General features: G+C 70.9%; 87 protein-coding genes, 1 tRNA gene and 1 riboswitch. Of the genes, 41 read left to right on the forward strand and 47 right to left on the reverse strand.

The window, feature by feature from the left end; translation table 11 throughout:
- Positions 1-217: 217 nt before the first annotated feature.
- The 4 genes from BCF44_RS50265 to ctaC all read right to left on the reverse strand — a co-directional run bounded on the left by BCF44_RS50265 (position 218) and on the right by ctaC (position 4,217).
- Positions 218-1,429: a DUF1501 domain-containing protein gene (locus BCF44_RS50265; protein WP_116181701.1), complete on the reverse strand. Its 1,212-nt coding sequence runs from the start codon at positions 1,427-1,429 to the stop codon at positions 218-220.
- Entirely contained in the window at positions 1,426-2,706 is a 1,281-nt protein-coding gene (locus BCF44_RS50270; RefSeq protein ID WP_116181702.1) for a DUF1800 domain-containing protein, read from the reverse strand. The genes BCF44_RS50265 and BCF44_RS50270 overlap by 4 nt, the downstream gene beginning before the upstream one ends.
- 196 nt (positions 2,707-2,902) lie before the next feature.
- Positions 2,903-3,301 (reverse strand): cytochrome c oxidase subunit 4, encoded by a 399-nt coding sequence (locus BCF44_RS50275; protein ID WP_116181703.1) that lies wholly within the window; start codon positions 3,299-3,301, stop codon positions 2,903-2,905.
- A 10-nt stretch (positions 3,302-3,311) separates the two neighbouring features.
- The gene (gene ctaC, locus BCF44_RS50280; RefSeq protein WP_116181772.1) at positions 3,312-4,217 is read right to left on the reverse strand and encodes an aa3-type cytochrome oxidase subunit II; all 906 of its coding nucleotides are present in this window, start codon (positions 4,215-4,217) and stop codon (positions 3,312-3,314) included.
- Between the two features lie 298 nt (positions 4,218-4,515).
- Here ctaC and asnB point away from each other — a divergent pair, with 298 nt between their 5' ends.
- A complete protein-coding gene (gene asnB / locus BCF44_RS50285) occupies positions 4,516-6,444 on the forward strand; it encodes an asparagine synthase (glutamine-hydrolyzing) (RefSeq protein WP_116181704.1) in 1,929 nt (642 codons plus the stop codon).
- 220 nt (positions 6,445-6,664) lie between these two features.
- Here asnB and BCF44_RS50290 read toward each other — a convergent pair whose 3' ends face one another.
- A complete protein-coding gene (locus BCF44_RS50290) occupies positions 6,665-7,600 on the reverse strand; it encodes a carbohydrate kinase family protein (protein WP_116181773.1) in 936 nt (311 codons plus the stop codon).
- A gap of 160 nt (positions 7,601-7,760) precedes the next feature.
- Here BCF44_RS50290 and BCF44_RS50295 point away from each other — a divergent pair, with 160 nt between their 5' ends.
- A complete protein-coding gene (locus BCF44_RS50295) occupies positions 7,761-7,928 on the forward strand; it encodes a DinB family protein (RefSeq protein WP_342775750.1) in 168 nt (55 codons plus the stop codon).
- A 76-nt stretch (positions 7,929-8,004) separates the two neighbouring features.
- On the opposite strand, the gene BCF44_RS50300 is transcribed toward BCF44_RS50295, so the two are convergent.
- Both BCF44_RS50300 and BCF44_RS50305 read right to left on the reverse strand, forming a co-directional pair.
- Complete coding sequence (locus BCF44_RS50300) at positions 8,005-8,379, reverse strand: HesB/IscA family protein (protein ID WP_116181706.1); 375 nt, start codon at positions 8,377-8,379, stop codon at positions 8,005-8,007.
- Between the two features lie 90 nt (positions 8,380-8,469).
- Entirely contained in the window at positions 8,470-9,576 is a 1,107-nt protein-coding gene (locus BCF44_RS50305) for a glycerate kinase family protein (RefSeq protein ID WP_116181707.1), read from the reverse strand.
- A 42-nt stretch (positions 9,577-9,618) separates the two neighbouring features.
- Here BCF44_RS50305 and BCF44_RS50310 point away from each other — a divergent pair, with 42 nt between their 5' ends.
- On the forward strand, positions 9,619-10,284 hold the full coding sequence (locus tag BCF44_RS50310; RefSeq protein WP_116181708.1) for a DUF3043 domain-containing protein: 666 nt from the start codon (positions 9,619-9,621) through the stop codon (positions 10,282-10,284).
- 68 nt (positions 10,285-10,352) lie between these two features.
- Positions 10,353-11,339, forward strand: coding sequence for an aldo/keto reductase family protein (locus BCF44_RS50315; protein ID WP_116181709.1), 987 nt, complete (start codon positions 10,353-10,355; stop codon positions 11,337-11,339).
- Positions 11,340-11,404: 65 nt separating this feature from the next.
- Here the strand turns inward: BCF44_RS50315 and BCF44_RS50320 are convergent, their stop codons facing one another.
- The gene (locus tag BCF44_RS50320) at positions 11,405-11,599 is read right to left on the reverse strand and encodes a hypothetical protein (protein WP_116181710.1); all 195 of its coding nucleotides are present in this window, start codon (positions 11,597-11,599) and stop codon (positions 11,405-11,407) included.
- 23 nt (positions 11,600-11,622) lie between these two features.
- On the opposite strand from BCF44_RS50320, the gene cobU reads away from it, so the two are divergent.
- Genes cobU through BCF44_RS50335 form a run of 3 tightly spaced genes read left to right on the forward strand, consistent with a single transcriptional unit; the run spans position 11,623 to position 13,953 of the window.
- A complete protein-coding gene (gene cobU, locus BCF44_RS50325; RefSeq protein ID WP_116181711.1) occupies positions 11,623-12,138 on the forward strand; it encodes a bifunctional adenosylcobinamide kinase/adenosylcobinamide-phosphate guanylyltransferase in 516 nt (171 codons plus the stop codon).
- A 13-nt stretch (positions 12,139-12,151) separates the two neighbouring features.
- On the forward strand, positions 12,152-13,222 hold the full coding sequence (gene cobT / locus BCF44_RS50330; protein ID WP_116181712.1) for a nicotinate-nucleotide--dimethylbenzimidazole phosphoribosyltransferase: 1,071 nt from the start codon (positions 12,152-12,154) through the stop codon (positions 13,220-13,222).
- 2 nt (positions 13,223-13,224) lie between these two features.
- The gene (locus BCF44_RS50335) at positions 13,225-13,953 is read left to right on the forward strand and encodes an adenosylcobinamide-GDP ribazoletransferase (RefSeq protein WP_116181713.1); all 729 of its coding nucleotides are present in this window, start codon (positions 13,225-13,227) and stop codon (positions 13,951-13,953) included.
- A gap of 104 nt (positions 13,954-14,057) precedes the next feature.
- On the opposite strand, the gene BCF44_RS50340 is transcribed toward BCF44_RS50335, so the two are convergent.
- The 7 genes from BCF44_RS50340 to BCF44_RS50370 form a co-directional block, all read right to left on the reverse strand.
- Complete coding sequence (locus tag BCF44_RS50340; protein WP_246016275.1) at positions 14,058-15,185, reverse strand: cytochrome P450 family protein; 1,128 nt, start codon at positions 15,183-15,185, stop codon at positions 14,058-14,060.
- Positions 15,182-16,354: an MAB_1171c family putative transporter gene (locus BCF44_RS50345; protein WP_116181714.1), complete on the reverse strand. Its 1,173-nt coding sequence runs from the start codon at positions 16,352-16,354 to the stop codon at positions 15,182-15,184. Before BCF44_RS50345 ends, BCF44_RS50340 begins: the two co-directional genes overlap by 4 nt.
- The gene (locus tag BCF44_RS50350) at positions 16,351-16,911 is read right to left on the reverse strand and encodes a hypothetical protein (protein ID WP_147328986.1); all 561 of its coding nucleotides are present in this window, start codon (positions 16,909-16,911) and stop codon (positions 16,351-16,353) included. The genes BCF44_RS50345 and BCF44_RS50350 overlap by 4 nt, the downstream gene beginning before the upstream one ends.
- On the reverse strand, positions 16,908-17,405 hold the full coding sequence (locus BCF44_RS50355) for a helix-turn-helix domain-containing protein (RefSeq protein ID WP_170218184.1): 498 nt from the start codon (positions 17,403-17,405) through the stop codon (positions 16,908-16,910). Before BCF44_RS50355 ends, BCF44_RS50350 begins: the two co-directional genes overlap by 4 nt.
- A 286-nt stretch (positions 17,406-17,691) precedes the next feature.
- Complete coding sequence (locus BCF44_RS50360; protein ID WP_116181717.1) at positions 17,692-18,789, reverse strand: branched-chain amino acid aminotransferase; 1,098 nt, start codon at positions 18,787-18,789, stop codon at positions 17,692-17,694.
- A gap of 234 nt (positions 18,790-19,023) precedes the next feature.
- A complete protein-coding gene (locus BCF44_RS50365) occupies positions 19,024-19,659 on the reverse strand; it encodes a ribonuclease FAU-1 family protein (protein ID WP_246016276.1) in 636 nt (211 codons plus the stop codon).
- Entirely contained in the window at positions 19,656-20,867 is a 1,212-nt protein-coding gene (locus BCF44_RS50370) for an APC family permease (RefSeq protein WP_170218185.1), read from the reverse strand. The genes BCF44_RS50365 and BCF44_RS50370 overlap by 4 nt, the downstream gene beginning before the upstream one ends.
- A 120-nt stretch (positions 20,868-20,987) precedes the next feature.
- Between BCF44_RS50370 and BCF44_RS50380 the strand changes: the two genes are divergently transcribed.
- On the forward strand, positions 20,988-22,472 hold the full coding sequence (locus BCF44_RS50380) for a leucyl aminopeptidase (protein ID WP_116181720.1): 1,485 nt from the start codon (positions 20,988-20,990) through the stop codon (positions 22,470-22,472).
- Between the two features lie 56 nt (positions 22,473-22,528).
- Here BCF44_RS50380 and BCF44_RS50385 read toward each other — a convergent pair whose 3' ends face one another.
- Positions 22,529-23,098: a GNAT family N-acetyltransferase gene (locus BCF44_RS50385; protein ID WP_116181721.1), complete on the reverse strand. Its 570-nt coding sequence runs from the start codon at positions 23,096-23,098 to the stop codon at positions 22,529-22,531.
- Positions 23,099-23,147: 49 nt separating this feature from the next.
- Here BCF44_RS50385 and BCF44_RS50390 point away from each other — a divergent pair, with 49 nt between their 5' ends.
- The gene (locus BCF44_RS50390) at positions 23,148-23,597 is read left to right on the forward strand and encodes an OsmC family protein (protein ID WP_116181722.1); all 450 of its coding nucleotides are present in this window, start codon (positions 23,148-23,150) and stop codon (positions 23,595-23,597) included.
- Here the strand turns inward: BCF44_RS50390 and BCF44_RS50395 are convergent.
- Positions 23,582-23,920, reverse strand: a complete 339-nt coding sequence (locus BCF44_RS50395) for an oxidoreductase (protein WP_116181723.1) — start codon at positions 23,918-23,920, stop codon at positions 23,582-23,584. The two genes, BCF44_RS50390 and BCF44_RS50395, sit on opposite strands and share 16 nt — an antisense overlap.
- 197 nt (positions 23,921-24,117) lie before the next feature.
- Between BCF44_RS50395 and lpdA the strand changes: the two genes are divergently transcribed.
- From lpdA to lipB, 4 genes are all read left to right on the forward strand, one after another.
- Positions 24,118-25,488, forward strand: a complete 1,371-nt coding sequence (gene lpdA, locus BCF44_RS50400; RefSeq protein WP_116181724.1) for a dihydrolipoyl dehydrogenase — start codon at positions 24,118-24,120, stop codon at positions 25,486-25,488.
- Between the two features lie 54 nt (positions 25,489-25,542).
- Positions 25,543-27,285, forward strand: coding sequence for a 2-oxoglutarate dehydrogenase, E2 component, dihydrolipoamide succinyltransferase (sucB, locus tag BCF44_RS50405; protein ID WP_116181725.1), 1,743 nt, complete (start codon positions 25,543-25,545; stop codon positions 27,283-27,285).
- Positions 27,286-27,408: 123 nt separating this feature from the next.
- Positions 27,409-28,305: a TIGR01777 family oxidoreductase gene (locus BCF44_RS50410; protein ID WP_116181726.1), complete on the forward strand. Its 897-nt coding sequence runs from the start codon at positions 27,409-27,411 to the stop codon at positions 28,303-28,305.
- A gap of 9 nt (positions 28,306-28,314) precedes the next feature.
- Positions 28,315-29,046, forward strand: a complete 732-nt coding sequence (lipB, locus tag BCF44_RS50415; protein ID WP_116181727.1) for a lipoyl(octanoyl) transferase LipB — start codon at positions 28,315-28,317, stop codon at positions 29,044-29,046.
- Position 29,047: 1 nt separating this feature from the next.
- Here lipB and BCF44_RS50420 read toward each other — a convergent pair whose 3' ends face one another.
- Positions 29,048-29,848 (reverse strand): alpha/beta fold hydrolase, encoded by an 801-nt coding sequence (locus tag BCF44_RS50420; RefSeq protein WP_170218186.1) that lies wholly within the window; start codon positions 29,846-29,848, stop codon positions 29,048-29,050.
- A complete protein-coding gene (locus tag BCF44_RS50425; protein ID WP_116181777.1) occupies positions 29,836-30,774 on the reverse strand; it encodes an LLM class F420-dependent oxidoreductase in 939 nt (312 codons plus the stop codon). The genes BCF44_RS50420 and BCF44_RS50425 overlap by 13 nt, the downstream gene beginning before the upstream one ends.
- A 150-nt stretch (positions 30,775-30,924) precedes the next feature.
- Here BCF44_RS50425 and BCF44_RS50430 point away from each other — a divergent pair, with 150 nt between their 5' ends.
- Entirely contained in the window at positions 30,925-31,872 is a 948-nt protein-coding gene (locus tag BCF44_RS50430) for a LysR family transcriptional regulator (protein ID WP_116181778.1), read from the forward strand.
- Here the strand turns inward: BCF44_RS50430 and BCF44_RS50435 are convergent.
- The gene (locus BCF44_RS50435) at positions 31,784-32,440 is read right to left on the reverse strand and encodes a TetR/AcrR family transcriptional regulator (protein ID WP_116181779.1); all 657 of its coding nucleotides are present in this window, start codon (positions 32,438-32,440) and stop codon (positions 31,784-31,786) included. The genes BCF44_RS50430 and BCF44_RS50435 overlap by 89 nt on opposite strands.
- Positions 32,441-32,545: 105 nt before the next feature.
- Between BCF44_RS50435 and BCF44_RS50440 the strand changes: the two genes are divergently transcribed.
- A complete protein-coding gene (locus BCF44_RS50440; RefSeq protein WP_116181728.1) occupies positions 32,546-33,001 on the forward strand; it encodes a hypothetical protein in 456 nt (151 codons plus the stop codon).
- 45 nt (positions 33,002-33,046) lie between these two features.
- Positions 33,047-34,042 carry a lipoyl synthase gene (gene lipA, locus BCF44_RS50445; protein ID WP_116181780.1) on the forward strand — a complete coding sequence of 332 codons (996 nt, stop codon included), beginning with the start codon at positions 33,047-33,049 and terminating at the stop codon, positions 34,040-34,042.
- Positions 34,043-34,169: 127 nt separating this feature from the next.
- Here the strand turns inward: lipA and BCF44_RS50450 are convergent, their stop codons facing one another.
- The 3 genes from BCF44_RS50450 to BCF44_RS50460 all read right to left on the reverse strand — a co-directional run bounded on the left by BCF44_RS50450 (position 34,170) and on the right by BCF44_RS50460 (position 37,172).
- Positions 34,170-35,204 (reverse strand): saccharopine dehydrogenase family protein, encoded by a 1,035-nt coding sequence (locus BCF44_RS50450; protein ID WP_116181729.1) that lies wholly within the window; start codon positions 35,202-35,204, stop codon positions 34,170-34,172.
- Between the two features lie 129 nt (positions 35,205-35,333).
- The gene (locus BCF44_RS50455) at positions 35,334-36,143 is read right to left on the reverse strand and encodes a M48 family metalloprotease (protein WP_147328987.1); all 810 of its coding nucleotides are present in this window, start codon (positions 36,141-36,143) and stop codon (positions 35,334-35,336) included.
- A gap of 624 nt (positions 36,144-36,767) precedes the next feature.
- Entirely contained in the window at positions 36,768-37,172 is a 405-nt protein-coding gene (locus tag BCF44_RS50460; RefSeq protein ID WP_147328988.1) for a DUF3597 domain-containing protein, read from the reverse strand.
- Between the two features lie 237 nt (positions 37,173-37,409).
- Here BCF44_RS50460 and BCF44_RS50465 point away from each other — a divergent pair, with 237 nt between their 5' ends.
- Both BCF44_RS50465 and BCF44_RS50470 read left to right on the forward strand, forming a co-directional pair.
- Positions 37,410-38,891, forward strand: a complete 1,482-nt coding sequence (locus tag BCF44_RS50465; RefSeq protein WP_342775752.1) for an alpha/beta fold hydrolase — start codon at positions 37,410-37,412, stop codon at positions 38,889-38,891.
- A 75-nt stretch (positions 38,892-38,966) separates the two neighbouring features.
- Positions 38,967-40,250 (forward strand): cytochrome P450, encoded by a 1,284-nt coding sequence (locus BCF44_RS50470; protein WP_116181733.1) that lies wholly within the window; start codon positions 38,967-38,969, stop codon positions 40,248-40,250.
- On the opposite strand, the gene BCF44_RS50475 is transcribed toward BCF44_RS50470, so the two are convergent.
- Genes BCF44_RS50475 through BCF44_RS50495 form a run of 5 tightly spaced genes read right to left on the reverse strand, consistent with a single transcriptional unit; the run spans position 40,174 to position 43,019 of the window.
- Complete coding sequence (locus BCF44_RS50475; protein WP_342775753.1) at positions 40,174-40,515, reverse strand: ferredoxin; 342 nt, start codon at positions 40,513-40,515, stop codon at positions 40,174-40,176. The genes BCF44_RS50470 and BCF44_RS50475 overlap by 77 nt on opposite strands.
- Positions 40,440-41,456 (reverse strand): NADH-ubiquinone oxidoreductase-F iron-sulfur binding region domain-containing protein, encoded by a 1,017-nt coding sequence (locus BCF44_RS50480; RefSeq protein WP_116181734.1) that lies wholly within the window; start codon positions 41,454-41,456, stop codon positions 40,440-40,442. The genes BCF44_RS50475 and BCF44_RS50480 overlap by 76 nt, the downstream gene beginning before the upstream one ends.
- Positions 41,453-41,959 (reverse strand): ferric reductase-like transmembrane domain-containing protein, encoded by a 507-nt coding sequence (locus tag BCF44_RS50485; protein ID WP_246016280.1) that lies wholly within the window; start codon positions 41,957-41,959, stop codon positions 41,453-41,455. Before BCF44_RS50485 ends, BCF44_RS50480 begins: the two co-directional genes overlap by 4 nt.
- Positions 41,956-42,831 (reverse strand): FAD:protein FMN transferase, encoded by an 876-nt coding sequence (locus tag BCF44_RS50490; protein WP_246016277.1) that lies wholly within the window; start codon positions 42,829-42,831, stop codon positions 41,956-41,958. The genes BCF44_RS50485 and BCF44_RS50490 overlap by 4 nt, the downstream gene beginning before the upstream one ends.
- Entirely contained in the window at positions 42,828-43,019 is a 192-nt protein-coding gene (locus BCF44_RS50495; protein WP_116181735.1) for a hypothetical protein, read from the reverse strand. Before BCF44_RS50495 ends, BCF44_RS50490 begins: the two co-directional genes overlap by 4 nt.
- Before the next feature lie 115 nt (positions 43,020-43,134).
- Between BCF44_RS50495 and BCF44_RS50500 the strand changes: the two genes are divergently transcribed.
- Together BCF44_RS50500 and BCF44_RS50505 are read left to right on the forward strand one after the other, a co-directional pair.
- The gene (locus BCF44_RS50500; RefSeq protein WP_116181736.1) at positions 43,135-44,967 is read left to right on the forward strand and encodes a glycoside hydrolase family 9 protein; all 1,833 of its coding nucleotides are present in this window, start codon (positions 43,135-43,137) and stop codon (positions 44,965-44,967) included.
- A gap of 241 nt (positions 44,968-45,208) precedes the next feature.
- The gene (locus BCF44_RS50505; RefSeq protein ID WP_170218187.1) at positions 45,209-47,785 is read left to right on the forward strand and encodes an ATP-binding protein; all 2,577 of its coding nucleotides are present in this window, start codon (positions 45,209-45,211) and stop codon (positions 47,783-47,785) included.
- A 123-nt stretch (positions 47,786-47,908) separates the two neighbouring features.
- Here BCF44_RS50505 and BCF44_RS50510 read toward each other — a convergent pair whose 3' ends face one another.
- From BCF44_RS50510 to BCF44_RS50525, 4 genes are read right to left on the reverse strand one after another with little or no spacing between them, the layout of a single operon-like run.
- Positions 47,909-48,622, reverse strand: coding sequence for a DsbA family protein (locus tag BCF44_RS50510; RefSeq protein ID WP_170218188.1), 714 nt, complete (start codon positions 48,620-48,622; stop codon positions 47,909-47,911).
- Positions 48,623-48,674: 52 nt separating this feature from the next.
- Positions 48,675-49,211: a Clp protease N-terminal domain-containing protein gene (locus BCF44_RS59415; RefSeq protein ID WP_116181738.1), complete on the reverse strand. Its 537-nt coding sequence runs from the start codon at positions 49,209-49,211 to the stop codon at positions 48,675-48,677.
- Between the two features lies 1 nt (position 49,212).
- Positions 49,213-49,455 carry a hypothetical protein gene (locus BCF44_RS50520; protein WP_116181739.1) on the reverse strand — a complete coding sequence of 81 codons (243 nt, stop codon included), beginning with the start codon at positions 49,453-49,455 and terminating at the stop codon, positions 49,213-49,215.
- Between the two features lie 31 nt (positions 49,456-49,486).
- Positions 49,487-50,365 (reverse strand): LysR family transcriptional regulator, encoded by an 879-nt coding sequence (locus BCF44_RS50525; RefSeq protein WP_116181740.1) that lies wholly within the window; start codon positions 50,363-50,365, stop codon positions 49,487-49,489.
- Positions 50,366-50,444: 79 nt separating this feature from the next.
- On the opposite strand from BCF44_RS50525, the gene BCF44_RS50530 reads away from it, so the two are divergent.
- The gene (locus BCF44_RS50530) at positions 50,445-51,107 is read left to right on the forward strand and encodes an SDR family oxidoreductase (protein ID WP_116181741.1); all 663 of its coding nucleotides are present in this window, start codon (positions 50,445-50,447) and stop codon (positions 51,105-51,107) included.
- Between the two features lie 190 nt (positions 51,108-51,297).
- Here BCF44_RS50530 and BCF44_RS50535 read toward each other — a convergent pair whose 3' ends face one another.
- The gene (locus BCF44_RS50535; RefSeq protein WP_116181742.1) at positions 51,298-53,643 is read right to left on the reverse strand and encodes a glycosyl hydrolase family 95 catalytic domain-containing protein; all 2,346 of its coding nucleotides are present in this window, start codon (positions 53,641-53,643) and stop codon (positions 51,298-51,300) included.
- A 264-nt stretch (positions 53,644-53,907) separates the two neighbouring features.
- Here BCF44_RS50535 and BCF44_RS50540 point away from each other — a divergent pair, with 264 nt between their 5' ends.
- Positions 53,908-54,702, forward strand: coding sequence for a hypothetical protein (locus BCF44_RS50540; RefSeq protein ID WP_116181743.1), 795 nt, complete (start codon positions 53,908-53,910; stop codon positions 54,700-54,702).
- Here BCF44_RS50540 and BCF44_RS50545 read toward each other — a convergent pair.
- Positions 54,699-55,640, reverse strand: a complete 942-nt coding sequence (locus tag BCF44_RS50545; protein WP_116181744.1) for a threonine ammonia-lyase — start codon at positions 55,638-55,640, stop codon at positions 54,699-54,701. The genes BCF44_RS50540 and BCF44_RS50545 overlap by 4 nt on opposite strands.
- Entirely contained in the window at positions 55,627-56,301 is a 675-nt protein-coding gene (locus BCF44_RS50550; RefSeq protein ID WP_116181785.1) for a DJ-1/PfpI family protein, read from the reverse strand. Before BCF44_RS50550 ends, BCF44_RS50545 begins: the two co-directional genes overlap by 14 nt.
- A gap of 70 nt (positions 56,302-56,371) precedes the next feature.
- On the opposite strand from BCF44_RS50550, the gene BCF44_RS50555 reads away from it, so the two are divergent.
- Both BCF44_RS50555 and BCF44_RS50560 read left to right on the forward strand, forming a co-directional pair.
- Positions 56,372-57,301, forward strand: coding sequence for a GlxA family transcriptional regulator (locus tag BCF44_RS50555; RefSeq protein ID WP_116181745.1), 930 nt, complete (start codon positions 56,372-56,374; stop codon positions 57,299-57,301).
- Positions 57,302-57,335: 34 nt separating this feature from the next.
- Positions 57,336-57,914, forward strand: coding sequence for a hypothetical protein (locus BCF44_RS50560; protein WP_116181746.1), 579 nt, complete (start codon positions 57,336-57,338; stop codon positions 57,912-57,914).
- Between the two features lie 12 nt (positions 57,915-57,926).
- On the opposite strand, the gene BCF44_RS50565 is transcribed toward BCF44_RS50560, so the two are convergent.
- Positions 57,927-59,126 (reverse strand): LuxR C-terminal-related transcriptional regulator, encoded by a 1,200-nt coding sequence (locus BCF44_RS50565; RefSeq protein WP_170218189.1) that lies wholly within the window; start codon positions 59,124-59,126, stop codon positions 57,927-57,929.
- A 563-nt stretch (positions 59,127-59,689) separates the two neighbouring features.
- On the opposite strand from BCF44_RS50565, the gene BCF44_RS50570 reads away from it, so the two are divergent.
- Both BCF44_RS50570 and BCF44_RS50575 read left to right on the forward strand, forming a co-directional pair.
- Entirely contained in the window at positions 59,690-60,619 is a 930-nt protein-coding gene (locus BCF44_RS50570) for an LLM class flavin-dependent oxidoreductase (protein ID WP_246016282.1), read from the forward strand.
- Positions 60,616-61,374, forward strand: a complete 759-nt coding sequence (locus BCF44_RS50575; protein ID WP_170218191.1) for a class I SAM-dependent methyltransferase — start codon at positions 60,616-60,618, stop codon at positions 61,372-61,374. The genes BCF44_RS50570 and BCF44_RS50575 overlap by 4 nt, the downstream gene beginning before the upstream one ends.
- Before the next feature lie 13 nt (positions 61,375-61,387).
- Here the strand turns inward: BCF44_RS50575 and BCF44_RS50580 are convergent, their stop codons facing one another.
- Both BCF44_RS50580 and BCF44_RS58880 read right to left on the reverse strand, forming a co-directional pair.
- A complete protein-coding gene (locus BCF44_RS50580; RefSeq protein ID WP_116181750.1) occupies positions 61,388-62,404 on the reverse strand; it encodes an alcohol dehydrogenase in 1,017 nt (338 codons plus the stop codon).
- Positions 62,405-62,569: 165 nt separating this feature from the next.
- Entirely contained in the window at positions 62,570-63,601 is a 1,032-nt protein-coding gene (locus BCF44_RS58880) for a ferritin-like domain-containing protein (protein ID WP_116181786.1), read from the reverse strand.
- 589 nt (positions 63,602-64,190) lie between these two features.
- Between BCF44_RS58880 and BCF44_RS50595 the strand changes: the two genes are divergently transcribed.
- Together BCF44_RS50595 and BCF44_RS50600 are read left to right on the forward strand one after the other, a co-directional pair.
- Positions 64,191-64,517, forward strand: a complete 327-nt coding sequence (locus BCF44_RS50595; RefSeq protein ID WP_116181752.1) for a cupin domain-containing protein — start codon at positions 64,191-64,193, stop codon at positions 64,515-64,517.
- A 41-nt stretch (positions 64,518-64,558) separates the two neighbouring features.
- The gene (locus BCF44_RS50600; RefSeq protein ID WP_116181753.1) at positions 64,559-64,888 is read left to right on the forward strand and encodes a hypothetical protein; all 330 of its coding nucleotides are present in this window, start codon (positions 64,559-64,561) and stop codon (positions 64,886-64,888) included.
- A 47-nt stretch (positions 64,889-64,935) separates the two neighbouring features.
- Here BCF44_RS50600 and BCF44_RS50605 read toward each other — a convergent pair whose 3' ends face one another.
- Complete coding sequence (locus tag BCF44_RS50605) at positions 64,936-65,298, reverse strand: CPCC family cysteine-rich protein (RefSeq protein WP_246016278.1); 363 nt, start codon at positions 65,296-65,298, stop codon at positions 64,936-64,938.
- 241 nt (positions 65,299-65,539) lie between these two features.
- On the opposite strand from BCF44_RS50605, the gene BCF44_RS50610 reads away from it, so the two are divergent.
- Positions 65,540-65,611: transfer RNA gene (locus BCF44_RS50610), tRNA-Val, on the forward strand.
- 105 nt (positions 65,612-65,716) lie between these two features.
- Here the strand turns inward: BCF44_RS50610 and BCF44_RS50615 are convergent.
- On the reverse strand, positions 65,717-66,175 hold the full coding sequence (locus BCF44_RS50615; RefSeq protein ID WP_116181755.1) for a peroxiredoxin: 459 nt from the start codon (positions 66,173-66,175) through the stop codon (positions 65,717-65,719).
- A 63-nt stretch (positions 66,176-66,238) separates the two neighbouring features.
- Positions 66,239-66,670 (reverse strand): DUF3052 domain-containing protein, encoded by a 432-nt coding sequence (locus tag BCF44_RS50620; RefSeq protein WP_116181756.1) that lies wholly within the window; start codon positions 66,668-66,670, stop codon positions 66,239-66,241.
- A gap of 313 nt (positions 66,671-66,983) precedes the next feature.
- Between BCF44_RS50620 and aceE the strand changes: the two genes are divergently transcribed.
- The 3 genes from aceE to BCF44_RS50635 all read left to right on the forward strand — a co-directional run bounded on the left by aceE (position 66,984) and on the right by BCF44_RS50635 (position 71,842).
- Positions 66,984-69,761, forward strand: coding sequence for a pyruvate dehydrogenase (acetyl-transferring), homodimeric type (gene aceE, locus BCF44_RS50625; protein ID WP_116181757.1), 2,778 nt, complete (start codon positions 66,984-66,986; stop codon positions 69,759-69,761).
- Positions 69,762-69,860: 99 nt separating this feature from the next.
- Positions 69,861-70,469, forward strand: coding sequence for an ABC transporter ATP-binding protein (locus BCF44_RS50630; protein ID WP_211353623.1), 609 nt, complete (start codon positions 69,861-69,863; stop codon positions 70,467-70,469).
- Entirely contained in the window at positions 70,466-71,842 is a 1,377-nt protein-coding gene (locus BCF44_RS50635) for a DUF6297 family protein (RefSeq protein ID WP_116181759.1), read from the forward strand. The genes BCF44_RS50630 and BCF44_RS50635 overlap by 4 nt, the downstream gene beginning before the upstream one ends.
- Here the strand turns inward: BCF44_RS50635 and BCF44_RS50640 are convergent.
- The 3 genes from BCF44_RS50640 to BCF44_RS50645 form a co-directional block, all read right to left on the reverse strand.
- Entirely contained in the window at positions 71,839-72,621 is a 783-nt protein-coding gene (locus BCF44_RS50640; RefSeq protein ID WP_170218192.1) for a lanthionine synthetase LanC family protein, read from the reverse strand. The two genes, BCF44_RS50635 and BCF44_RS50640, sit on opposite strands and share 4 nt — an antisense overlap.
- 118 nt (positions 72,622-72,739) lie before the next feature.
- On the reverse strand, positions 72,740-74,866 hold the full coding sequence (locus BCF44_RS56235) for a lantibiotic dehydratase (protein WP_170218193.1): 2,127 nt from the start codon (positions 74,864-74,866) through the stop codon (positions 72,740-72,742).
- Complete coding sequence (locus BCF44_RS50645) at positions 74,863-75,621, reverse strand: thiopeptide-type bacteriocin biosynthesis protein (protein ID WP_170218194.1); 759 nt, start codon at positions 75,619-75,621, stop codon at positions 74,863-74,865. The genes BCF44_RS56235 and BCF44_RS50645 overlap by 4 nt, the downstream gene beginning before the upstream one ends.
- Before the next feature lie 103 nt (positions 75,622-75,724).
- On the opposite strand from BCF44_RS50645, the gene BCF44_RS50650 reads away from it, so the two are divergent.
- Positions 75,725-76,597: a polysaccharide deacetylase family protein gene (locus BCF44_RS50650; RefSeq protein WP_116181762.1), complete on the forward strand. Its 873-nt coding sequence runs from the start codon at positions 75,725-75,727 to the stop codon at positions 76,595-76,597.
- Here BCF44_RS50650 and pnuC read toward each other — a convergent pair.
- The 3 genes from pnuC to BCF44_RS55030 all read right to left on the reverse strand — a co-directional run bounded on the left by pnuC (position 76,559) and on the right by BCF44_RS55030 (position 80,389).
- Positions 76,559-77,209 (reverse strand): nicotinamide riboside transporter PnuC, encoded by a 651-nt coding sequence (pnuC, locus tag BCF44_RS50655; protein WP_116181763.1) that lies wholly within the window; start codon positions 77,207-77,209, stop codon positions 76,559-76,561. The genes BCF44_RS50650 and pnuC overlap by 39 nt on opposite strands.
- Before the next feature lie 63 nt (positions 77,210-77,272).
- Positions 77,273-77,395: riboswitch (FMN riboswitch) on the reverse strand.
- 73 nt (positions 77,396-77,468) lie between these two features.
- The gene (locus BCF44_RS50660; RefSeq protein ID WP_116181764.1) at positions 77,469-78,224 is read right to left on the reverse strand and encodes a mechanosensitive ion channel family protein; all 756 of its coding nucleotides are present in this window, start codon (positions 78,222-78,224) and stop codon (positions 77,469-77,471) included.
- A 647-nt stretch (positions 78,225-78,871) separates the two neighbouring features.
- Positions 78,872-80,389, reverse strand: a complete 1,518-nt coding sequence (locus tag BCF44_RS55030; protein WP_147328989.1) for an alpha/beta fold hydrolase — start codon at positions 80,387-80,389, stop codon at positions 78,872-78,874.
- Positions 80,390-80,491: 102 nt separating this feature from the next.
- Here BCF44_RS55030 and BCF44_RS50675 point away from each other — a divergent pair, with 102 nt between their 5' ends.
- The 8 genes from BCF44_RS50675 (at position 80,492) to BCF44_RS50710 (ending at position 88,425) form a co-directional block, all read left to right on the forward strand.
- Positions 80,492-81,682, forward strand: coding sequence for a PucR family transcriptional regulator (locus tag BCF44_RS50675; RefSeq protein ID WP_116181765.1), 1,191 nt, complete (start codon positions 80,492-80,494; stop codon positions 81,680-81,682).
- A gap of 128 nt (positions 81,683-81,810) precedes the next feature.
- Positions 81,811-82,593 carry a TauD/TfdA family dioxygenase gene (locus tag BCF44_RS50680; protein WP_116181766.1) on the forward strand — a complete coding sequence of 261 codons (783 nt, stop codon included), beginning with the start codon at positions 81,811-81,813 and terminating at the stop codon, positions 82,591-82,593.
- A gap of 25 nt (positions 82,594-82,618) precedes the next feature.
- Positions 82,619-83,935, forward strand: a complete 1,317-nt coding sequence (locus BCF44_RS50685) for an MFS transporter (RefSeq protein WP_116181767.1) — start codon at positions 82,619-82,621, stop codon at positions 83,933-83,935.
- Positions 83,932-84,705, forward strand: a complete 774-nt coding sequence (locus BCF44_RS50690; RefSeq protein WP_116181768.1) for an SAM-dependent chlorinase/fluorinase — start codon at positions 83,932-83,934, stop codon at positions 84,703-84,705. Before BCF44_RS50685 ends, BCF44_RS50690 begins: the two co-directional genes overlap by 4 nt.
- Before the next feature lie 223 nt (positions 84,706-84,928).
- Positions 84,929-85,864, forward strand: coding sequence for an ACP S-malonyltransferase (locus BCF44_RS50695; RefSeq protein ID WP_116181788.1), 936 nt, complete (start codon positions 84,929-84,931; stop codon positions 85,862-85,864).
- A complete protein-coding gene (locus tag BCF44_RS50700; protein WP_116181769.1) occupies positions 85,861-86,847 on the forward strand; it encodes a beta-ketoacyl-ACP synthase III in 987 nt (328 codons plus the stop codon). The genes BCF44_RS50695 and BCF44_RS50700 overlap by 4 nt, the downstream gene beginning before the upstream one ends.
- 67 nt (positions 86,848-86,914) lie before the next feature.
- Positions 86,915-87,154 (forward strand): acyl carrier protein, encoded by a 240-nt coding sequence (locus BCF44_RS50705; RefSeq protein ID WP_116181770.1) that lies wholly within the window; start codon positions 86,915-86,917, stop codon positions 87,152-87,154.
- Between the two features lie 38 nt (positions 87,155-87,192).
- Positions 87,193-88,425, forward strand: a complete 1,233-nt coding sequence (locus BCF44_RS50710; protein WP_116181771.1) for a beta-ketoacyl-[acyl-carrier-protein] synthase family protein — start codon at positions 87,193-87,195, stop codon at positions 88,423-88,425.
- Positions 88,426-88,548: the final 123 nt, after the last annotated feature.

The following is an 88,548-nucleotide window of genomic DNA, read 5'->3' on the forward strand; positions in this document are numbered from 1 at the left end:
AGGACCTGGACGGAGCGGGCAAGAGGGGGACGTCCGGTCTGCACAACACACCACCTGACTCAGACGGGGTGTTGCAACAACCACCTGACTTCAAGGGGCTTTCCCTGCGTTGAATGCAGGGAAAGCCCCCTTCCATGCGTGGAGCCTGAGCGGGCGGGGCTTGCTCGGGGCTGAGGGGCCGGGCAAGCGCCGCCCGCGGTCTAGGCGGCCAAGAGGGTCATGTGGCCAGCAGGCCGCTGACGGTGTTGTCGTGGCCGGACAGGACCTTGCCGGGGTCCTCGCCCAGGACGTCCCGCAGCATGGTGGCGTAGACGTCGCGGAAGTCCGTGCTCTCCTTGAGGTCCCCGTTGTCCAGGTCGGTGAGGCTGGGCTGCTCCCCGAAGAAGAAGCCGCCCTTGACCGAGCTGCCGATGACGAAGACCGGCCCGGCGGTGCCGTGATCGGTGCCGTCGCTGGCGTTCGCGCCGACCCGCCGCCCGAACTCGGAGTACACGAGCACCACGACCTGCTTGCCCCGGTCGGTCTTGCTCATCCGGTCCACGAACGCCGACAGCGCCTGGTCGAGCTCGGTGAGCAGCCGCTGCTGCGTGCCCTTCTCGTCGGCATGGGTGTCGAATCCGCCCAGTGACACCGAGTACGCCCGCGTCGGCGCGCCCGCCTCGACCAGCCCGCCGACGACGTCCAGCTGCGCCGCCAACTGCCCGGTGTTGCCCGCCTTGGCGTTGTCGGGCTTCATGTCCGGCCCCAGCTTGGTGGCGGTGGTGTGCAGGTCGGCGATGGACCGAGCGACCCTCGCCTGGTCCGGCAGCTCCCCCGACTGTGGTTGCCCCATCAGGGAGAACGACTTGCCGAGCGCGCCGGTCGGCAGCTTGAGACCGGCCACGGGCAGCGTCGCGCCGGCGGCCCGCTGCCCGGCCATCAGCGGCGGCAGCACGGGTTCGATCGCCACGGCCCGCAGCGGGTCGTCGCCGGTCACGTCCAGCCACCGCCCCAGCCACCCGGTCTGCTGCGGGGTGTCCGGCGACGCGGTCTGCCAGATCGCCATGGACCGGAAGTGGCTGTGGTCGGGCTTGGGGTAGCCGACCCCGCGCACGATGGCCAGCCGCTTGTCGTCCCAGAGGTTCTTCAGCCCCTTCATACCGGGGTTGAGGCCCAGCCCGTCGCCGAGATCCAGCACCTCGTGCGGCTGGTACGCCAGATCCGGCCGCGCCTTCTGGTACGCCGGATCCGAGGCCGGGATCACGGTGTTCAGGCCGTCGTTGCCGCCGTAGAGCGTGCACACGACCAGCACGCCGGCGTCCGGGCGCAGCGGGTTCTGGGCGGCGGCGGTCATCAGGTCGGACCAGGTGACTGCGGTGGCCCCGCCGGCCAGCGCGCCCGCGCCGACGACGCCGCTGGCGATGATGAAGCCGCGTCGGCTGATTCTCATTGGCTCACCACGTATTCCGGCGCGCAGGCCGCCATCGCGACCAGCTGCGCCCCTTGGATGCCGGCCAGCGCCGCGGTGCTCCGCTGACTCCACGTGTCGACGCCGAGCGCCTGCCCGGCGGCCGCGGCGGTGGTGACGTGCGCCACGTCGGCGTGCTCGGCGATCAGCTGCGCCAGGTGCAGCCGGGCCAGCCCGGCCGACGTGGTCAGCCAGGACTGGGCCGCCGGCCAGCCGCCCACACTCGGCGGCTCGAACGGCACCTGTCCCAAGCCGCGCAGGCCCGCCTCCAACTGCGTGACCGGCAGCTTGGACGGCTGCACGCCCAGCACCCGCATCAGGCCGACCGCCCACTCCACCGGCTGCTTGACCAGTGTCGTCGCCGGGTCCCGGAACGCCGGTTCGGCCAGCACGGCCCGCAGCAGCCCCCCGATGGACCGCTGCGGACCGTAGCCCGCGACCAGCCGGTCCAGCGCGTCCGCCGGCGGCGGGGTGGCGCTCACCAACCGGAACCACATCCGGCCCGCCACGAAACGCGGCGAGTCCGGACGATTCAGCACGATGTCGACAAATCCATCGGCGTCGAGATTTCCCGTGATTCCCAACACGGTCTTGCTGCCGTTGTCGTGTCGTTTGGGTACCAACGAGGCCACGCCGGTGGTGCGGTTCACCGTCCAGCCGGTGAGCGCCCGGGCGGCCTCGCGCACGTCGGTCTCGGTGTAGCGGTCCACGCCGAGCGTGAACAGCTCCATGAACTCCCTGGCCAGGTTCTCGTTGGCCGCGCCCACCTTGTTCTGCTCGCCGTCCAGCCACACCAGCATGGCCGGGTCGACGATCATCGCCTTGGCCAGCGGGGTGAAGTCCCCGCCGCCCATGCTCCGGAACGATTGGTTCTGGCGCAGCATCAGGTGGGCGCTGTGCACCTTCTGCACGCTGGTGGCGAAATGCCCGTGCCAGAACCAGGTCAGGCGCTCGGGCAGCGCGGACGCGGTGCCGGCCATCCGGTCCAGCCACCACTGGGCGGCCGCAACCTGCTGCTGGCGCAACGTCTTCTGCCGCTGCTTGCGCTCGGCGGTGCTGGCTTTCTGTTTGCCGCCAACGGGTGCGGGTTCCGCGCCCAGGTCCGGCAGCGGCGTGGTGTCCGGCGTCTGGGCCAGCACGTGCTCGCACGCCGCCGCAAACCCGCCGGCAGCGAGCGTGTCCAGCTCGCCCGGTCGGGGACCGAACCCGAAGCGGTCCAGCAGTCGCCGGGTGGCGGCTCGGTCGTCTAATTGCGGCACACGGAGATCGTGCGCGAAAACGGCCCCGGACAGAATGCCCGGGGCCGTTCGCTCAGTAGGTCTTCAGGTGCGGCCACGCCGGTGCCTGGACCGCAGGCTCATGTCGATCGAGTCTGTTCATCGATCGACATGAGACAAGGGAAGGCAGCGGCGCGGCCGCACCCCGCGCAGAACGCGCGGGGACAAGCACAGCTTCTCACTCGTGGTTGGGACCGGTGTGGTACTCGAACACCAGACCGCCCACGGAGATCAGGATCAGCACCACCATGATCACGATCATCCACACCTGGAAGAACGCCAGCGACAGCGCGCCGATCGCGGCGGACAGCGCGATGGCGAACGGCCAGTAGCTGCCCGGGCTGAAGAAGCCCAGCTCGCCGGCGCCGTCGCTGATCTCCGCCTCGGTGTCGTCCTCCGGACGCTCCGGGATGCGGCGGGCCACGAACCGGAAGTAGGTGCCGGTGATCAGGCACAGGCCGCCGGTCAGGGTGAGCGCGACGATGCCGACCGGCTCCTTGGCCCACACGCCGTAGACCACGGCCATGATGAAGCAGAAGCCCGCGACGATCTCGAAGATCCTGGATTCAATCTTCATCGGTGGTTCCTCAGCTTCCGGTCCGCGAGGTGCGGTCCGTGTTGAACGGGTGCGTGGTCGTGGCCTGCGGGGCGCACAGGTCGCCACAGTTCATCTCGGCCAGCGCCTCGGCCGCGGTGTACGGCTTGCCCGTCTTGGCGTTCAGCTTGGTCCGCAGCTGCATGTACTGCTGGAACTCCTCGTCCGGCAGCGCCCGCACCTCGAAGTTCATGCCCGAGTGGTACGCGCCGCACAGCTCGGCGCAGTGGCCCACGAACGCGCCGGTCTGGTCGATCGTGTTCTGGAAGGACGAGTCCTGGTTGTTCTTGTCCGGGTCCGGGAACACGTCCCGCTTGAAGTTGAACGCCGGCACCCAGAACGAGTGGATGACGTCCGTCGACAGCAGGTTGTACTGGATCCACTTGTTCGTGGGCAGCACCAGCAGCGGGATCTCGCTGCTCGACCCGACCGTGGACACCGGGTTGCCGTCCGGGGTCTTGTAGTCGTCGTACTTGAACTCCCAGTTCCACTGGAAGCCGATGACCTCGACCGTGACGTCCGGCTTGTGGCTCTTGTCCGTGACGTAGTTCTCGGTGGTGGCGGTGAAGTAGAACAGCACCGCGACGATGACCACCGGGATGACCGTGTAGACGATCTCCAGCGGGTGGTTGTACTGCAGCTGCTTGGGCAGCTCCTCGCCGCGCTTGCGGTGGAAGACCACCGGCCACAGGATCAGGATCGCGACGATCAGGCCGACGACGAGCGCGGCGATCACCGACCCGGTCCACAGGTCGCGCATCGAATCGGCCTGCGGCGTGATGCCCTGCGGCCAACCGAAGCGAAGGACCTCGTCGGTCGAACAGCCGCTTGCGGCAACCGCGACCAGGCCGGCAAGCCCGGCGAGTTTGGCGACCCGTGCTTTCCGGGAGCCCTCCATCAGGCGCACTGCTCGCTGCCTCCTCGGTGACGGGCCTCTGGCGTGATCCCACGCCAGCCGCTGCTCAGCAGCGGTGACGGCACCCCGCCGTCAGTCAGACCGGAGCCTAACCCAGGCGGTTCTCGGCCACCGTTCGGGGGTGATCGCAACGGGGTCGCCGGGCAACGACCGGCCGGGCTGCGTCGTCCACCAAGCGGTAACGGCACGATGCGCCGGTCGGCCGCCGGGCCGCCATGGGCATACTGGGCGGCGACCCCCGGTGCGGTAGTGCCCTGTCGATGAGAGGTGCGTTCAGGACGTGTGCGGGCTGCTTGGACTGATCTGTCCCACTGAGAGCGCGGCCGCGGCCGCGCGTCCGGCGCTGACCGGGGCCCTGCGCTGCCAGCGGCACCGCGGCCCGGACGAGGTCGCCACCTGGCAGGGCGGCGAGGTCGTGTTCGGCTTCAACCGGCTGGCCATCATCGACCTGGAGCACTCCCACCAGCCGCTGCTGTGGGGCCCGCCCGGGCAGGAGAACCGCTACGCGCTGGCCTTCAACGGCGAGATCTACAACTACATCGAGCTGCGGGCGGAGCTGATCGAGCGGTTCGGCGCCCAGTTCCACACCGACGGCGACAGCGAGGTGATCGTCGCCGCGTACCACTTCCTGGGCCCGGCGGCGGTGTCCCGGCTGCGCGGCATGTTCGCGTTCATGATCTGGGACAGCGAGCGCCGGACCATCTTCGGCGCGCGCGACCCGTTCGGCATCAAGCCGCTGTACTACGCGTCCGGCCCCGGTGGCATCGCCATGTCCAGCGAGAAGAAGAGCCTGCTGGAGCTGGCCGACACCCTGGGCATCGAGCCCAAGCTGGACCGCCGGGCGCTGCAGCACTACCTGATCCTGCAGTACGTGCCCGAGCCCGAGTCGCTGAACACGCACATCCGGCGCATCGAGTCCGGCACGTCGTTCACCTTCTCCCCCGGCGGCGAGATCGTCACCGAGCGGTACTTCACGCCGAAGTTCCGCCCGCGCGTGATGCACGGCCCGGCCGACGCCACCAAGCTGTACGCCGACATCGCCGACGCGCTGCGCGACTCGGTGGCCAAGCACATGCGCGCGGACGTGACCGTCGGCTCGTTCCTGTCCGGCGGCATCGACTCCACCGTGATCGCGGCGCTGGCCAAGGAGCACAACCCGGACCTGATCGCCTTCACCACCGGCTTCGAGCGGGCCGGATTCTCCGAGGTGGACGTGGCCGCCGAGTCGGCCGCGGCGATCGGAGTGAAGCACGTGGTCCGGACCGTGTCGGCGGCCGAGATGATGGAGGCCGTGCCGCTGATCACCTGGTATCTGGACGATCCGGTGGCCGACCCGGCGCTGGTGCCGCTGTGGTTCATCGCCCGCGAGGCCCGCCAGCACGTGAAGGTGGTGCTGTCCGGCGAGGGCGCGGACGAGCTGTTCGGCGGGTACACGATCTACCGCGAGCCGCTGTCGCTGGCGCCGTTCGAGAAGGTGCCGGGCGCGCTGCGCAAGGCCATGGGCCGGGTCTCCACCCGTATCCCCGAGGGCGTGCGCGGCAAGGACCTGCTGCGCCGCGGCGCGCTGACGCTGGAGCAGCGCTACTACGGTAACGCGCGCATCTTCCGCGACGACCAGCTGCGGTCGGTGCTGCGGACGTACAGCTCGTCGGTGACGCACGCCGACGCCACCGCCAAGCCGTACCGCGAGTCGGTGGACTGGGACCCGGTGAGCCGGATGCAGCACGTGGACCTGTTCACCTGGCTGCGCGGCGACATCCTGGTCAAGGCCGACAAGATGACCATGGCCAACTCGCTGGAGCTGCGGGTGCCGTTCCTGGACCACGAGGTCTTCAAGATCGCCTCACAGGTTCCGATGGAGCAGAAGATCACCCGCGAGACCACCAAGTTCGCGCTGCGGCGGGCCATCGCCGACATCATCCCGGCGCACGTGATCAACCGGCGCAAGCTGGGCTTCCCGGTGCCGATCCGGCACTGGCTGCGCGAGGACATGCACCCCTGGGCGCTGGACATCGTGCGCCAGTCGCAGACCGACCACCTGATCGACAAGCAGGCGGTGCTGGCGATGATCGAGGAGCACCGGACCGGCGGCATGGACCACAGCCGCCGCATCTGGGCGCTGCTGATGTTCATGATCTGGCACGGCATCTTCACCGAGGGCCGGATCAAGCCGGTCATCCCGGAGCCGCAGTACCCGGTCCGCCTGTGACTTTGCCGCGCGTTCCGCGCGGGGCGAGGTCGCTCTGATCCGGCCTCTTCGCCTAGTCCGGGAAAATCGCTGAAAAGACGCGATTTTCCCGGCCCGCGACTCCAGAGACCGGCGCGACCTCGCGGCCCTGCCGGCCTGAAAAGGCCCCGTCCAGGTGGACGGGGCCTTTTTCTGCCTGAAACCTACATTCGGTGTGTCTGTGAGCGCGACTCGCGGGGGCTCAGGCGGGGAGGATGGCGGCGACCTCGGTGGCGGCCTCGGGGCCGAAGGCGTCGGAGAGGCGGCTCAGGGCCTTGACGCGGTCGAAGGCCCACTCCTGGGGGCCGTTGACCTCCAGGACGTGCACGGCGACCAGCGCGCCGAGCTGGGCGGCACGCTCCAGGCCCAGGCCGCAGGACACGGCGGCCAGGAAGCCGGCGCGGAAGCCGTCGCCGACGCCGGTGGGGTCGACCTTGGCCAGCTCGGGCACGGCCGGCACCTGGAGCGCGCCGACCTCGCGGCCGACGATCTCCACGCCCTTCTCGCCGAGGGTGGTGACGCGCATCTCCACCTTGTCCAGGATCTCGGCCTCGGTCCAGCCGGTCTTGCGGAGCACCAGCTCCCACTCGTAGTCGTTGCTGAACAGGTACTTCGCCCCGACGACGAAGCGGCGCACCTGGTCGCCGTCCATCCGGGCCAGCTGCTGCGACGGGTCGACGGCGAAGGCCAGGCCGCGCTGCCGGCACTCGTCGGCGTGCTGGATCATCGCGTCGGGGTCGGTGGGGCTGAGCAGCACCAGGTCCAGGCCGCCGACGCGGTCGGCGATGGCGCCGATCTCGACCATGCCGGTCTCGGCCATCGCGCCCGTGTAGAACGAGGCGATCTGGTTCATGTCGTCGTCGGTGGTGCACATGAACCGGGCGGTGTGCTTCAGGTCGGACACGTAGACGGACTGGCAGTCCACGCCGTGCCGCTCCAGCCAGGCGCGGTAGTCGTCGAAGTCCTTGCCGACGGCGCCGCCCAGGACCGGCCGCTGCCCCAGCACACCCATGCCGAACGCGATGTTCGCGCCGACGCCGCCCCGGCGCACCACCAGGTCGTCGACCAGGAAGCTCAGCGACACGCGGTCCAGCCGCTCGGCCACCAGCTGCTCGGTGAACTTGCCCGGGAAGTGCATGAGGTGGTCGGCGGCGATACTGCCGATGACAGCGACGGGCACTGTGGTTCTCCCCGATCTCGACTGGTCGGCCACCCGGTCGGGTGGACTGTTCCGGGTTCGAAAGACTACCGATTGGTAACGGATACCGATGGGGTGTCCCTCGACCTACGGTCTTGTCGTGACCACCCCAGAACCCGTTTCACTGGATCAGCTCATCGACGACTGCGCCGACATCCCGGGCGCGCTCCGGCAGCTGGTCCGCCCGCTGCCGTCCCCGCGCCAGGCCGCCCCGTGGCGGGTCGACGAGACGTGCGTCGCCCAGGTCAGCGGCCTCGACGACTACTGACACGCGAGAAGGGCCGCCTCCGAGGGAGGCGGCCCTTTCAGCCCAAGGGGCTCGTTCAGACTCCAAGCTCGTTCGATCAGTGGAACGAGTCGCCGCAGGCGCACGAGCCGCCCGCGTTCGGGTTGTCGATCGTGAAGCCCTGCTTCTCGATGGTGTCCACGAAGTCGATCGTGGCGCCCTGGAGGTACGGCGCGCTCATCCGGTCCACGGCCACCTTCAGGCCGTTGAAGTCGCGGAGCAGGTCGCCGTCGAGGCTGCGCTCGTCGAAGAACAGCTGGTAGCGCAGACCCGCACAGCCACCGGGCTGGACGGCGATGCGCAGGTGCATGTCATCGCGCCCCTCCTGCTCGAGCAGCGCCTTGGCCTTGCTGGCAGCGGTGTCGGTGAGCTCGACGCCGTGCGTCTGCTCCTCGACCGGCGTGCCCTGCGAGGCGGTGTCCTGGACGGTCATGGCTCTCCCTCGACGTCCTGCGTAGTCCTGTCCTTCACGGTCCAACGCAGAACGGGTCGACGTTCATTCCTCACCCCATGGTGACACAGGTCAGCGGGCATTTGCTCCGGACCACTGCGCCGCCACGTCCGCCGCAAGGGCGGCCAGCGTGCCGGCCGGGTCGGCCATCGCCGCCGGCACCGAGCCCGCGTGCTCGGCGACGGCGTAGGACTGCTCGACGCCGACCGCGCCGGCCTCGCGGCGGCCCACGCTGACCTGGCCGGCCAGCACCAGGCAGGGGATGCCCCGCTCGGCCGCGCCGGCGGCCACCGCGGTGATCAGCTTCCCGCGCAGCGACTGCCAGTCGAAGCTGCCCTCGCCGGTGATCGCCAGCCGGGCCCGGTCCAACGCCTCGTCCAGCCTCGTCAGCGTCCTGACCAGCGAGGATCCGGACGTGAACTCGGCGCCCAGCGCCAGCAGCCCGGCCCCCAGGCCGCCGGCGGCGCCCGCGCCGGGCCGGTCGCGCACATCACGTCCGGCGGCCGCGAGCACGTCCGCCCACCGGGTCAGGCCGGCCTCCAGCCGGTCCACCGCGGCCGGGTCGGCCCCCTTCTGCGGACCGAACGTGTTCGCCGCCCCGTGCCGTCCGAGCAGCGGGTTCTCCACGTCGGACGCCGCGACGAGGGCGATCCCGACCTCCGGCAGCTCGGCGTCGGCCGCCCGCGCCAGGTCGGTGCCGCCGGGCCCGATCGGGGCTCCTGTGTCATCGCTCACGTGCCCGCCGAGGGCCCTGATCAGACCCGCGCCGCCGTCGGTGGTGCCGGAGCCGCCGAGCCCGACGACCGCCGTGCGCATGCCGGCGTCCCGGGCGGCGACGATCAGCTCGCCGACGCCGTACGTGGTGGACGTCTCCGGGTCGCGGCGCTGCGTGAGGTGCAGACCACACGCCTGCGCCGATTCGATGTAGGCGGTGCCGTCGTGGGCGAGCCACTGCGCGTGCACCGGCTGCCCGAGCGGACCGGTCACCCGCGCCTCGTGCAGTTCGCCGCCGAGAGCGCCGTGCAGCACCTCGACGAAGCCGGGTCCGCCGTCGGCGAGCGGGCGCAACAGGAGTTCGTCGGACGGCGCGGTCCGGCGCCAGCCGGCGGCGATGGCCTCCGCGGCCTCGCGGGCGGTCAGCGTGCCGCCGAAGCAGTCCGGTGCGACGAGTACGCGCATGGCGCTGAAACTACCTCTGGTGGCCTGGCTTACCCTGGTGACGTGAGGTTCTTGCGCCGCAATTCAGCCGACGACGCCGCCGCTCAGGACGAGGCGGTGGACATCGCCACGGAATCCGACCTGGCGAAGGGGCAGACCGCGCGCAAGGGCCGTCCGACGCCGAAGCGGATCGAGGCCGAGGGCCGCCGCCGCGGCCCGGTGCCGCCGCCGCCCCGCACCCAGCGCGAGGCGATGAAGCGCAACCGCGACCTGCGGCCGAAGCTGACCCGCGAGGAGCGCGGCAAGGCGCAGAACGAGCGGCGCGAGCGCATGATGGCCGGCGACGACGCGTACCTGATGCCCAAGGACCGTGGCCCGGTCAAGGCGTTCGTCCGGGACGTGATCGACTCGCGGCGCAACTTCATGGGCCTGTTCATGCCGATGGCGATCCTGGTGCTGGTGTCGTACTTCGCACAGGTGGCGGTGCCGGCGATGGGCCTGGTGCTCCAGGAGTACGTGATGCTGGCCTGCCTGGTGTTCCTGCTGGCGATGGTCGTCGAGGCGATCATGCTCGGCCGGCTGGCGACGCGGCTGGCCCGAACCAAGTTCCCCAAGGAGACCATCGGCACCGCCAGCATGGTCTGGTACACGTTCACCCGGGCCAGCCAGGTGCGCCGGCTGCGGGTGCCGCGGCCGCGGGTGCGGCCGGGCGAGACCGTCTCGGTCTGAGATCCCGCCCCACGAGATCCGGGGCCATTAATTAGCTGATCTAACTAACGACGTCTAGGCTTCGGGACATGGAGTTTCGTCGCCTGGGCCGCAGCGGCCTGTCGGTAAGTGAGATCTCGTACGGCAACTGGATCACCCACGGCTCCCAGATCGAGCAGGATCAGGCCGTCAAGTGCGTGCACGCCGCGCTCGACGCCGGCATCACCACGTTCGACACGGCCGACGTGTACGCCAACACCAAGGCCGAGTCGGTGCTCGGCGAGGCGCTCAAGGGCCAGCGCCGGGAGAGCCTGGAGATCCTCACCAAGGTCTTCTGGCCGACCGGTCCCGGCGGCCCCAACGACCGCGGCCTCGGCCGCAAGCACGTGCTGGAGTCGATCAACGGCTCGCTGAAGCGGCTGGGCACCGACTACGTCGACGTGTACCAGGCGCACCGGTTCGACCGGACCGTGCCGCTGGAGGAGACCTTCCTCGCCTTCGCCGACATCGTGCGGCAGGGCAAGGCGCTCTACATCGGCGTCTCCGAGTGGAACGCCGACCAGATCACCCGCGGCGCGGCCGTCGCCCGCGAGCTGAAGGTGCCGTTCATCTCCAACCAGCCGCAGTACAACATGCTGCACCGGGTCATCGAGCCGCAGGTCATCCCGACCAGCGAGCGGGAGGGCCTGTCGCAGATCGTGTTCTCGCCGATCGCGCAGGGCGTGCTCACCGGCAAGTACCTGCCGGGCCAGCCGGTGCCGGAGGGCTCGCGGGCCACCGACGCCAGCGGCAAGAACTTCATCTCCCGGCTGCTGCTCGACGAGGTGCTGGAGAAGGTCCAGCAGCTCAAGCCGATCGCCGCCGACGTGAACCTGTCGCTGGCCCAGCTGGCGGTGGCCTGGGTGCTGCAGAACCCGAACGTCGCCTCGGCGATCATCGGCGCCAGCCGGCCGGAGCAGGTGGCGGAGAACGTCAAGGCCGCCGGCGTGAAGCTGGACGCGGAGATCCTGGAGCGGATCGACAAGGTCCTGGAGGGCACGGTCCGCACCGACCCGATGCTGACGCAGTCTCCGTGATTCGCAGGGAAGGGGGCTTTCCCTGCGCTCGATGCGGGGAAAGCCCCCCTTCCCTGCATCGAGGGTCAGGGCTTGAGGCTCATAGGCCCGTAGACGACCTCGTCGCCGTCGAGGAGCGTGACCTGGGTGACGTCGATCTCCGCGAGGTCGGTCCAGGTGGCGCTGAGCCAGTCCTCGGCGGCGGCCTGGTCGTCGAACGCGACGTCCGGGCCGGTCACGTCGAGGCCGTCGTCGTCCTGGTAGTGCCATCGCAGCGCCATGCGCAGACGGTAACGTCCGGCCGGTGACGTCACGGACACTGGTGCTCGGCGGCGCCCGCTCGGGCAAGTCGGCGCACGCCGAGGGGCTCGCGGGGGACGTCGTCACCTACGTGGCGACGGCGCGGCGCGACCCGTCGGACGCCGAGTGGCAGGCGCGGATCGCCGCGCACGTGGCCCGCCGGCCGGCCGCGTGGTCGACGGTGGAGACCACGGATCTGCCCGAAATACTGGGGAAAGTCCCGGAAACGGTGCTCGTCGACGACCTCGCGACGTGGCTGACGGGCGTGCTGGACGACACCGGCGGCTGGGATGGCCCGGTGGACGGGGCCCGCGCCCGGTGTGACGAACTCGTCGAAGCGGTGGCGCGACGCCACTGGCCGCTGGTACTTGTGTCCGCCGAGGTCGGGCTGGGAGTGGTGCCCGCGACCCGCTCTGGCAGGCTGTTCCGCGACGAACTGGGCTCGCTGAACGCGAGGCTGGCGCAGGTGTGCGACGAGGTGCTGCTGCTCGTGGCCGGCCTGCCGCTCCGGCTGAAGTGAAAGGACGCCGAAGGTGACGACCATCGAGTTCCCCGCCGTCGAACCGCCGGACCCGGCCGCGCAGCGGGAGGCGTCCGCCCGCCACGAGCGGCTGACCAAGCCCGCCGGCTCGCTGGGCCGGCTGGAGGAGCTCGGCGTGTGGATCGCCGCGTGCCAGGGCAAGTGCCCGCCGCGGCCGTTCACCCGGGCCCGGGTGGTGGTGTTCGCCGGCGACCACGGCATCGCCCGCCACGGCGTGTCCGCGTTCCCGCCCGAGGTCACGGGCCAGATGGTGGCCAACTTCATGACCGGCGGCGCCGCGATCAACGTCCTGTCCGGGGTGTCGGGGGCGACCGTGCGGGTTGTCGACATGGCCGTCGACGCCGACACCCCCGAGCAGGTCGGCAAGTTCAAGGTGCGGCGGTCGTCCGGCTCCATCGACCGCGAGGACGCCCTCACCGAGGACGAGGTGCGGCAGGCCGTCGCCGCCGGCATGGCCATCGCCGACGAGGAGGTCGACGGCGGGGCGGACCTGCTCATCGCCGGCGACATGGGCATCGGCAACACGACGCCGTCGGCGGTGATCGTGGCCGCGCTGACCGGCGAGGAGCCGGTGGCGGTCGTGGGGCGCGGCACCGGCATCGACGACAGCGCGTGGATGCGCAAGACCGCCGCGATCCGGGACGCGCTGCGCCGGGCCCGCAAGGTCACCGGCGATCCGCTGGCCCTGCTGCGCACGGTCGGCGGCGCGGATCTCGCCGCCATGGCCGGATTCCTGGCGCAGGCCGCCGTCCGCAAGACCCCGGTGCTGCTGGACGGCCTGGTCGTCGGGGCCGCGGCGATGGTCGCCGAGGACCTCGCGCCGGGCGCGCGGCACTGGTGGGTCGCCGGGCACCGGTCGGTCGAACCCGCGCACGGTTTCGTGTTGGGGCACCTGGGTTTGACGCCGATCATCGACCTGGGCATGCGGCTGGGCGAGGGGTCGGGGGCGGCCGCCGCGCTGCCGCTGCTGACCATGTCCGCGCGCATCCTCACCGAGATGGCCACCTTCGGCGACGCCGGGGTTTCCGAGCGGTCCGAGGACACCGCGAGCACACCGTCGTAACCGTGGACGGGCTGCGGCTCGCCGTGTCGTGGCTGACGGTGCTGCCCGTGCCGTCGCCGTCCGTCGACCGGCGGGTCGCCGCCCGCGCCATCTCCGTCGCGCCGGTCGTCGGCCTGCTGCTGGGGATTCTCGCCGCCGCCGTGTCGTGGGGCGTGGTGCGGCTTGGCGCTCCGCCACTGCTGGCCGGGCTGCTTGTCGTTGCACTGCTGGCGTTGCTGACCCGCGGCATGCACCTGGACGGGCTCGCCGACACTGCCGACGGCCTCGGCTGTTACGGGCCGCCGGAGCGGGCGCTGGAGGTCATGAAGTCCGGCGGGGCCGGGCCGTTCGCTGTAGTGGTTCTCGTTGTGGGACTGGGGATTCAGGCCGTCGGCTTCGGGGTGGAGCCGTGGCCGGCGGTGCTGTTGGCGGTGGTGGTCGGGCGGGTCGCGTTCACCTGGTGCTGCCTGCGATCGGTGCCGGCGGCGAGGCCGGAAGGCCTGGGGGCGTTGGTTTCCGGCAGCCAGACCGTGATCGTCCCTCTGTTGTGGACAGTCGCCGCCGTGGCCGGCGGGGTTTTCGCGGTGCCGGATCGCCCCTGGCTGGGACCGGTTGCGGTGGTGCTGGCCACCGGGCTGGTGCTGGTGCTGGTCCGGCACGTGCGCAAGCGCTTCGGCGGCATCACCGGCGATGTGCTGGGGGCGGCCTGCGAGCTCGCCACGACGGTCGTGCTGACGGTGTGCGCGTTCTGACGCAGGGAAGGACGCCTTACCTGCGTTGAACGAGGGTAAGGCGTCCTTCCCCGCATCAGGATCTGCCTACATTCGGTGTGTTTGTGAGCGCGACTCGCGGGGGGTTACAAGACCACCGGGAGGGATTTCAACGCGTGCGACCGGAACGATGCTCGCCACGGCAGCTCCGCCGCCGGCACGGCTAGGCGCAGGTCGGGGTGCCGCGCGAACAGAACCTCCAGGGCCAGGCGGATCTCCAGACGGGCCAAGGGGGCGCCCAGGCAGTAGTGGACGCCGTGGCCGAAGGTGAAGTGCTGGCGGTCCAGCGCCGGATCGCGGTTGGCGGAGGCCATGCCGAGCAGCACGGTGTCGCCGGCGGGAATGGTGACGCCGCCGACGGAGATGTCCTCCACGGGGAACCGGCGGATCGCATAGTGGGCCGGCACGGCGAGCCGGAGCAGCTCCTCGACGTCGACCGGCTGCCCGGGGTTCTCCAGCTGCGACAGCACGCCGGCGGCGATGACGTGGCCGGTGTTCTCGACGCCGGCGAGCAGCAGCAGGAAGGCCAGCGACACCAGCTCGTTCTCGCTCATCCGGTCCTGCTCGTCGCGGGCCTGGATGATCGCGGACAGCAGGTCGTCGCCGGGCTCGGAGCGCCGCGCGCCGACCAGCTCGACGAGGAACTTCTGCATGTTGGCGATGCCGTCGGCGGCGTCGCCGGCGCTGGCCGGCGCGAACATGGCCGCGGTCCAGGCGGCGAAGCCAGCGCGGTCGGCCACGGGCACGCCGATCAGGTCGCCGATCACCTTCAGCGGCAACGGCGCCGTGTACGCGGTGACGAGGTCGACGGTCGGGACCCCCAAACTGTCGATCGGCGCGAACCGGTCGATCAGCTCCTCGGCGTCGGCCCGGATGTCGTCGGCCATCTGCTCGACCCGGCGGGCGGTGAAGGCGCGGGAGACGATACGGCGCAGCCGCTGGTGGTCGTCGCCGTCCATGTTCATCATGTTGGCGTCGAGCTCCGGCGGCAGCGAGAAGCCGGCGTAGCCGGTGCGGGAGTTGGCCTTGTCCACGGACAGCCGCGGGTCGCCGAACAGCGCGGCGACGTCGGCGGCGCGCGTGACGATCCACGCGGGCGTGCCGTCGGGCGTGGCGAGGTGATGCACAGGACCGGCCTCACGCAGCCGTCGGTGGAAGTCGTACGGGTCGGCGAAGAACGCGGCGTCGAACGGCATGGACAGCTGGTCGCTCACGCGATTTCCCTTTCCGCGGAACGGTTTTCCCGCGCCACGGCGTCGACTATAGGCGAGCGGCGGAACGCCCTGGCCACCGCCCGCTGGTGCGCGAGCTCGCCGGCGAGGTCGCCGGGCGCGGCGACGGTGGTGGCCTCGATCGACTCCCGTTTGGGCGCGCCGGATTCGACGGCTTCCAGCGCCACGCGTAACTGGGCCGCCTCGATCACCGCGGCCGCCGCGTCGTCGGCCAGCCCGGCGGCGCGGCACTGGTCGGTGACGGCCGAGCTCATCCACGGCTGCAACGCCCGCTGGCCGTCCCGGATCTCGATGAGCATCCGGTACAGCCTGGTGTCCACGGGCGTGCCGGCCTCCAGGGGCAGCCGGACCTCGGGCGTGACGGCGACGATCCGGGCATGCAGGGGCGCCAGCTGACGCAGGGCGAAGACCCTGCCGACCCAGGCGGAAGCGTTGGTGAGGTGGTGCCCCCACGAGGGAATGGTCCACGCGATGGGCCGCAGGATCGCACTCGTCACGGCGGCGATCTGCACCACCGGTTCCCACGCGACGCCGGAGGAGCCGAACATGGCGACCGCGATGTCGCCGAGACGGCCGGCGGCGTACACGAAGTCGGCGCCGCAGCCGGTGGCCGTCAGCAGAAGGCCGCGGCGCAGCCAGGTGTCGGTGACCTTCCGGGCGCACTGGAGGCAGATCCGCAGCGTGCTGCCCTGCGCCACACAGAACGACAGCACGTACACCGTGAGGTACCACGGGAACTGACCGGCCTTGGCCAGCGCGAAGTCGTTGGGGTTCTCCCCCTTGGACATGCTGTCGAAGAACAGCACGGCCATCGCCACCAGCACCGCCGCGAAGGCCAGCAGCCGCAACCGGAGCTTCCGCCACGCGGTCGCCGAGTCGTGCACCCACAGCAGCACCAGCACCTGCTGGAGCGCGGCCAGCACGATCACCAGGCTCTGCGTGATCAGCCCGGAGATGTTGGTGATGCCCAGCGCGGCGCTGACCTTGGGCCAGATCGTCGGCGACGACAGCGTGAACAGCACGGTGGTGCCGGCGAAGACCAGCCACAGCACGACGTGCACCGGGGTGCGGCGGGTCCACAGCGTCGGCAGCCGCCACAGCGTGACGATGCCGACGATGATCGCGCACGCCGGATACAGGTAGGCGTTCATCTCGTCCCAGGGTGATCGGCGCGCCCCAGGGCGCGCACCAGCCGCTCCACCAGTTCCCGGTCCTCCGGCACCACGTCCCACGCGCGGTCCGGCGTCCACGGGCTGATCCGCTGTCCCATCATCGAGGCGAGCAGTTCCGCCTCCTGTTCGGCCACGCTGTTGGTGTGCTCGCGGCCGAGCACCCGCTGCACCATCGCCGGGTCCAGCGACGGCATCATCATCGCGATCGCGTCCTCGGCCAGCACCGTCTCGGTCTCGTGCTGGAACACCAGGTGCGCGACCTCGTGCAGCACGATCTGGCGCTGGTAGAGCGGCACGGCCCGGCGCTCGAAGACGATGAAGTCCTCGTCGTGGGTGGCGATGAGGAAGCCCTCCGGCGCGGCCACCGGCAGGTCGAACGGCACCAGCCGGACCGGCCGGCCGCGGCGCTGCCCGATGTGGTCGATGACGTCCTGGATCTCCGCGCCGGCGCGGAGATCCAGGGTTTCCAGCTCGTTCTGGCAGCGCCGGCGCAGGGAGCCGGGCACCGCGCGGCGGCTCCAACGGGCGACCATCACGGCGACTCACCGCTCCCCGGCTCCGATGTCTCCGTGCGCAGCCGACCCTTGGCCTGCCGGGCCGCGCCGACGATGGCGTCGAGCAGGTTGTTGAGCGTGCTGGCGGCGTCGTCGGAGATGCCGGTGGAGTTGCGCAGCAGCACGGCCTCCACGCCCGCGTCCCGGGCCTCCCGCAGCTGCCTGGACAGCGCCAACTCCTGGTTGACCTGCTCGAAGACGTCCGCGTCCAGCAGGTACGCCACGCGCCGGATGCCCAGGCTGTGGGTGAGCTTGATCAGGGTGTCGACCTGCACGTTGGCGCCGTCGGAGGATTCGAGCGCGGCGATGGTGCGCATCGACACCCCCGACCGCTCCGCGAGCTCGGCGCGGGTCAGCGGTCCCTCGGGGTGGTGCTCGCGGATGTGGCGCAGCCGCTCCCCCACGGCCGATCGGGTGAGATTCAGGCCCTCTTCCACCTCGTCCGCGCCGGACCCGGCACCGTGGATGTCACTCACCCTGCGCTCCCCCGCCGAATCGACCCTACGTGCAATATAATGCACATGGCATGCAGAGTATTGCAATGCCCCGGGCGCGCTCTCTATCGTTGAACAACGTGACCAGCACACACCGCGCCGACGGCTGAGGGGACCGCCGGACGGGGGTCATGCACTGTGGGGTCGGATCCTCACCTTGATCGATGGCTCAGCGGTGGGGAGCGCGTCATCGATCGAAGTGGAAGCAGGGAAGGTCGCCTCGCCCGCCCTCCACGCGGGTAAGCCGACCTTCCCTGCGCGCAATCGGTTACGCGAAGGTGCGCATCCAGCCGCGCACGTCCTCGCCGCCGCGCTGGATCGCGGTCAGCTCCTGGCGCAGCTTCATGGTCACCTCGCCGGCCTCGCCGCCGTTGACCAGGAACTCGCCGCCGGCGTGCTTGACCCGGCCGACCGGCGTGATCACGGCCGCGGTGCCGCAGGCGAAGACCTCGGTGAGCTCGCCGGTGCCGACCTTCTTCTCCCACTCCTCGGTGGACAGCTTGCGCTCCTCGACCGCGTGGCCGAGGTCGGCGGCGACCTTGAGGATGGAGTCGCGGGTGATGCCGGGCAGCAGCGCGCCGGACAGCTCCGGCGTGACCACCTTCGCGTCGGCCCCGGAGCCGAACACGAAGAACAGGTTCATGCCGCCCATCTCCTCGACCCAGTGCCGCTCCATGGCGTCCAGCCACACGACCTGGTCGCAGCCCTGCTCGGCCGCCTGGGCCTGGGCCTGCAGCGACGCGGCGTAGTTGCCGGCGCACTTGGCCGCGCCGGTGCCGCCGGGCGCGGCCCGCACGAACTCGGTGCACAGCCACACGCTGACCGGCTTGAGGCCGCCGCTGAAGTAGGACCCGGCGGGCGAGGCGATCAGCGCGTAGACGTACTCCTTGGCCGGCCGCACCCCCAGCCCCTTCTCCGTGGAGATCATGAAGGGCCGCAGGTACAGCGACTCCTCGTCCTGCTCGGGCACCCAGCGGCCGTCGACCTTGAGCAGCTCGGCGATCGATCCGAGGAACAGCTCGTCCGGCAGCTCCGGCATGGCCAGCCGGCGCGCCGAGGAGCGGAACCGCTCCGCGTTGGCCTCCGGCCGGAAGGACTTCAGCGAGCCGTCGGGCTGCCGGTAGACCTTGAGCCCCTCGAAGATCGCCTGCCCGTAGTGCAGCACCATCGCCGCCGGATCGAGCTCCAGCGGCCGGTAGGGCTGCACGACCGCGTCGTGCCAGCCCCGCTCCGGGTTCCAGCGAATCGTCACCATGTGGTCGGTGAAGTGCTGTCCGAAGCCTGGCGAAGCCAGTACCCGCGCTACCTGCTCCGGGGTCGCCGGTGCCGGGTGCGGGACATGGCTGAAGTGGGTGCCTGGCGTCATGTGAGCAGGTTAACGCCTACTTGCCGGTGAGAAAATCGTGGTCCCAAATGTCGGACATCCAACCAATCACCGCCACACCCGCCGCGGGCAGCGCCGGCGCAGGCCAGTCCGGGTCCGGACGGATCACCAGTCACGCGCCACGGACAGCGCCGATGCCGGCCGGACCGATCCCGGCAGGTCACCAGTCGCCCGCCGCGGGCAGCACCGGCGCAGGCCAGTTCGGGTCCCGGCGGATCACCAGTCGCCCGGCGCGGGCAGCGCCGGGGCCGGCCACTCCGGGTCCGGGCGGAAGTCCGTCCACGTGCCGTCGAACGGAAACCGGCCGGTCTCGGCCAGCGCGATCACCCGCTCGCCCTCGGCCCGCAGCAGCCCCAGCTGCTCCACCGACAGCCGGCCGACCCGCACGCACTCCTGCGCCTCGTCCTCGTCCTTCCACGCCCAGCTCCGGTCGGGCTCGATCCACACGTCCAGCGCGCCGTCGACGCGGTCCACAGTGGACGCGGTGCGGCCCATCGGGATCTCCAGGTTCACGTACCAGCCCTGGAACTCCCAGTCCCGGCTGAAGAACCACCAGGTGCTCGACCAGCGGTCCTCCTCGATCAGCCGCAGGTTGGCCGAGGTGTGCCAGACGTGCGGGAACCGCTCCCGCGGCCGGGTGAACCGCTCCGCCAGCGGCACCTCGCGGGGATCCCCGCCGCCGGCCAGCCGGGTGCCGACGATCGGCGTGTCCGCGGGCAGCCAGCCGACCAGCGCCCGCCCGTCGTCGGACAGCACGCTCAGCGGATGCACCTGCCCGAGCGTCCCGTCGAGACGCCGAAACCGCACCAGCGCAGTGGAACCGGGAGCCCAGACCGCGGATACGTCCGTCACATCATCCGACGGTACAGAGACATACCGACAGAACCGAGCAGAACGACGGCGACCGTCGCCCCGAGGAGCAAGGGCGGCATGGTCATGCCGTACAGCACCGACAGCCCGAGCCCGAAGCAGGCGGTCCGCATCGGCCACGTGCGGTCCTCCCTGAGCAGGATCCGCGCCGAGGCGTTGGTGAACGCGTAGTACGCCAACATCGCGCAGGCGGCGAAGGTGATCGCCGTCGAGACGTCCAGGGTCAGCACCAGCACCGCGATCACCGCACCGCCGGCCCAGCCGGCCACCCGGTCCACGCCGAACACCGCGGGCAGGTTCTTGTCCTTGGCAATGGCGACCACCGTGCGCCGGGCGTCACCCAGCACCGTCAGCAGCCCGGCGACGGCCGCCACGGCGGCGCCGGCCGCGATCAGCGGCACGATCGGCTGGCCCCCGGCGGAGATCACGGCGTCCAGCAGCGGCGTCGGCGACAGCGACAGGCGGGTCGGCCCCAGCTGCCGGAACACGGCCGTGCCGACGGCGAGGTAGACGCCGAGCACGCCCACCAGCGCCACCGGGATCGCCAGGTGCAGGCGGCGGGCGGTGAAGGTGGCGCCGCCGTGGCCGGGGGCGGTGATCCGCTCGAAGCCGAGGTACGCGAAGACCAGGATGCCAGTGGACGTGAGCAGCCCCAGCGGCTGGTCGGCGTCCGGGGCGTTGGTGATCACCGGCGGCGGCACGGCGAAACAGGCCGCCACGACGATCGCCAGCACCGCGACGACAACCGCCACCACGACCCGGTTCAGCTTGGGGTTGAGCCGAAAACCGACCACGTCCAGCGCGGCGGCGACGGCCAGCACGCCCAGCGCGCCGAGCAGCGGCCGCGCCGGCGTGACGTACGCGCCGAAGGTGCCGGCGATGGCGGCCGCGGCGGCGAAGCGGCCGGCGACGGACGCGCTGCCGGCCATCCGGCCGGGCCAGGCGCCGAGCAGCCGCGTCGTGTACATGTAGCCGGCACCGTCGCCGGGGAAAGCACGGGCCTGATCCGCCGTGGAGAAGGCGCTGCACGCCGCGAGGAGGGACGCCAGCACGACGCCCACCAGCGCATACGTGCCGGCCACGGAGGACGCGGGGGTGAACACCGCGAACACGCCGGCCCCTAGCATGCCGCCGACACCGAGCAACACTGCGTCGGCTGCCGGCAGCTGTCGACGCAGCGTGCGGGTCACGCTCCCCACCTTCTCAGATGCGCCCCGTGATCGGCAGCCACCTGTCGAATGACGCTCACGGGGCGGTAGTTAGCATCGGTTTACCAAGATGTTCATGCAGCAGCAGTCGAGGAGCCAAATGTGACCGCGCCGAAGCTAGCACTGACCGACAGCGACCTGGTCGCCCTGGCCGTGGACGTGGTCGTCGTCGGCACAGTCCAGGGGCCCGACGGCCTGGAGCTGGCCCCCGGGTCGGACGCCGTCGCCGCGGCCTTCGACGGCGAGCTGCTGAAGACGCTCGCCGTGCTGGGCGCGACCGGCAAGGCCGAGGAGGTCGTGAAGGCCCCCACCGGCGGCAAGCTGGCGGCCCCGCTGCTGGTGGCGGTCGGCCTGGGCAAGCCCGAGCCGACCGGCGAGCAGGTCCGCCGCGCGGCCGGCGCCGCCGCACGTGCCCTGGGCAAGGCGAAGAAGGCGGCGAGCACGCTGTCCGCCGTGGACCTGGGCGCGGCCGTCGAGGGCACGCTGCTCGGCTCGTACACCTTCACCCGGTACAAGTCCGAGGCGAGCGAGTCCACGCTGGCCAAGGTCGAGTTCGTGTCCCCGGCCGAGGGCGCCGCCAAGGAGCACAAGGCCGCCCTCAAGGCGCACACCGCCATCGCCGAGTCCGTGATCATCACCCGCGACCTGGTGAACACGCCGCCGAACGACCTGTTCCCGGCCAGCTTCGCGGAGCGGGCGGTCGAGCTGGCCGAGGCCAACGGCATCACCGTCGAGGTGCTCGACGAGAAGGCGCTGCGCAAGGGCGGCTACGGCGGCATCCTCGGCGTCGGCGGCGGCTCCGCCCGCCAGCCGCGGCTGGTTCGCCTGTCGTACAAGGGCCCGAAGGCGCGCAAGAAGGTCGCGCTGGTCGGCAAGGGCATCACCTTCGACACCGGCGGCATCTCCATCAAGCCGGCGGCCGGCATGGACGAGATGACCTCCGACATGGGCGGCGCCGCGGCGATGGTGGCCAGCGTCGTGCTGGCGGCCAAGCTCAAGTACCCGCTCGAGGTCGTCGCGACCGTGCCGATGGCCGAGAACATGCCCTCCGGCGACGCCTACCGCCCCGGCGACGTGCTCACCCAGTACGGCGGCAAGACCGTCGAGGTGCTCAACACCGACGCCGAGGGCCGGCTGATCCTGGCCGACGCCATCGTGCGGGCCTGCGAGGACAACCCGGACTACCTGATCGACACCGCCACCCTGACCGGCGCGGCCGTCGTGGCGCTGGGCAAGCGCACCGCCGGCGTGATGGGCACCGAGGAGTTCCGGGACCGGGTCGCCGAGCTGGGCAACGCCGTCGGCGAGGGCGCGTGGGCCATGCCGCTGCCCGAGGAACTGCGCTCCGACCTCGACTCGCGGCTGGCCGACCTGGCCAACGTCACCGGCCACCGCTGGGGCGGCATGCTCGCCGCGGGCCTGTTCCTGAAGGAGTTCGTGCCGGACGGCCTGCCGTGGGCGCACATCGACGTCGCCGGCCCGGCCTACAACACCGGCGGCCCGTTCGGCTACACCACCAAGGGCGGCACCGGCGTCCCGGTCCGCACCATCGCCGCCGTCCTGGCCGACATCGCCGCCAACGGCTGATCATCTCGGTGTCCGGAAAGGACCATTCCTGACGTTCAAGGTCAGGAATGGTCCTTTCACAGCGTTGAGGCCTTGAACGAGTGCAGGTCGGCGGCGGAGAGGGTCTGCTCGGCGTCGTACGCCTCGTAGGTCCGGACCGGCCGGAAGCCCAGGCGGGCGGCCAGGCGCAGCGAACGCGTGTTGGCGGTCTGGGTCCGCAGGATGACGGGCTGGTCGGGCAGCTCGGCCGCGGCGGCCCGCAGGACGGCGGTGGCGGCCTCGAAGGCGAATCCGGCGCCCCAGGCGTCGCGGTGCAGCAGGTAGCCCAGCTCCAGCTCTTCGGCGCCCTCGGTGAGATGACCGGGCTCGTCGGCGGCGGTCCGCATGAGCTGCATCGTGCCGAGGAAGACGTCGGTGGCCTTGTCGGCGATGGCGAACAGGCCCGGCGCCTTGGTCAGGTTGGCCATGCCGACCTCGTCGATGCGCTTCTCGACGGCCGCCCGCTCGCTCGGACCGCCGATGTACGCGCCGACCTCGGGATCGGTCCGCAGCTCGATGAGCCGATCCCGATCGGCCTCGCACGACCCCCGCAGCACCACCCTTTCCGCCTCGATCCGGACGGCGGACAGCGTCGGCAATTCGCTCACATTTCCGGTGACGCCCCCGAGCCGCGCCCGTTGCCTGTATACAAGACGTATGCGAGAACACGGGTACGAGGTGGAAGTCGGCTGGACCGGGGCGACGACGAGCTACCGGGAGTACACCCGGGCCCACGAGGTGACGGCCGGCGGCAAGACGCCGATCCCCGGCTCGGCCGACCCGGCCTTCCGCGGCGACCGCGACCGGTACAACCCGGAGGAGCTGCTGGTGGCCTCGCTGTCCCAGTGCCACATGCTCTGGTTCCTGCACCTGGCCGCGAACGCCGGCATCGTCGTCACGTCCTATCGCGACCGCGCCGTCGGCACGATGGTCGAGGACGGCGGCGGCCGGTTCACCGGCGTGACCCTACGGCCGGAGGTGACCGTCCACAGTGGCCGCGAGAAGCTGACCGAACTGCACGATCGGGCGCATCACCTGTGCTTCATCGCCAACTCGGTGAACTTTCCGGTGACGATCGAGCCCGGGACCGTTCAGTCCGTCGACTGACGGCGCGACTGCGCCCGCTGGCGGGCGGTGTACTCACGCATCCGCTTCGGGTAGCCGACCTTGGCGATCTCGTACACGGGGATGCCCAGCTTGTGGCCGAGGCGGAACGCCGCCTGCTCGTCGCCGATGCGCCGACGGGTCCACTCGCCGTCGTGAGCGACCAACACCACAGTGGTTTCCGTCACCGTGGTCCGCGGCTCGACGAACGCCTCCACTCCCCGGTGCGACGCGGCCCAGGACTCCAGGTGGGAGGTGTCGCGCGAGGTCGAACCCCGGGTCACGCCAGGACGCCCGCGCTTGCGAAATCTGTCGAACAAGCCCACCGGCGCCTCCTCCCGTATCGCACGTCTGCCTCAATCGTGCCAGCCGTGGCCGTCGAAGAGTGTGAAACCCCCTCGATCCCTCCCCCGGTCAGGGCAGCCGGGACCGCTAAGTGACAAGATGGCCTAGTTGACGCGCGCGTACACGCGCGCGGACCCACAGACCACGAATTGCCACTGTTGCCAGTCGAGGAGATCCCGTGACCGACACCTCCGCCGACCTTGTGATCCTGGGCGGCGGCTCGGGCGGCTACGCCTGCGCCTTCCGCGCGGCCGAGCTCGGCCTGTCCGTCGTACTGGTCGAGAAGGACAAGCTGGGCGGCACCTGCCTGCACCGCGGCTGCATCCCGACCAAGGCGCTGCTGCACGCGGCGGAGGTCGCCGACGCCGCCCGCGAGGGCGACAAGTTCGGCGTGAAGAGCTCGCTCGAGGGCATCGACATGGCCGGCGTCAACTCGTACAAGGACGGCGTGATCAGCGGCCTGTACAAGGGGCTGCAGGGCCTGGTCAAGGCCAACAAGGTCACCCTCGTCGAGGGCGCCGGCACCTTCCAGGGGCCCAACACCGTCGTCGTCGGCGACGACCGCTACATCGGCAAGAACGTGGTGCTGGCCACCGGCTCGTACGCCCGCAGCCTGCCCGGCCTGGAGATCAGCGGCCGGATCATCACCAGCGACCAGGCCCTGAACATGGACTGGATCCCGGAGAAGGTCGTCGTGCTCGGCGGCGGCGTCATCGGCGTCGAGTTCGCCAGCGTGTGGAGCTCCTTCGGGGCCGACGTGACCATCGTCGAGGCGCTGCCGCGGCTGGTGCCGGCCGAGGACGAGTGGGCCTCCAAGCAGCTGGAACGCGCCTTCCGCAAGCGCGGCATCAAGTTCAAGACCGGCGTGAAGTTCACCGGCGCCACCCAGAACGAGTCCGGCGTGTCGGTCAGCCTGGAGAACGGCGACGTGCTCGACGCCGACCTGCTGCTGGTCGCCGTCGGCCGCGGCCCCAACACCGCCGGCCACGGCTACGAGGAGGCCGGCGTGACGATGGAGCGCGGCTTCGTCCTCACCGACGAGCGGCTGCGCACCAACCTGCCCGGCGTGTACGCCGTCGGCGACATCGTGCCCGGCCTCCAGCTCGCGCACCGCGGCTTCCAGCAGGGCATCTTCGTGGCCGAGGACATCGCCGGCCAGAACCCGCGGGTCATCGACGAGGCCGGCATCCCGCGCGTGACCTACTGCAACCCCGAGGTCGCCTCGGTCGGCCTGACCGAGGCCGCGGCCAAGGAGAAGTACGGCTCCGCCACCACCTACCTGTACAGCCTGGCCGGCAACGGCAAGAGCCAGATCCTCAAGACCAGCGGCGGCGTGAAGCTGGTCAAGGCGCCGGACGGCCCGGTCGTCGGCATCACCCTCGTCGGCGAGCGCGTCGGCGAGCTGATCGGCGAGGCCCAACTGGTCTACAACTGGGAGGCGTTCCCCGAGGACGTCGCCCCGCTGATCCACGCGCACCCCACCCAGACAGAAGCCCTCGGCGAGGCGTTCCTCGCCCTGGCCGGCAAGCCGCTGCACGTGCACGGCTGACCCGTGCGCACCCAGTCAGCCACGCGAGCAACGAGCACGAGGAGTCACTAACCCATGGCCTTCTCCGTCCAGATGCCGGCACTCGGTGAGAGTGTCACGGAGGGCACCGTCACCCGCTGGCTCAAGAACGAGGGTGAGCGGGTCGAGGTCGACGAGCCCTTGCTGGAGGTCTCCACCGACAAGGTCGACACCGAGATCCCGTCGCCGGCCGCCGGTGTGCTTCAGCGCATCGTCGTCAAGGAGGACGAGACCGTCGAGGTCGGCGCCGAGCTCGCCGTCATCGGCGACGGCGCGTCGGCCCCCGCGCCGGCCGCCCCGGCTCCGGCCGCCGAGGCCCCGGCCGCTCCCGCCCCCGTCGCCGAGGCGCCCGCCGCGCCGGCTCCGGTCGCCGAGGCTCCGGCCGCGGCTCCGGCCCCGTCGGCCGGTCCGGCCCAGGGCACCGAGATCACCATGCCGGCGCTCGGCGAGAGCGTCACCGAGGGCACCGTCACCCGCTGGCTCAAGCAGGTCGGCGACCACGTGGACGTGGACGAGCCGCTGCTGGAGGTGTCCACCGACAAGGTCGACACCGAGATCCCGTCGCCGGTCGCCGGCACGCTGCTGGAGATCTCCGCCGGCGAGGACGCCACCGTCGAGGTCGGCGGCAAGCTGGCCGTCATCGGCGACGGCGCGTCGGCCCCGGCCCCGGCCGCTGCCCCGGCCCCCGCGCCGGCCGCCCCGGCTCCGGCCCCGGCTGCTCCCGCGCCCGCGCCGGCTCCCGCTCCGGTTGCCGCCGCCCCGGCGGCTCCCGCGGCTCCGGCGCCGGCCGCCGCTGCCCCGGCGCCGGCGCAGTCGTCGGACGACACCAACGGCGCGCCGTACGTGACGCCGCTGGTGCGCAAGCTGGCGTCGGAGAACGGCATCGACCTGAACGCGCTCAAGGGCACCGGCGTCGGTGGCCGGATCCGCAAGCAGGACGTGCTGGCCGCCGTGGAGGCCAAGAAGGCCCCCGCCCCGGCGCCGGCCGCCCCCGCGGCCCCGGCCGCGGCCGCACCGGCCGCCGCCTCTGCCGCGCCGTCGCCCGAGGCCCAGGCCCTGCGCGGCACCACGCAGAAGATGCCGCGGATCCGGCAGACCATCGCCCGGCGCATGGTGGAGTCGCTCCAGATCTCCGCGCAGCTCACCACCGTGATCGAGGTCGACATCACCCGGATCGCGCGGCTGCGGGACCGGGCCAAGCGCGGCTTCGAGGCGCGCGAGGGCGTGAAGCTGTCCTTCCTGCCGTTCTTCGCCAAGGCCGCCGTCGAGGCGCTCAAGCAGCACCCGCAGGTCAACGCCTCCATCAACGACGAGACGATGGAGGTCACCTACCACGGTGCCGAGCACCTGGGCATCGCCGTGGACGCGCCGCGCGGCCTGATGGTGCCGGTGATCCACAACGCCGGCGACCTCAACATCGCCGGGATCGCCCGCAAGATCGCCGACCTGGCCGAGCGCACCCGCAACAACAAGATCAAGCCGGACGAGCTGTCGGGCGGCACCTTCACGCTGACCAACACCGGCAGCCGCGGCGCCCTGTTCGACACGCCGATCCTGAACCAGCCGCAGGTCGGCATGCTCGGCACCGGCGCCGTCGTGAAGCGCCCGGTCGTCGTGGCCGACGAGGCCGGCGGCGACACCATCGCCATCCGGTCGATGGTGTACCTGGCCCTGTCCTACGACCACCGCCTGGTGGACGGCGCGGACGCGGCCCGCTTCCTCACGACGATCAAGCACCGCCTGGAGGAAGGCGCCTTCGAGGCCGACCTCGGTCTCTGAGCACCTCCTTTTTGATGCAGGGAAGGACGCCTTACCCGCGTTGAGCGCGGGTAAGGCGTCCTTCCCTGCATTCGGGGGACCCCCGGTGCTGCGGGCCGCGGGTGCGCGGGGGACGATCGGGACATGCGCATCGTGGTGGCCGGGTCGTCCGGCTTGATCGGTTCCGCACTGCTGCCGGTGCTCCGGCACGCCGGGCACGAGGTGCTGCGCCTGGTGCGACGGCCGGCGGCGGCTCGCGACGAGCGCAGCTGGGACCCGCCGGCGGGCCGCATCCAGGACGGCACGCTGGACGGCGTGGACGCGGTGCTGAACCTGTGCGGCGCGGGCATCGGCGACAAGCGCTGGAGCCAGGCCCGCAAGCAGGCGCTGCTGGACTCCCGGATCGAGCCGACGGAGGTGCTGGCGGCGGCGGTCGCCGAGCACAAGATCCCGGTGCTGGTGAACGCCTCCGCGGTCGGCTTCTACGGCGACACCGGCGACCAGGCCGTCGACGAGTCGGGGCCGAAGGGCCAGGGCTTCCTCGCGGACCTGGTGCACGAGTGGGAATCGGCGACGCGGCCGGCCCGCGACGGCGGCGCGCGGGTGGTGCTGCTGCGCACCGGCCTGGTGCTCGCCGAGTCTGGCGGCCTGCTGGGCAAGCTCAAGCCGCTGGTCACGTTCATGCTCGGCGGCAAGTTGGGCGACGGCCGCCAGTACTGGCCGTGGATCTCCATGGACGACGAGCTGGCGGCGATCCGGTTCGTGCTGGAGCACGACGACATCGCCGGTCCGGTCAACCTGTGCGCGCCGGAGCAGCTGACCAACGCCGAGCTGACCCGGCAGATGGGCGAGGCGCTGGGCCGCCCGACGCCGTGGACGGTGCCGGGTTTCGCGCTCCGGCTGGTGCTGGGCGAGTTCGCCGACGAGGGCGTGCTGATCGGCCAGCGCGTGACCCCGAAGGCGCTGCTGGACCACGGCTTCGAGTTCCAACACGAGAGCCTGGCCCCAGCGCTCGCGGACGTCGTCGGCACGCGGGCGTAAGGTCTTTTCGTGACGAGTTCCTCCTGCCGTGCCGGCGGCGATCCCGTGCAGGTCCGGTCCCTGGGCACCATCGACTACCTCGAGGCCTGGGAGCTCCAGCGCCGCGTGCTGGAAGCCCGCGCCGACGGCGAGGGCCCGGACACGCTGCTGCTGCTGGAGCACCCGTCGGTCTACACCGCCGGCAAGCGCACCGAGCCGGCCGACCGGCCGCAGGACGGCACGCCGGTGATCGACGTGGACCGCGGCGGCAAGATCACCTGGCACGGGCCCGGCCAGCTGGTGGGCTACCCGGTCGTCAAGCTGTCCGACCCGGTGGACGTGGTCGACTACGTGCGCCGCATCGAGCAGGCCCTGATCCACGTGTGCGACGCGTTCGGCCTGGCCACCGGCCGGGTCGAGGGCCGCAGCGGCGTGTGGCTGGCCGCCGACGGCGACCGCCCCGAGCGCAAGATCGCGGCGATCGGCATCCGCGTGCAGCGCGGCGTCACCATGCACGGCCTGGAGATCAACTGCAATGCCGACCTGGACGCCTTCTCGAAGATCATCCCGTGCGGCATCCGCGACGCCGGCGTCACCTCGCTGTCGGCCGAGCTGGGCCGGAACGTCACCGTCGCCGAGGTGCAGCCGCTGGTCGAGGCGGCCGTGCTGGCCGCGATCGAGGGCACGCTGCCAGTGAGCAAGCGGGACATCGAGCGCAGCCAGCCGACCGCTCCGGGAGTGACGTTCTCGCTGTCGTCCTGAGTCAGACCTGCCCGAGATCTACATTCGGTGTGTCCGTCAGCGCGACTCGCGGAAGGAAAGCGGCGAGCAACTCCGCCGCCCTGGTCGGGTCCTCGGCCGGGAAGAGGTGGCCGGCGCCGGGTTCGATCACCAGCTCCGAGTCGGGGACGCACGCCGCCAAGGTTGTCACCGCGTCGACGGGGGCTATGCCGTCGCGGGTGCCGGTGACGACGAGGGTGGGCACGGTGATGGACGCCGCCAACTCGCCGAACTTGGTGTCGAAGTAGCTGAGGAAGGCCTCGACCATCGCCGGCACGCTGGCGTTGCGGTAGTTCTCGTAGTCCATGTCGAGGATCCACCGCCGCCGCGCCCTGTCCTTGGTGACGATGACGAAGGCGTCGGCGAGGTACACCGCCGGCTTGCTGCACAGCCAGAACCGGGCCGCCCGCGGCGGCAGCCACGAGCCGATCCGGTAGTACAGCTTGCCCAGCCACGCCGTGAGACCGGTGGCCTCCGAGACGGGGTTGAGCAGCACCAGGCCGTCCAGCGCGGACCCGTAGCGGGCGGCGTAGACCAGCGAGATCGACGCCCCCAGCGAGTGCCCGGCCAGCACGAACCGCTCCAGCCCCAGCGACAGCCGCAGCCGCTCGATCTCGGCGGCGTAGTTCTCCAACGTGTGCGGCACGGCCAGCGGCGGCGACGCGCCGTAGCCCGGCAGGTCCGGCACGACGACCTCGACTCCGTCGAGCGCGTCGGCCAGTTCCCGCAGGCCACGGCGGTCGCCGCCCAGGCCGTGCAGCAGCAGGACCGTCAGCTTGTCCACTTGGCGGCGACCTCGGCCGCGAAGAGGTCCACGTGGTCCAGGTCGGACAGGTCCAGCAGCTGGAGGTAGACCCGCCGCACGCCGGTCGCCTCGTGCCAGGCGCCGATGCGGTCCAGCACCTCGGCCGGCGTGCCGGCGAAGCCGTTCTGCTTCAGCTCGGTCACGTCCCGGCCGATGTTCGCCGCCCGGCGGGCGACCTCGGCGTCGTCGCGGCCGACGACCACCGGCTGCGCGACCGACCGGATCATGGTCGACGGGTCGCGGCCGATGGCCCGGCAGGCCGCGTCGACGCCGGCGAAGATCTCCTTCGCCTTGTCGATCGGCGCGAACGGGATGTTGAACTCGTCGGCGAACTTCGCGGCCAGCCGGGGCGTGCGCCTGGCCCCGCCGCCGCCGATCAGGATCGGCGGGCGCGGGCTCTGCGCCGGCTTGGGCAGCGCCGGCGAGTCGGTGAGCTGGTAGTGCTTGCCGGCGAACGAGTACGTCTCGCCCACCGGCGTGCCCCACAGCCCGGCGATGATCGCGACCTGCTCCTCGTACTGGTCGAAGCGCTCGCCCAGCCCCGGGAACGGGATGCCGTAGGCCCGGTGCTCGGCCTCGAACCAGCCGCTGCCGATGCCCAGCTCCACGCGGCCGCCGGACATCTGGTCGACCTGCGCGACCGAGATCGCCAGCGGACCGGGGTGACGGAAGGTGATCGCCGTCATCAGGGTGCCCAGCCGCAGCCGGGACGTCTCGCGGGCCAGGCCGGCCAGCGTGATCCAGGCGTCGGTCGGGCCGGGCAGCCCGTCCGCGTCACCCATCCTCAGATAATGGTCGGAACGGAAAAAGGCGTCGTAACCGGCGTCCTCGGCGGCCTTGGCCACCCGGAGCAGGTCCTCGTAACTGGCCCCCTGCTGGGGTTCGGTGAAGATCCGAAAGTCCACGAGCACAACCTAGCCACCCCGCGCCAGTGGAGCCGTTCGGCACTAATGAATCCATCAGTCATTGCCTGACACCCCCGTCACGGATCTATGGTCATCGGTGACGCCGCGTGCTGTTGCCCGCCAAATACCGCCGAGAACCAGGTGATCAGCATGGAGTTGCGCCAGTTGTCGCATTTCGTCGCCGTAGCGGAGGAATGCCACTTCACCAGGGCGGCCCGCCGACTGCACATCGCCCAGTCCAGCCTGTCCGCCTCGATCCAGACGCTCGAGCGGGAGCTGGGCGCCCAGCTGTTCGTCCGGGACAAGCGCCAGGTCCGGCTGACCGACGCCGGCCGGGCGCTGCTCGTGGAGGCGCGCCGGGCGCTGAGCACGGTGACCGCCGCCCGCGAGGCCGTCGCCGCCGTGCAGGGCGGCCTGCGCGGCCGGGTCAGCGTCGGGCTGGCCCGGGCCGTCGACCACGGGCACCTGATGGCCGCGCTGGCCCGGTTCCACCGGGCCCACCCGGACGTGGAGGTGGTCATCTGCCACGACCACTCGGCGCGGCTGCTCGACCAGGTCCGGGATGGGAGGCTGGACCTGGCCCTGCTGCTGATGCCGGCGAACCGGCTGGCCGGGTCCGCACTGGCCAACGGGACTCTGGGTGGCGACGGCCTCACCGTCACGCCGATACGGCCGGAGCGGCCGGTGGTGGCCTGCGGGCCGGAGCACCGGTTCGCCCAGCGCAACTCCGTGGGCCTGGGCGAACTGCGGGCCGAGACGCTGGTGGAGTTCCCCGGCAGCGGCAACGAGTTCGGCGGCAAGGTCGCGTTCCACGCCGACGACGTGCAGACCATGCTGGACGTGGTCGCCGCCGGGCTGGCGGTCGCGGTGCTGCCGCGGACCACCGCCCGCGGCCGGACCGGCGTGCGGTTCGTGGAGTTGCAGGGCGAGACGCCGGCGTGGGAGCTGATGCTGGCGCACCCGGAGCGCTCGAACGCGGCGGCCGGCGCCCTGTTGGCCGCGGTGCTGGCTAGCGGCGACGACGCCGCGAAGCCGATCGATCGCCCGGTTCCGCCGGCGCGTCAGCACCTGCTGCTACCGGTCGGCGCAGTCCGCTGACCACCCTCGTGATCGACCAGGCCACCTCCTCGCTGGCCTTGCGCGGGTCGGCGGCGCCGGCGATGAGGCTGGCGCCCGCCGACAGCGCGCCGTACAGCAGCCGGGACATCACCTCGACCGGCACGTCCTCGATCTCGCCGGAGGACACCAGCGCCGCGACGGACTCGCGGATCATGCCGTAGCTGAAGTGCTCCTCGGCCTCGCGCCAGCGGGCCCAGCCCATCACCACCGGGCCCTCGTGCACCACGATGCGCTGGAACGCCGGGTCGAGGCAGACCCGCACGTACGCGCGCAGGCCGGCCATGGCCGTCTCCCACGGGTGGCCGGGACCGCTCACGATCTCGCCGAGGCGGCGCATCGCCTTGGTCTCGACGGTGTCGAAGGCCGCCTCGAACAGCGCCTGCTTGCCGCTGAAGTGGTGATACAGCGCGCCCTTGGTGACGCGAGCCCGCTTGGCCACCTCGTCCAGCGAGGTGCCCGCGTATCCCCGTTTGGTGAACAGCTCCACGGCGCTGTCCACCAGGGCGTCCCTGGTGGATTCCGAGTATTCGAGCCGTCTCGACCGCACTGTCGCCACGCTCACAACTCTATCGGCCATACCGTCGGTACGTACCCATGGTATGGTCGACGTGTCGGACATACCGCGAGTATGCCGAAGACCGGAGGTACGACGATGAGTTGGAACGACTACTACCGTCGCCGGGACGTCATCGACGCCGTACTGGCCCACCCCGGCGCCATCGGGGAGACCTTCACCCAGGTCCCCGACGCGGCCGCCGTGTTCGCCGACACCGACGAGCTCCTGCTGGCCCTGGACCACAAGTGGACGCAGCAGCTGACCGCCCGCATCGGGCTGGCCCTGTCGGAGATCGATCGGCCGGACACCGAGGGCGACCGGGTGGACGCCGTGTCCGCCGCGTGGCGCCGGGCCGTCGCCGAGAACCCCGCCCTGCGCCGGATCCTGGACGAGAACTCTGGCGGCGTGCTGGCAGATGCCACCGCCCGCGAGCACCGCATGCTGGCGCTGGCCGCCGGGCTGGCCGAGTTCACCGAGCCGAACGAGGTGCTCGAGCGCGTGGGCGGCGCCTTCGCGGCGCTGCTCAGGGGCCGGGTGCCGGCCGCCGCGTGACCCCGGCCACTACGGCCGGAAGCGTAAGGTGAGCGTGTGACAGAGGTGCTCCCCGAGGGTCGGAAGTTGCTGCGCCTTGAGGTGCGCAACAGCCAGACCCCCATCGAGAAGAAGCCGTCCTGGATCAAGACGAAGGCCCGGATGGGCCCCGAGTACCAGGAGCTCAAGGGGCTGGTCCGCCGCGAGGGCCTGCACACGGTATGCGAGGAAGCCGGCTGTCCCAACATCTACGAGTGCTGGGAAGACCGCGAGGCGACCTTCCTCATCGGCGGCGACCAGTGCACCCGGCGCTGCGACTTCTGCCAGATCGACACCGGCAAGCCCGCCGAGTTCGACCGCGAGGAGCCGCGCCGGGTCGCCGAGTCCGTGCAGGCCATGGGCCTGCGCTACTCCACCGTCACCGGGGTCGCCCGCGACGACCTGCCCGACGGCGGGGCCTGGCTGTACGCCGAGACCGTGCGCCAGATCCACGCCATGAACCCGGGGACCGGCGTCGAGCTGCTGATCCCCGACTTCAACGCCGACCCCGACCAGCTGGCCGAGGTCTTCTCGTCGCGGCCCGAGGTGCTCGCGCACAACCTGGAGACCGTGCCGCGCATCTTCAAGCGGATCCGGCCGGCGTTCCGCTACGAGCGGTCGCTACAGGTGATCACCGAGGCCCGGGCGGCCGGGCTGGTCACCAAGTCCAACCTGATCCTCGGCATGGGCGAGACCCCCGAGGAGGTCACCGAGGCGCTGCGCGACCTGCACGAGGCCGGCTGCGAGATCGTGACGATCACCCAGTACCTGCGGCCCAGCGTGCGGCACCACCCGATCGAGCGGTGGGTCAAGCCGGAGGAGTTCGTCGCCCACTCCGCCGACGCCGAGAAGATGGGCTTCTCCGGCGTGATGGCCGGGCCGCTGGTGCGGTCCTCGTACCGGGCCGGGCGGCTGTACGCGCAGGCCGTGCACAAGCGGGGCGAGGAGCTGCCGGCGAACCTGGAGCATTTGCTCAAGGCCGGCACCGCCGCCCAGGAGGCCAGTTCGCTGCTGGCGCGGTAATTTTCCGCGCGGGCTCGGCCGCCCACGAGGCCGGTGCCTTCCCTTGGCATTTTTCGATCACTGGAAAGACGTGATCGAAAAGTGCCCGCGGTCCAGGCACCGGCGGCGGCCTCGCGACCTGAGCGGACTATGCGATCGGTGACAGGTGCACGTCGTCGAGGGTGGCGACGAAGTCGGGGCCCAGGGCCGTCGACGGGGTGTGCGAGCCCGGCTCGGCCTCGCCGGCGATGAGCCGCACCGTGGCGCGGACCGCGGAGTCGGCGGTCAGCTGGTACGGGTTCGGGCCGGTCAGGGTCATCGACAGCTCCCGGCCGGCGGCGTTGCGGACCAGGCCCCACACCTCGCACGTGCTGCCGTCGCGGGTCCGCGAGCTGGGCCCGGGCAGCAGGCCGATGACCCGCTTGGTCACCTCTTGCGCGACGGCGGCCCGCATCAACGGCGCGAGCAGGCTCTGCGCGGTGGCGGCGAACTCCGGCACGACCGTGTAGGTGGTGATGGTGGGAATGCCGGTGGAACGAAAGGCGGTGCTCAGATCGCCCCACGGCACGGAGCCGACCCGCCGCGGACGTGAGGCGAACTCGACGGTGCGGCTGCGGTGCCCGACCGGCACGGTGACCAGCTCGCCGTCGATCCGCGCGCGGCCGCCGGTGGTGATGCCCTCGACGGTGGTCTTCATGGTGCCGGGGCTCATGCCGCCGCCGGCGAGGAACGCCAGCTCCAGTTCGACGGCGTCGGGGAGCTCCCGGGCCAGCCGGGCGGCGACGCCGTCGGTGGGCACGACGTCGAAGCCGGCTCCCGGCAGCAGCACGACACCGGCGCGACGAGCCTCGCCGTCGCGGGCGAAGATCCGTTCGAAGACGTCGATCTCGCCGGTGATGTCGACGTAGTGGGTCTTGGTGGCCAGACAGGCGTCGACCATCGGCTCGGAGGTCTGCGAGAACGGGCCGGCGGCGTGCACGACGGCGTCGACGTCGCCGAGGGCCTCGCACAGCCGGTCCTGGTCGTCCAGGCCGACGACCCGGTGCTCCAGCCCCAGCTCACGGGCGAGCGGCTCCAGCTTCTCGGCCGAGCGGCCGGCGAGCACGGGACGCTCGCCGCGGCCGGCGGCGAGCCGCGCGATGAGCCGACCGGTATAGCCGTTGGCGCCGTAGACCATCCACATGCCCCGAGTATGCCCAGCCGGAGCCGCCGTTGCTGCTCCCACCTCAACAACGGCGGCCCGCAGCACCACTGTGCGCCGGGCGTCGTCGGCCTCACCAGGACAGATGGGGCAAGCCGGTCAGGAGATAGGTCAATCCTTGGGGCCGAACCAGCCGGTCATCCGCTCCGGGTCGAGCACGGCGTTGCGGCGCAACGACATCGGCGGGTGGCTGAACGCGCCCCACAGCCGCCGCAGCGGGTTGCGCACCCGCCACTTGGTGAACGCGTCCATCGCGGCGACACCGGACCGCTGCCCGGCGCAGCGGGACGCTATCCGGTCGCACTCCAACTCCCGCATCCAGGTGTACGTCACGGCCAGCGCGAGGGCGATTCCCGCCACACCCGCGGCGACCTGCCACGGCAGCACCCAGAGCGACAGCGCGGAAATGGTCAGCAGGTACACGGCGACGACGGTCTGCCGCAGGGTGTCGTGCCGGGCGAGGTGGGCCAGCTCGTGTGCGACGACGAAAGTGGTTGCCAGCGGGATGCGGTCCAGCAACGTGTCGTTCAGCAGCACGACGCCGTGCCGGCCGGCCCGGTACGAGCTGCCGACCGATCGCGAGCCGACGCGGACCCGCACGTCCGGCACGCCGGCAAGCGCTATCCCGGCGGCGAGCTGGGGCGCCAGCAGCGCGGGCCGCAGCCGGGTCCGCCGCTGCAACTGGCGTAACCGGGTGACCCGGACCAGCACGGCGCCGGCCAGCACCGCCATCGGCACGTCGACGACGTAACCCAGCACCCGCAAGGCATCGTCGCCGGCGAGCAGCACCAGCACCAGCGCGCAGGCCAGGTAGCAGGCGCCGACCGTCAGCAGCCACCGGACGAGGTCTCGGTCCTTGGGCAGCACGGAGCCGACCACCTGTTCGTCAGCCGGAACCGGCTGGCCCTCCACCGAAGACACGAGCGCACTGTACTTCCGTTCGGTCCGCAGTGGACCTCCGAGGACAGACGTTATGAAGTCGATTCGCGACGGAGCGTGAACTATGCGCCACGACCGCACAAAACCGACACCGACCATCGTGGGCGCGCGGCCCACCGGGCATGACCTTCGACCGGCGACTCTGTCAGGTCGCCGCCGGCCGTACGCGGCGACCCGTTGTCGGCGGCCGTGCTGATGTCATGACAGCCCTCCACGTCTGACCCGTCCGCCGCCGACCGAAGTTGATCGGGACACCCAACTGTTTCAACCGAAGCACCGCGTCGGCAACCGCTTGCCGCAGTCCGCTTCCGGCAGTTTTGCCGGCATTCGGCGTCACCACCGGATGATTCGGGTCGAACGGGGCCGTTATCCGCCTCGTTCGAGCATGGTGGAGGTTCTACCCGGCCGGTCGTCACCGCGGCGTCACGGCGGCGTTCGCCAATGTGAACCCGCCCACCGTGCGATTCCGGACCTGGTCACGACGACACCACCGTCCACTGTGGACCGTCGTGGCTCCGGTTCGGACAGACGCCGACCAGCGGCGTGCTCGGTCGCATCGCAGGCTCCCTCGACGTCGGTCGGTCACCGAGAGTACCAGCGCGTGCGTCACCAGTGATGACCCCCGCCACCCCCGGAGCCGCCGCAGCCGTAGCAGTACGTCGGATTTCCCGGCCCGATGACGATGACCGTGCCGGAAATGGTGATACGGGTGGGGTTCGTGGTCGTCGTGGTGGTGGTCGTGGCCGGCGGCGCGGTCGTCGTGATGCCGACCACGCGGCGAGTGGTGGTGCTGGGCGGCGCGACGGTCGTGGCGGTGGTCGGCGACTCGACCGTCGTGGTCGACGTCGGCGTGTCCACCCCCCGGTACGGCTGCGGTACCGGTTCCGGGGTCGCGGCCGGGGCGCTCGCCGAGTGCGGGCCGAAGCCGATCAGCGCCGCCAGGATGAGCAGCACTCCCAGCGCGGCGAGGGCGAACACGTACCAGGGCGGCCGACTCCCGGGACCCGCCATTCGGCCGTCTCCACTCATCCGAACCCCCTTGACCGATCGAGTGCGCAGAGGCTAGTTCGGAAGCTTGATCGGCTCAACCCCCTTGATCCGAACGGCAGATCCACTGTGGAGGCGAGCACCGCTCGATGATTCCCGTTGGGGTGCGGAACGTTTGCGATCCGGTAACGCCGGGTGGGGCAACGGGCTCACGACGTTCAGCGGACGCGACGGCCCTCCCCCCGTTCGAGAATTGCGACCGTGAAACGTCTTGTCCTGGCCATGGTGACGCTGCTGGCCGCGACCGTCCTCGCTCCTGCCGCCCGAGCCGAGTCCGCGCCCGTCGCCTGGGGCCCGTGCCACGACTTCATCCTGATCATCTCCGGGGCCAAGTGCGGCCTGCTCACGGTGCCGCTGGACCACGGCGACCCCACCGGTCCCACCGTTCAGCTCGCGCTCGCCCGCGTGCTGCACAAGGTGCCGGACAGCCAGTACCAAGGACTGCTCATCACGGCGCCGGGCGGCCCCGGCGGCTCCGGGCTGGACCTCGCCGCGACCGGCGCGCGGCTGCCCAACCACGCCGGCGACGCGTACGACTGGATCGGCTTCGATCCGCGCGGAGTCGGCTCCAGCGTGCCGAAACTCACGTGCCAGGCCGACTACATGGATTTCAACCGGCCGTCGTACCTGCCGCTCAACGCCACCCAGACGCAGGCGTGGCTGGACCGCGCGCAGACCTACGCCGACGCCTGTGCGGCCGCGAATCCCGCGCTGATCCAGCACATGCGGACCGAGGACACGGCGCGTGACATGGACAGCATCCGAGCGGCCCTCGGTGGCGCGACCACCAGCCTGTACGGCTTCTCGTACGGCACATACCTCGCACAGGTGTACAGCAGCCTGTTCCCGCAACGGGTGCGGCGCATGGTGCTGGACAGCTCGGTCGACCCGCGCGGCGTCTTCTACCAGGACAACCTCGACCAAGATCTCGCTTTCGACCGGAACCTCCGGCTGTGGTTCGGCTGGCTGGCCGAGCACGACGCCGTCTACCACCTCGGCGCGACGGACAAGGCCGTCGAGAAGGTTTTCAACGACCAGCTCCTGAAAACCGCGCAGGCGCCGGCCGGCGGCGTGATCGGGCCGGACGAGCTGATGGACGTGGTGCAGCAGTCGGCCTACTACCAGCTGAGCTGGCTGACGCTGGGCAACGCGCTGTCGAAGTTCGTCAACCAGGGCGACTGGCAGACGATGAAGTCCCTGTTCGCCTCGATCGACGGCGTCGGCGACGACAACGGCTACGCGGTGTACCTGGCGGTGCAGTGCACCGACGTGCAGTGGCCGACCAGTTGGCAGCAGTGGCAGTCCGACGCGTGGCAGACCTTCAAGCAGGCGCCGTACTTCGCGTGGGGCAACGCGTGGCTGAACGCACCGTGTGTGTTCTGGCACGCCAAGGCCGGCAAGCCCGTGCCGGTGGACGGGCGGCGCGTCGGCGGGGTGCTCATGATCGACGAGACGCTGGACGCGGCGACGCCCTTCACCGGCAGCCTCGAGGTGCGCCGGCGCTACCCCGGGGCGTCGTTGATCGCGGAGCCCGGCGGCACCTCGCACGCCGTCACGCCGCGTGGCGATGCCTGTGTGGACAACCGGATCGCCGCCTACCTCGGCACCGGCGCGCTGCCGCCGCGCAAGCACGGTGACGGACCCGACCTGGCATGCCAACCCTTGCCCCGACCGGTGCCGTGACAAGCGGGTGACCGGTGCGTGTCGGTTGGTCGAATGCCGGCACGCCCGGTCAGGGCCATGAGGTATCTTGAATTCATGATGAAGCTCGCTTCGCGCATTACGTCGTGGTTCGTGCGCAGGCAGATCGCGAAGACGGGGCAGGACGGATTCAATCTGTCGCGTATCCCCTTCATTCCCGATTCCGCGCTCATGCCGCTGGCGCGCGAGGGCGTGCACCCGGTCGACGACATGCGCCGGGTGCGCGAGTCCGAGCCGGTCACACGGTTGAAGCTGCCGCTGGGCTTCCGCGCCTGGCTGGTCACCGGCTACGAGGAGTCCCGAGCCGTGCTCGGCTCCGTCGACAACTTCAGCAACGACTTCGCCAATCTCGCCGGCAATTTCGGCATCACCGCCGAGCAGAATCCGGGTGGCCTCGGTTTCTCCGACCCGCCGCTGCACACGAAGCTCCGTAAGGTGCTCACGCCGGAATTCACGATCCGCCGGCTGAGCCGGCTCACGCCGCGGATCGAGACCATCGTCGCCGACGCGCTGGACAGCATCGAGGCCAGCGCCGAGGACGGCCCGGTGGACCTGATGCAGACCTTCGCGCTGCCGATTCCGTGCCTGACGATCTGCGAGCTGCTGGGCGTGGACTACGAGGACCGCGACGACTTCCAGCGCCTGGGCGCGGCCCGCTTCGACCTGTTCGGCGGCGCGAGCGCGTCGCTCGGCGCGATCTCCGAGTCGCTGGTGTACCTGCGCGGCGTGGTGGCCAAGCAGCGCAAGAATCCCGGCGACGACCTGTTGGGCCAGATCATCAAGGAGCACGGCGACACCATCGACGACGAGGAACTGGCCAGCATCGCCGACGGCCTGCTCACCGGCGGCTTCGAGACCACCACGTCGATGCTGGCTCTGGGCACCATCGTGCTGCTCCAGGACCCGGCGGCGTTCGAGCGGCTGCGCACCGACGACGACGCGATCAACGCGTTCGTCGAGGAGCTGCTGCGGCTGCTGACCGTGGTGCAGGTGGCGTTCCCGCGCTTCGCCCGGAAGGACATGGTGCTGGGCGGACAGGAGATCAAGGCCGGCGACGTGGTGATCTGCTCGCTGTCCGGGGCGAACCGGGACGCGGTGCTCGGCCCGGACATGGAGGACTTCGACCCGGACCGGCCGACCTCGTCCTCGCACCTGGCGTTCGGGCACGGCATCCACCGCTGCATCGGCGCCGAGCTGGCCAAGATGGAGCTGCGCATCGCCTATCCCGCGCTGGTGCGGCGGTTCCCGAAGCTGCGGCTGGCCGTCAGCCCCGAGGAGCTGGCGTACCGGCAGGTGTCCATTGTGTACGGTGTGGATTCGCTGCCGGTGCTGGTGGACTGACGGCTCGGAGGCTTATCGCGAGGCGGGGGCACAGGCGTGCCGCCCGCCTCGCGTGTTCTTCGAGGTGCTGCGGCACGTGTTTGTCGGCGATCAGCGGATAGCCCCAGGGATCGGTGGCCACCAGTTCCGGCAACAGTTCCGCGCACATTCCGCGCCCGTCGCAGGCCGTCCAGTCGATGTGCAGTTCGCTCACCGCAACCACTCCTCCTCGAACGCGTCGATACTGCTGCGGACGAGCCGGGCGACGCCGTCCGGGTGGTGGCACGCGCCGCGGCCGTCCACCAGGCCGGCGAGTCGCGCCGCCTGCGGCAGATTCCGCTGCGCGACCGCGTCGGCAAGCGCCGGCAGGCCGAATCGGCAGGGGCCGCACTGTTTTGTGCTCTGTGACGCCAGGTAGCGGACGATCCCGGCGGTCTTCTGGAGCCCGCTCTCGTTGCCGTGCAAGGCGATCGCCACACCGGCGCCGGGGTCGGCGATGACGTCGTCCGGCTTCAGCCAGGTGCCGTGGTAGCCGCCGACGAGCACCGCCCTGGTCGGCTCGATGCCGCCGGCGAGGTCGAGAAGTCGGTGCACGGCAACGGTTCGGTCCACCTCGTACACGCCGGGTCGTCGCACGGCGCCGGAGATCGTCGCCAGGAACGTGTCGTGCTGACGGAACCACCTCGGGCCGTAGCGGGCGATCTGCGCGATGCGGGCCAGGGTCTCGACGTTCTGCACCAGCATGTCGTCCCGGGAGGCGTCCCGGGGTCTGGGTTTGCGCCCCTCGACGGCGGCCATCACCGCGGAGGACTCCCCCGCCGTGAACGTGTCCGGCGCCTCGACGTAGACGATCGGGAACCGGTCGGATTTGCGTTGCGGGACAACCGTGCCCTTCGGTCCGTACAGGTAGACCTTGCTGGCGCCGACGGCCTCGGCGGCCAGTTGCAGGCCGTCCAGCACGAGGTGCGGGCAGTGCGCGAACAGCACTTTGTCCTTGTTGCTGGCCGGTTCGCCCTCGGCGGCGTTGGCGATCACCACCGGACGGTCGGTGACCGAGGTGCGGGCGAGTTTGCGCCAGGTCGGGAAGTTCGCGCCGCCGCGGCCGGTGAGGCCGGCTTCTTGGAGTGCGCCGATGAGCGCGCCGGGCGTGCGCTGCCAGGGCAGCGGGCCGTTGCGGGCGATGTGCTCGTCCTCGTCCCGCGCGGCGGCGTCGAGCAGCGGCCTCATGTGACGAACCTCCAGGTTGCGGTGGCGGCGACGGCGGTGGCGCAGGCGATGGCCAGCGCGCCCATCCAGACCTGGGCGGCGTCGGTGCCGGTGCCCAGGCCGTGCGCGAGGGCGATCGGCCAGAGGGCGTAGGAGGCCCAGTGCACGGCCTTCCAGGCGCGCAGGCCGAGCCGCGCCCGGTTCAGGCTGGTGATCATGATCAGCAGGAGCAGGTCGAACGCGAGTGTGCCGAGGCCGAGCCAGAACGGCCGGTAGGAGCCGACGAACGGGACCACCAGGTCGATCGGGTTCAGGTTGGCGTAGGTGTCGAACAGCAGCGTCGACACATGCACGACCACCAGGCCGAGGCCGATCAGGCTGGCGTTGCGGTGCACGGTGGCGATCGCGAACCGGGGCAGGCCGGCCAGGGGTTTCCCTTGCCTGGTGGCGATGCCCAGCATCACCGACAGCGTCAGCATGAACAGCGCCATCACGCCGGCGCCGCGCGCGATGTACCAGATCACGGCCAACCGCCCAGCGTCCGGACGGATCCGTCGGCGGCGACCAGCCTGGCCGGGACGTTGCGCTCCCGGAGCATGGGGACGGCATCGTCGCCGCGTACCAGGGCGGCGGTGGTCAGGGTGTTCGCGTCGGTGCAGTGGTCGGCGACCACCGTGACGCTGCGCCAGGTTCGCTGCGCGGGCAGGCACGTTCGCGGGTCGAGGATGTGGTGCAGCACGCGGTCGCCGCGCCGCCACTGGCGGCTTCGGGTGCTGGAGGTGGCGATCGCCCTGCCGGCCGGCATCTTCAGCACGCAGGACGGGTCGTCCGGCTGGTCCTGCACGAGGACCTGCCAGCCCCGGGCCGGCGCGGGGCCGGCGGTGGCGATGTCGCCGCCGAGGCTGACCAGCACGCCGGTGTCGAGGGCGTCGGCGACCAGCCGAGCGCAGCAGTCCGCCGCGAAGGCCTTCGCCGTCGCGCCGAGATCCAAGACGACACCCTTGGGTATGGTCAAGGTGTTGCCGGTCAACTTGACGCTGCGCCAGCCTTTTATCGTCACCTGAATTGCCGTGCCGTCAACGTCTATTGTGGACAGGTCGCGGTCGTAGCCCAGCGCGCAGAGCGCGCTGCCGACGGTCGGGTCGACGTCGCCGCCGCTGTCCTCCGCGGCCCTCAACGCCACCTCGACCAGCGTCGCCAGCAGCGGGCTGACCCGCACCGGACCGCTGCTGCGGCCGACCGCCACCAGCTCCGAGTCGGGGCGGAACCGACTGCACGCCAGGTCGATCTCGGCCAGCATCGACTCGACCAGCACGCGGGCGGTCGGCAGTGCGCTCGGCTCCGTGACGACGAGGCGGGCCGTGGTGCTCCAGACCGGCCACTCCTCGGCGTTCACGATCCCCCCGTTCTCGCCATCGGCTCGGTGCCGGTGGACAGGTCGGAGTTGCTCGTGGTCGACGTGGTGGTGGCGCTGTCGGAGTGGCTGACGACGGCGGCGACCGCCACCGCGCCGCCGACACCCACCAGCGCGAGCGCCGCGGTGACCACGGCGGCGCTGCGAAGTCCCTGCTCCCGTGCGTTCATGCGGTCAACACTGCGCCGCCGAGCTGTGGGCCAGCTGAGGACGGGCTGTGCCATCTCCTTGACCGTGACCGGGTGGCCACCTAGGGTGACAAATCGTAAAGGAGGTTTACAAATAATGTCTGAGTCCGTTCCGGAGCAGTCACCTTCCCGCCGCCGCTTCCTCCTCGGCACCGCCGCCGTCGCCGGCTCCGCCGCGCTCCCCGCGCCCAGCCCCGCCGGCGGCCCGAAAGTCCTGGTACTGGCCAACAACGTCGGCTACGAGCCGACCGCCGCCAAGCGGGTGGTGATCGCCTCGGCCAAGCCCGGCGGCGCGCCCAAGCCGTACCAGGTGGTCGACAACACCACCGGCCAGGTCGTCTCCCGCGGCCTGGCGCGCTACGTCGGCCCGGTCAAGGACTGGCTCGCCGACCAGGTGCCGGCCGTGCCCAGCTACTACTGGGTCGCCGACCTCGCCTCGGTCACCACGCTCGGCCAGTACGTGGTCACGGTGGACGGCTGGAGCTCGCAGCCGTTCTGGATCGAGCCGAACGTGCTGGAGCGGCGCACGATGTCGCACCTCGTGCACTACTTCAAGGACTCCCGCAGCTCCGGCCAGTACGACAAGGCCGACCGGGCGCTGCCGCTGAAGTCCGGCGGCACCTTCGACGCGCACGGCGGCTGGTACGACGCGGCCGCCGACTGGGGCAAGCACTTCACCCAGTTGTCCAACCTCTCTTACTTCAACACGCTGTCCATCCCGCTCACCGCGTGGGCGCTGGCGGCGTCGCACGACCAGCTGGCCAAGCGCAACAACACCGATCTCGTCGCGGCGCTGGGCTGGATCCAGGACGAGGCGCTGTTCGGCGCGGACTACCTGACCCGCGTGCACGTCAAGGGCGGCTCCTTCTACAGCTCCGTCGGCCAGCCCGAGGCCGACGATCTCGGCGCCGACCCGACCAAGCGCACCCTGAGCACCCGACAGGTGGACTTCCGCGAGGGTGGCGGCCTGGCCATCGCGGCGCTGGCCCGGTCGAGCACGTATCCGGTGTCGGGCGACTACTCGTCGGCCGAATATCTCGCCGCGGCGGAAGACGCCTTCGCTTATCTGCTCGTCAACAACGTGTCACTGCTGAATGACGGTAAGGAAAACATCCTCGACGACTTCAACGCGCTGCTGGCCGCGACGGAGTTGTTCAAGGCGACCAAGAAGGACGCGTATCGCAGCGCCGCCGACGCCCGCGCGGCGAGTTTGTGCGGGCGGCTGGTGTCGTGGCAGGGCTATCGCGACTACTGGCGGGCCGACGACGTCGACCGCCCGTTCTTCCACCCGTCCGACGCCGGGCTGCCGGTGGTCGGCCTGCTGACGTACCTGGACATCGTCACCGACGCGGCGGTGCGGGCCAAGGTGCTCGGCGTCGTGCAGCGAGCCATGCAGTTCGAGCTGACCGTCACCGCCGAGGTGCCCAACCCGTTCGGCTACGCGCGCCAGCTGGTGCAGGACAACAAGGGCACCCGGTACAGCGCGTTCTTCTTCCCGCACAACGTCACCCCGCGCACCGACGACGCCTGGTGGCAGGGCGAGAACGCCCGGCTCGCCTCGCTGGCCTCGGCCGCGCGCCTGGCGGCGACCTTCTTCACCGGCGCTTTCGCCGCTTCGCTGCGGGCATACGCCCAGGACCAGCTGAACTGGATCGTCGGCTCGAACCCGTTCGACGTGTGCATGCTGGAGGGCACGGGCCGGGACCAGCCGCTGTACCTGGAATACGCGGACGGCCAGACCGTCGGCTCGTGGCGGTGGCTGCGCTCGGCCGGCGGCATCGTCAACGGCATCACCGGCAAGTCCGACGACGGCCGCGGCCTCGCGTGGGACCCGGGCGCGGCGTTCACCGGCCCGAACACCGACTGGCGGTGGCTGGAGCAGTGGCTGCCGCACTCCACCTGGTTCCTCTACGCGGCATCGATCGGTTAGGGGGTCCATCGGATAGGACCGACGATCGGTTGAAGGGTAGGGCCGGGCAGCGATGTCCGGCCCTATGTCCTTGTCAGGGCCCTTTTCAGGGGAATTCCTAGTATTCGTTGACACTGTCCGACGGCGGTTGCTTGACTTGGCCCCAGGTGAGGCGGCAAGGAATCGCATTCTTCACATTTGTCACCGGCAGTCGCCCCGCGAATCAATCCCGCGCTGTTCGTCGATCCGACCGGGGGAGATCATGAAGCGGCAGGTGCTGGCCCAGCGGACCCCCGACGACGGCCGGCGGCCGCTGCGGGGCCGCGACGCTCAGCTGGACCAGGTGCTGGACGCGTTGCGGGCGGCCGGCTCGGACGGTTCCCGCCGCACGCTGCTGCTGGCGGCGCCCGTGGGGGCGGGCAAGACGCGGCTGCTGCTGGAGGCCGCTTCGGTCGCCGAGTCCATCGACTTCTCTGTGGTAGACGGCATCGCGGACCTGCCCGTGGTTCGCCAGCCGCACGCCGTCGCTCCCGACGCGACCCGGTTGAGCTGGCTCACCGCGCAGTTCGAGCGGCAGGTGGAGACGCAGCTGCGGCACGGCCCCGTGCTGGTCGTCGTGGACGATCTGCACTGGGCGGACCCGCTGACCGTGACGGCCTTGCGCAGTCTCATGACCCGGCTGGACGACAACCCGGTCGTGTGGATCTTCGCCATGCGGGCCGAGGACCTGGACTCCCCCAACGGCTTGCTGCTCGACGCGATGGCGACCGGGCCCCGCACGGAGTGGCTGCGGGAGCTCGAACCGCTGCGGGATGACGCCGTGACCGATGTGGTCACGGACCTGTTGGACGCGACGCCGGACGCAGATGTCGCTTCGCTGTGCGAATGCATGGGCGGTAACCCGCGGGCAATCGTCGACCTGGTCCGCGGTCTACAGGCGGACGAGGCGCTGCGGATCGGCGGCGGCATCGTGCGGCTGGCCGACGGCCCGCTGCCGTCCAGCCTGGTGTCGACCGTGGCCATCGACACGGATTCCGGCCTGCCGCGACGCTTCCGGACAGCCGTTCGGGAGTTGCTCGACCGGCTCGACCCGTCGACAAGACAGGTGCTTCAAGTGGCGGCCGTGCTGGGGCGGTCGTTCAGTCCTCAGGACCTCGCCGCCATGCTGTCCACGCCGCCGGCGACGCTGCTGAAGCCGTTGCAGGAGGCTGCCGGATTCGTCGGCTGCCTTTCGGACGCCTTCGAGTTCCGGCGGGAGCCGGTGTGGCGGGCGGTGCTCGACACCGTGCCGCCGTTGATGCGTTCCCTGCTGCACAAGCAAGCTGCCGAACTGTCCTCCTCGGACGTTGCCGCCGTGCATTTGTTGCACTGCGGGCCGGCCAGCGACGAGCGGTCCATCTTCGCCATTCGCGCCGCCGCCGACCGGCTGCTCGGCCACTCCCCCGAGACCGCCGCCGCGCTGGCCGTCCGCGGTCTCGAGGTCGCCGATCAGGACCTGCCCTCGCGCGACGAACTCGCCCGCACGGCCGTCGCCGCGCTGACCCGCTCCGGATCGTTGGACCGGGCCGTGAGCCTGGCCCGGCCGGGGCAGGATCTGGCGGTTGCGTTGCTGCTCAAGGGAGAGGTGGCGCGGGCCGCGCGGATCGGCGCCGGGCAGGTGCGGCTCGCCGCGCTGGCGTACGGGAATCCCGCCGCGGCGGAGAAGGTCGCCGGCGGGTGGGACGGCGTGTCGCTGACCGTGCGGGCAATGGGGATGTGGCGGCGAGGACGGGTCGAGGACGCCCTTGCCACAGCGCAGAAGGCGGGCACGCAGGAGTCCCCGTGGTACTTCGATCCACAGTGGACGCATGCCTGGATGCAGATCCGGTTGCGGCGGCTGGCCGAGGCGTCGGCGACGATTCGCGCCGTCGAGGACCGCGCCGACAGCGCCAAGGTGCTCGGCAGCGTGCCGCTCGCGCTGCGGTCGTGGGCGTCGTTCGCCCAGGGCAACATCGCCGAGGCGGAGTCCGAGGCGCTCGCCGGTGTGTCGGTCGCCGCCGACACGCAGATGCCTCTGTACGAACCGCATCTGCGGGCCGTGCTGGTGTTGACCGCGCTGCGGCGCGGCGACGTCGCCACCGCAGCCGACCGGTTGCAGTCGTTCGAGGGGCTGCCGTGGTCGTCGCTGCGGACCTGGGTCACCGCGCAGATCGCCGCCGCGCGTAGCGGCCCCGAGGCCGCCCTGGCCGTGCTGGCCGAGGTTCGCACCGATTCCGCCCGCCGGCGTGAGCTGCTATTGGAGGATCCCGCCGTCGCCGCGTGGTGTGTGCGCACCGCGATCGCCGCCGACGACGAGGCCTTCGCCCGCACGCTGCTTGCCTCCGCCGAGGAGCTCGGCATCGGCGCGCACGCCCGGGCCCTGTACTTCCGGGACGTGATGACGCTCGTCGCCGCCACCGAGCAGTACGAGGACCGGTGGGCCCGCGCGTCCGCCACCGAGGACCTCGGCGCGTTGCTCCGCGACTACGACCGTGACGAGGCCGTGTCCGCGTTGGACCGGGCCATGGAGTTCTACGATTCCCTCGGCGCCGCTTGGGATTCCGCCCGGGTGCGCAGCCGCCTGCGCCGGCTCGGCGTGCGGCGCCGGCACTGGCACCAGGCGCCGCGGCCGGCGACCGGCTGGGGTTCGCTCACCGGCACCGAGGAGAAGGTGGCGCGGCTGGTCGCCCACGGGCTGACCAACCGCCAGGTCGCCACCGAACTGTTCGTCTCCCCCCACACCGTCGGCTTCCACCTCCGCCAGATCTACCGCAAACTGGCCATCCAGTCCCGCGTAGACCTGGCCCGCATAGCCCCCTGACCCACCCCCGCGAGTCGCGCCCAGCACCAGACCGAATGTCGGTTTCGTGCAGAACGGAGACCCGAGGCTCGTTTCTGCCTGAAACCGACATTCGGTGTGTCTGTGAGCGTGACTCGCGGGGGTTCAGGCGGCGCCGGTGAGGTGGGTGAGCCAGTCGGACTTGCTGATGTCGACCTGGTTGTCGCCGGACAGCACCGTCGGCGTGCCCTTGAAGTTGACGGAGTTCTGGGCGGCGTCGGTCTGCGACTTGATCTCGCTGTCGAAGGTGCCGGCCTTGACCTCGTCGGCGAACTGCCCGCCGGTGATGCCAGCCTTGCGGCCGATGTCCACGAGCTGGTCGTTGGTGTAGCCGGCCTGTCCCTCGGTCGGCTGCTGGGCGTAGAGGGCCTCGTGGAACTCGGCGAACCGGCCGGCCTTGGCCGCCGCGAGGGCGGCGTTGGCGGCCCGCAGCGAGTAGCCGGCGGGCGTGGTCTCGTTGTCCAGGAGGTCCAGCAGGTGGTAGTTGACGCGCAGCGAGCCGTCGGCGATCGCCTTGGTGACGGCTTTTCCGTACGGGATCTCCAGGTTGTGCTCGCAGTACGGGCAGAGGAAGTCCTCGTACACGTCCAGCGTGACCTTGGCGCTCGCGCTGCCGGCGACCACGGTGCCGTCGGACCGCACGGTGGTGGCGTAGGTGCCGCCGGCCTGCGGTTTGTCGGCCAGGGCGCGGGTGTAGACCACGCCCCCGATCACGGCGGCGGCGATGACCGCCACCGCCACCACGAAGATCAGGTTCCGCCGGCCGTTGGCGGTGCCGCGCGCCGCCGCCACGGCGTTCCTGGTTCTGGTTGCGCCCACCGGAACACACCTCCCTGTCCGCCCACCACGACGGACGGGAGCCCGGATCGGTTCATTCGCCGAGGCGCGCCAGCACCGCGGGCTTGATCGAATCGACGTCGACGTCGAGATTGCGCAGCACGGTGAGCGCGACGCCCTGCCCCTCGGCGAGCATGCCGAGCAGGATGTGCTCGGTGCCGATGGTCGCGCTGCCCAGCTCGACCGAGGACCGCAGGGTGTATTCCAGCACCTTCTTGGCCCGGGGCGAGAACGGCGGCCGCGGGAAGTGGAACTTGCCCGGTCCGAACGTTTCGTCCGCCCTGCGCCGGATCTCCTCGACGTCGACGCCGATGGACGCCAGCGCCTCGGTCGCCGCCTGCGGACTCGCCGGCCGCACGCCGCTGTCGGCCAGCACTCTGGCGATCTCGTCGCGCAGGGACTGGGTGGTGACTCCCTTGTCGTGCAGCACTTCCCCGGCGACGGTGTCGCGCACGCCGGCCAGCCCGACCAGCACGTGCTCGGTGCCGATGAAGTCGTGCCCCTGCCGCATCGACTCGTCCTGGGCCAGCACGAGCACCCGCTTGGCGCGGTCGGTGAACTTCTCGAACACGTCAGGCCTCCTTGTTCGCTGCCTTGCGGCGGTTGGCGTGCTTCTCGTGCACGGACTGACGGCTCACGGCCAGCGCGGTGGCGATGTCCTGCCACGACCAGCCCTGCTCACGGGCGTTGTCCACGTGCAGCCGCTCGAGCTCCTCGAGGAGCCGGCGCAGCGCCACGACGGCCCGCAGCCCGACGGCGGGGTCCTTGTTGGTGATCTGCCCGGCCAGCTCGGCCGGCGTGTCCCGATCGGTCATGGTTGTCAGGCTAACCTGACACGGGTCGTTGTCAAGACACCCTGACACCGCGGCCGATGACGGCGGTTTCGAAGCGGCGGGCGACGACGTCGGAGGGATTGGCGACCAGGCAGACGACATCCCGACCGAGCGGCGGATCCATCGGCACGGCCACGCCGGCGAAGCGGCCGTGGATCGCCGAGCGCGGCACGATGGCGACGCCGACCCCGGCGGCGGCCAGCTGCGCGGCGGTGACGGCCTGCCGGGTGCGCATCGCGACCGTCAGGACCACACCGTGGTGCGCCGCAACGGAATCCAGCCAGGCGGCGAGGCCGTTCTCGGGGTCGTAGTGCACGATCGGCTCGTTCTCGAGCTCCACGAACGTGATCGCCGGCCGGTCGGCGAGGGGATGCCCCTGGGGCAGCACGACCACCACCTCCTCGTAGCCGATCAGTCCACTGTGGCCTGTCCAGCGGGTCGGCCGCGGTCCGACGGCGAGGTCGGCCTGGCCGGATTCCAGCTGCCGCACAAGGGCGTCCGCCCTCGTCTCCTCGACCAGGGCGATGCGGATGTCCGGGTGACGACGACGCCACTGGCGCAGCACCGGGGCCAGCAGGCTCGCGGTCATGCTTTCGGCGCAGGCGATGCGGAGTTGACCGGCCCCGCCCCTGGCGACGGCACGACCGGTTTCGACGACCCGCTCCCCGGCGGCGAGCGCCACCCGGGCGTCCGCCTCGATCGCGCGACCGGCGACGGTGGCGCGGACTCCCCTCGGCAACCGCTCGACCACCGCGACGCCGAGTTCCTTCTCCAGGGCGGCGAGCTGGTGCGACAGGGCCGGCTGGGACATGTGCAGCGCGGTGGCGGCGTCGGTGATCGAGCCGGCGTCGAGGACGGCGACGAGGCATTCCAGGGCGCGGAGCGTAGGCATTCGGAAAGTCTATGGCGATCGTCGAAAACCTTCATGCTTTGACGGGATTTGTGCCGCTACCTGCTGCGTTGTCAGGGGCATGGACCTCACTGACAAGAAGGTAGTGATCATCGGCGGCGGCTCGGGCATCGGCGCGCGGCTCGCCGCCGACCTGACGGCGGCCGGCGCGAAGGTGATCGTCGCCGGGCGCACGACGTCGCCGGCCGTGGACCTGACCGACGAGGACTCGATCCGGCGGCTGGCCGAGGAGGTGGGAGAGGCGGACCACCTGGTGTCGCTGGCCTCCGCGCCGGCCAACGGGCCGGTGGCGGAGCTGGACCGGGACGCCGTGCACACCGCGTTCGACGCGAAGGTGATCGGCCCCATCCTGCTGGCCAAGCACTTCACCGGCCGGATCCGGCCCGGCGGCTCGATCCTGCTGTTCTCCGGCTTCATCGGCTGGCGACCGAGCCCGGCGCGGGTGGTGATGGCCACCACCAACGTCGCGGTGGCCGCCCTGGCCGAGGCGCTGGCGGTCGAACTCGCGCCGGTGCGGGTGAACGCCGTGTCGCCGGGGATCATCGACTCCGGCGTGTGGGACGGCCCCGGCAAACAGGCCCTGTTCGAAGGGGTGGCCGCGAAGAACCCCGCCCGCCGCGTCGGTCAGCCCTCCGACGTCTCCGCCGCCGCCCTCCTCGCCCTCACCAACCCCTTCCTCACCGGCGCCACCCTCCACATCGACGGCGGTGCCCGCCTCGCCTGACAACCCCGGCGAGTCGCGCTCACAGGCACCCCGAAATGCGGTTTCAGGCAGAAACGAGCCGCGGGTCTCAGATCTGTGCGAAACCCGCATTTCCACGAAACCGCATTTCGGTGTGCCGCTGGGCGAGACTCGCCGGGGCGTTGTGTCTGAGACTTACATTCGGTGTGCCCCAGAGCGCGACTCGCGGGGGTTAGACGACCTTTTGGGAGGTGTTGGCGGGGATGGTGACGGTGCGTTGGCCGGCGGGGGTGCGGATCACCGCGGTGGTGCCGCCGGTGCTGTGCAGGGTCAGGGACGTGACCTTTCCGTTGCGCCACTCCAGGTCGACGGTGAAGCCGGCGCGGACGCCGACGCCGGTGACGCTGCCTCCCGGGGCCCACGCGGCCGGCAGCGCCGGCAGCAGGTCGATCAGGCCGGGCTTGGACTGCACGATCATCTCCAGCATGGCGGTCGGCGCGCCGAAGTTGGCGTCGATCTGGAAGATCGTCCGGTCGCCGAAGCTGTACATGTCGAACAGGTTGGCCGCGCTGCCGTTGCCGAAGTTGACCGACGGGGTCAGCACGGCCAGCAGCATCCGGTAGGCGTTCTCGCCGTCCCGCAGGTGCGCCCAGCACGCGGACCGCCAGGCGCAGCCCCAGCCGAAGCTCCGGAAACCCCGCGCGGTCAGCAGGTTCCGGACGCCGTCGACGAGTTCCTTGGGGCTGGTGTCGACCCGGATCCGGTCGCCGGGGAAGAACCCGATCAGCGGCGACAGGTGCCGGTGGGTGGTCTCGCCGAGGTTGTCCGGCGACATCCACTCCTCCAGCCAGCCGCTCTTGGGGCTGACGACCGGCAGGTACAGCCTGTCCCGCATGGCGGTGATCGCCCTGCCGTAGTCCTGGTCCTGCCCCAGCACGTCGGTCGCGGTGCGGTAGTGGGTGAACAGGTCCCACACCAGTTCCTGCGAGTACGTGTTGCCGATGCCGTCCTGCGGCCCGTGCTCGGGCGACCAGTCGTGGTCGTCGTAGAGCTTGCCGTCCCTCTCGATCAGGCGCGCCTCCCAGAACCGCACGGCGCCCTTGAGCAGCGGGTAGATCTTCGTCAGGTACGCCTTGTCCGGCGCGAACTCGTAGTGCTGCCACAGGTTGTTGCACAGCCAGGCGTTGCCAGAGGGGTGCCACCACCAGCCGCTGCCGCCGTAGGGGTTGGTGGAGAAGGCGACGGCCCAGCCGGCGATCTTGCCGCTGCTGTTGCGGAAACGGTTGCGGCTGTCGTTGAAGCCCTTCTGCGTGGTGGCGGTCCACGACGACAGCTGGGACACGCAGTAGTCCGCGAAGGCGTCGAAGCACTTGGACAGGCCGGCCCGGTCGGGCAGCCAGTAGTTCATCTGGACGTTGATGTCGGTGTGGTAGTCGGAATACCAGTCCGGGTTGTTGTTCGACACCCACAGGCCCTGGAGGTTCAGCGGCAGGCTGTCGCGGGAGCCGCAGATCACCAGGTACCGCCCGAACTGGAGGTACGAGGCCTCCAGCTCCGGGTCGGGATCGGCGTGCGGGGCGGCGCGGTCCCACAGCCGGCCCCAGGTGTCCTTGGACCGCTGCTTGGCCGACGACCGTCCCAGGTCGACGGTCATTCGGTTGTACAACGCCTGGTAGTCGGCGACATGCGTCGTCAGCAGCGTGTCGCCGGCGACGCCGACGGCCTTGGCTGCCTTCTGCCGTGCGACGGCCAGCGGGTCGACGGCGGCGTCCTTGAAGGCCGTCGCCGGCGTGGCGGCGTAGTTGGTGCCGCCGCAGACGACGATCAGCACCTCGCCGCACCCCGCGAAGGCAACCTTGTTTCCCTGCACGGAAACGCTGCCGCCCTTGGACTTCGCCGTGACGACGGTGGCGTACTTGAGGCCGTTGCCGAGCGTGCCGGCGAAGGAGATGTCGCTGCCGCCGGTGGTGGTCTCGCCGTGCGTGCCGGCCAGCGACACGGAACCGGTGTAGCTGCCGCCGCCCGACTGCGTCAGCCGGATCACCAGCACGTCGTCGGGGTGGCTGCTGTACACCTCCCGGCGGTAGTGCACGCCCTTGTACGTGTAGCTCGCGGCCACCACGCCGTTGCTGAGGTCGAGCCGCCGCTGGTAGTTCTGCACGCCGGCCAACGCGTGTGCCGGCACGTCCACGCCGACCCTGGCCAGCTGGCCATAGCTGCCGAAGTGGACATTGTCGTAGCGGAACTGCCCGTCGTCCTGGATCTCGTCGTTGACGTCGCCGGTCCACAGCGTGATGTCCGTGACGTACACGAAGTCGCTGCCCGGATCGCCGCCGACCAGGCCGCCGAGCCGCCCGTTGCCGACGGGCAGGCCCTGCTCGATGATCCGACCTTCGTCGGCCGGCGCCGGGTACCAGAGCACGGTGGCGCTGCCGTCGGGCACCACCGCGGCGTCGGCGGGCCGTACCGGGTCGGCCTGCGCCGCGAACGGTCGCAGGCCGGTTATCGCAGCTGCGACGCCCAATGCGCCGCCGAGGCGGAACGCGTCTCGTCGGGTGTGGCCAGCTGACTCGGTCATCGTCGACCTCCATTTGGCGAAACGGTGGCGCCTCGTACCCTGACCAAACATCCGATGAATGTCAATAATCACTAATAAATCCGGCCGCCGTCGTCCCATCAGGCAGGCCCGAACGGTCAGTCGGCCGCCGACCGGGGTAAACCGCCGCCGTTCGGCGTAGCGTCGGCCAGGCGGGCACCCGGCCACCGCGCCGGGTCGGGTGCCCCCAACAACTGCACCTAGGGACATTGTGGACGGCGCGAACCCGTCGCGATACTCGCCCGCATGTCCCTGAAGTCCTTGGCCCACAAGTTTTTCGTCGCCGTGGCGGCGTTCGCGCTGATCGCCGTGGTCACGCCGGCGGCCCAGGCGTCGGTGCCCACCATCGACGGCAGCTACGCCTTCGACGGCAACGGCTGGGCCGGCACGCTGCTGGTGACCAACTCCGCCTCCGGCGCGCCCGCGATCACCATGCACTACAACGAACTCGGCCGCGACGAGCAGCTCGCCGGCAACTGGTCGGCCGCGACCCACACGCTCTGGATCTACCGCCCGCTGCCGTGGAACAACAGCCAGACCTACCTGCTCTACCTCGGCGACCACAAGCCGAACTCCCCGGTGTTCGGCGGCTACTTCACCCAGTCCGACGTGCCGGGCATGCACTACGGCGTGTACGCCAAGGACTATCTGCCGCTGGGCGCCGCGCGCCCAGCGAACGCCCTGCGCCCCAACGACTCCCTGCCGGACACGCTGCCCGGCTACTACGGCTTCAACGGCAACGGCTGGACCGGCACCATGACCGTGCAGTTCACCGACTGCCGGGTCCCGGAGATCGAGCTGCGCTACGACGAGCTCGGCCGCACCGAGCCGATCGCCCAGCGCACCTGGGATCCCGCCACCAACACGCTGACCTTCGTGCGGCCGCTGAGCTTCGGCGGCGTCACGCAGACGTACACGATGTACTTCGCCAACCGCCTCCAGAGCACGCAGATGTTCGGCGGCTACTTCACCGAGTCGGACGTGCCGAACCAGCGCTTCGCCGCCTTCGCCTGGCTGATGCCCGGCGGGGTCGGCTGCTAGGCGAGCAGCTCCGCGAACCGCTCGGGGCCGATGTTGCCGCCTGAGAGGATCACACCGACCCGGCCGTCGAAGTCGCCCCGCAGCACGGCCGCCAGCGACGTCGCGCCGCTGGGCTCCAGCACGATCTTCAACCGCTCGAAGGCGAACCGCATGGCCGCGCGGATCTCGTCGTCGGTGACCAGCGTGACGTCGTCGACCAGCCGCTGGTTCACCGAGAAGGTCAGCTCGCCGGGCGTCTCGGCGGCCTGCCCGTCGGCGATGGTCCGGGGCACCGGGATGGCCACCCGGTGCCCCGCGGCCAGCGAGAGCTTGGTGTCGTTGCCGAATTCCGGCTCCACGCCGACCACCCGGATCCGCCGGTCCAGCCCCTTGGCCGCCGTGGCGCTGCCGGCGATCAGCCCGCCGCCGCCGATCGGCACGACCAGGGTGTCCACCGCGCCGACCTCCTCGATCAGCTCCAGCGCGGCGGTGCCCTGCCCGGCCATCACGTGCGGATGCTCGTACGGCGGGATCAGCGCCAGGCCCCGGTCCTCGGCCAGCGCGTTGCCGATGGCGACCCGGTCGCCGGTGTACCGGTCGTAGGTGACGATCTCCGCGCCGTAGCCCCGCACGGCGTCCACTTTGGACTGCGGCGTGTCCGCCGGCATCAGGACCACCGCGCTACTGCCGAATTCGCTCGCCGCCAGCGCCACCGCCTGGGCGTGGTTGCCCGACGAGTACGCGGCGATACCCCGTTTCAGCTGCTCCGGCGACAGCCGCGACACCGCGTTGTACGCCCCGCGGATCTTGAACGCCCCGATGCGCTGGAAGTTCTCGCACTTGAGGAAGACCTCGGCGCCGGCCCGCCCGTCCAGCGTGCGGGAGCGGTGCACCGGCGTGCGGTGCGCGACGCCCCTGAGCCGGGCGGCCGCGTCCTGGACGTCGTCAAGGGTGAGCATGCCCCGACACTATCCGGCGAATCGTCGTCAGCCGGCGACGCGTGACCGCCGCCATATCCGCCCGCGCCGCCTCGAGCACCACCGCCGGCGCGGTTTCCGGTGTGCCGGCGTCGAACGGCGGCTCCGGCGCGTACTGCATGTGCAGCTGAATTCCTTGCGCCACCTCGTCTCCGTGCAACCTCGCGGCGAGCGTCAGGGCCGCGTCGATGCCGGCCGTCACCCCGGCGGCGAAGACCCAGTCGCCGTCCACCACGACCCGCTGGTCGACGACTTCCGCGCCGAGTTCCGGCAACAGGTGCACGGACGCCCAGTGTGTGGTGGCGCGGCGGCCGGTCAACAGGCCGGCGGCGCCCAGCAGCAGCGCGCCGGTGCACACCGACAACACCACGTTCCCCGACTGCTTCCGCAGCCAGGCAAGGACTTCCTCGTTCTCCATGAGCACGTCCACGCCCTGCCCGCCGGGCACGTGCAGGACGTCCAGCGGCGGCGCGTCGGCGATGGCCGCGTCCGGCACGATCGTCAGGCCCCGAATGTCCCGCACCGGCGCGCCGGTCACGCCGTAGACGCGGTACGAGGAGCCCGGCAGGCGGGAGAGCACCTCGAACGGGCCGGTGAAGTCGATCTGGTCCATGTCGTCGAAGATCAGCGAGCCGATGTCCATGCGTCGATCCTGCGGCGGCTCGCCGCCGGACACGAGTGGCAGGACTGCCCCACTTCGCTAGGATCCTGCCATGCACCGGATCGTCGTGCTGGCCCTGCCGGACGTGGTCGCCTTCGACCTGTCCGTGCCGGCGCAGGTCTTCGGGCACCGCGACGAGCGGGACCGCTACGACTTCGCGGTCTGCTCGCTGCGGGCCGGCCCGGTGCCCACGACCACCGGCTTCGCCATCGAGGCCACCGCCGGCATCGAGGCCGTGACCAGCGCGGACACCGTCATCGTGCCGGGTTTCTTCCCGCTGGACGCGCCGCCGGAGCCGGTGCTCGACGCCCTGCGGAACACCACCGCCCGGATGGTCTCGGTCTGCACGGGAGCGTTCGCGCTGGCCGCCGCCGGCCTGCTCGACGGCCGCGCGGCGACCACCCACTGGCGGGACGCCGGCGACCTGGCGGCCCGGTTCCCGAAGATCGACGTCCGCCCGGACGTGCTGTACATCGACGGCGGCGAGGTGCTGACCAGCGCCGGCGTCGCCGCCTCGATCGACCTCTGCCTGCACCTGTTCCGCACCGATCACGGCGCAGCGGCGGCCGCCCGCGTGGCCCGCCGCATGGTGGTCGCCCCGCACCGCTCCGGCGGACAGGCGCAGTTCGTGGACCGGCCCCTGCCGGACGGGAACGGCCTCGCGCAGACCTGTTCGTGGATCCTGGATCGACTCGGCGAACCGACCACTGTGGACGAGATGGCCCGTCATGCCGGATACGCGCCGAGGACTTTCGCCCGCCACTTCCGCGCCGAGACCGGCATGACGCCGCTGCGCTGGCTCACCGCGCAACGCCTGCTGGAGGCCCGCCGGCTGTTGGAGGCGACCGAACTCGGCATCGACGAGGTGGCCCGCCGCTGCGGCCTCGGCACCGCCGCCAACCTGCGGCTGCACCTGGCGCGCGAGGCCGCGACCACGCCGTCCGCGTACCGCACGGCTTTTCGCGGCAGCACAATTCGCTGACAGGTTCCTCACAATCGCCTGCCATCGTGGCGGCATGAGGTTCACGCTCTACGCCGGCGCGGCGCTGGCCCTGGCGACCCTGACCGCATGCGGGACACAGGTCCCGCCGCCACAGGTCGCGTCGCTGGCCACGCCCAACGCCACCGCGACCGCCGCACCGTCCACTTCGGACGACTCAAAACGGCCGCAGCTGCGGCTGGACAGCTCGGACGCGGACGTCGACGCCGCCTGGGCGGGCTACAAGGCCTGTCTGAAAGCCAACGGGCACAAGATGTTGACCGGCCGCGGCGACGAGCATGCCGGGCCCGCCGGCGCCCCCGGCGAGACGCCGGACATGAACGACGACAGCCCGCAGTCCGTCGCCGCGCGCAAGGCGTGCACGGACAAGCTCCCGTTGCAGCCGCCCGAGCTGGACCAGTCGCGCAATCCGCACTACCTCGACCAGTACCACGCGTACCTGACCTGCCTGACCACCCACGACCTCGCGGTGCACGCCACCGATCCCTTCGGCTCCGGCTGGACGTATGACGACGGCGTGACGCAGAAGCTGACCTCGTCGCAGCAGACCGAGGTCGACCACGACTGCCGGCTCGCGTCGTTCAAACTGGGCTAGAGCTGGTCCGACCTAGATCTGGGTGCCGCCGACGCCGTCGGAGTCCTCCAGCAGCCCGAGGTCCTGCGCGGCGGCCAGCGCCGCGGCCTTGCTGTGCACGCCGAGCTTGCGGAACAGGCTGCTCTGGAGGTTCTCCACGGTGCGCACGGAGATGCCCAGCAGCCGCGCGGTCTGCTTGGCGGAGTGGCCGCGGCCGATGGACGCGATGATCTCCTGTTCCCGGCGCGTCAACGAGAGCTGCCAGCGCCACCACGTCCGGTCCGCGCCGCGCCCGCTGCCGAGCATCGTCCGGGAGTGCGCCGCGTCGACCATCAGGTAGCCCTCGCTGGCCGCGCGCACAGCCGGCACGATCAGGCCGTCGACGCGGGCGGCGGGCAGCACCGCGACGCCCGCGGAAAGCGCTTCCAGAGCGTGTTGCTGGGGCAGTTGTCTGGTAGCGACAATGACCGGGACCGACCGGCTGACCACAACCGCTTGCCAGTCCTCGGGTTCCGGATCGATCAGGACCTTCGCGGCGCCGGGCTCGTCCTCCCCGACCACCGGGATCTCGTGCTCGTCGAGGATCCTTCGCACCCGGTCCGCGACCAGGCAGCCGTCGGTCCGGGCGGTCACGCAGACCCGCACCAGGTCCCGCCGCCCGCCGCGGTCCTGCCGCGGCAACTCGATCACCGATGCCATGAGCCCCAGTCGGTTCGCGCTGGCCGCGGCGTGAGCCTGGTTGTGCACGTCCAGTTTCGCGAAGATCCGTTGCTTGTGGTGTTCCACGGTGTGCAGGCTGATGCCCAGCTCGTAGGCCACCTGGCGGGGCGCGTAGCCGGCGCTGATCAGGTACAGCACCTCGAGTTCCCGGGTCGTGAGGGCCTGTCTGGTTCCCTTGTCCAGCCGGGTGATCTCCACCGCCGCGGACGGCACCTTGATCGCCGCGACCAGCGCCTCCAGGCCGCGGGCGTAGGACACCAGCGCGCTGATTCCCGCCTCGTAGGCCCGTATCACGTACGCCGCGGGCAGCACCTCGTGCACGCCGACCATGCGCAACCGGCGGCCGGGCTCCAGCAGCAGCGACACCAGCCGCTCGTTGCTCCAGCGGGGGGTGTCCGCCTCGAACACGGCCACCTCGGGCCGGCACAGGTGACACAGTTGCACCAATTCCGGGGCCGACGCCACGGTGCCCGCCAGGCTGATGCCCGGCTCCCGCGTCAGGTGCGTCGCCATCAGTTCCCTGACCAGCCGGTTCTGATGCTGAAGGACGACATTCACCTGAGGATGTGCAAGCATTGCCGATTCTCCCTCCGCCGTCCCCGACGAGGTATCCGCAGAAAACACCCACGATGTTGGCCGGTCAATACGACCAAAAGCACCATGCGTCGCTGACGTCCAGCCCAGCGACGACCACAGGCCGACCGGTTCCGGTCAGCAAATGAAATCGATTGCACGGTGCACCTTCGCCATGGTTCCTCCAGAATCACCAGGAAAGGGGATGCATCACGTGGACGTTGGTGGCGGTCAACGAGAACCCACTCGACGGCGGCCGAGTATGGCAGTGGTGCGTGCAGCCGGCAACAATTACCACTGCGATTACCTAGGTGTTCGTTCACCGTGGTGGCCGGCATTCGCCGACGCCATCCGTCGACCGGGTGATGCCACGGGGTCGAACGGCCGAGCTGGAACTCCGTGGCGTCAACCGGGTACTAGGGAGAACTCGCCATACCGGACATGTCGACGGCGGACCTAGCATTCGCCTCGACGGACCGGTCGTTCTCCTGCTGGGGGTGGCGATGGGCGTGTTCGCGCCGACGCGGTTCCACTGGACGCTGCCCGCCGGCGGCGACGGAGTCCAGTTCTGCCGTGCGGCCGAGGACGGCGGCCTGGACCAGGTGCTGTTGCCGGCGGCATTCCACCGGCCGGATCCGGTCGCACTCGCCTCGAACCTCGCCGCCAACACCAAGAGCATCGGATTCATGATCTGTCCGCGCACCGACATGCAGTCGCCGACACACCTGGTGCGTCAGGTGAACACGGTGTCCGCGGTGGCCAACGGACGGGTGAGCGTGGTCGGCGGCTGCCCGTACGACGGCGATTTCCGGGCGCACGACGAGTTCTGGACCGTCTGCGACGCGTTGTGGCGGGACAGCGAATTCCGCCGTTTCGGCACCCCGTTCACGTCGGTGGAACGGGATCGGCCCGAACTGTATTTCAGCGGGAGTTCGGGCGCGGCGTCCGACCTCGCGGTCAGGCACGGCGACGTGCTGCTGCTCCTCGGCGCCGCACCCGCCGTGGTGGTCGGGTGCGGCAGGCGGGTGCGCGCCGCCGGCCGCGAGGTCGGACTGCTGTTCTCCGTGGTGTGTCGGCCGACCCGCGCGGAGGCGGTGGACGCGGCGCTGGCGATGACCGAGATCGCCGGCGAGAACGCTTACGCGGCAAGGGAGAAGTACCGGCTGCTGACCGCCGAGTCGGTGGCGCTGGCCGGCGGCTGGTGCGCGACGCCGGCGGAGGACGCCGACCACTGGCCCAGGCCGTACCTGTGGACCGGCGCGATGCCGTTCCTCGGTCCGCTGGGCCTGGCCCTGGTCGGCACGCCGGACGAGCTCGCGGCGGCGGTGCAGGAGTACCGGGAGGCCGGCGTCACCCAGTTCGTGTTCCACGGCGAGGGGATGTCCCAGTTCTGCCAAGAGGTTCTGCCCCGCGTCCGCGAGCGCGGCTGGTGACCACTGTGGACGGTGAGCTTTTCGGGCGGCTGTACGCGAGTTGGTACGACCGGTGGCACGACGGCAAGGACTACGCGGCGGAAGTGTCCCAGCTGTCGCAGATCATGTCCCGCGAGGCGCGTGTGGACCGTGTGCTGGATCTGGGCTGCGGCACCGGGCAGCATCTGGAGCTACTGGCCGAGGCCGGGCACACGGTGTTGGGTGTGGACCGGTCGCCGGTGATGGTGCAGCAGGCGCGGGCGCGGCTGGCCCGCTATCGCGGCCGGGCGTCAGTGCTGCACGGCGATCTGCTCGACGTGCAGCCGGACGAGCCGTTCGACGCCGTGCTGATGATGTATTCCGTTCTCGGCTACCAGGTCGACAACGAGGCCCTGCTCGGCGCGCTCGCGGTGGTGCACCGCGCGGTGCGGCCGGCCGGGCTGTTCCTGTTCGACGTGCTCGACGCGATCCCGTTGCTGCGCCGGCGTCCGCGCGATGACGTGGGCATCGTGGACGATCTGGATCACCAGCTGTTGCGGGCCACCTCGTGCACCCTGCTCGCAGGGGAGCAGGCCTACGAGTTCGCGGTGCGCCTGTGGCTGCTGCGCGGCGGACGGCTGGTCGAGCACGCGGAGGAGCGCCACCGGGTGCGCTTCTTCCTGCGCCGGGAGTTGGAGCTGCTGTTGGCCATCAGCGGTTTCCGGCTGCTCGGCGCGGCCCCACTGGCCGGTTCGACGCGCGGGCCGAACCGGCTGGTGTGGGCCCGTCGGATCTAGTTCGCCCGTGGTCTCAGCGGCTCGTGTCCAAGACGACGCGGAACCGGGCCGCGCCGGACATCATGTGCTCGTACGCCTTCGGCGCCTCGCTCAGCGGCAGCACCTCGACCATCGGCCGGATGCCTTGCGCCAGGCTGAAGGCGAGGTTGTCCTCGTTCTCGATGGCGCTGCCGGTCAGGCTGCCGGTCAGGCTGCGCGTGCCGAAGATCAGGTCGGAGGTCTGCACGGTGATCGGGTCGGCGGAGGCGCCGACCACGAGCAGTTGGCCGCGCGGGGCCAGGCCGGGCACCAGCGGCGACATCGAGGAGCCGCTCGCCGCGGTGGCGATGATCGCCGCCGCGCCGCCGAGTCGCTTCAGCGCCTTCCCCGGGTCCTCCGCCCTGGCGTCGACGTAGTGGTGGGCGCCCAGCTTCGCCGCCAGCTCCGCCTTGTCGGTGCCGCGGGCGATCGCCGCGACCTGGTAGCCCATCTTGTTGGCCTGCTGGACGGCCAGGTGCCCGAGGCCACCGATGCCCTGCACGGCAACGAGTGCGCCGGGGCGGGCGTCGATCTGGCTCAGCGCCTGGAACGTCGTGATGCCGGCGCACAGCAGCGGGCCGGCGTCCACCGGGCTCAAACCGTCCGGCACGCGCACCAGGCCGCTGGCGCGGGCGTAGGCCACCTCCGCGTAGCCGCCGTCCACGGCGGTGCCGGTGACCGGCTGGTCGGTGCAGTTGACGAAGTCGCCGCGGCGGCAGAAATCGCACACGCCGCAGTGGCCACCGAGGAAGCCGACGCCCACCCGGTCGCCGACCTGCCAGATCTTCACGCCGTCGCCGATCGCGTCGATCACGCCGACCAGTTCGTGGCCGGGCACGACCGGCGCACTGGGGTCGGCCCGCAGGCCCTCCACCGCGAGCATGTCCGAGTGGCAGACCCCGTTGGCCTCCACCCGGATCCGCACCTGGCCCGCCGGCGGCGCGACCAGTTCCCGTTCCACCAGCCGGAAGTTCCGCTTCCCGGTCACCTCGTACGCCCGATACGTCGCCACGGCCCGCTCCTCTGTCGTCGATGGTGAAAATGACCGGTCGTCTCAACTATGCACCATCGTGCACGAGTGTGCCAACGGTGACCCCGGTCACGACAAGGGGCAGACGTCTCGATCTTCGGTGCCACCACGAGGGCCGGCGCGCCACGCGCCGGCCCTCGTCCACCGCTACGGTCGCTGATCCTTCGGCACGTACTCGAAACTCGGTCCGGCCATCGTCTTGCCGTCGCCGGTCGGCATCGCCATCAGCGCCTGAGCCTTGGTCTTCACCGCGTACATCACCCGCACCGAGCTGCGAATGTCCCCCGGGTTGCCGTTGAAGGCGTCCTCGAGCATCGCCAGCAGCAGGCAGTACGTGGCGTTGAAGTCCTGCTGTGCCACCCGAATCGGGCTCCCCTCCGGATGATCAGTCGTACGGGGATTCCTCCTCATCGGCCGCACGCCGCCGTGGTCGACCGCGATCACGTCCCCCGTCGGCCCACTCCGCGGCGTGTCCCCCGCCTGATAGCGCCGTCCGAACTTCAACTCCTGGAACCGGTAGTAGTGCGCGACCTCTTCCCGGTCCGGGTGGAACACGTCCTTCTCGCCGTCCCACACCTCGGTCAGCGCCGCCCCCTCCCCCTGCTCGATGATCTCCGTCAGCGCCGCCATCGCCGACTTCAGATCCGTCACCGGCACGACCCTGCCGCCGCCGCTGCGGAAGGCCATCTCCCCCACCTGCCGCGCCGGGTCGCCTGTGAACACCGCCTCTTCGCCGAGTTCCTCGCACAGCCTCCGCAGCCCACCCTCCACCGCCCCGTAGAACTGCCCGATGGTCGCGTACCCGTCCGCCTGCGGCCGCGCGCCCTTCGCCTCCGGCTGTTCGATCCGCAGAAACACCTCCAGCGCCTCCGCCCCGAACGGGTTCAGGTCGATCCGCACCGACCCGTCGCTGTGCGGCAGCGTGTACGGGTAGGCCGGCAGCAACTCCGGCGCGTCCAACACCGGCTTCCCCCCGACCGCGTTCAGCAGGTTCGCCGCCAGCGCCAGGTGCAGCATCTCCTCGTCCAGCACCCCGCCGATCACCTGCGCGGCCTCCGCATTCCGCTCCGCGTCCAGCGAATACAGCGCACACAGATACGGCGGAATCGTCGAATGCTCCAGCTCCACCGCCCACTGCAGATGCCGCCGCAGCTCCTCCACCGTCCCAATGCCATCCATCGCCACCCCTAGGTCTCAACTCGTGTGGCAGCTAAGACAGCAACCCCCGGCGACCTGTGACACAGGAGCACTCGGGCCGCGCCAGGGGCGACGCGAGTCGTCGCTCCTCGCCCGCGGGAGCGACAGCGAAGCCGCGCCCGCCTCGGGCAGCAGGAATTCGCCGATCGGGGCCGAAACATGGCCAGGCGGATTGTCGATCGCGAAGAACCGGTCCCCGTGCCACTCGACCCGCAACTGCTCCCGGCCGGTGACATCGTCGATGAGCTCCCGTATCTCCCGTACGGACGTGCCCGATGGCTCGGGCACGATCAGTGCACGCAGGGAGCGATGACCAGACGGCCGCACCAGTGCGACTAGCCGGTCGTCAAGGATCTCCACGTGATCCAGCAGCGAAATGCCGTAGACGTGAAAGGAATGCGCCGCACCTCTTGCAGCCCGTTGCCCAGCTCACCGAACCACATCTGCTCACATTGTCCAGCCAGGCCGAGCGGCGCCAGATCGGCCATGGCGATGTATTGCTGGTGTTGTTGTCACGATTGGACAGATCCGCACGTGAAGACGAGCTAGGCTCGTCGGTGTGGCTGAATCGATGACCCGTACGGTGCTGGCTGACATCACGCTGCCGCAGGTCAGGCCCGTTGAGCGGATCGAGACCCGGCGCATCCGGATACCCGCCGGCGTCGCGGCCGGCCCTCACATCCACAACTGCCCGGTGGTGGGCAGCATCGTCGAGGGGTCGGTCGCCTACCAGGTCGAAGGCGAACCCGTTGTCGTACTGACGCCGGGTGACGTGTTCTACGAAGCCGAGGGCGCTCGCATCACCCGGTTCGACGCACTCGACGACGACGTCATGTTCATCGGCCACTTCCTGCTGGCGGCAGGTCAGGAGCCGGAAATCGACGTTCCCGCGACGTGAGCCGATCGCGGCCTCTCCTGCCACGGGACTCGAGGACTGACGTGGGCGTCGACGTCGTGCTGATGAGCGTGCACCAGCGGGGCACCAGCCCGAAGGGGCGCCGGCTGCTTCCGGTGGATGTCGTGGGGGACCCGGTGGAGCGGTTCGCTCGGCTGTGCACGTCGAGCCGCCGGCCGATGCTCAGCCGGGTCGACCCGTACAAGTCGCTGATCCTGACCCGCGCCGACATGCCCCAGTTCATTTCCGAGCTGGAGGCGGAGTTCGCCGCGAGCGACGACCGCGAGCTGAGAGAGCTCCTCGGGAGGGTTCTCGGCCTCGCGCGGGAGTGCGAGGCGAGAGACGCGCGCGAACTGCATCTCGAGGGCGACTGAATCCTCGGGCCGCGTTCGGCACCGTCGCCGGCGCCCCGAACTCCCTGCTACGCAAGCGAATCCAGCTCGCCGGAGGTGGTCGAGGAATCGCAGCGGCGGGTCGGCGGCGATCGGAGCGGGTGCTCCTCGTCATGGGGTGGGCGGACATGGCTGAGACATCGCCCGGAGGATGCTCCGAGCGCGGCGAAGTTGGTCCGCGCCTGGGCAAGGCTGAGGTCCTTGTTCGGTCCGCCCCGGACGACTGCGGCATCGTGGTCGTCCTGGCCGTCGTCCTCCCAGAAGCAGACCGGGCAGATCTCGTACCCGCCTCGGACATCGAGGGTCAGGTACCCGCAGCAGGGGCAGGCGTATGGGCCGTTCTCCGCCGGCAGCGACACGTTGACGACCGCCAGGGCGGAGGGCTCCGGCAAGGTCTTCTGGCGTATCAGGTCATCCAGCGGGCGGATGGGGGTGCGCAAGGCGGAGCGGCTTCGCGGCGGGAGCGCCGACAATCGTGGAGAATTCTCCTGGGTCCGCGGGCGAACGAGCAGCCTCGCGCGGACGGCGGCCGGCGGCTTACGCGCCATGGCCCTTTCTGCCGGTTGTCACAGCACAGATCATGCCACAGGCCATTCGACGGCCGCCTCGTGTAATGTGCTCTCTCGTGTTCAGGGGCGCATAGCTCAGGGGTAGAGCACCGCTCTTACAAGGCGGGGGTCGCAGGTTCGAAACCTGCTGTGCCCACACTCTCTGATCCACACTCGCGCTGACCTGCGCAGAACAGTCGATCACCAGACACGACGCCTGGGCCGGTGGAACCCGGCCCAGGCGTCGTGGTCTGCTCTGGCGTCAGAGCGCCTTGAGGGCCCGCTTCCAGGCGTCCTGGTCGCGGGGCTCGCCGGGCTGGTTGGCCTCGGCGAACCGGATGACGCCCTGCTTGTCGATGAGGTAGGTGCCGCGCAGGGCCATGCCGGCCTTGTCGTTGAAGACGTCGTAGGCCTGGGCGGTGGCGCCGTGCGGCCAGAAGTCGGACAGGAGCGGGAAGGTGTAGCCCTCCTTCTCCGCCCATGCCTTGAGGCTGAACGGGGTGTCCACGGACACGCCGATGACCTGCACGTCGTCGTTCTGGTATTCGGCCAGCTCGTCGCGCACCTGGCAGAGCTCGCCCGTGCAGATGCCGCTGAAGGCGAACGGGTAGAACACCAGCAGCACGTTCTTCTCGCCGCGGAACGACGACAGGGTGACGTCCTCCCTGTTGGCGTCCTTGAGCGTGAAGTCAGGGGCCTGGGTACCGACTTCCAGCGCCATGCTCGCGTTTCCTCCCGGTGGGCTCGGCAGTTGCCCGCCAAGCCTATGCCACCGGGTTCGAGCTCAGCGCTTGGACTTGGCCGACTTGGGCGAGACCAGCTTGATGCCGGCCCAGTCCTCGCCGACGCTCGCGTTGAGGGTCTGGGCGAGGCCGGCGGTGGGCACCGCCTCGGCGATGTCGCTGGGCTCGACGTAGCCGGGACGGCCCGTCTTCGGGGTCAACACCCAGATGACGCCGTCCTCGGCCAGCGGCCCGGTCACGTCCATCAGCGTGTCGACCAGGTCGCCGTCGCTCTCCCGCCACCACAGCAGCACGACGTCGACGACCTCGTCGGACTCCTCGTCGAGCAGGTCACTGCCGATCCGTTCCTCGATCGCGGCGCGGACGTCGTCGTCGACGTCCTCGTCCCAACCGATCTCCTGGACCACCATGTCCGGCTCGATCCCGAGCCTGTCGGCGACGCCGACCTTGCCAGCGTCTCCCGCGGCCACCACGGCTTCCACTCCTCCAAGCTATGCCAGTAGGGCGACTGGGGTCAGCCGCCGCACCTGTATTCAACACCGGTCGCGGACAGCGAACACTGAGGGTGGCCACCTGCGCAACCACCCACACCGTGACACACCGAAGACGACCCCGGGATTCGACCCCGCTTTGCCACCCGAACGGGGCATCAGGCAGGCTCTACTTACCTCCTATACGCGCGCGCGAGGAGGCTACCGACCGGTAGCACGGACAGGTGGCCGACTGCCAGAGCCGGATGAGGGAGGATGGACGTGAACCTGTCGACACACCAGGCGAGGAGACCCCTTGGCCCCGCAGAGCAACGGCGCTGGCAGCGCGAGCACCCCGGAGCGGGTCCGGGTCATCCGCGACGGCCTCGCCGCCCATCTCCCGGACATCGACCCCGATGAGACCGCGGAGTGGCTGGAGTCCTTCGACGAGGTGCTGAAGGGCGCCGGCACGCAGCGCGCCCGGTACCTGATGCTCCGGCTGCTGGAACGAGCCCGGGAGAGCCGGGTGGGCGTGCCGTCGCTGACCAGCACGGACTACGTGAACACCATCCCCACCGAGCAGGAGCCGTGGTTCCCCGGCGACGAGGAGGTGGAGCGCCGCTACCGGGCCTGGATCCGCTGGAACGCGGCCATGACGGTGCACCGCGCGCAGCGTCCCGGCGTCGGCGTCGGCGGCCACATCTCGACCTACGCCTCCTCGGCGACGCTGTACGAGGTCGGCTTCAACTGGTTCTTCCGCGGCAAGGATCACCCGGGCGGGGGAGACCAGGTCTACTTCCAGGGACACGCGTCGCCGGGCATGTACGCCCGCGCCTTCCTGGAGGGCCGCCTGTCGGCCGAGCACCTGGACGGCTTCCGCCAGGAGTACTCGCACGCCGGCCCGGGCGGCGGCCTGCCGTCGTACCCGCACCCGCGGCTGATGCCGGACTTCTGGGAGTTCCCGACCGTCTCGATGGGTCTCGGCCCGATGAACGCGATCTACCAGGCGCGGTTCAACCGCTACCTGCGCGACCGCGGCATCAAGGACACCGACCAGCAGCACGTGTGGGCGTTCCTGGGCGACGGCGAGATGGACGAGGCGGAGTCGCGCGGCCTGATCCACGTGGCCGCGAACGAGGGCCTGGACAACCTCACCTTCGTGATCAACTGCAACCTCCAGCGGTTGGACGGCCCGGTCCGCGGCAACGGCAAGATCATCCAGGAGCTGGAGTCCTACTTCCGGGGCGCCGGCTGGAACGTGATCAAGGTGATCTGGGGCCGCGAGTGGGACGGCCTGCTGCACGCCGACCGCGACGGCGCGCTGGTCAACCTGATGAACACCACGCCGGACGGCGACTACCAGACGTACAAGGCCAACGACGGCGCGTACGTCCGCGAGCACTTCTTCGGCCGCGACCCGCGGACCAAGGACATGGTCTCGGCGATGAGCGACCAGGACATCTGGAACCTCAAGCGCGGCGGCCACGACTACCGCAAGGTGTACGCGGCGTACAAGGCGGCCACCGAGCACAACGGCCAGCCGACGGTGATCCTGGCCAAGACCATCAAGGGCTACGGCCTGGGCCCGCACTTCGCCGGCCGCAACGCCACGCACCAGATGAAGAAGATGACCCTGGAGGACCTCAAGCTCTTCCGGGACGAGCTGCGCATCCCGATCACCGACGCCGACCTCGAGCGCGACCCGTACCTGCCGCCGTACTACCACCCGGGGCCGGACTCGCCGGAGATCCAGTACGTCGTGGAGCGGCGCCGCCAGCTGGGCGGCTTCGTGCCGGAGCGGCGCGGCAAGTCGACGGCGCTGGTGCTGCCCGGCGACAAGGTCTACGAGACGATCCGCCGCGGCTCGGGCAAGCAGGAGGTGGCCACCACGATGGCCATCGTCCGGCTGATCAAGGACCTGATCAAGGACCAGGAGATCGGCGGCCGGATCGTGCCGATCATCCCGGACGAGGCGCGGACCTTCGGCATGGACGCCATGTTCCCGTCGCAGAAGATCTACAACCCGCACGGCCAGCTGTACACCTCCGTGGACGCCAAGCTGATGCTGGCGTACAAGGAGAGCGAGCACGGGCAGATCCTGCACGAGGGCATCAACGAGGCCGGCTCGACGGCGTCGTTCACCGCGGTGGGCACCTCCTACGCCACCCACGGCGAGCCGATGATCCCGGTCTACATCTTCTACTCGATGTTCGGCTTCCAGCGGACCGGCGACGGCCTCTGGGCGGCGGCGGACCAGATGGCGCGCGGCTTCGTGCTCGGCGCCACCGCGGGCCGCACCACGCTGACCGGTGAGGGCCTCCAGCACGCCGACGGCCACTCGCTGCTGCTGGCGGCGACCAACCCGGCGGTGGTGGCCTACGACCCGGCGTGGGCCTTCGAGGTGGCGCACATCGTCAAGGACGGCCTGCGGCGGATGTACGGCGACAACGCCGAGAACATCTTCTACTACCTGACCGTCTACAACGAGCCGGTGCGGCAGCCGGCCGAGCCGGAGAACCTGGACGTCGAGGGCCTGCTGCGCGGTCTCTACCGCTACGCGACGGCTCCCGGCGCCACCGGCCCGCGGGCGCAGATCCTGGTCTCCGGCGTCACCATGCCGGACGCCATGCGGGCGCAGGAGCTGCTGGCCGAGGAGTGGGGCGTGCAGGCCGACGTGTGGTCCGCCACCTCGTGGGCGGAGCTGCGTCGGGAGGCCGTGGAGGTCGATCGCCACAACATGCTGCACCCCGAGGCCGAGCCGCGCGTGCCGTACGTCACGCAGGTGCTGTCCGAGGCGGCCGGGCCGGTCGTCGCGGTGTCGGACTACATGCGCGCGGTGCCGGACCTGATCCGCCCGTGGGTGCCGACCGACATGGTGACCCTGGGCACGGACGGCTTCGGCTTCTCCGACACCCGCCCGGCGGCCCGCCGGCACTTCCTGGTCGACGCGCAGTCGATCGCGGTCGGCGTGCTGACCGCGCTGGCCCGCCGCGGCGAGGTCGACCACGACAAGGTGGTCGAGGCGACCCGCCGGTACCGGCTGGACGACCCGCAGGCCGCGGGTCCCCAGACCACGGACTCCGGCGCCGCCTGATCCCTCGGGACTGATGGCAGGGAAGGACGCCTTACCCTCGTTCGACGCGGGTAAGGCGTCCTTCCCTGCGTTCAAGGGGGGTCGACGGCGGTGTTGCGGGTGGACGGGCTGACGCGCGGCTTCAGCGGGCTGCTGGTGCTGCACGAGCTGAGTTTCGAGCTGGCGCCCGGCGAGGGCGCGGCGGTGGTGGGGCCGAACGGCTCCGGCAAGACGACGCTGCTGCGCTGCGTGGCCGGCACGGACGTGCCGGACGCGGGCCGGATCACGCTGAACGGGTTCCCGGTGGCGGAGACGTCGCCGGACACCCGGGCGGCGATGGCGTGCGTGCTGGACGACGTGGATTTCTTCCCGGACCTGTCGGTCGGCGAGCACCTGGCGCTGTGCGCCCTGGCCCACGAGCAGCCGGATGCCGCGGCGACGGTCGAGTCGGTGCTGGCCGAGCTGGGCATCGCCGAGCAGCGCGACCAGCTGCCGGCGACGTTGTCGAGCGGCCAGCGGCGACGGCTGGCGCTGGCCAGCTGCTTCGTGCGGCCCCGCACGCTGCTGGTGCTGGACGAGCCGGAGCAGCGCCTGGACGTCGAGGGCAAGGCATGGCTGGCGGCGAAGCTGAACGCCGAGAAGGCGGCGGGCGTGTCGGTGCTGATGGCCTCCCACGACCCGGAGCTGATCGAGGCGGTCGCCGACGTCCACATCGAGGTCGGGCTGTGACGACCGCGCGGGCGGTTCGCCTGGAGCTGCGGGCGATGCGCCGCCGGCGCCATCCCCGGTCGATCTTCCGGAAGCTGTACGACGTCTCCGACACGGCGCTGTACGTCGGCATGGCGAGCGGCCTGGTGGTCGAGGCGGTGATCAAGACGCAGTCGTCGCCGGCGCTGTCCGTGCCGCCGGCGCCGCACAGCGCGGCGTCGGTGTCGTGGATGGCGGTGGCGGTCGCTGTGGCGGCGATAGCGGCCTTCGGGCAGGCGCTGCTGGCGGTGGGGCCGATCTGGGCCGGGTCGGCGACGCAGGCGTGGATCCTGGCCAGCCCGGTGGACCGGCGGGCGGCGCTGCGTCCCACCTTCGTGCGGACGCTGCTGCTGGCCGGCGTGGCCGGGGCGCTGGTGGCGGGCGGGCTCACGGCGATCTACCCGCCGTGGCTGGTGCACCTGCCGTGGAACATGATCACCGGCTTCGAGATCGGGGTGGCGCTGGCGGGGATCACCACCAGCGCGCAGCGGACGGTCCGCGAGGTGCGCCGAAGTCGGATCTTCTTCGCCGTGTTGCTGGGCATCGCGGTGGTGCTCGGTGGCGTGGTGGCCCTGCAACTGGACGTGCCGGCCGTGTCGGTGCCAATGGACCGTGTGCCCCTGTCGGCGCTGGTCTTGATCGGCACCGGCGTTTTCACGGGGTACCCGGCGCTGTCCCGTCTGCATCGCGGCGCACTGTCGGTCGGCTCCGATCTGGTGCAGGCCGCCGCCGTGTCGACGGCGTGGCTGGACCTGTCGCTGATCTCCTCGGCGCTGATGGTTCGCCGCGCGCGGCGGATCGGTCGGGTCCGGTCAGTACGCCTGTGGGGCAGCCGGGAGTTCGCCTTCGTGCTTGCCGATCTCGTACGGCTGCGGCGGTATCCCGCCACCGTGGTCGTGTGGGTGGCGCTGCTGCCGGTGCCGTTCTTCGCCGCCGTGTCGCTGTCGCCGGTCGCCGTCGGTCCCGTGCAACTGCTGACCGCCTACGCCGCCGCCGACCGGCTCGCCGGCGGCTTGCGCACGATCACCGGCTCGGCGGCGCTGCGGCGGGCCCTGGGCGGCACCGACGCCTCGCTGCGGGCCGTCCACCTCGTGCTGCCGGCGCTCGGCGCGGTCGTGTGGTGCCTGCTGACCGCCGCCGCGCTACCGATCGCGCCGGTGCCGACCGCCGCCATCTCGGCCGTCGGCGCGGTGATCACCGTCTACGCCATGGCCACCCGCCCGCCGATGACCTACGCCAGCCCGGTCTTCGACAGCCCCTTCGGCACCATCCCCGTCAACCTCATCCGCCAACTGGTTCGCGGGCCCGCCCTCCTCGTCGGCCTGGCCGCCGTGCAACTCATCGCCACCCACTAGCGCAAACCCAGACACCGCAACCACGTGCGGTCGGCGTCCTCGACGGTGAACAGTGCCGACAGCACTCCCGGAGCCCCCAGCAACAGCGTGTCGTCCAGGTCCGGGAGCAGGTCCAGCCGGTCGGTCAGGTACGTGATCATCAGATCCCGCAACCCAACCGCACCGGTCACGCCTTCGCGGACGAAGGCGTCGGCGATCAGCATCACGCCGGCGGCGCCGTGGCAGATGCCGAGGCGGTCGGCGTCCCGGCCGTAGAGGTTCACGTCGGGATCGAACGTCTGGCACAGGGATCGCATGAGCCGCACGGCATCGGTCCGTGCGCCGGCGTTCCACAGCGCCCAGGTGATGCCCGGCACGCCGTAGCACCAGCCCTGCCGCCGTTGCCCCACATACGCCCGCTTCAGCAGCCACGCCGTCAGCTCCGGCTGCGGCGACACGACCAGCACGCCGGCCGCCCCGTGCGCCATGCCGGTGTCCTCGCCGTCGAACCACACCGGCTGCTCGTACCCGGCCAGGCAAGCCCCCACCGCGCCGGAAATCAGGTCGAACTCCTCGAACCGCCGCTCCCCCAGCCAGCCGGCAACCCGTTGCGACAGGCGGGAAACCGGCGGGTGCAGCCGGGCGACCAGTCCCAGCCCGAACAGCGTGCCGGCCATGCCGCCGTGCAGACCGACGCGGGGCATCGGCCGCACGGCGGCGGACAGCCACTCGGGCACGGCGGACCGTACAGCGGCAAGCACCGCGCGGTCCGACGACCCGGCGAGCAGCGTCGCGAGCACGCACGGACCCAGTTCCGGCGAGCCCTCGACGCGCCTCAGCAGTGCCAGTGACTCATGTCGCAGCCGATGAGCGAGCAGATCGCCGAGTCCGGCGCGCGACCCTCCGGGGCGATCTCGGTCATCCGGGTGTCCAGTTCCGCGATGAGGTGGTCCAGTTCGGTGACGGCCAGGACGGATTCCATCCACTTTCCCCTTCCTGATTCCCCACCGCGGCGGCGGTGGTGGCTCGGCGGTGCGGCAGCCGCAGCAGCAGCTGCCCGGCGATCGGCTCGCCGTGGTCATCCCGCAGCGGCAGGTGGTCCGGGTCCGGCAGCATCTCCTCGACGACGATCTCGTCCCCCAGGCGGGAGAGTTCCCTGAGCGCCGAAAGGCTGTGCAGGTCGACCGGCCGAGGCTTGCCGCCGGCCCGCGCGAAGACGAATCGCGGCAGGTCCAGCGCGGCCAGGTCGCGCAAGGAGGTCGGCGGCGTGATCCGCCAGTGCCGGCCGGAGAGGATGAGCCCGCCGGCGATCTCCAGTCGTGGCAACGAATCCCGCTCCGGGAACGCGGCCATCCGGTTGCCGAACGAGATCGACGGTGGCTGCGGCGACGCCGCGGTCAGCAGCGTGACCACCAGTCCCCACGGCCCGATCGGCGTCCTCGTGGCGTGATGCATGGGCCACAACGGATTCCCGGCAAGATCCTCCGCCACGATCCGATTCTCGCCGCGCCGCAAGGTGATGCGGTCCAGCGGCAGATATCGCCCACCGGCCGGCAGGTAGCTCGACGAGTCGGCATCACCGGTCCATAGTGGACAATAGCTGGGTCTTCGCACGGCATTGGCGGCCCGATCGTCCAGCGGTGGCACCAGGATCTCCACGAGCCGGGCGTCTTCCTCGGCCGCCTTGTGGGCCAGGAAATCCCGGTACGACCGGACCTGCGGCGGCTCGCCGCCGAGCTTGGTCAGGGCCGAGGCGAACCTCGCGTCCAGCACCCCGGCCGGAAGGATCGCCTCCAGCACCGCACCGTCGGTCATCGGGCGGATCAGGCAGTCGAGGGGCCACTCCGGCACCGCCGCCGGCGGCAGGCCCAGCCCGTCGAGCACTTGCGGCGTAAGGACTTCCGGCAGGTCCGGCGATCTTCGACGCCCAGCGGCCTCGACGGGTCGACTCTCCAGGTACTCGGCGACAAGATCCGGCACGGGCCGAGGCGCGGAGCCGATGGTCGACAACACGGGGTGATCCGCCGGCCGCGGCAGCACGTCCACCAGCCGCAACGCCTGCAACGCCAACTGGCGCACCCGCGCCACGAAATCCGCCGGCACCGCACCGGAAACCGTCCGGTAGACGTCGACGAACGCCTCGCCCGCGAGCGGAACGTCCCAGCTCGACCGCGGCGGCCGGGACAGTTGCAGCACGCCCAGACCCACCAGGTGCTCGAGGAAGCCGCGCAGCAAGTCGCCGCCGTCCGGGGCCAGGCGGCGCACGAGTTCGTCGACGTCGTGCACGCCGTCGGCCAGCGTGTTGCGGATCGCGTCCAGCAGCGGCGTCCGGTTGACCTCCACCACCCGGGTCGCCGACCAGCAGCGCAGCCGGTCGCCGTCGAGCCAGCTCAGCCCGTTCATGGTGATCGTCGCGCCGCCGAGGGCCGCCTGTCTTCGGTCGGCGTTGACGTTGCTCACCCACTGCGCCGAGCACGCCCCGACCGCCGGCCACGACGCGGTCTCCCCCACCTCGGCCTGCGCCACGTGGGCCAGCCAGCCGCGCGGGGTCGGCTTCGCCGCGCCTCGGGCGATCATGCGCAGCAGGTACTCCGACCGCTGCCGCAAACGCTTGCCATCCCAGTTCTCGCCGGCTTCGACCCGTCGTGAGAGATCACCGACCAGGTCCGGCACCGCACGCGCGAGAGCCTCGTCAACCTGCGACCAAGGCAGCCTCAGTAGCCGCTGACGCTCCTTTTCCACGTCTTCGTCCAACGCCGCCCTCCGCAGCCCGAGCGCCGTCGCCCAGGCGCTGACCTGGGCCAACTCCGGCATCGCGCTCGCCACCAGGCGGCCGTTGTGCAGGTCGCGGCGCAGCGCCAACAGCTCCGAGCGGTCCTCGGCGTCCGGGACGACCGTGCCCAGCCAGTCGGCCAGCGACCGGGCGTAGGCCGCGTAGGCCTCCTCCTCGGCCAGCAGTTCCCGCAGCTTGGCGACCAGTTCCGGGTTGCCGGCGGCGGTCCACCGGCCCATCGGCAGCCCGGCGACCCGAAGCAGCACGCTCATGCGCCCGCCAGCGCTTCGGTGATGAGCGCCTGCCGCGCCGCGCTCAGCCGCGCCCGGTTCCAGTGGAACACGACGTAGTACGCCGCGGCCTCGGCGGCGTCGACACCGGCACGTTCGAGCGCCACCCGCCAGCTGCGCGCCGCCGGCGCGACCGGCGACCGGGTCGTCTCCCACACGCCACGCAGCTCGGAGCAGGCGGCCGCGACCGACTCGTCCCGCAGCGGCACCCGGCGCCCGCAGGTGTCGCGGACCCGCGGCCAGGCCTGGCAGCACAGGCCGAGGCCGCCGAACACGGATCGCAGCAGCCGCATGGAAACCAGCCACGCCGGCAGCTCGGTGCGTACGTGATGATCGAGCCAGGCAACGGAGTCCGCCGTGAACAGGCGGTGCACGTGGCACATCGCCGCCGCGCCACCGAACAGGAAGGCCTCGGGTTCGTAGACACCGGGCACGATCCCGCCGATCAGGCCCTCGTCCTCCCAGCGCCGGGCCAGCCGGTCGACCTCGGCCCGCACCCAGGCCTCGCGGCCCGGCGCGGCGGCGAACCGCACCCGCAGGCCGGGCGGCTTGTGCATGAAGAAGAAGTCGGTGATCCGATCGGCCGCGAGCAGGTCACGGACGGCGGCGGAAATCTCCGCGTAGACGCCGGATTTCGGCCTCGCCAGGCCGAGTTGCGTCCACGTCGGCGCCGCCCCGTCGCGCAGCGCGGCGACGCCGCCGGCGAGGAAGGTGAGTCGTTCTTGCTGGGACAGCACGGTTTCACCTCCGTCCGGCGGCTTCCTCCCCGACGTTAGGCGAAGTTCGCGAGTTGTCCACGGTTGGTCAGTCGAAGGTGTGAACGGCGCTAACCTGTCGCGCATGGTGACCGGACAAGCGTGGGAATGGCCGGAAACGGTCTGGCGGCAGCAGGTCGACCGGGTGCGCGCGGGCCGCAGCCTGCGGCCTTCGAGCTGGCCCGACGGTCGAAGGGCCGCGGTGGCGCTGTCGTTCGACGCCGACCACGAGACGATTCCGCTGCGGGACGGCGAGTTCAGCCCGTGCCAGCTCTCGCAGGGCGAGTACGGCAGCCGCGTCGGCGTACCGAGAATCCTGAAGCTGCTGGCCGCACACGACATCCCCGCGACGTTCTTCGTGCCGGCCGTGTCGGCCCTGCTGCACCCCGCCGACATCGAGGCGTACGTGCGCGGCGGGCACGAGGTCGCCCTGCACGGCTGGATCCACGAGCGCAACACCGCGCTGCCCGACGGCGTCGAGCGGGACCTGGCCTTCCGGGCCGCCGACACCCTCGAACGACTGACCGGCGCCCGTCCGGTGGGCCTGCGCACGCCGTCCTGGGACTTCAGCGCGGACACCCTGGCCGTGATCCGCGAGCTCGGGCTGCGCTACGACTCGTCGCTGATGGCCGACGACGACCCGTACGAGGTGGTGGCCGACGGCGAACCGACCGGCCTGGTGGAGATCCCGGTCGAGTGGATCCGCGACGACGCGCCGTTCTTCCCGCGCGATCCGACCCGGCCGAGCGTGCCGCCCCGCCAGGTGCTGACCACCTGGCGGGACGAGTTCGACGCCGCCTACGCCGACGGCGGCCTGTTCCAGCTCACGATGCACCCGCACGTGATCGGGCACCGGTCCCGGTTCGTGGCCCTGCGCCAGCTGGTCGAGTACATCGCCGGCCACGACGTGTGGTTCGCGTCACACGCCGACGTTGCCGACTGGTGCCTGCGCGAGTGAGGCCTGCGCGACGGCCCTGGCGCTGCGGGTCCAGTCCCGCCAGCCCTTGATCACCAGCACCGTGAACACGATGTAGACGCTGGCGCTGAAGTAGAGGCCGGAGGCGATCTGGAGCGGCACGCCGATGGCGTCCACCAGCAGCCAGACCAGCCAGAACTCGACCAGGCGCAGCCCCTGGGCGCCGTAGGCGACGGCGGTGCCGATGAAGATCGCGGCGTCCGGCCACGGGGCCCAGGACGCGTTGGTGGCCTGGAGCAGCAGGGCCATGCCGACGGTGCCGAGGATCAGCGCCACCGCCAGGGCGGCCAGCTCGGGCCGGGTGGAGCGGCGGACCACCACGCCGTACTCGGCGTCGCGGCGGCGGGTCCAGGCCCACCAGCCGTAGACGGAGATGGCGAGCACGATGACCTGGCGCAGGGCGAGTCCGCCCAGGTGGGCCGAGGTGTAGACGGAGAACAGCAGGACCGCCGCCGCGATCTGCACCGGCCACGTCCACAGGGTGCGGCGCTGCGCGAGGAACACCACCGCCACCGCGCCGATCTGCCCCAGCAGCTCCGCGAACGAGATGTGCTCGCCCAGCAGCGTCAGCCCGTGCTCCAACAACCAGTTCACCTGGTCCAGCCCCCTTCCGGCTCCGGTCCGGGGCTGGTTTCGCACGCACGCCGATGGCGGACGTGTGCGCGCCTCTCATCCGGACTCTCACCGTCGGCCCCGGAGTTCCACCGGATCGGCCACCCTTCCGGGTGGTTCGCGGGCTTTACCGCCGGTCTGGAATTGCACCAGGCCCCGGAGCGCACGTCTCCTCACTGGAGAACATATGCCCCGGGGCCCGTATTCCGTTGGGACTTAGGTCACTCGAGCCGCGGTTGATTCAGGGCTGCGGGAATCCCTCGGCCGGCGTCGGCGTGTCGCCGCCCGGCTGGTTGCGCTCCCACGGCGCCTCCTGCGGCGACGTGCTCGCCGGGGGCGTCGCCACCTCGGCCTGGGCACGGGTCAGCCACTGCTCCCAGCGTGACTGCATCGGCCGCACCATGCCGCCGCCGACGCCCACCACCAGGATGCCGCCGACCGTCGCCAGCGCGAAGACCAGCACCGGTTCGGTCACCGTCGTCGCGATTCCCAGCTGGTTCAGGGCGGCGATGACGCCCAGGGCCAGGATGAAGACGTACGTGATCGTGCCCAGCAGCTGGCCGTACTGGCGGCCGGCGAGCGCGCCCGTGACCAGGTTGCGGACCACCCGGGCGATCGCCGAGGCGATCAGCACCAGGATGATCGCCACCACCACCCGTGGCAGGTACGCGATGACCTGGTTGAGCAGGTCGCTGACCGGGTTGCCGGTGCCGAACACGCCGAACGCGTAGTTCAACGCGATCAGCATGACGAAGTAGAACACCAGCTGGACGATCAGCTTGCCGGCGTCCACCGGCGATTTCGGGCCGCCGAACCCGGACCGCTCCACCAGTCTGGCGAAGCCGACCTTGTTCAGCAGCAGTTCGACGGCCTTGCTCAAGGCCTTCGCCACCAGCCATCCGACCAGCAGCACGAGCAGGAAGCCCAACAGCTTGGGCACGAACGTGGTGATCAGCGCCCACGCGTCGCCCAGCCCCTGACTGAGTTGATCGCCCATTGCCGAATGCTTTCGCAGTGTCCCGTGTGGAGCAACTCGACACGTTGGCACGAAAGGGGGAAATCACGAACGGGGGACTCGCGTGGCGGCCGGCCGCCACTTGATCCACAGTGGACACACCGGTGGGGACCGGGGAGACGGAGGCCGCCCAGCGCCACGCGCGGGCGGCCTCCGGTACACAGACCCCAGTGCGCCCCGCCGACAGTGGTGGCGGTGGCGACGGGCCGACCGCAACCCACCGGCGATCGGCCTAGCGACCGAAACCCACCGATGATCGACGTACCAACCGCGACCAACCGGTGATCGGCGTACCAACCGCGCGCGCGACCGGTGAGTGCGCTACCGACCGCGCCCCACCGGCGACCCGTCTAAAGCCCCGGTGAGTGGTGTACCAACGGTGAGTGGTGTACCAACATGGTGACCACCCTTCCCGCGAGTCGCGTTCTCGTGCCAGCGAGTCCCGTCCTCGGGCCAACAGCGAAACGCACCACGCCGGAAATGGCCCGAGGGCGGGACTCGCTTGCGTCACGAGAACGCGACTCGCGCGTCGGCAACCACCACATCCGAAAAGCCCCGGCCCCACCCACCCGCACCCGCACCTACCCCAAACCGCATTTCGCCCTGCCCCAGAGCGCGACTCGCCGGGGTCAGAACGGGGGCAATCCGGACAGGTAGGAGCGGATGGAGGCGCCGAGGGTGGCGGCGCGGGTCGGAACCGCCGGGACGTCCGCCGCCACGTTCGGCCGGGGAGCCCCGGGGCACAGGGAGGAGCTGTCCGGCAGCACCCCGTCGATCAGGTACCGGTTGATCTTCTCGGTGACACACGGATTGCTGCCGTACTCGCCATGGGCACCCTCATCCGTGACGGTGATCAGGTTGTCACGCAACCGCGCCGCCATCGCCGGCCCGCCGGCATAGGCGGTCTGGGTGTCACCCTCGGCCTGCACCACAACGCCAACGGGATACCCACCGCGAACCAACGTCGCCGGCGCCTCCGCCGGCTTGAACGACCGATAGGTGCACGTCGTCGGAGCGGAACGAAGCACACCGAAGCCGTACGGATACTCCGCACGATACGTCCGCATGTCCTGGAAGTACGTGGATGGATCCCCAGGCCAGTCCGCCTCGCACGTAACGGTGTCGAATACACCCGACTGCATGACGTCCAGCCCCCGCTGGGCGAGGGCCATCCCCGCCCCGACAGCGTCGGCAACCGACGGATCCTTCCCCTTCCGCACCGCCACCAGCACCTGCGCCAGATCCGACCACAGTGGACGGTACCGAGCCCCCTCCCCCACGGCCCCGTCCAGCGACGTCCGGTTGAACTTCCCCACCGGCGACTTCACCAGAGCACCGGCGATCTCCTCCACGGTGGCCAGCACCGCCGCCCGCCCCACCCCCAGCCCGAAAGCCCCGTTCCGATCCCCCACCCACGAAGCCCACGCGTCCACATCGGACCGATACGCCGCCGCCTGCTCCAGGAACTGCTGCCGCCAGATCCACTCCGGATGCACGGACGAGTCCAGCACCGACAGGTTCAGCCGATCGGGGAACAGCGCCCCGTACACGGCCCCGAGGTACGTCCCGTACGAGTACCCCAGGTAATTGATCTTCCCAACCCCGAGCGCCGCCCGGATCTGGTCCATGTCCCGAGCCGTGTCCCGGGTGTCGATGAACGGCCGCAGCCCACCCCCGGCCCGCTCGCAGGCACCCTCACTCTCCCGCGCCTGCGCCGCCCAGCCGGCGAATTCCTCATCGGACGGCCGCGAGTCCAGCGAGGCGAGCGCCGCCGGCGTGAGGCACCGCAAAGCCGTCGACGCCCCCACGCCGCGAGGATCGAACCCCACGAGGTCGTAGTACTGCCCCAACGGCGTGTGATCCGCGACATAGCGCGGCATCGACAGCCCCGAACCACCCGGGCCGCCGGGGTTGATCAGCAGCACTCCCTTGCGGTGCGCGGAATCGGTTGCCTGCCGGCGGCTGACGACCACGGCGATGGTGCCCTGGTCGGGATGGGCGTAGTCGAGGGGAACGGAAAGCGTGGCGCATTCGAGGGCGGCGAGCGCGCCGGGGCACGGGGCCCAGACGACCCGCTGCGCCCGCGCCGGTGTCACCAGCAGCACGACCGCGAGCAGGCTCAGCGCGACGGACAGCGATCTTCGCAAGACGACCTCCTCCTCAGGCAACACGGCCGAACATAGGGGCGATTTCCCCACCGGAGCGGGTAGTTCCTTCGTACGGGTGGGTGGCGTGCGAAGCTGTCCCCCATGGGTGAACTGGCGTGGGACTCGCTGTCGGCGGAGACGCTGCGTCGGCTCGAGCACGCGTCGGGCCGGCTGGCCTCCGGCACGATCGGGGAGATGGAGGACCGGCTGCCGTGGTTCCGGCGGCTGCCCGCCGACCAGCGGGCGAGCGTGCTGATGGTCACCCAGACCGGGGTCGCCGGCTTCGTGTCCTGGCTGCGGGACAACAAGCAGGCGATCCGGCTGACCGCGGAGGCGTTCCGCTCCGCCCCCAAGGACATGTCACGGTGGGTGAGCCTGCGCCAGACCGTGGAACTCGTCCGAGTGGCGCTGGAGGTCTTCGAGCGCATGCTGCCCGAGATCGCCGCCGACGAGAAGGAGCGCGGCCAGCTGACCGAGGCCGTCCTGCGCTACGGCCGGGAGATCGCCTTCGCCGCGGCCACCTCCTACGCGGCGGCGGCCGAGGCGCGCGGCGCCTGGGACGCGCGGCTGGAGGCGTTGATCGTGGACGGCATCGTCCGTGGCGACGCCGAGGAGTCGCTGCTCTCGCGGGCCTCGGCGCTGGGCTGGGAGCAGACGGCGGAGGCGACCGTGCTGGTCGGCAATCCGATGTCGGCGGAACCCACCCGCGTGGTGTTCGACGTGCGCAGCCGGGCGGCCCGCATCCACCGTCCGGTGCTGCTGAGCGTGCAGGGCTCGCGGCTGGTGGTGGTGCTCGGCGGCTCCGAGGACGAGGCCCGCGGCCAGGAGGTGCTGGCCAAGATGGCCGAGGCGTTCGGCCCGGGCCCGGTGGTGGTGGGGCCGACGGTGGACAACATCGCCGAGGCGCACCGCAGCGCGTCGGACGCCCTGTCCGGGCTGCGGGCGGTGGTGGGCTGGCCGACCGCGCCGCGGCCGGTGCGGTCGCTGGACCTGCTGCCGGAGCGGGCGCTGGCCGGCGACCCGGAGGCGGAGTGGCAGCTGATCGAGCGGATCGCCCGCCCGCTGGAGGAGGCGACCGGCGGCCTGATGGCCACTGTGGACGCTTTCCTGGAGACCGGCGGCGTGCTGGAGGCGTGCGCCCGCAACCTGTTCGTGCACCCCAACACCGTGCGCTATCGGCTGAAGCGGGTGACCGAGCTGACCGGCCGCAACGCCAACGACCCGCGCGACGCCCTGGTGCTGCGGGTGGCGCTCACCGTCGGCCGACTGGCCAAGGCCCGCGGCCTCTGGTGATCCCGGCCGTGGGAAGAAAGGTCATCCGAACCCGATAAAAGGGCAACCGAAAGCTGGCCACCGGAACTCGCTTCTCCGAGCCCCAACCCGTGATCTAACGTCGTTTCAGGTCACGGAGGGGACACCACATGGAGACGAGGAAACCCTTTACTGCCACACTCGATCCGGCCGATATCCGAATAGAAGCCGACGAGTTGCGAATTGCCGTTCCGGACGCCGCGATGACGGTTTTCGATACTTACGGCGCGGTCATCGTGGAACTGCCGACACCGCCGACACCGGAAGATCTGGTGTCGCTGGAGAAATCGCTGGGACCGTTGTGGCGGCACGCCCGTTCCGAGGAGAACGGGATCGCCGTCATCGAGGCCACCGGCGGCGACACCGGTTTCCTGGGCACGATGTCCGACGAGCACCCGCCGCACACCGACGGCGCCTACAGCGAGGTCGGGCCGGCGATCGTGCTGCTGTCGTGCGAGCACGCCGAGGCCGTCGGCGGCGAGTCCGTACTGGTCAGCGCGGCCGCAGTGCACGAGAAACTGCCGGCCGGCCACCGCGCGAGGCTGTACGAGCCGGACGCCGTCACGATCACCCGCAACGGCGCCACCGCCCGGCACGCCGTGTTCGCCGAGCAGGACGGCCTGGTGCGCGTGCGCTACCGGCAGGACAATCACTCCAGCACCGAATCGAGCTGTTCCGAGGCATTGGCGGCGATGACCGCCGCGGTGCTCGATCCGGCCAGTCAATTCGTCACCACCTTGCGCCGCGGCGATGTGCTCATCGTGGACAACCACGCCGTGCTGCACGGCCGCCGCGCATTCGACCGCACCTCGGGACGGCGCCGCATGCTGCGCCTGAATTTCAACGGAGGCGGCAATCAAGACGTCAGATCTGGTTTCCGTCCGGCCGGCTGACCAACGCTTCGGCCTCATCGTCTGCATGACCGCCGGTTTCATGGCGCTGTTGGACGTCAGCATCGTCAATGTCGCCATTCCCGCGTTGCAGGGTGAATTCGGCGCGTCGTCGGCGGACATCTCCTGGGTCGCCGCCGGCTTCGCGCTCACCTTCGGCGTCGCTCTGGTGCCGGCGGGCCGGCTCGGCGACGAACGCGGCCGCCGCCGGATGCTGCTGATCGGGCTGGCCGCCTTCACGGCGACCAGCGCCCTGTGCGGCCTCGCGCCGACGCCGGGCTGGCTGGTGGTCGCGCGGCTGCTGCAGGGCGCGGCCTGCGGCCTGATGAATCCGCAGGTCATCGGCATGATCCAGCAGCTGTTCCCCGGCGACTCCCGCGCCAGGGCCCTCGGCCTGTACGGCGGCGTGGTGGCGGTGTCGACGGCGGTCGGCCCGGTCGTCGGCGGCCTGCTCCTCCAGTGGGCCGACTGGCGCGGGGTGTTCTTCGTCAACGTGCCGATCGGCGTTGCCGCGCTGGTCGTGGGAAAGAACCTGCTCCCCCGAGATCCCACGGACCGGCCGCGCCGATCGCTCGACCTGGTGGGCGCGGCGCTGCTGGGCACCGCCGTGTTCACCGTGATGTACATGCTGATCGAGGCCGACCACTGGTGGCTGCTCACGGTCGCCGCGGCCCTGACAACGGCGTTCCTCGCCTGGGAACGCCGCTACGAGGGCCAGCCGCTGGTCGATCTCCAGCTGCTCGGAGACCGCGGCTACGCCACGGGAATCGTGCTGGCACTGCTCTACTACGCCGGCTACACCGGGATCTTCCTGGTGATCACCCTGTTCCTCCAGCAGGGCCTGCACTACACCCCGTTGCAGTCGGGCCTGTCGATGACGCCGATCGCCATCGGCAGCGCGATCACCGCGACGTACTCGGGACGCCTGGTTTTCCGGCTGGGTCGCACGCTGATCCTCACCGGCGTCCTCACCACCGCCGCCGGCATCGCCCTCGCGGCGCTGCTGATCGGCGACCACACCGAGCTCCTGCCCGCGGCACTGCTGGTCACCGGCCTCGGCAGCGGCCTGGTGTTCTCCCCCAACCAGGCGCTCGCGTTGCGCGGTGTCCCGCCGCAGGACGGCAGCACCGCCGGCGCTGTTCTCCAGACGTGCCAACGCATCGGCACCGCGATCGGCACCGCGCTGGCCGGCTCGCTGCTGTTCGGCGAGCTGGCCCGCACCGACGACTTCCGACCCGCCGCCGCGCTCGGGCTCTGGGGCTCGGCGCTGACGCTCGCGCTGGCGGCACTCGCCGGGGGATTCACCCGGCGTGGCAGACATCTCCGACGAGAAGAGGAATCATGACCACCCACATCGTGCCCGTCACCGACTGCGTGGACATCGCCGCCAACGAGCTGCGGGCCACCCTGCTGACCGCCACCCAGGGCCGCGACGTCGCCGTCGAGCCGTTCGTGCCGGTGCTGCCGGCGTACTCCGCGCTCAACGGGACGTTCGCGATGCGACTGCTGGCCGAGAGCTACCCGGACGGCACCGTGTTCCTGTCCACGATCAGCCCGTTCAAGATCCGCCCGAAGGCGGTGCTGGGCCGGACCCTGAAGAAGGACATGGTGTTCATCGGCCGCAACACCGGCGTGTTCGACTGGATCACCCGGGACCTGGGCATCGCCGAGCTGTACGACATCAGCGGCCAGTACGGCGAGGGCGGCGGCTTCGTGTCCTTCGCCGGCAAGTACGTCACCGCGCCGCTGGCCGCCCGCGTCGCGGCCGGGGCGGACCTGGGCGACCTCGGCGAGCCGATGGACCCGGCCGACCTGGTCCGCTTCGACCCGGCGCCGGGCACGATCGTGCACATCGACAACTTCGGCACCGCCAAGTTCACCGGCGACCTGCCGTCCACCGAGGACGGCGCGCGCTACCTGGTGACTGTGGGCGAGACCGTGATCGAGGCGGTGTACGCGCACCGGATGATGAGCCTGGACGACGGCGCCTGGGTGCTGTTCCCCGGCAGCTCCCTGGGCATGTACGAGCTCGGCCGGGTGCGGCGGTACGGTCTGGACCCGCACCGGACCACCGTCGGCGACGTGCTGCGCATCGAGCAGATCACCGGCGTGTGACGGGGACCGCTTCAGTGGTGAAAGGACCATTCCTCTCCTCCGGTGAGAGGAATGGTCCTTTCCCGACGTGGGGGCGTGAGCAGCGCCTCATCGCCCGTGTCGGACAGGCTCGACAACCCAGCTGGCCGCTCAACGGTCATATTCCGGCAACCATTTGGAGGGTTCCTACAACGCAGGCGATCGGACTTCGTTCGTGGCGACATCCCGGGACGCCGCCGGGACCGTGTTCAGTGATCGGGTGATCGCGCTCCTAGCCCCCGGACAGGGCTCCCAGGCCCCAGGCATGCTCGCCCCGTGGCTCGAACTCGACGGTGTCGAGGAGCTGGTCGCCGGCTGGTCGGACGCCGTCGGGCTGGACCTGAAGCGCCTGGGCACGACCGCCGACGCCGAGGAGATCAAGGACACCGCCATCACCCAGCCGCTGATCGTGGCGGCGTCGCTGGTGGCGTTCCGCGAGTTGCAGCGCCGGGTCACGGTGCCGACCGCGGCCCCGGTCGCGGGCCACTCCATCGGCGAGCTGGCCGCGGCGGCGGTCGCCGGCGTGCTCGCGATGGACGACGCGGTGGCGCTGGCCGCGGTGCGCGGCCGCGCGATGGCCGACGCCTGCGCGCTGGAGCCGACCGGCATGGCCGCGGTGATGGGCGGCGAGGCCGACGAGCTGCTGGCCCGGCTCGACGAGTACGGCCTGGTGCCGGCCAACCGCAACGGCGCCGGGCAGACCGTCGCCGCCGGTTCGCTGGACGCGCTCCAGAAGCTGGCCGACGAGCGCCCCGCCGGCACCAAGGTGATCATGCTGAAGGTGGCGGGCGCCTTCCACACCCACTACATGGAGCCGGCGCGGGAGACGCTGCGGGACAAGGCCGCCGGCGTCGCCACCGCCGACCCGACACACCCGCTGCTGTCCAATGCAGACGGTTCCGTGGTGACCAGCGGCTCGGAGATGCTGGGCCGCCTGGTCGCCCAGGTCACCCTCCCGGTGCGCTGGGACCTGTGCATGGACACGCTGGCCCGGTCCGGCGTGACGACCACCATCGAACTGGCCCCGGGCGGCGCCCTGACCGGCCTGGTCAAGCGACAGCTCAAGGGCGTCGTGACCACGCCGATCGCGATCAAGACCCCGGCGGACCTGGACAAGGCAGTGGAGGCGGTGTCCGCATGAGCGAGCGTCCCAAGCTGATCGGCCGCACCGGCCCCGCCGGCACGCGCCTGCTGGGCTTCGGCAGCGCGCAGGGCAATCGGGTCGTCACCAACGACGACATCGCGGCCAGCGGCGTGGACACCAACGACGAGTGGATCCGCCAGCGGGTCGGCATCATCGAGCGCCGGCTCGCCGACCCCGACCAGTCCCTGGTGGACATGGCCGTGGAGGCCGGGTCCAAGGCGCTGGCCGACTCGGGCGTGTCGCCCGAGGAGATCGACACCGTGCTGGTGGCGACCTGCACCATGCCCGGCAACATCCCCAACGCCGCCGCGCAGACCGCCGACCGGATCGGCGTCCGCTCGCCGGCCGCGTTCGACCTGAACGCCGCGTGCGCCGGCTTCCCGTACTCGCTGACCGTGGCCAGCGACCTGATCCGCGGCGGCAGCGCCAACAAGGTGCTGGTGATCGGCGCGGAGCGGTTCACCGACTGGGTGGACTGGCAGGACCGGGCCAACTGCATCATCTTCGCCGACGGCGCGGGCGCCTGTGTGGTCGGCGGGTCCGACGAGCAGCTGATCGCGCCGGCCGTGCTGGGCAGCTCCGGCGACCTGGTGGACATGATCGGCCTGACCCCGGCCGGCCACATCTTCCAGGAGGGCCAGTCGGTCTTCCGCTGGGCCACCACCCAGATCGCGCCGATCGCCGAGCGCGCGGTGGAGGCCGCCGGCATCAAGCTGTCCGACATCGACGTGCTGGTGCCGCACCAGGCCAACCTGCGCATCGTCGAGCACATCGGCAAGCGGCTGCGGGCCAAGGGCGCGCGCGAGGACATGGTCGTCGCCGACGACATCACGCACTCCGGCAACACCTCGTCCGCCTCGATCCCGATGGCCATCGACCACATGCGGGCGGCCGGCCGGATCGCCAGCGGGGACGTGATGCTGCTGGTCGGCTTCGGCGCCGGCCTGTCCTACTCCGGCCAGGTGGCCGTCTGCCCGTGAGCGGGCCCAGAGCTTTCCGACGGGGCGAACCGTCCCCGCCGGGGAATCACTAGGAAAGGAAACACAGGTGGACAACGAGGAGATCCGCACCGGTCTGGCCGAGATCGTCGAAGAGGTCGCGGGTGTCGCCGTCGACGACGTGACGGTGGACAAGTCCTTCGTCGACGACCTGGACATCGACTCGCTGTCCATGGTGGAGATCGCCGTGCAGGCCGAGGACAAGTTCGGCGTGAAGATCCCGGACGACGAGCTGGCCAACCTGAAGACGGTCGGCGACGCGGTGAACTACATCGCCCGCAACGCCTGATCCTGCCGTAGCGAACTGAAGGTTAGAGCGGAGGCGAAGTGAGCTCTGTCGACGTCGTCGTCACCGGTGTCGGCGCGACGACCCCTCTGGGCGGGGACGTCGCGTCCACCTGGGACGGCCTGCTCGCCGGCCGCAGCGGGGTGTCGACCCTGGACGCGGACTGGGTGCACAAGTACGAGCTGCCGGTGCAGATCGCCGCGCAGCTCAAGGTCGACCCGACCGAGATCCTGCCCAGGGTCGAGGCCCGGCGGCTGGACCGCAGCGAGCAGGTCGCCATGGTGGCGTCCCGGCAGGCTTACTCCGACGCCGGCCTCGACGAGGACGCCGTCGACCCGGAGCGGCTCGCGGTGATCATCGGCACCGGCATCGGCGGCGCGCTGACCCTGCTGGCGCAGGACGACCTGCTGGAGACGGCGGGTCTGCGCAAGGTGTCGCCGCTGACCGTGCCGATGCTGATGCCCAACGGCCCGGCCGCGCACGTCGGGCTGTGGGCCAAGGCGCGCGCCGGGGTGCACGCCCCGGTGTCGGCCTGCGCGTCGGGCGCCGAGGCGATCGCCTGGGGATACCGGATGATCCGCAGCGGCGAGGCCGACGTGATCATCGCCGGCGGCGCCGAGGCGTGCATCACCGGCATCACCATGGCCGGCTTCGCGCAGGCGCGGACGATGTCCACCCGCAACGACGCGCCGGAGCGGGCCTCCCGGCCGTTCGACGGCGAGCGCGACGGCTTCGTGCTCGGCGAGGGCGCCGGCGTCGTGGTGCTGGAGCGGGCCGACCACGCGAAGGCCCGCGGCGCCAAGGTGTACGGCCGGCTCGCCGGCATCGGCACCAGCTCCGACGCGCACCACATCACCGCGCCCGACCCGGAGGGCGAGGGCCAGCGCCGCGCCATCCAGGCCGCCATGCGCAGCGGCGAGCTGACCGCCGAGGACATCGGCCACGTCAACTGCCACGCCACGTCGACCCCGGTCGGCGACACGATCGAGTCGATCGCCATCCACCGGGCGATCGGCGACCACCCGCTGCTGACGGCGGCCAAGGGCTCGCTCGGGCACCTGCTGGGGGCGTCCGGCGCGGTGGCGGCGATCGCGACGGTGCTGTCGGTGCGGGACGGCGTCATCCCGCCGACCGCGAACCTGGAGAACCCGGACCCGGCCGTGCTGCACGAGGTCGTCGCCGGCCAGCCGCGCAAGGTCGACCTGAAGGCCGCGATCACCGACTCGTTCGGCTTCGGCGGCCACAACGTCGCCCTGGCCTTCACGAAGGCCTGATCCGCTCTTTTTCATGCAGGGAAGGACGGGCGGTTTCACGTGGTCGTTGCAACGGGTGACTGCCCGGACAGTACCCGCGTCAGGCTCTGGGCCGGTGTCAGCCAGCCCAGGGTCTGACGCGGA

Origin of the sequence: Kutzneria buriramensis, assembly GCF_003387475.1 — a bacterium.
In the GTDB taxonomy this organism is placed as follows: domain Bacteria; phylum Actinomycetota; class Actinomycetes; order Mycobacteriales; family Pseudonocardiaceae; genus Kutzneria; species Kutzneria buriramensis.

Bases quoted from the DNA above. Each gene is read 5' to 3' on its own strand.
- BCF44_RS50545 (WP_116181744.1), bottom strand. From the start codon at position 55,640: ATGCTCACCCTTGACGACGTCCAGGACGCGGCCGCCCGGCTCAGGGGC.
- BCF44_RS50535 (WP_116181742.1), bottom strand. From the start codon at position 53,643: ATGACCGAGTCAGCTGGCCACACCCGACGAGACGCGTTCCGCCTCGGC.
- BCF44_RS50525 (WP_116181740.1), bottom strand. From the start codon at position 50,365: ATGCCTACGCTCCGCGCCCTGGAATGCCTCGTCGCCGTCCTCGACGCC.
- BCF44_RS50555 (WP_116181745.1), top strand. From the start codon at position 56,372: ATGCACCGGATCGTCGTGCTGGCCCTGCCGGACGTGGTCGCCTTCGAC.
- BCF44_RS50495 (WP_116181735.1), bottom strand. From the start codon at position 43,019: ATGAACGCACGGGAGCAGGGACTTCGCAGCGCCGCCGTGGTCACCGCG.
- BCF44_RS50265 (WP_116181701.1), bottom strand. From the start codon at position 1,429: ATGAGAATCAGCCGACGCGGCTTCATCATCGCCAGCGGCGTCGTCGGC.
- BCF44_RS58880 (WP_116181786.1), bottom strand. From the start codon at position 63,601: ATGGATGGCATTGGGACGGTGGAGGAGCTGCGGCGGCATCTGCAGTGG.
- BCF44_RS50520 (WP_116181739.1), bottom strand. From the start codon at position 49,455: ATGACCGATCGGGACACGCCGGCCGAGCTGGCCGGGCAGATCACCAAC.
- BCF44_RS50430 (WP_116181778.1), top strand. From the start codon at position 30,925: ATGGAGTTGCGCCAGTTGTCGCATTTCGTCGCCGTAGCGGAGGAATGC.
- BCF44_RS50460 (WP_147328988.1), bottom strand. From the start codon at position 37,172: ATGGCGGGTCCCGGGAGTCGGCCGCCCTGGTACGTGTTCGCCCTCGCC.
- BCF44_RS50390 (WP_116181722.1), top strand. From the start codon at position 23,148: ATGCGAGAACACGGGTACGAGGTGGAAGTCGGCTGGACCGGGGCGACG.
- BCF44_RS50615 (WP_116181755.1), bottom strand. From the start codon at position 66,175: ATGGCGCTGGAAGTCGGTACCCAGGCCCCTGACTTCACGCTCAAGGAC.
- BCF44_RS50650 (WP_116181762.1), top strand. From the start codon at position 75,725: ATGGTGACCGGACAAGCGTGGGAATGGCCGGAAACGGTCTGGCGGCAG.
- BCF44_RS50660 (WP_116181764.1), bottom strand. From the start codon at position 78,224: ATGGGCGATCAACTCAGTCAGGGGCTGGGCGACGCGTGGGCGCTGATC.
- BCF44_RS50560 (WP_116181746.1), top strand. From the start codon at position 57,336: ATGAGGTTCACGCTCTACGCCGGCGCGGCGCTGGCCCTGGCGACCCTG.
- BCF44_RS56235 (WP_170218193.1), bottom strand. From the start codon at position 74,866: ATGAGCGTGCTGCTTCGGGTCGCCGGGCTGCCGATGGGCCGGTGGACC.
- BCF44_RS50470 (WP_116181733.1), top strand. From the start codon at position 38,967: ATGATGAAGCTCGCTTCGCGCATTACGTCGTGGTTCGTGCGCAGGCAG.
- BCF44_RS50315 (WP_116181709.1), top strand. From the start codon at position 10,353: ATGGAGTTTCGTCGCCTGGGCCGCAGCGGCCTGTCGGTAAGTGAGATC.
- BCF44_RS50290 (WP_116181773.1), bottom strand. From the start codon at position 7,600: ATGCACTTCCCGGGCAAGTTCACCGAGCAGCTGGTGGCCGAGCGGCTG.
- BCF44_RS50690 (WP_116181768.1), top strand. From the start codon at position 83,932: ATGACCACCCACATCGTGCCCGTCACCGACTGCGTGGACATCGCCGCC.
- BCF44_RS50685 (WP_116181767.1), top strand. From the start codon at position 82,619: ATGACCGCCGGTTTCATGGCGCTGTTGGACGTCAGCATCGTCAATGTC.
- BCF44_RS50305 (WP_116181707.1), bottom strand. From the start codon at position 9,576: ATGCGCGTACTCGTCGCACCGGACTGCTTCGGCGGCACGCTGACCGCC.
- BCF44_RS50275 (WP_116181703.1), bottom strand. From the start codon at position 3,301: ATGAAGATTGAATCCAGGATCTTCGAGATCGTCGCGGGCTTCTGCTTC.
- BCF44_RS50320 (WP_116181710.1), bottom strand. From the start codon at position 11,599: ATGGCGCTGCGATGGCACTACCAGGACGACGACGGCCTCGACGTGACC.
- BCF44_RS50505 (WP_170218187.1), top strand. From the start codon at position 45,209: ATGAAGCGGCAGGTGCTGGCCCAGCGGACCCCCGACGACGGCCGGCGG.
- BCF44_RS50360 (WP_116181717.1), bottom strand. From the start codon at position 18,789: ATGACGCCAGGCACCCACTTCAGCCATGTCCCGCACCCGGCACCGGCG.
- BCF44_RS50675 (WP_116181765.1), top strand. From the start codon at position 80,492: ATGGGTGAACTGGCGTGGGACTCGCTGTCGGCGGAGACGCTGCGTCGG.
- BCF44_RS50680 (WP_116181766.1), top strand. From the start codon at position 81,811: ATGGAGACGAGGAAACCCTTTACTGCCACACTCGATCCGGCCGATATC.
- BCF44_RS50595 (WP_116181752.1), top strand. From the start codon at position 64,191: ATGACCCGTACGGTGCTGGCTGACATCACGCTGCCGCAGGTCAGGCCC.
- BCF44_RS50700 (WP_116181769.1), top strand. From the start codon at position 85,861: ATGAGCGAGCGTCCCAAGCTGATCGGCCGCACCGGCCCCGCCGGCACG.
- BCF44_RS50540 (WP_116181743.1), top strand. From the start codon at position 53,908: ATGTCCCTGAAGTCCTTGGCCCACAAGTTTTTCGTCGCCGTGGCGGCG.
- BCF44_RS50570 (WP_246016282.1), top strand. From the start codon at position 59,690: ATGGGCGTGTTCGCGCCGACGCGGTTCCACTGGACGCTGCCCGCCGGC.
- BCF44_RS50480 (WP_116181734.1), bottom strand. From the start codon at position 41,456: ATGAGGCCGCTGCTCGACGCCGCCGCGCGGGACGAGGACGAGCACATC.
- BCF44_RS50530 (WP_116181741.1), top strand. From the start codon at position 50,445: ATGGACCTCACTGACAAGAAGGTAGTGATCATCGGCGGCGGCTCGGGC.
- BCF44_RS50450 (WP_116181729.1), bottom strand. From the start codon at position 35,204: ATGTGGATGGTCTACGGCGCCAACGGCTATACCGGTCGGCTCATCGCG.
- BCF44_RS50410 (WP_116181726.1), top strand. From the start codon at position 27,409: ATGCGCATCGTGGTGGCCGGGTCGTCCGGCTTGATCGGTTCCGCACTG.
- BCF44_RS50550 (WP_116181785.1), bottom strand. From the start codon at position 56,301: ATGGACATCGGCTCGCTGATCTTCGACGACATGGACCAGATCGACTTC.
- BCF44_RS50500 (WP_116181736.1), top strand. From the start codon at position 43,135: ATGTCTGAGTCCGTTCCGGAGCAGTCACCTTCCCGCCGCCGCTTCCTC.
- BCF44_RS50565 (WP_170218189.1), bottom strand. From the start codon at position 59,126: ATGGCGACGCACCTGACGCGGGAGCCGGGCATCAGCCTGGCGGGCACC.
- BCF44_RS50440 (WP_116181728.1), top strand. From the start codon at position 32,546: ATGAGTTGGAACGACTACTACCGTCGCCGGGACGTCATCGACGCCGTA.
- BCF44_RS50345 (WP_116181714.1), bottom strand. From the start codon at position 16,354: ATGAACGCCTACCTGTATCCGGCGTGCGCGATCATCGTCGGCATCGTC.
- BCF44_RS50300 (WP_116181706.1), bottom strand. From the start codon at position 8,379: ATGACCGTCCAGGACACCGCCTCGCAGGGCACGCCGGTCGAGGAGCAG.
- ctaC (WP_116181772.1), bottom strand. From the start codon at position 4,217: ATGGAGGGCTCCCGGAAAGCACGGGTCGCCAAACTCGCCGGGCTTGCC.
- sucB (WP_116181725.1), top strand. From the start codon at position 25,543: ATGGCCTTCTCCGTCCAGATGCCGGCACTCGGTGAGAGTGTCACGGAG.